Annotated in this window: 109 protein-coding genes, 1 tRNA gene and 2 pseudogenes (1 of these 112 only partly in view); 53 read left to right on the top strand and 59 right to left on the bottom strand. The window is 63.4% G+C overall.

The window, feature by feature from the left end; all coding sequences use genetic code 11:
• From ACIPZ8_RS21760 to ACIPZ8_RS21715, 10 genes are all read right to left on the bottom strand, one after another.
• Positions 1 to 191 carry the start of an HD domain-containing protein gene (locus tag ACIPZ8_RS21760; protein ID WP_400727361.1) on the bottom strand. It extends 415 nt beyond the left edge of the window, so the window shows 191 of its 606 coding nt (coding positions 1-191); its start codon is at positions 189 to 191; the stop codon falls past the left edge of the window.
• 135 nt (positions 192 to 326) lie between these two features.
• Positions 327 to 875, bottom strand: coding sequence for an NAD(P)H-dependent oxidoreductase (locus tag ACIPZ8_RS21755; RefSeq protein ID WP_400727358.1), 549 nt, complete (start codon positions 873 to 875; stop codon positions 327 to 329).
• Between the two features lie 81 nt (positions 876 to 956).
• Positions 957 to 2,432 carry an aldehyde dehydrogenase family protein gene (locus ACIPZ8_RS21750; RefSeq protein ID WP_400727355.1) on the bottom strand — a complete coding sequence of 492 codons (1,476 nt, stop codon included), beginning with the start codon at positions 2,430 to 2,432 and terminating at the stop codon, positions 957 to 959.
• Positions 2,433 to 2,481: 49 nt separating this feature from the next.
• Entirely contained in the window at positions 2,482 to 3,318 is an 837-nt protein-coding gene (locus tag ACIPZ8_RS21745) for an ABC transporter permease (protein ID WP_400727352.1), read from the bottom strand.
• Positions 3,318 to 4,157 (bottom strand): ABC transporter permease, encoded by an 840-nt coding sequence (locus tag ACIPZ8_RS21740; protein ID WP_400727349.1) that lies wholly within the window; start codon positions 4,155 to 4,157, stop codon positions 3,318 to 3,320. The genes ACIPZ8_RS21745 and ACIPZ8_RS21740 overlap by 1 nt, the downstream gene beginning before the upstream one ends.
• Positions 4,158 to 4,195: 38 nt before the next feature.
• Positions 4,196 to 5,278 (bottom strand): glycine betaine/L-proline ABC transporter ATP-binding protein, encoded by a 1,083-nt coding sequence (locus tag ACIPZ8_RS21735; RefSeq protein ID WP_400727346.1) that lies wholly within the window; start codon positions 5,276 to 5,278, stop codon positions 4,196 to 4,198.
• A gap of 74 nt (positions 5,279 to 5,352) precedes the next feature.
• A complete protein-coding gene (locus ACIPZ8_RS21730; protein ID WP_400727343.1) occupies positions 5,353 to 6,201 on the bottom strand; it encodes a glycine betaine ABC transporter substrate-binding protein in 849 nt (282 codons plus the stop codon).
• Positions 6,202 to 6,254: 53 nt separating this feature from the next.
• Entirely contained in the window at positions 6,255 to 7,130 is an 876-nt protein-coding gene (locus ACIPZ8_RS21725; protein ID WP_400727340.1) for a dihydrodipicolinate synthase family protein, read from the bottom strand.
• A gap of 17 nt (positions 7,131 to 7,147) precedes the next feature.
• Positions 7,148 to 8,485 carry an NAD(P)/FAD-dependent oxidoreductase gene (locus ACIPZ8_RS21720; protein WP_400727337.1) on the bottom strand — a complete coding sequence of 446 codons (1,338 nt, stop codon included), beginning with the start codon at positions 8,483 to 8,485 and terminating at the stop codon, positions 7,148 to 7,150.
• A 300-nt stretch (positions 8,486 to 8,785) separates the two neighbouring features.
• Positions 8,786 to 9,517 (bottom strand): helix-turn-helix domain-containing protein, encoded by a 732-nt coding sequence (locus ACIPZ8_RS21715; RefSeq protein ID WP_400727335.1) that lies wholly within the window; start codon positions 9,515 to 9,517, stop codon positions 8,786 to 8,788.
• Between the two features lie 234 nt (positions 9,518 to 9,751).
• On the opposite strand from ACIPZ8_RS21715, the gene ACIPZ8_RS21710 reads away from it, so the two are divergent.
• Positions 9,752 to 10,360, top strand: coding sequence for a helix-turn-helix domain-containing protein (locus tag ACIPZ8_RS21710; RefSeq protein WP_400727332.1), 609 nt, complete (start codon positions 9,752 to 9,754; stop codon positions 10,358 to 10,360).
• Positions 10,361 to 10,529: 169 nt separating this feature from the next.
• Here ACIPZ8_RS21710 and chrA read toward each other — a convergent pair whose 3' ends face one another.
• The 13 genes from chrA to ACIPZ8_RS21645 all read right to left on the bottom strand — a co-directional run bounded on the left by chrA (position 10,530) and on the right by ACIPZ8_RS21645 (position 22,151).
• On the bottom strand, positions 10,530 to 11,900 hold the full coding sequence (gene chrA / locus ACIPZ8_RS21705; RefSeq protein WP_400727329.1) for a chromate efflux transporter: 1,371 nt from the start codon (positions 11,898 to 11,900) through the stop codon (positions 10,530 to 10,532).
• A gap of 48 nt (positions 11,901 to 11,948) precedes the next feature.
• Positions 11,949 to 12,503 (bottom strand): cytochrome b, encoded by a 555-nt coding sequence (locus ACIPZ8_RS21700; protein ID WP_400727328.1) that lies wholly within the window; start codon positions 12,501 to 12,503, stop codon positions 11,949 to 11,951.
• A gap of 139 nt (positions 12,504 to 12,642) precedes the next feature.
• Positions 12,643 to 14,007 (bottom strand): ATP-binding protein, encoded by a 1,365-nt coding sequence (locus tag ACIPZ8_RS21695; RefSeq protein WP_400727325.1) that lies wholly within the window; start codon positions 14,005 to 14,007, stop codon positions 12,643 to 12,645.
• On the bottom strand, positions 14,004 to 14,666 hold the full coding sequence (locus ACIPZ8_RS21690) for a response regulator (RefSeq protein WP_400727322.1): 663 nt from the start codon (positions 14,664 to 14,666) through the stop codon (positions 14,004 to 14,006). Before ACIPZ8_RS21690 ends, ACIPZ8_RS21695 begins: the two co-directional genes overlap by 4 nt.
• A 2-nt stretch (positions 14,667 to 14,668) precedes the next feature.
• Entirely contained in the window at positions 14,669 to 15,310 is a 642-nt protein-coding gene (locus tag ACIPZ8_RS21685; protein ID WP_400727319.1) for a tetratricopeptide repeat protein, read from the bottom strand.
• On the bottom strand, positions 15,307 to 16,113 hold the full coding sequence (locus ACIPZ8_RS21680) for an SDR family oxidoreductase (protein ID WP_400727316.1): 807 nt from the start codon (positions 16,111 to 16,113) through the stop codon (positions 15,307 to 15,309). The genes ACIPZ8_RS21685 and ACIPZ8_RS21680 overlap by 4 nt, the downstream gene beginning before the upstream one ends.
• Positions 16,100 to 16,780, bottom strand: coding sequence for a TenA family transcriptional regulator (locus tag ACIPZ8_RS21675; protein ID WP_400727313.1), 681 nt, complete (start codon positions 16,778 to 16,780; stop codon positions 16,100 to 16,102). The genes ACIPZ8_RS21680 and ACIPZ8_RS21675 overlap by 14 nt, the downstream gene beginning before the upstream one ends.
• 8 nt (positions 16,781 to 16,788) lie before the next feature.
• Positions 16,789 to 18,252, bottom strand: a complete 1,464-nt coding sequence (locus ACIPZ8_RS21670) for an AMP-binding protein (RefSeq protein ID WP_400727310.1) — start codon at positions 18,250 to 18,252, stop codon at positions 16,789 to 16,791.
• A complete protein-coding gene (locus ACIPZ8_RS21665) occupies positions 18,242 to 18,919 on the bottom strand; it encodes a thermostable hemolysin (protein WP_400727307.1) in 678 nt (225 codons plus the stop codon). Before ACIPZ8_RS21665 ends, ACIPZ8_RS21670 begins: the two co-directional genes overlap by 11 nt.
• 204 nt (positions 18,920 to 19,123) lie before the next feature.
• Complete coding sequence (locus tag ACIPZ8_RS21660; protein ID WP_400727304.1) at positions 19,124 to 19,552, bottom strand: DUF6691 family protein; 429 nt, start codon at positions 19,550 to 19,552, stop codon at positions 19,124 to 19,126.
• A gap of 1 nt (position 19,553) precedes the next feature.
• Positions 19,554 to 19,979: a YeeE/YedE family protein gene (locus tag ACIPZ8_RS21655; RefSeq protein ID WP_400727301.1), complete on the bottom strand. Its 426-nt coding sequence runs from the start codon at positions 19,977 to 19,979 to the stop codon at positions 19,554 to 19,556.
• Positions 19,980 to 20,024: 45 nt separating this feature from the next.
• Complete coding sequence (locus tag ACIPZ8_RS21650; RefSeq protein WP_400727298.1) at positions 20,025 to 21,212, bottom strand: cation:proton antiporter; 1,188 nt, start codon at positions 21,210 to 21,212, stop codon at positions 20,025 to 20,027.
• A gap of 39 nt (positions 21,213 to 21,251) precedes the next feature.
• Complete coding sequence (locus tag ACIPZ8_RS21645) at positions 21,252 to 22,151, bottom strand: universal stress protein (protein WP_400727294.1); 900 nt, start codon at positions 22,149 to 22,151, stop codon at positions 21,252 to 21,254.
• Positions 22,152 to 22,313: 162 nt separating this feature from the next.
• Between ACIPZ8_RS21645 and ACIPZ8_RS21640 the strand changes: the two genes are divergently transcribed.
• Both ACIPZ8_RS21640 and ACIPZ8_RS21635 read left to right on the top strand, forming a co-directional pair.
• Positions 22,314 to 23,210, top strand: coding sequence for a universal stress protein (locus ACIPZ8_RS21640; protein WP_400727291.1), 897 nt, complete (start codon positions 22,314 to 22,316; stop codon positions 23,208 to 23,210).
• A complete protein-coding gene (locus ACIPZ8_RS21635) occupies positions 23,207 to 24,166 on the top strand; it encodes a ribose-phosphate diphosphokinase (RefSeq protein WP_400727288.1) in 960 nt (319 codons plus the stop codon). The genes ACIPZ8_RS21640 and ACIPZ8_RS21635 overlap by 4 nt, the downstream gene beginning before the upstream one ends.
• Positions 24,167 to 24,180: 14 nt before the next feature.
• Here the strand turns inward: ACIPZ8_RS21635 and ACIPZ8_RS21630 are convergent, their stop codons facing one another.
• On the bottom strand, positions 24,181 to 26,463 hold the full coding sequence (locus ACIPZ8_RS21630; RefSeq protein WP_400727285.1) for a heavy metal translocating P-type ATPase: 2,283 nt from the start codon (positions 26,461 to 26,463) through the stop codon (positions 24,181 to 24,183).
• Positions 26,464 to 26,468: 5 nt separating this feature from the next.
• On the bottom strand, positions 26,469 to 26,726 hold the full coding sequence (locus tag ACIPZ8_RS21625) for an outer membrane lipoprotein OprI (RefSeq protein ID WP_400727282.1): 258 nt from the start codon (positions 26,724 to 26,726) through the stop codon (positions 26,469 to 26,471).
• Between the two features lie 190 nt (positions 26,727 to 26,916).
• Here ACIPZ8_RS21625 and ACIPZ8_RS21620 point away from each other — a divergent pair, with 190 nt between their 5' ends.
• Both ACIPZ8_RS21620 and ftsH read left to right on the top strand, forming a co-directional pair.
• The gene (locus ACIPZ8_RS21620) at positions 26,917 to 27,564 is read left to right on the top strand and encodes a BON domain-containing protein (protein WP_400727280.1); all 648 of its coding nucleotides are present in this window, start codon (positions 26,917 to 26,919) and stop codon (positions 27,562 to 27,564) included.
• Positions 27,565 to 27,591: 27 nt separating this feature from the next.
• The gene (ftsH, locus tag ACIPZ8_RS21615) at positions 27,592 to 29,433 is read left to right on the top strand and encodes an ATP-dependent zinc metalloprotease FtsH (RefSeq protein WP_400727277.1); all 1,842 of its coding nucleotides are present in this window, start codon (positions 27,592 to 27,594) and stop codon (positions 29,431 to 29,433) included.
• A gap of 93 nt (positions 29,434 to 29,526) precedes the next feature.
• On the opposite strand, the pseudogene ACIPZ8_RS21610 reads toward ftsH, so the two are convergent.
• The 4 genes and pseudogenes from ACIPZ8_RS21610 to ACIPZ8_RS21595 form a co-directional block, all read right to left on the bottom strand.
• Positions 29,527 to 29,811: pseudogene (locus ACIPZ8_RS21610) on the bottom strand (helix-turn-helix domain-containing protein); the annotation flags it as partial.
• Between the two features lie 36 nt (positions 29,812 to 29,847).
• A complete protein-coding gene (locus ACIPZ8_RS21605) occupies positions 29,848 to 30,459 on the bottom strand; it encodes a hypothetical protein (RefSeq protein ID WP_400727622.1) in 612 nt (203 codons plus the stop codon).
• A gap of 56 nt (positions 30,460 to 30,515) precedes the next feature.
• Entirely contained in the window at positions 30,516 to 31,883 is a 1,368-nt protein-coding gene (locus tag ACIPZ8_RS21600; RefSeq protein WP_400727274.1) for an MBL fold metallo-hydrolase RNA specificity domain-containing protein, read from the bottom strand.
• Positions 31,874 to 32,800 (bottom strand): universal stress protein, encoded by a 927-nt coding sequence (locus ACIPZ8_RS21595; protein WP_400727271.1) that lies wholly within the window; start codon positions 32,798 to 32,800, stop codon positions 31,874 to 31,876. Before ACIPZ8_RS21595 ends, ACIPZ8_RS21600 begins: the two co-directional genes overlap by 10 nt.
• Positions 32,801 to 32,980: 180 nt before the next feature.
• Here ACIPZ8_RS21595 and ACIPZ8_RS21590 point away from each other — a divergent pair, with 180 nt between their 5' ends.
• Positions 32,981 to 33,529, top strand: a complete 549-nt coding sequence (locus ACIPZ8_RS21590) for a GNAT family N-acetyltransferase (RefSeq protein WP_400727268.1) — start codon at positions 32,981 to 32,983, stop codon at positions 33,527 to 33,529.
• Positions 33,530 to 33,556: 27 nt separating this feature from the next.
• Here the strand turns inward: ACIPZ8_RS21590 and ACIPZ8_RS21585 are convergent, their stop codons facing one another.
• The gene (locus tag ACIPZ8_RS21585) at positions 33,557 to 34,483 is read right to left on the bottom strand and encodes a universal stress protein (protein WP_400727265.1); all 927 of its coding nucleotides are present in this window, start codon (positions 34,481 to 34,483) and stop codon (positions 33,557 to 33,559) included.
• 198 nt (positions 34,484 to 34,681) lie between these two features.
• On the opposite strand from ACIPZ8_RS21585, the gene ACIPZ8_RS21580 reads away from it, so the two are divergent.
• The 3 genes from ACIPZ8_RS21580 (at position 34,682) to ACIPZ8_RS21570 (ending at position 36,878) form a co-directional block, all read left to right on the top strand.
• Positions 34,682 to 35,755: an NAD(P)-dependent alcohol dehydrogenase gene (locus ACIPZ8_RS21580; protein ID WP_400727262.1), complete on the top strand. Its 1,074-nt coding sequence runs from the start codon at positions 34,682 to 34,684 to the stop codon at positions 35,753 to 35,755.
• A gap of 80 nt (positions 35,756 to 35,835) precedes the next feature.
• A complete protein-coding gene (locus ACIPZ8_RS21575; protein ID WP_400727259.1) occupies positions 35,836 to 36,054 on the top strand; it encodes a hypothetical protein in 219 nt (72 codons plus the stop codon).
• 2 nt (positions 36,055 to 36,056) lie between these two features.
• Complete coding sequence (locus ACIPZ8_RS21570; RefSeq protein WP_400727256.1) at positions 36,057 to 36,878, top strand: helix-turn-helix domain-containing protein; 822 nt, start codon at positions 36,057 to 36,059, stop codon at positions 36,876 to 36,878.
• Positions 36,879 to 36,972: 94 nt separating this feature from the next.
• On the opposite strand, the gene ACIPZ8_RS21565 is transcribed toward ACIPZ8_RS21570, so the two are convergent.
• The 5 genes and pseudogenes from ACIPZ8_RS21565 to ACIPZ8_RS21545 all read right to left on the bottom strand — a co-directional run bounded on the left by ACIPZ8_RS21565 (position 36,973) and on the right by ACIPZ8_RS21545 (position 39,886).
• Positions 36,973 to 37,365, bottom strand: coding sequence for an NUDIX hydrolase (locus ACIPZ8_RS21565; protein ID WP_400727253.1), 393 nt, complete (start codon positions 37,363 to 37,365; stop codon positions 36,973 to 36,975).
• A 171-nt stretch (positions 37,366 to 37,536) separates the two neighbouring features.
• A pseudogene (locus ACIPZ8_RS21560) lies at positions 37,537 to 37,638 on the bottom strand (arsenical resistance protein ArsH); the annotation flags it as partial.
• Positions 37,639 to 37,734: 96 nt separating this feature from the next.
• Positions 37,735 to 38,205, bottom strand: coding sequence for an arsenate reductase ArsC (locus ACIPZ8_RS21555; RefSeq protein ID WP_400727250.1), 471 nt, complete (start codon positions 38,203 to 38,205; stop codon positions 37,735 to 37,737).
• 28 nt (positions 38,206 to 38,233) lie between these two features.
• The gene (locus tag ACIPZ8_RS21550; RefSeq protein ID WP_400727247.1) at positions 38,234 to 39,517 is read right to left on the bottom strand and encodes an arsenic transporter; all 1,284 of its coding nucleotides are present in this window, start codon (positions 39,515 to 39,517) and stop codon (positions 38,234 to 38,236) included.
• 21 nt (positions 39,518 to 39,538) lie between these two features.
• Positions 39,539 to 39,886 (bottom strand): metalloregulator ArsR/SmtB family transcription factor, encoded by a 348-nt coding sequence (locus ACIPZ8_RS21545; protein ID WP_400727244.1) that lies wholly within the window; start codon positions 39,884 to 39,886, stop codon positions 39,539 to 39,541.
• A gap of 139 nt (positions 39,887 to 40,025) precedes the next feature.
• Between ACIPZ8_RS21545 and ACIPZ8_RS21540 the strand changes: the two genes are divergently transcribed.
• Positions 40,026 to 40,190 (top strand): hypothetical protein, encoded by a 165-nt coding sequence (locus tag ACIPZ8_RS21540; protein WP_400727241.1) that lies wholly within the window; start codon positions 40,026 to 40,028, stop codon positions 40,188 to 40,190.
• 81 nt (positions 40,191 to 40,271) lie between these two features.
• Here ACIPZ8_RS21540 and ACIPZ8_RS21535 read toward each other — a convergent pair.
• The 5 genes from ACIPZ8_RS21535 to ACIPZ8_RS21515 all read right to left on the bottom strand — a co-directional run bounded on the left by ACIPZ8_RS21535 (position 40,272) and on the right by ACIPZ8_RS21515 (position 43,927).
• Positions 40,272 to 40,347, bottom strand: a tRNA-Gly gene (locus ACIPZ8_RS21535).
• A gap of 64 nt (positions 40,348 to 40,411) precedes the next feature.
• Positions 40,412 to 40,972 (bottom strand): CDP-diacylglycerol--glycerol-3-phosphate 3-phosphatidyltransferase, encoded by a 561-nt coding sequence (gene pgsA, locus ACIPZ8_RS21530; protein ID WP_027920568.1) that lies wholly within the window; start codon positions 40,970 to 40,972, stop codon positions 40,412 to 40,414.
• 33 nt (positions 40,973 to 41,005) lie between these two features.
• Positions 41,006 to 42,829 carry an excinuclease ABC subunit UvrC gene (uvrC, locus tag ACIPZ8_RS21525; RefSeq protein ID WP_400727238.1) on the bottom strand — a complete coding sequence of 608 codons (1,824 nt, stop codon included), beginning with the start codon at positions 42,827 to 42,829 and terminating at the stop codon, positions 41,006 to 41,008.
• 6 nt (positions 42,830 to 42,835) lie between these two features.
• Entirely contained in the window at positions 42,836 to 43,474 is a 639-nt protein-coding gene (uvrY, locus tag ACIPZ8_RS21520; RefSeq protein ID WP_054884910.1) for a UvrY/SirA/GacA family response regulator transcription factor, read from the bottom strand.
• A gap of 63 nt (positions 43,475 to 43,537) precedes the next feature.
• On the bottom strand, positions 43,538 to 43,927 hold the full coding sequence (locus tag ACIPZ8_RS21515) for a helix-turn-helix domain-containing protein (RefSeq protein WP_400727234.1): 390 nt from the start codon (positions 43,925 to 43,927) through the stop codon (positions 43,538 to 43,540).
• A gap of 526 nt (positions 43,928 to 44,453) precedes the next feature.
• On the opposite strand from ACIPZ8_RS21515, the gene ACIPZ8_RS21510 reads away from it, so the two are divergent.
• The 11 genes from ACIPZ8_RS21510 (at position 44,454) to ACIPZ8_RS21460 (ending at position 58,737) form a co-directional block, all read left to right on the top strand.
• Positions 44,454 to 45,761, top strand: a complete 1,308-nt coding sequence (locus ACIPZ8_RS21510) for a nucleotide sugar dehydrogenase (protein WP_400727232.1) — start codon at positions 44,454 to 44,456, stop codon at positions 45,759 to 45,761.
• Between the two features lie 91 nt (positions 45,762 to 45,852).
• Positions 45,853 to 47,382, top strand: coding sequence for a glycosyltransferase (locus ACIPZ8_RS21505; protein ID WP_400727229.1), 1,530 nt, complete (start codon positions 45,853 to 45,855; stop codon positions 47,380 to 47,382).
• Between the two features lie 16 nt (positions 47,383 to 47,398).
• Positions 47,399 to 48,562: a PilZ domain-containing protein gene (locus ACIPZ8_RS21500; protein WP_400727227.1), complete on the top strand. Its 1,164-nt coding sequence runs from the start codon at positions 47,399 to 47,401 to the stop codon at positions 48,560 to 48,562.
• A gap of 20 nt (positions 48,563 to 48,582) precedes the next feature.
• Positions 48,583 to 50,034 (top strand): tetratricopeptide repeat protein, encoded by a 1,452-nt coding sequence (locus tag ACIPZ8_RS21495; RefSeq protein WP_400727225.1) that lies wholly within the window; start codon positions 48,583 to 48,585, stop codon positions 50,032 to 50,034.
• Positions 50,031 to 51,485: an alginate export family protein gene (locus ACIPZ8_RS21490; protein ID WP_400727222.1), complete on the top strand. Its 1,455-nt coding sequence runs from the start codon at positions 50,031 to 50,033 to the stop codon at positions 51,483 to 51,485. Before ACIPZ8_RS21495 ends, ACIPZ8_RS21490 begins: the two co-directional genes overlap by 4 nt.
• Positions 51,486 to 51,499: 14 nt before the next feature.
• The gene (locus tag ACIPZ8_RS21485) at positions 51,500 to 52,927 is read left to right on the top strand and encodes an MBOAT family O-acyltransferase (protein WP_400727219.1); all 1,428 of its coding nucleotides are present in this window, start codon (positions 51,500 to 51,502) and stop codon (positions 52,925 to 52,927) included.
• 9 nt (positions 52,928 to 52,936) lie between these two features.
• On the top strand, positions 52,937 to 54,031 hold the full coding sequence (locus ACIPZ8_RS21480; RefSeq protein ID WP_400727216.1) for an alginate O-acetyltransferase: 1,095 nt from the start codon (positions 52,937 to 52,939) through the stop codon (positions 54,029 to 54,031).
• Between the two features lie 18 nt (positions 54,032 to 54,049).
• Complete coding sequence (locus tag ACIPZ8_RS21475; protein WP_400727213.1) at positions 54,050 to 54,679, top strand: alginate O-acetyltransferase AlgF; 630 nt, start codon at positions 54,050 to 54,052, stop codon at positions 54,677 to 54,679.
• Positions 54,680 to 54,706: 27 nt separating this feature from the next.
• Positions 54,707 to 56,110, top strand: coding sequence for an alginate biosynthesis protein AlgX (locus ACIPZ8_RS21470; protein ID WP_400727210.1), 1,404 nt, complete (start codon positions 54,707 to 54,709; stop codon positions 56,108 to 56,110).
• Entirely contained in the window at positions 56,101 to 57,279 is a 1,179-nt protein-coding gene (locus ACIPZ8_RS21465) for a polysaccharide lyase (protein WP_400727207.1), read from the top strand. Before ACIPZ8_RS21470 ends, ACIPZ8_RS21465 begins: the two co-directional genes overlap by 10 nt.
• A gap of 3 nt (positions 57,280 to 57,282) precedes the next feature.
• Positions 57,283 to 58,737 (top strand): right-handed parallel beta-helix repeat-containing protein, encoded by a 1,455-nt coding sequence (locus ACIPZ8_RS21460; protein ID WP_400727204.1) that lies wholly within the window; start codon positions 57,283 to 57,285, stop codon positions 58,735 to 58,737.
• 68 nt (positions 58,738 to 58,805) lie between these two features.
• Here the strand turns inward: ACIPZ8_RS21460 and ACIPZ8_RS21455 are convergent, their stop codons facing one another.
• Both ACIPZ8_RS21455 and ACIPZ8_RS21450 read right to left on the bottom strand, forming a co-directional pair.
• Complete coding sequence (locus ACIPZ8_RS21455) at positions 58,806 to 59,237, bottom strand: GNAT family N-acetyltransferase (RefSeq protein WP_400727201.1); 432 nt, start codon at positions 59,235 to 59,237, stop codon at positions 58,806 to 58,808.
• Entirely contained in the window at positions 59,227 to 59,613 is a 387-nt protein-coding gene (locus tag ACIPZ8_RS21450) for a DUF488 domain-containing protein (protein WP_400727198.1), read from the bottom strand. Before ACIPZ8_RS21450 ends, ACIPZ8_RS21455 begins: the two co-directional genes overlap by 11 nt.
• A 122-nt stretch (positions 59,614 to 59,735) precedes the next feature.
• On the opposite strand from ACIPZ8_RS21450, the gene ACIPZ8_RS21445 reads away from it, so the two are divergent.
• Complete coding sequence (locus ACIPZ8_RS21445; RefSeq protein ID WP_400727196.1) at positions 59,736 to 61,352, top strand: inorganic phosphate transporter; 1,617 nt, start codon at positions 59,736 to 59,738, stop codon at positions 61,350 to 61,352.
• A gap of 42 nt (positions 61,353 to 61,394) precedes the next feature.
• Here ACIPZ8_RS21445 and ACIPZ8_RS21440 read toward each other — a convergent pair whose 3' ends face one another.
• The 3 genes from ACIPZ8_RS21440 to ACIPZ8_RS21430 form a co-directional block, all read right to left on the bottom strand.
• On the bottom strand, positions 61,395 to 62,090 hold the full coding sequence (locus tag ACIPZ8_RS21440; RefSeq protein WP_400727193.1) for a glutathione S-transferase N-terminal domain-containing protein: 696 nt from the start codon (positions 62,088 to 62,090) through the stop codon (positions 61,395 to 61,397).
• 73 nt (positions 62,091 to 62,163) lie between these two features.
• Positions 62,164 to 62,664 (bottom strand): PaaI family thioesterase, encoded by a 501-nt coding sequence (locus ACIPZ8_RS21435; RefSeq protein ID WP_400727191.1) that lies wholly within the window; start codon positions 62,662 to 62,664, stop codon positions 62,164 to 62,166.
• Positions 62,665 to 62,721: 57 nt separating this feature from the next.
• On the bottom strand, positions 62,722 to 64,104 hold the full coding sequence (locus ACIPZ8_RS21430) for an amino acid permease (protein ID WP_400727188.1): 1,383 nt from the start codon (positions 64,102 to 64,104) through the stop codon (positions 62,722 to 62,724).
• A gap of 267 nt (positions 64,105 to 64,371) precedes the next feature.
• On the opposite strand from ACIPZ8_RS21430, the gene gcvA reads away from it, so the two are divergent.
• Together gcvA and ACIPZ8_RS21420 are read left to right on the top strand one after the other, a co-directional pair.
• The gene (gene gcvA / locus ACIPZ8_RS21425) at positions 64,372 to 65,271 is read left to right on the top strand and encodes a transcriptional regulator GcvA (RefSeq protein ID WP_400727185.1); all 900 of its coding nucleotides are present in this window, start codon (positions 64,372 to 64,374) and stop codon (positions 65,269 to 65,271) included.
• A 102-nt stretch (positions 65,272 to 65,373) separates the two neighbouring features.
• Positions 65,374 to 66,624, top strand: coding sequence for an aspartate aminotransferase family protein (locus tag ACIPZ8_RS21420; protein ID WP_400727182.1), 1,251 nt, complete (start codon positions 65,374 to 65,376; stop codon positions 66,622 to 66,624).
• A 3-nt stretch (positions 66,625 to 66,627) separates the two neighbouring features.
• Here the strand turns inward: ACIPZ8_RS21420 and ACIPZ8_RS21415 are convergent, their stop codons facing one another.
• Positions 66,628 to 66,930, bottom strand: a complete 303-nt coding sequence (locus ACIPZ8_RS21415; protein ID WP_085676159.1) for a hypothetical protein — start codon at positions 66,928 to 66,930, stop codon at positions 66,628 to 66,630.
• A 131-nt stretch (positions 66,931 to 67,061) separates the two neighbouring features.
• Between ACIPZ8_RS21415 and ACIPZ8_RS21410 the strand changes: the two genes are divergently transcribed.
• Both ACIPZ8_RS21410 and fusA read left to right on the top strand, forming a co-directional pair.
• A complete protein-coding gene (locus ACIPZ8_RS21410; RefSeq protein WP_400727180.1) occupies positions 67,062 to 67,487 on the top strand; it encodes a hypothetical protein in 426 nt (141 codons plus the stop codon).
• A 73-nt stretch (positions 67,488 to 67,560) separates the two neighbouring features.
• Positions 67,561 to 69,672, top strand: a complete 2,112-nt coding sequence (fusA, locus tag ACIPZ8_RS21405; protein WP_400727177.1) for an elongation factor G — start codon at positions 67,561 to 67,563, stop codon at positions 69,670 to 69,672.
• Positions 69,673 to 69,776: 104 nt separating this feature from the next.
• Here the strand turns inward: fusA and ACIPZ8_RS21400 are convergent, their stop codons facing one another.
• On the bottom strand, positions 69,777 to 71,219 hold the full coding sequence (locus ACIPZ8_RS21400; protein WP_400727174.1) for a SulP family inorganic anion transporter: 1,443 nt from the start codon (positions 71,217 to 71,219) through the stop codon (positions 69,777 to 69,779).
• A 152-nt stretch (positions 71,220 to 71,371) separates the two neighbouring features.
• On the opposite strand from ACIPZ8_RS21400, the gene ACIPZ8_RS21395 reads away from it, so the two are divergent.
• From ACIPZ8_RS21395 to nuoN, 15 genes are all read left to right on the top strand, one after another.
• On the top strand, positions 71,372 to 72,136 hold the full coding sequence (locus tag ACIPZ8_RS21395) for a secretin N-terminal domain-containing protein (RefSeq protein WP_400727171.1): 765 nt from the start codon (positions 71,372 to 71,374) through the stop codon (positions 72,134 to 72,136).
• Positions 72,137 to 72,626: 490 nt separating this feature from the next.
• Entirely contained in the window at positions 72,627 to 73,952 is a 1,326-nt protein-coding gene (gene aceA / locus ACIPZ8_RS21390; protein WP_400727169.1) for an isocitrate lyase, read from the top strand.
• A gap of 842 nt (positions 73,953 to 74,794) precedes the next feature.
• The gene (locus tag ACIPZ8_RS21385) at positions 74,795 to 75,208 is read left to right on the top strand and encodes an NADH-quinone oxidoreductase subunit A (RefSeq protein ID WP_011534614.1); all 414 of its coding nucleotides are present in this window, start codon (positions 74,795 to 74,797) and stop codon (positions 75,206 to 75,208) included.
• Positions 75,209 to 75,218: 10 nt separating this feature from the next.
• On the top strand, positions 75,219 to 75,896 hold the full coding sequence (locus ACIPZ8_RS21380) for an NADH-quinone oxidoreductase subunit B family protein (RefSeq protein ID WP_027920598.1): 678 nt from the start codon (positions 75,219 to 75,221) through the stop codon (positions 75,894 to 75,896).
• Between the two features lie 79 nt (positions 75,897 to 75,975).
• The gene (gene nuoC, locus ACIPZ8_RS21375; protein ID WP_400727165.1) at positions 75,976 to 77,757 is read left to right on the top strand and encodes an NADH-quinone oxidoreductase subunit C/D; all 1,782 of its coding nucleotides are present in this window, start codon (positions 75,976 to 75,978) and stop codon (positions 77,755 to 77,757) included.
• Positions 77,758 to 77,759: 2 nt separating this feature from the next.
• A complete protein-coding gene (gene nuoE / locus ACIPZ8_RS21370) occupies positions 77,760 to 78,257 on the top strand; it encodes an NADH-quinone oxidoreductase subunit NuoE (RefSeq protein ID WP_003251433.1) in 498 nt (165 codons plus the stop codon).
• A complete protein-coding gene (gene nuoF, locus ACIPZ8_RS21365) occupies positions 78,254 to 79,618 on the top strand; it encodes an NADH-quinone oxidoreductase subunit NuoF (protein ID WP_400727162.1) in 1,365 nt (454 codons plus the stop codon). The genes nuoE and nuoF overlap by 4 nt, the downstream gene beginning before the upstream one ends.
• A 132-nt stretch (positions 79,619 to 79,750) precedes the next feature.
• The gene (nuoG, locus tag ACIPZ8_RS21360) at positions 79,751 to 82,465 is read left to right on the top strand and encodes an NADH-quinone oxidoreductase subunit NuoG (RefSeq protein ID WP_400727160.1); all 2,715 of its coding nucleotides are present in this window, start codon (positions 79,751 to 79,753) and stop codon (positions 82,463 to 82,465) included.
• Positions 82,462 to 83,469, top strand: coding sequence for an NADH-quinone oxidoreductase subunit NuoH (nuoH, locus tag ACIPZ8_RS21355; RefSeq protein WP_027920602.1), 1,008 nt, complete (start codon positions 82,462 to 82,464; stop codon positions 83,467 to 83,469). Before nuoG ends, nuoH begins: the two co-directional genes overlap by 4 nt.
• A gap of 11 nt (positions 83,470 to 83,480) precedes the next feature.
• Positions 83,481 to 84,029: an NADH-quinone oxidoreductase subunit NuoI gene (gene nuoI / locus ACIPZ8_RS21350; RefSeq protein ID WP_003251442.1), complete on the top strand. Its 549-nt coding sequence runs from the start codon at positions 83,481 to 83,483 to the stop codon at positions 84,027 to 84,029.
• A 10-nt stretch (positions 84,030 to 84,039) separates the two neighbouring features.
• A complete protein-coding gene (nuoJ, locus tag ACIPZ8_RS21345; protein WP_400727157.1) occupies positions 84,040 to 84,540 on the top strand; it encodes an NADH-quinone oxidoreductase subunit J in 501 nt (166 codons plus the stop codon).
• Positions 84,541 to 84,543: 3 nt separating this feature from the next.
• Positions 84,544 to 84,852 carry an NADH-quinone oxidoreductase subunit NuoK gene (gene nuoK, locus ACIPZ8_RS21340; RefSeq protein ID WP_008096201.1) on the top strand — a complete coding sequence of 103 codons (309 nt, stop codon included), beginning with the start codon at positions 84,544 to 84,546 and terminating at the stop codon, positions 84,850 to 84,852.
• Entirely contained in the window at positions 84,849 to 86,702 is a 1,854-nt protein-coding gene (gene nuoL / locus ACIPZ8_RS21335) for an NADH-quinone oxidoreductase subunit L (RefSeq protein WP_400727154.1), read from the top strand. The genes nuoK and nuoL overlap by 4 nt, the downstream gene beginning before the upstream one ends.
• A 49-nt stretch (positions 86,703 to 86,751) precedes the next feature.
• Positions 86,752 to 88,284: an NADH-quinone oxidoreductase subunit M gene (nuoM, locus tag ACIPZ8_RS21330; RefSeq protein WP_400727152.1), complete on the top strand. Its 1,533-nt coding sequence runs from the start codon at positions 86,752 to 86,754 to the stop codon at positions 88,282 to 88,284.
• Positions 88,285 to 88,291: 7 nt separating this feature from the next.
• Positions 88,292 to 89,761: an NADH-quinone oxidoreductase subunit NuoN gene (gene nuoN / locus ACIPZ8_RS21325; RefSeq protein WP_400727149.1), complete on the top strand. Its 1,470-nt coding sequence runs from the start codon at positions 88,292 to 88,294 to the stop codon at positions 89,759 to 89,761.
• A gap of 27 nt (positions 89,762 to 89,788) precedes the next feature.
• Here the strand turns inward: nuoN and ACIPZ8_RS21320 are convergent, their stop codons facing one another.
• Entirely contained in the window at positions 89,789 to 90,109 is a 321-nt protein-coding gene (locus tag ACIPZ8_RS21320) for an ogr/Delta-like zinc finger family protein (RefSeq protein WP_400727148.1), read from the bottom strand.
• A gap of 201 nt (positions 90,110 to 90,310) precedes the next feature.
• On the opposite strand from ACIPZ8_RS21320, the gene ACIPZ8_RS21315 reads away from it, so the two are divergent.
• Positions 90,311 to 90,703, top strand: a complete 393-nt coding sequence (locus ACIPZ8_RS21315; protein WP_400727146.1) for a helix-turn-helix domain-containing protein — start codon at positions 90,311 to 90,313, stop codon at positions 90,701 to 90,703.
• Here ACIPZ8_RS21315 and ACIPZ8_RS21310 read toward each other — a convergent pair.
• Together ACIPZ8_RS21310 and ACIPZ8_RS21305 are read right to left on the bottom strand one after the other, a co-directional pair.
• Positions 90,700 to 91,044 carry a hypothetical protein gene (locus ACIPZ8_RS21310; protein ID WP_400727143.1) on the bottom strand — a complete coding sequence of 115 codons (345 nt, stop codon included), beginning with the start codon at positions 91,042 to 91,044 and terminating at the stop codon, positions 90,700 to 90,702. The genes ACIPZ8_RS21315 and ACIPZ8_RS21310 overlap by 4 nt on opposite strands.
• Positions 91,045 to 91,117: 73 nt before the next feature.
• Positions 91,118 to 91,366: a helix-turn-helix domain-containing protein gene (locus ACIPZ8_RS21305; RefSeq protein ID WP_294340863.1), complete on the bottom strand. Its 249-nt coding sequence runs from the start codon at positions 91,364 to 91,366 to the stop codon at positions 91,118 to 91,120.
• Positions 91,367 to 91,597: 231 nt separating this feature from the next.
• On the opposite strand from ACIPZ8_RS21305, the gene ACIPZ8_RS21300 reads away from it, so the two are divergent.
• Positions 91,598 to 93,661: a TonB-dependent receptor family protein gene (locus ACIPZ8_RS21300; protein ID WP_400727140.1), complete on the top strand. Its 2,064-nt coding sequence runs from the start codon at positions 91,598 to 91,600 to the stop codon at positions 93,659 to 93,661.
• Between the two features lie 9 nt (positions 93,662 to 93,670).
• Here the strand turns inward: ACIPZ8_RS21300 and ACIPZ8_RS21295 are convergent, their stop codons facing one another.
• On the bottom strand, positions 93,671 to 94,735 hold the full coding sequence (locus ACIPZ8_RS21295; RefSeq protein ID WP_400727137.1) for an AI-2E family transporter: 1,065 nt from the start codon (positions 94,733 to 94,735) through the stop codon (positions 93,671 to 93,673).
• A 129-nt stretch (positions 94,736 to 94,864) separates the two neighbouring features.
• On the opposite strand from ACIPZ8_RS21295, the gene yegQ reads away from it, so the two are divergent.
• The 6 genes from yegQ (at position 94,865) to ACIPZ8_RS21265 (ending at position 100,812) form a co-directional block, all read left to right on the top strand.
• Positions 94,865 to 96,199, top strand: coding sequence for a tRNA 5-hydroxyuridine modification protein YegQ (gene yegQ / locus ACIPZ8_RS21290; RefSeq protein ID WP_400727135.1), 1,335 nt, complete (start codon positions 94,865 to 94,867; stop codon positions 96,197 to 96,199).
• Between the two features lie 78 nt (positions 96,200 to 96,277).
• Entirely contained in the window at positions 96,278 to 97,969 is a 1,692-nt protein-coding gene (locus tag ACIPZ8_RS21285) for a copper resistance system multicopper oxidase (RefSeq protein WP_400727133.1), read from the top strand.
• Positions 97,962 to 98,858: a copper resistance protein B gene (locus tag ACIPZ8_RS21280; protein WP_400727131.1), complete on the top strand. Its 897-nt coding sequence runs from the start codon at positions 97,962 to 97,964 to the stop codon at positions 98,856 to 98,858. The genes ACIPZ8_RS21285 and ACIPZ8_RS21280 overlap by 8 nt, the downstream gene beginning before the upstream one ends.
• A 14-nt stretch (positions 98,859 to 98,872) precedes the next feature.
• Positions 98,873 to 99,301, top strand: coding sequence for a DUF411 domain-containing protein (locus ACIPZ8_RS21275; protein ID WP_400727129.1), 429 nt, complete (start codon positions 98,873 to 98,875; stop codon positions 99,299 to 99,301).
• Entirely contained in the window at positions 99,301 to 99,738 is a 438-nt protein-coding gene (locus tag ACIPZ8_RS21270) for a YqaA family protein (protein WP_400727127.1), read from the top strand. The genes ACIPZ8_RS21275 and ACIPZ8_RS21270 overlap by 1 nt, the downstream gene beginning before the upstream one ends.
• A gap of 75 nt (positions 99,739 to 99,813) precedes the next feature.
• Entirely contained in the window at positions 99,814 to 100,812 is a 999-nt protein-coding gene (locus tag ACIPZ8_RS21265) for an alpha/beta fold hydrolase (protein ID WP_400727125.1), read from the top strand.
• On the opposite strand, the gene ACIPZ8_RS21260 is transcribed toward ACIPZ8_RS21265, so the two are convergent.
• The 6 genes from ACIPZ8_RS21260 to ACIPZ8_RS21235 all read right to left on the bottom strand — a co-directional run bounded on the left by ACIPZ8_RS21260 (position 100,809) and on the right by ACIPZ8_RS21235 (position 106,281).
• Positions 100,809 to 101,390 (bottom strand): DinB family protein, encoded by a 582-nt coding sequence (locus ACIPZ8_RS21260; RefSeq protein ID WP_400727123.1) that lies wholly within the window; start codon positions 101,388 to 101,390, stop codon positions 100,809 to 100,811. The two genes, ACIPZ8_RS21265 and ACIPZ8_RS21260, sit on opposite strands and share 4 nt — an antisense overlap.
• A gap of 12 nt (positions 101,391 to 101,402) precedes the next feature.
• Complete coding sequence (gene zapE / locus ACIPZ8_RS21255; protein ID WP_400727121.1) at positions 101,403 to 102,512, bottom strand: cell division protein ZapE; 1,110 nt, start codon at positions 102,510 to 102,512, stop codon at positions 101,403 to 101,405.
• A gap of 61 nt (positions 102,513 to 102,573) precedes the next feature.
• On the bottom strand, positions 102,574 to 103,722 hold the full coding sequence (locus tag ACIPZ8_RS21250; protein ID WP_400727119.1) for a PQQ-dependent sugar dehydrogenase: 1,149 nt from the start codon (positions 103,720 to 103,722) through the stop codon (positions 102,574 to 102,576).
• A gap of 21 nt (positions 103,723 to 103,743) precedes the next feature.
• Complete coding sequence (locus tag ACIPZ8_RS21245) at positions 103,744 to 104,061, bottom strand: hypothetical protein (protein WP_400727118.1); 318 nt, start codon at positions 104,059 to 104,061, stop codon at positions 103,744 to 103,746.
• Between the two features lie 146 nt (positions 104,062 to 104,207).
• Positions 104,208 to 105,176, bottom strand: coding sequence for an agmatinase (gene speB / locus ACIPZ8_RS21240; RefSeq protein WP_400727117.1), 969 nt, complete (start codon positions 105,174 to 105,176; stop codon positions 104,208 to 104,210).
• A gap of 25 nt (positions 105,177 to 105,201) precedes the next feature.
• On the bottom strand, positions 105,202 to 106,281 hold the full coding sequence (locus tag ACIPZ8_RS21235) for an extracellular solute-binding protein (RefSeq protein WP_400727116.1): 1,080 nt from the start codon (positions 106,279 to 106,281) through the stop codon (positions 105,202 to 105,204).
• A gap of 102 nt (positions 106,282 to 106,383) precedes the next feature.
• On the opposite strand from ACIPZ8_RS21235, the gene ACIPZ8_RS21230 reads away from it, so the two are divergent.
• Both ACIPZ8_RS21230 and ACIPZ8_RS21225 read left to right on the top strand, forming a co-directional pair.
• Positions 106,384 to 107,274 (top strand): LysR family transcriptional regulator, encoded by an 891-nt coding sequence (locus ACIPZ8_RS21230; RefSeq protein ID WP_400727114.1) that lies wholly within the window; start codon positions 106,384 to 106,386, stop codon positions 107,272 to 107,274.
• 177 nt (positions 107,275 to 107,451) lie between these two features.
• On the top strand, positions 107,452 to 107,940 hold the full coding sequence (locus ACIPZ8_RS21225) for an LEA type 2 family protein (protein WP_400727112.1): 489 nt from the start codon (positions 107,452 to 107,454) through the stop codon (positions 107,938 to 107,940).
• Between the two features lie 9 nt (positions 107,941 to 107,949).
• On the opposite strand, the gene ACIPZ8_RS21220 is transcribed toward ACIPZ8_RS21225, so the two are convergent.
• On the bottom strand, positions 107,950 to 108,213 hold the full coding sequence (locus ACIPZ8_RS21220) for a hypothetical protein (RefSeq protein ID WP_400727110.1): 264 nt from the start codon (positions 108,211 to 108,213) through the stop codon (positions 107,950 to 107,952).
• 129 nt (positions 108,214 to 108,342) lie between these two features.
• Between ACIPZ8_RS21220 and ACIPZ8_RS21215 the strand changes: the two genes are divergently transcribed.
• A complete protein-coding gene (locus ACIPZ8_RS21215) occupies positions 108,343 to 108,663 on the top strand; it encodes a YqjD family protein (RefSeq protein ID WP_103446682.1) in 321 nt (106 codons plus the stop codon).
• 3 nt (positions 108,664 to 108,666) lie between these two features.
• Here the strand turns inward: ACIPZ8_RS21215 and ACIPZ8_RS21210 are convergent, their stop codons facing one another.
• Complete coding sequence (locus tag ACIPZ8_RS21210; protein ID WP_400727108.1) at positions 108,667 to 109,284, bottom strand: tRNA-(ms[2]io[6]A)-hydroxylase; 618 nt, start codon at positions 109,282 to 109,284, stop codon at positions 108,667 to 108,669.
• A gap of 154 nt (positions 109,285 to 109,438) precedes the next feature.
• Here ACIPZ8_RS21210 and ACIPZ8_RS21205 point away from each other — a divergent pair, with 154 nt between their 5' ends.
• Positions 109,439 to 110,302, top strand: coding sequence for a universal stress protein (locus tag ACIPZ8_RS21205; protein WP_400727106.1), 864 nt, complete (start codon positions 109,439 to 109,441; stop codon positions 110,300 to 110,302).
• Positions 110,303 to 110,439: the final 137 nt, after the last annotated feature.

Below are 110,439 nucleotides of genomic sequence, written 5' to 3'. Positions count from 1 at the left end.
GCACGGGTGGCGGTTTGCAGCGAATGTTGCAGGCGGTCGATCTGGTAGCCGCTCAACGAGTTCTCCAGGCCGCGCAGGCAGGCCAGGATACGGTCCGGCAACAGCGTGGCGAAGTCCGCCTCCAGCTGGTGGAGCATTTCATATTCTTCTTTGATGCCGTCTTTCATCTGGCGGAACGAAACGCTTTGCATCACAGCCTCCATTGTTCTTATGGCCGCAGGCGCCCGCGCCCTTTCCAATCGCGGGCGAGCCCGGCAGGCTAATCAAGTGGTTCAAACAATCATGGTGTTACCCAGCATTGGCGGGCTGCAGGCCGCGCCCGGCTGTCAGGCCATGTCAACGCTGTACTGGTATTCGAACGCAGTGATGTAATGCCGGTACTTTTCGGCGTTGTCGCGCAGGTCGTCGTCACCAATGTCGCCAATACCGCTGAGGAAATACCCAGGGCGGTAGTGCATGTCGATACGAAATGCCAACACCTCGAACGGGCTGGTGAGCTCTTCGAGCGTGCGCCCGTAGCGCCCTTGCGCCTGGTAATCCGACGCCTTCGACCAGGTCGAGACGGCAATGCTCAGCGTCTTGCCGGCCACCGCCTTGCCGCTGCCGTAAGCCCAGCCGTCGGCGAACACATCGTCTATCCACTGCTTGAGCAGCGCCGGGCAGTTGTACCACTGCATCGGGAACTGCAAGACGATGCGCTCATGGGCCTCGATCAGTTGCTGCTCGGCGGCGATGTCGATTCTGCCGTCGGGATAGCGCCCGTAAAGGTCGATCACCGTAACCCCCGGCTGCCCCAGCAGGGCCTTGTACCAGGCGGCATTGATGCGAGAGTTGGAAAGATCCGGGTGGGCTACTACAACCAATGTATTTGTCAAAACCTACCTCCTTCGAAACGGCTGACTGCCTTGGATGGCGCCAGGCTCGATGACCGCCACGCGGCCATCGAGCCCAGCCACTTACTTGACGTACCAGCCCCATGCATCGTTGCTGGTGTAGGCAGTGATCTGCTTGGTTTCCAGGTAATTTTCCAGACCCCACTTGCCAAGTTCCCGACCGATGCCGGACTGCTTGTAGCCACCCCATGGCGCTTCGGTGAAGGTTGGCTGCGAGCAGTTGATCCAGACGATGCCCGCGCGCAAGGCATGGGCCACGCGCTCCGAACGCTTGGCATCCGTGGTCATCACCGCGGCGGCCAGGCCATAGCGGCTGTCATTGGCCAACGCCACGGCATCCTGCTCAGTGGCGAAACGGCGCACGCACACCACCGGGCCGAAGATCTCTTCCTTCCAGGCGTGGCTGTCCAGCGGCACCTCGGTGAGGATGGTGGGCTGGAAGTAGTAGCCCTTGCCCAGCGCGGCAGGGCGAGCACCGCCGGTAACCACTTGGGCACCGTCTTCCTGGGCGCGCACCACTGCGGCGCTGACCTGGTCGTATTGCTGTTTGGAGACCAACGGGCCGAGCAGCACGCCCTCCTCCAAGCCGTCACCGATAGTGATCTTGCGGGCCTCTTCGGTCAGACGCGCGAGCAGCTTTTCGTACACGCCCTCCTGCACCAGCACCCGGGAAGTGGCCGAGCAGACCTGGCCCTGGTTCCAGAAGATGCCGAACATGATCCACTCGACCGCGTTCTCGATATCGGCATCGTCGAACACCAGCAGCGGCGATTTGCCGCCCAGCTCCAGGCTCACCCGTTTGATATCCTTGGCCGCCTCGGCCATGATGTGCGAGCCGACCTTGCCGGAGCCGGTGAAGGCCAGTTTGTCTACCTGCGGGTGCGTGACCAGCGCCTGCCCCGCCTCGCCACCCAGGCCTGTCACGATGTTCAACACACCGGCAGGCAGCTCTGCCTGTTGCGCAACTGCCGCCAGTTCAAGGGCGGTGAGCGAGGTGTTCTCGGCCGGCTTGAGCACGATGGTGCAGCCGGCAGCCAACGCCGGTGCGACCTTCCAGGCCGCCATCAGCAGCGGGTAGTTCCATGGGATGATCCCACCCACCACGCCCACTGCCTCTTTCACCACCTTGGTGCGGAAACGGTCGTCGGAAATCGCCAGGTCTGCGCTGCTGTCGCTGTCCAGATTCTCGGCAAGGCCTGCGTAGTAATCGAAGCAACCCGCCGCATCGCCAATGTCCCAACGGGCTTCGGGCAACGGCTTGCCGTTGTCGAGCACTTCGAGCCTGGCCAGTTCTTCAGAACGTCCACGGATCAACTCGGCGATACGCCGCAGGTACACCGCACGCTGCGCGCCGGTGGTCTGCGGCCAGCCATCCTGGTCGAAGGCCCGACGCGCCGCACGCACCGCCAGGTCGATGTCTTGCGCGCCCCCTTTGGGAATGGCGTGGATGACTTCCTCGGTGGCCGGGTTGATGACGTCCAGGGTGCCCTTGCTGATTGGGTCGGCCCATTGGCCATCGATGTAAAGTTGAGTGCGCATGCTTACTCCCAAGTTCGTGTGTATGAACGACTGCTACTGCGGGTGCCAATCAATGCTTGAGGAAACGTGCCGGGACGGTGCCGCGGCATACCCGGTCAATGATCAGCGCAAGAATCACGATGGCCAGGCTGGCCCGCACGCCAAGCCCGAACTCCATGCGGCTGAGCCCTCTTGTCACTTCCGAGCCCAGGCCCCCGGCCCCGACGAGGCCGGCAAGTACCACCATCGCCAGCGACAGCAGCACGCATTGGTTGACCCCGACCAACAGGGTCGGCAATGCCGACGGCAGTTCGATCTTCCAGAAGATCTCCCGTGGACGGGCGCCGATGGCCGCGCCGAGCTCCAGGCGGTTGCTGGGGATCTGGTTCATGGCCAGGATGGTCAGGCGGATCATCGGCGGGATGCCGAAGATGATCGTGGCCAGCAACGCCGGAACCGCCCCGAGCCCGAACAGCACTACGGCGGGCACCAGGTACACCCAGGGCGGCATGGTCTGCATAACGTCCAGGATCGGCCGGGCAGCGGCCTTCAGGCGTTCGCTGCGCGACAGCAATACGCCAAGGACGATGCCGATCGATAGCGAAAATGCCACCGCCACGGCGATCAGCGCGATGGTGTTCACCGCTGGCTGCCACATGCCAAGCGCCAGGCAGCAGGCCAGCCCGCCGAGCGTCATCAGCCCGACGCGCCAGCCGGCGACCAGTGCACACACCACCGACAGGGCGCCGATGACTACAGGCGCCGAGGCCAGGTTCAACAGCGTGACGATGGCACTGATGAACACATCGAAGAACTGCGCTATCGCCATGAAGGCAGAGTGAAAGTTACTGTTAAGGTAAGACAGGAACGGCGCCACGGCAGAGCCTGGCGATAAGGTGATATCCATCACACGGCTCCTTTTTCGGTGGTGCACATGGCCTGCGAAATGCGGTCAAGCACAATGGTCAGGATGACGATGGCAATCCCGGCGTTTACCGCCAGGTCGATCTTCAGGGTGCGCACCGCCTCATAGATGGTTTGCCCCAGGCCACCGGAGCCTGCGATACCGGCAATCACCACCATGCCGAAGCTGAGCATCAGGCTCTGGTTGATGCCAGCCAGAATCGACGGGATGGCAAACGGCAGCCGAATCTTCATCACCTGCGAGGCCGTTTTCATGCCCACCGCCGAACCCAGCTCGCAATACTGCACCGGGGTCATGAACACCCCGTGGGCCGTCAGGCGCAGCGCCGGTGGAATGGCCACCAGGCACGTGGCCCAGATCGCCGTGGCAGGGCCATAGCCCAGCAAGGCGATGCCCGGCAGCAGGAAGATGTAGGGGGGCATCGTCTGGATGAAGTCCAGCACCAGTTCGGCGCCGTGCTTCCACCTGGCCGACAGCCCCACCACCACGCCCGCCGGAATGGCGATCAGCAAGGCCAACAAGGTGGAACTGAACACCAAGGTCAGGGTTGCCATGGTTTCGCTCCACAAACCCATCGCCTGGCAAAGCCACAAACCGGCGACGGCGGTGACCGCGAACAACAGCCCCACGAGCCGCCAGCCGATCAGTCCCACCGCCAGCACAACCCCCCACCACGGCGCGAACATCAGCAGCGTGTTGATCGCCGCATAGGCGCCATCCATGGCCGTGCTCATGGCATTGAAGAACCCGGCGCCTTCGTCGATCAACCAGGCCAGCGATGTGTCGATGGTCGAATCAAATGTATCGATGATTGCAGTCATGAACTTCTCCTCTCATAACCCGATGCAGTTGCCGTGAGTTATGCCAGGTCTAGCCCGCGCACCGCCCTGAGCAGGGTTTCGCGACAGACCGTTCCGACGATTCGGCCATGTTCCTTGATGGCGACCACTTCTTCGCGCTTGCCTACAGCAATATCGATCAAGGTCTCAAGGTCGGCATCGATGTTGACGCTGACCAGCGCGTCCAGCGAACGACCGCCGAATTCGGCGAGCTCTCGGTTGTCGATGCGCTTGAGCATCGAGTACGCCTTGAGCAACTTGAGCCGCGAGATGCCCTCCATGAAGCTGGCCACGTAGTCGTCCGCCGGGTTGAGCACCACCTCCTCCGGCGTGCCGACCTGGATCATTCGCCCCTCTTTCATGATCGCGATGCGGTCACCGATGCGGATTGCTTCATCGATGTCGTGGGTAATGAAAATGGTGGTCTTGCGCAGGTCGGTGGAGAGCTTCTTGAACTCGATTTGCAGCTGCTTGCGAATCAACGGGTCGAGCGCACTGAACGGTTCGTCCATCAACAGCACGTCAGGGTCGGCGGCCAGCGCCCGGGCAATGCCCACCCGTTGCTGCATGCCGCCAGACAGCTCCTGCGGGTAGCGATTGGCCCAGTTCCCCAGCCCCACCTTGTCCAGCGCATCCTGCCCCTTGCGCAAGGCCTCCTGCTTGTTCATGCCCTGCACTTCCAGGGGCAACACCACGTTTTGCAGCACCGTGCGGTAAGGCAGCAGCGCCACGTTCTGGAACACCATGCCGATCTTGCGCGAACGCAGGTCGCGCAGCTCGGCGGGGGTCATCTTGCAGATATCCCGACCATGGATGAGTACTTCACCGCAGGTAGGATCGATCAGCCGGTTGAAGTGACGGATCAGCGTCGACTTGCCGCTGCCCGACAAACCGATGATGCAGAAGGTTTCACCTTCACTCACCGAGAACGTCGCATCCGCCACTGCCACCACCGAACCGTGCTTGTCGAGCAACGCATCCTTGCCTTCGGTGAACCGTTTTGCAGCATCGACAGCTGCAGGGCTTTGGTTGCCAAAAATCTTCCATACACCACGGCATTCCACAATCGGGGATACCGCCACATGAGTGGGTCGAGTAATCATGTTCTTAGGCCTATCCGGAAGTTGATTATTCTTGTTACCAGCCTGGTGCCGGGCAGGCACCAGGCCGGGTTCCATCACTTGCCAGACATCTGCGCCCACTTTCCGGCGAGGGGCTGATTGTCTTTCCACCAGCTATCCACGGCCTGTTCCATCGTGGCACCGCCCTTGACCGCACCGGTCATGCGGGTGATGTCCTCGATCGGCACATAGATGCTGGCTAACGCTTCGCGCAAGCCCGGGTTGTTCACCGAAAAGCCTTTCTTGGCAATCCAGTAGTAGGTCTGCGGCGGGGCAAAGACATGCTTGGGATCATCCAGGAACTTCACGTTGTAGCGTTCAGCCATCCAGGACGGTTTCCACAACGCCACGGCGATAGGTTGCTTGCGCTCCAGCGCCGACTGCAGCTGGGCAGCCATGGCAGCGGTACTGCCATCGACCACGTCATACTGCAGGCCGTAGGCCTTCACCGCCTCGCCCATCTCGCGCATCAGGCCAGACCCCGGTTCAATACCGATGACTTTGCCGCCGGTCTGCTCCTTGACCATATTCAACTCCTCGATGGTCGAGATGTTCATGTAGTCAGGCACTGCAATCCCCTGAAGCAAGCCATGGGACACGACCGACACCTTCTCCAGCCGCTGCTTGTTTTTTATCCAATAGTCGTAGGCGACGTAATTGATCATCGAAACCAGCAGGTCGACATCACCGCGGGCAAGTGCGCTGTACGCAATCCCCTGCTCGGAGAAGTTCACCACTTCAACTTTGTAATGTTCTTGCTCGAGAAAATGCTTGCTGATGAGGGAGATGGCCTGGACATCTTCATAGACCATCGCCCCGATCTTTACGACCTTTTCATCGGCATTCGCAAGGCTCGAGAAAACGATAAAAGCAAGGACTGCAAACAATCTGTAGAAAACACGCATGGCCATCTCCGGATTCTGCAAGTTACCGCTTTATTGTTTTTCAGCCTGCAGCCTCAGCCGTTTAGCAGCGGTTGCAAAGCAGCTTTGAGCACCATGGCTTCTTGTTCGGAAATCGCGCGCTGCGGTTTACGCAAGTTGCCGGTACCGAAACCACGCAGGTGGGCGGCGTAGAGCACGGACGGAATGTAGTTGGTGGTCTGAATCAGCAGCAGCGAAGGCAGCATCTTGTTCCAGAGCGCCAGGGCTTCTTCGTACTGTTTCTCCTGAACGAAGTTGAACAGTTGCACGGTTTCGCGCGGCATGTAGTTCGCAGCACCCCAGATGGCGCCCTTGGTGCCGGCCATGAAGGCATACAGGGCGATGGTGTCGCAGCCGTTCAGCACGCCGCCGCCGCTCTGGATGTACTGCTGGTGGATGGTAAAGTCACCACCGCTGTCTTTGATGTAGTTGAAGTTTTTCAACTCCTGCAGGCGGGACAGCAGCTGCGGCGATACCGAAATCTGGGTCGACTGCGGGATGTTGTAGCCAACGATGTCGATGCTCACTGCCGCATCGATTTCGCGGTAGAACTCGAACAGGCCGTCGTCGTCGGTCGGGCCTTCGAAGTACGGTGGCAGAATCATCAGCGCATCGGCGCCGGCTTCTTCTGCATGGCGAGAACGACGGATGACCTCATCGACATTAAGCGCGGACGTCTGGCAAATCACATTGACGCGGCCATTGATGCGCTTGATGCCGATCTCGTACAGCTTGTTGCATTCGGCTTCGGTAAGGTAGGGATGCTGGCCGCTACCGGCACCCAGTACCAGGCCGTGAACGCCCGCCTCGATGTACTGCTCGATCAGTTTTTCGTAGGCGTTGTAGTCGACTTCACCACGGTCGTTGAAGGTGGTTTGCATCGCAAGGTTGATACCAATCAGATTTGCCATTGCCACTTCTCCTGTTTTTAGATTTCTTGACCAGCTTCTTTGAATCGACGCCCGGTGACGAACTTCACACCCAGCGAAGTAATGATTTCCGGATACGCCCGCGACGGCGTCTTGCGGCGCTTGAGAATTTCAATGGTGGTGGAGTTCAGGCCCGATGCCAGTTCCGCCAGTGCCTTGCCAAAGCCGGTACCGCGGGACACGCCAGTGCCGTTGCAGATACCCGTGCCGTAGACGTTTTCACCCAACTCGCCCCAGATCATTCCGCCGTTCTGCGAAAGGGTCAGCAGGCCACCCCAGCTGGAAACGAAGCCCATCGAGGCCAGTTCCGGGTAACGCCGTTCGAACGACACCTGCTGGTGAACACTGGCCTGCGCGACATCCTCGACTGTGGTCTTGTACTTCTTCGCGTACGAGTAGACGTTGCGAAAAAACAGGCGGTTATCGTTGGTGCGCCTGACGGTGGTGCCGAAACTGTTGGCCGGGATCAGGCCAAACGGGCCCTCGCCGCACTTGGCCAGTTCCTTGTCGGTCAGCACGCGGGTCATGCTGGCGAAGGTATAAACCGGGATCGCGCTGTTCTTGTAGAAGCCGAAGTTGTTCAGGTAGCCCGACGCGCAGATGATCACCTTCTTGGCGTGAATCACCCCATTCTGGGTTTCGAACACATGGTGAGGCTTGCCGAACTGGGCCGAACGCACGATGGTGTTTTCATGCACCTTGACGTTCTTTGGCAACATCCGCGCGGCGTTCTTCAGGTATTTCGCAGGCTGGATCAGCACCGTCCCAGGGTGGTGCAGTGCTTTGATGTAGTGCCGGCTACCGGTCAGCTCACGCATGCCATCAGCTTCTACCCAGCTGTACTTCTGCCCCATCATGTCGAGGGCCTTGGAAAACTGCACCAGGTCCTGAACACCGGCCTCGGTGGCGGCGCTGTGGTATTTGCCCTGGGGGTCCCAGTCGCAGTCCACCCCTGCCTCCATGGCGCTTTTCAGGTAGGCGGTGCCTTCGAGGTTGACGTGCAGCTCTTCCTGGTTGCCCTTGAGGTCTTCGACGAAGTCACGCTTGCGTGGGTTATGCGCCAGGTCGATGGCAAAACCCATGCAGCGGCCCGAAGCGTTGTTGCCGATGCGCCCGGCGTCGACCAGCAAGACCTGCGCCTGGGGGTTGAGCTCGGCGTAGCGGCGCGCGGCATGCAGGCCCATCCAGCCGGCGCCGATCACCAGGCATTCGCAGGTGACGTTTCCGTAAAGCGGGTTCAGTGGCAAGTCGGGGCCGGAGGCCAGGTACCACCCGGAATCGGTGGGTTCGACTTGCGGCGGCGTAACATCGATACGCTTGTTAGATAAGGAAGCCAACTTTGAATCTCCTGAAATAAGAAAACCGTCGTTTGGACATCTCGTGAACAAGCGTTGGCGCTTGTTCCATCAGCAGGCAATTTATAGAGACCCATCCCGTCAGGGCCCTTGTTGTTTGTACTTACCTACCAGCGCTTTATTTCAGGGCAGAACGTCAAGCGCCGTTATTATTTTTGATTTCAGCTTTGATTAATCAGCCGGGTTAAATCCTGGGTGCACGCACCCGCCATTCCAAATAGGAACGTAACCAGACTTTGTTTTTTGCGACCTCCGAATTGTGTTATCGAACCATGACGACCTTCAATACGTGGGCGGTGCGATCACCCAGACGACAATAACTTCGGTATCGCCGGTATTCACCCACCTGTACGACTCGCGCACAATTCTGACACTGTCACCCGCCTTGAGGCTGAACGTATCGTCACCGATCCAGATATCGAATTGTCCCTGGATCACATAGATTTCTTCCTCGGTATCTCGCGCCGCTGCTGCAGGCCGCGTAGCGCCAACCGCGAAGGTGCTGAGAAACATTTCAAACATGCCACCGATATCGGGCGACAATAGCTCTTCGGTAATACCGTCAAGAAAGGCACCCAGACGGCGGCGGCTGTTCGCTCGAACCACTCGCCCTACTTCCGGCTGCGGCTTGCAGTCCGCGGTGAAGAACCACCCCAGTGGCACACCCAGCGCAGCTGCCAGCCGTTTCAAATCGGTGATCGAAATTTCGGTATTGCCGCGCTCCAACTGGCTAAGAAAGCTCGGCGAGCGACCGGTAGCAAAGGCCAGCTCAGCCAGCGTTTTCCCTCGTGCCTTGCGCAACTTGCGAATCTCCCTGCCCCAAGCAAGAGAATCCTCGGGAGACTCGAAGCCACCTTCAATCTCAACTACGCCTGCAATGTCACCGGTCATTTGAACCTCGCTCGATCTGCAAGCCAGTCCCAGAAAAAAATGGCTTAAAAATTTTCTAAGGTGATTATGCACCTTCAAATAATTTTTGCACGTATTTTTTTTGAGTTTTTCTGCAGGTCTCATCACGCACTAGAAATGCCTATAACCAATTGTTTTTTAATTGTTTTTTAAAATGAGAAGGCTTCGCTGCCGAGCGGGAAAGGGCCATCCAGGCGGTTAGAACGAAAAAAAATAGCGCCAGATCATGCTCAAAGAAGAAATTTCAAGGAGCATTTTTCATAGGGAAGATTTCGGCCAAGGATTATTGTGGCCAATTTTATGGGTTGCGGTTATCGTCAGCTCGCTAGGAGACACAGCATGCCAATCGATAAAACCGACTTAACCCAATGCGACTTTGAAGCTGGCGTCGACAGCGACCGGATTGCCCTGGGTGAGGAAATTCGCAAACTGCGCAAGGCCCGGGCCAAGACGCTCGCTGAAATTGCGGCCGCCACGGGGCGCTCCATCAGCTTCATCAGCCAGCTTGAGCGAGGCCGTGCAGAGATCCCTATTTCTGACCTGAAGCGGATTGCCTTTTCCCTTGGGGTACCTATGGACTGGTTCTTTCCGTCCAAGGAACAGCCATCTGCGGAAGTAGGTCGGGTAGTCCGGGCCGGGTCACGGCGGCGCCTGGGCCCAGCCACCGGGGGACTCACGGAGGAGTCGCTATCCCCCGATGTTGGCGGCGAGTTCGAGATGTTCCTGGCCACGATCAAACCCGGCACGACCTTCGAGGCGCCAACTACACGCGGCACCGTAGAGGAAGGTTTCGTAGTCAGTGGGCAGCTGAGCATCTGGATGGGCGAGCATCAATTTGATGTAAAAACCGGGGATAGCTTCAGGGTCAACGACGAGCCCTATCGCTGGGAAAACCCGGGTGAGAGCGAGACGGTGCTGGTCTGGGTCATTGCGCCCCCGACGTTCTGACTTGCACTGAGATACCTCTGCTGCGGTGGGTCACCTGGCTCTACCGGTCCAATCCTGGACTCAGAATGTCCGATACTTCCGGCTCGGTGGTTCCTTTGCAGCTCTTTGTAAGGCTTGATGGATAAGGGCTCGCCGGTCAGTGAGAAAGCCTGCTCTCGCGCCTCTGGTTTCATATACGCAACATATGAACTGCCAGGCCGACCAGTGCGCAAGCGAGCAGCACTTGAATCACACCTCGCTTGAAGCGAAACAAGGCAATTGCAGCTGTGACCGCGATCACTGCAGAAGGCCAGTCGAACGCCCCATTGAAACCCATTGGCCAAAGCACGTGGTAGCCGAAGAACATGGCGAGGTTCAGGATCACCCCCACCACAGCGGCGGTGATGCCTGTCAGCGGGGCGGTAAACTTCATCTCGTTGTGTGTCGACTCGACGACCGGGCCGCCCGCAAGGATGAAGATGAACGAAGGCAGGAAGGTGAACCAAGTGATGAGGCTCGCCGCAACTGCGCCAGCTAGAAACGGGTGTTCAGCACCGAACATCGGGTGGACGTAGCCACCCACGAAGCCGACGAAGGCAACCACCATGATCAGTGGGCCTGGTGTGGTTTCCCCTAACGCGAGGCCATCGATCATCTGCGTGGGTGACAGCCAGCCGAAGTGCCCGACAGCCCCCTGGTAGACATAGGGCAGCACCGCGTATGCACCGCCAAAGGTCATCAGCGCGGCTTTTGTGAAGAACCAGCCCATTTGCGTCAGGGTGCCCTCCCAACCAAACGACAGCGTCAACAGCCCCATGGGCAGCCCCCAGAGCCCCGCACCGATCATCAGCAGGCGTACCAGATGCCACCCACTGAAACGGGCATGCTCGGGCCTCGGGGTGTCGTCATCGATCAGGGCCGGGCCATAGCTGCTCTTCGCGGCGCCAGGGCCGCCGCCGATCACGAACGTTGCAGGGGCGATGCGCCCGCCTGCATAGCCAATGATGGCGGCCACCAGCACGATAAGGGGGAACGGTACGTTGAGGGCAAAAATGGCCACGAACGAGGCCCCGGCCATTGCCCACAGCCAGCCATTCTTCAGCGCTCGCGATCCAATCCGGTGGGCTGCGTGGGCAACAATGGCCGTGACTGCCGGCTTGATGCCATAGAAGATCCCCGCCACTACCGGCACCTCGCCAAAGGCGATGTAGACCCACGACAGGCCGATCAGGATGAACAGCGACGGCAGCACGAACAATGCGCCGGCAATCACCCCGCCCCACGAGCGGTGCATGAGCCAGCCGATGTAGGTGGCGAGCTGTTGGGCCTCAGGGCCGGGCAACAACATGCAGTAGTTCAGCGCGTGCAGAAACCGCTTCTCACTGATCCAGCGGCGGCGCTCGACCAGTTCCTGGTGCATGATCGAGATCTGCCCGGCGGGCCCGCCAAAACTGATGAAACCCAGCTTGAGCCAAAACAGAAAAGCTTCACGCAAGCCAATCGGCTGCCTGGCCGCTTGCGATGGCGGCTGCCTGCTCACAGCGGAGGTGGAATCAACCATCTTGTCTTGCCTCACTCGCAGAAACTGTCAGCAGGATAGCTTCCTCTGTCACTGCGGCGCACTTTTACCTGGCAGCATGCGCTTGAGGGTGTTGTCCTTGATCAGATAATGGTGTGCCAGCCCTGCACAAGCGTGAAGCCCGATCAGCGCGTAGCCTGCATTACCCACCAGCTCATGCCACTCCTTCAGCGTCCTCGCCAGCGCAGGGTCCACAGACAGCGGCGACGGGAGGCTGATGCCCCAATACGGCAGGGGTTTACCGGCAGCAGCCAACATCAACCAGGCCAATAGCGGCGTCGCGATCATCAAACCATAAAGCGCCAGGTGAGTGATGTTGGCCATCGCCGCCTGCCAGGCGGGAGGTTTGGGTACGACAGGCGGCCGGGGAGCGAGCCGCCCCAGCAGGCGTACCCAGACTAACGCAAATACAACGATCCCCAGCAATGCATGGCCACCCAGCAAAGGGCCTTTGAGCACGTGCCCCTTGGGTAACGCCCCGCGCAATTCGACACAGGCATAAATGCCGACGAACAGAACGACCATGCTCCAATGCATGATGATCGACAGGCGACCATAGCGGTCAACTCTTGATTCGCGCTGCATATTCATGACCTCAGATAACGGAAAGAGTTATCCGTCGCCATCAGGCCTCCTTCAATGAAGAGGCCTCTGCCGGCAACCGGACAGCGCCAGGTTGCCGACTCAAGCTTAAGGCAGTCTGAAGTGCCCCGTGCCGGTTGCCTCAGAGCAAAGGCAGCGACAAGGTGGCAGCCAGTCCACCACTGACCCGGTTCTCGAGGTGCACCCGCCCGCCAAGGCGGTCAATGATGGTAGCCACAATAGACAACCCCAGGCCGGCACCATTGGGGCTGTTACGGCTGTAGAAGCGCTCGAATACACGCGATAGCTCAGGCTCCTCGATACCCGGCCCCTCATCCTCGACGATCAGTTCGAAACGATTCTCCAGGCGCCTGAGCAGCACCGTGATGCGCCCGCCTGCGGGCGAATGTTCCACCGCATTGGAAACCAGGTTCTGCAGCGCAATCGTCAACGCGCCAGCATCGATGGCCAGGTGATGATCACCGTCACCAATATCCAGCGAAGGCTCCAGACCACGGTCAAGTATCCACGGGGTCAGTTCGGCCAAGGTATCGGTGACGACCTCGGCCAGGTCCACCTCGGCATTGGCGCGCTGCCCCAGGCGGGGCTCGACGCGGGCCAGCGTCAGCAGCTGGTTGACCACCCGGGTCAGCCGATCGACCCCGCCGATGAGAAAACCCAGCGCCTTGTGACGCTCGGCCTCCTGACTGGCCTCCAGTGCGTTCTGCGCGTGCAGCCGCAGCACCGCGAGCGGCGTGCGCATCTCATGGGCGGCATCGGCAATGAAACGATGCTCACGCCGCAGCAGGTCCTCGATCTGGGCCAGCAGGCGATTGATGGCCGCCTGCATCGGCTCAAGCTCCGAGGGCAGCGGTACCAGTTGCAGCGGTTCCAGAGAATCGGCGTGCCGCCCGCGGATCACATTAGCCATGTTCTGCAACGGCCGCAGCCCCCAGCCGATGGCGGCCCAGACCAACAGCACCAGGGCCAGGCTGCCGAGCAGGAACGGGAACAAGGTGTGCCGAACGATGCGGTCGATCAGGTCGTAACGCACATCATCACGCTCACCGACCCAGATCACCCAGTTTTTTTCCGGTACCGGCAAAACGAAACCGCGCCATTGTTTGTCGCCGCTGGAAAAGTCATAGAAACCCGCTGCACTCGGCAACGCATCAAGGCGGGGCGCACTCGGTGTATGCACCAGCAACACACCCCCCTCCCCCCAGACTTGAAATGCCAGCTTGCTTTCGTAGGGGTGCCCGACCCGATGACGCCCCGCCTGCCCCAATGCTTCGTTGAAAGCCCGGTACATCGCGTCACGCGCGTCATCCTGCACGGGCATGCTCATGATGCCCTGCAGCAAACGCGCATTCTGCGCGAGGTGCGCGTCATACACCTCGTTAATTTCATGGCGGCTGTCGTGGTAGTTGTAGAGTGCCAGCAAACCCGTACCGACCAACAGCAACAGCATGACGCGCCAGAGCGTTCGTTGACGCAGCGAACTCATGCCTTGACCTCGACCAGGTAGCCGATACCGCGGACCGTGCGGATCAGGCCGTTGAAGAGCTTCTTGCGCAGGTGGTAGATGTTCACCTCCAGCGTATTGCTCTCGGGCTCCTCATCCCAGCCATACAACAGCTGGGTCAGGCGTTCCCGTGTGAAGACCTTGCCCGGTTGCGCCAACAACTCATGCAACAGCCGGTATTCCTTGGGGGTCAGAATGACTTCGAGGCCGTTGTAGTGCACTTGCTGCGTGGCAGGGTCAAGGCTGACACCGGCATGTTCGATCAGCACCGTTGCCCGCCCGGCGCTTCGCCGCAGCAAGGCACGCAAACGGGCCTTCAACTCGTTGAGGTCGAAAGGCTTCATCAGGTAATCATCGGCACCTGCATCCAGCCCGGTGATGCGGTCATCGAGGGCGTCCCGCGCGGTGAGGATCAACACCGGCAGGCTATTGCCCCCAGCCCTCACGCGCCGCAGCAGTTCGATGCCATCCATGCGCGGCAAGCCGAGATCCAGAATGGCCAGGTCGAACGTTTCATGTTGCAAGGCATGCAAGCCACTCACGCCATCGCGCAGCCAGTCGAGCGTGTAGCCCGCCTGGCGCAAGCCGTCGCAGATGCCCTCACCCAAGGCGATATCGTCCTCAACCAGCAGTAGCCGCATGTTCAGTCCTGTTTGTCCTTGATCGCCTTGAGTAAAGCATCAATATCGGCGCGACGGCCCTGGTCTGCCAGTTCGCGCCCCGGCCGAGCCGGCGCCTGCAGGGCCTTCTGCAAGGCGGCGGTGGCTTCAGCGTAGCGTTTCTGCCGATACAGATGATCGGCCCAGAAATAGTTGCTGTCGATCCCGTTGGGGTTGATCTGCAGGGCTTTGCGCAGCATCTTGTCAGCCATTTCAGTGTCACCAAAACCGATCGGCCAGCCTGGCACCTGGTCGTAGAGCGTGCCCAAACTGGTGTAGGCCGAACCTTGCAGGGCGTTGGGGTCCAGCTTCATGGCCTGCTCCAGGCTGGCCTTGGCGGCCTTGACCTTGCCCAGCGCGCCCAGGCCACCGATGGCACCCGCCCAACTGCTGTGGATGATGCCCTCCCAGATCAAGGGCTCAGGCGTGCCGGGGTATTGATGAACGAACGCCGTGGCGTCACCCGCCAGTTTTTCGAACGCATCGGCACGTTTGTCCTTGGGTACCTGGTACTGGATCTGCGCCCAGCGCTGTTGCAGGTCGCTCAGGTGCTGCGTGCCTGCCGTGTCCAGTGCCCAGGTGAAGGGGGCGAAGGCCAGCAGGCTGGCGAGGAACAGACGCTTCATTTGCTCGACTCCTTGGAATGGCTACCGATGTAGCGGCGAATAACGGGCAGCTGCTTGCGCAGCGCACGGTCGACCACCCCCGGCAACATGCCGTTGATGCGCACGAACAGCTTCTCGGGCCAACCCAGGTAGAGTTCGCTGCGCTCGGACTGCACCGCCGCGAGCACGGCCCGGGCGACATCGGCGGGGTCGTCCATGCCGACTTTCAGCGCTTGATTGAGCGCCGTCGCGGCGCTGCTGTTCATGGCTGTGCGGGTTGCCCGCGGCGCGGCATAGAGCACATTCACCGTAGTGTCGGCCAACTCGCGGCGAAGCGCCTCGGAGAAGCCGCGCAACGCGAACTTGCTGGCGCAGTAAGTGGCATAGCCGGGGTAGCCGATCGAGCCATAGGTGGACCCGACATTCACCACCAACGCCTTGGGTTGCTCGCGCAGCAGCGGCAGGCAGGCACGGGTCAGTTGCAGCGGGGCCTTCAGGTTGATGTCCAGCAACTCGTCCAGGGCGTGTTCATCCAGTTGGTCGAGCAAGGCGAAGCGGTTCACGCCGGCGGCGTTGATCAGCACATTGACCCCGCCCATCTCACGTGCCCGGCTGACGACCTGCTCGCGACCTTGCGCTGTACGCAGGTCGGCGGTCTGCCAGCGCAGGCGGTCCGGGTAACGGTTCATCAGACCTGCCAGCTTGCCCAGATGCCTGCTCACCGCCAGCACTCGGGCACCGGCGGCACACAGTTGCTCGGCCAACTGCAGCCCGATGCCGCCACTGGCACCGGTCAGTACCACCACCGACTCAGGCAAGCGCATGCTGCACCTCGGCTTGGCCCGCACGCGGCAAGCCCTGGAACATCTCGGTGTACAACCGGTACACCACCTTGGCGGCGTGTATCACTGCCTGGTGGTCATCGACCTCGTCCAGCCGGTCCATCAACTGTTTGTAGGTGACCATGTGGTCCTGGTCCAGTGCGCCGTGGGAGCTGAGGTAGCTGAACGCGCTGTCCGGCAGCCCCAGGCTGCTCTGGATCGAACCGGCGGCATGGGTGGCCAGGGCGATGCTGGTGCCTTCGAGGACGTTGACCATGCCAAACAGCCCCACCGGATTGCCGCGGGCAATGAGGTCGTACAGGTAGGCGACCATCAGCTCGATCGGCAATGCTGGCCGGCCGTCACGCACGGCCTCCCAGTCACCGCCGCAGGCCTTGATATCATTGAGGATCCACTGCTCATGGCCATACTCCTCCTCGATGTATTCGCAGACGGCGCCGCGCAACCATTCCAGGCGCGAGGGCAGACGCGCGCCACAGGCCATCATCAGCGGTACGGTGTGGCGCACATGGTGGTAGGCCTGGGTCAGAAACGCGATATAGCTGTCACGGCTGACCTGGCCGGCCAAGGCTTCGCGAATTACCGGCACCGCGAACAGGGCCTGGCGTTCGTGGCTGGTTTGCAACTGCAGGGTGTCGAAAAATGACATGGCGGACCTCACAACGGGATGTCGGACAACAGGGTGTGATAACGCTGCAGGATCGCCTCGCGTCGCGGGCGGCCATTGGCAGTCAGGGTCTGTTCGCCGGGCGTCAGCGGGCCAGGCAGACGCCGCCAGGCATGTACCCTGGCGTAGTCGGGCAAGGTTGCATTGCTGCGCTGCACGGCCAGCTCGATGGCCTCATCGCTAGTCGCTGGGTCCAGCGGCCAGAGCAAGGCCAGGTTGCCCGGCAGCCCTTCGCCATGCACGAATGCCTGGGCGATCACCCCGCTCTGGGTCAGCTCGGCTTCCACCCATTCCGGGTTGACGTTGCGCCCGAAGCTGGTGATGAACTGGTGTTTCTTGCGCCCATTCAAGTACAGGTAACCGTCGTCATCGAAGTAACCCAGATCACCTGTGGCCCACCAGGCGGACGAGGCGGGTGGCTCGCCCAGGTAGCCAAGCAGCACGGCCCCCATGACCAGTACCTCGCCATCCTCGGCGATGCGCACCTGAACGTGGGGCAGTGGCCGGCCGACGCTGCCACGGCGCATCGCCCCCGGACGGTTGAGCGCCACCACCGACGCACACTCCGACAACCCGTAGCCTTCGAAAACCGGCAACCCGATGGCCTCGGCCCGCGCCAGCAGGGCGGGCGATACCCGTGCCCCGCCGACCGCGACGAAGCGCAATGGGCCAACCTGCATCCAGCCACGCTCGATCGCCGTGACCAGGCCCATCAAAAGCTGCGGCACCAGGATCAGGCTCTGCGCGCCGCTCAAGGCAATAGCCCCGAGCAAGCGCTTGAAATCGACCTGGCTCGCGCCACCCATGCCCAGTTGCGCCTGTGGGTAGAGCATCACGCAGGCCCCTGCCATCAGTGCGGCGTAGACACCGAGATTTTCCAGCAGTACGCCCAGCGGTAGAACGGCCAGGTACCGCTTGGGCTCGGTAGGCCGGCTGGCCAGCTCCAGTTCATGGGCAACGCGCAGCATGGCATCGGCGCCCAGGCATACCCCTTTGGGCGTGCCCGTGCTGCCGGAGGTGTAGGTGACCTTGGCGGTGCCGTCAGGCAGTACCACCGGTGCTGCCAGGTCGCGGGTCCAGAATGCATCCTGCTGCACGAAGCCCAGCTGGCTGAACACGCCCTCCCAGGCATCCTGGCAAAGCACCAGGCTGGCGCCGCACTGTTCAACACAGTGGTGCACCTGCGCCACACTGAAGAACGTTGGCACGATCACGCAGGCTCGCCCCGAGACCAAGGCCGCCAAGTCCCAGAACAGCAGCTCGGGGCCGTTGTCCAGCGCCAGAACCAGCACGCCAGCGCGTTGCTCGCTCAAGGCCTTGGCGCGCAGCCAGACCTCGGCGAGCAATTGCTTGTAGGTGAAGCGCGCATTGGCGCCTTCCACGGCCAGGTCATCGCCCCGCTCACGGCCAAGGGCAAGCAGCAATTGCTTGAAGCGCTCCAGTTCATGCGGCATGACCGGCCTCCTCGTTCAGCGCCGGCAGCCCCAGGCGGCGGAACACACCTGCCGACTCCAGGCGATCGAAGCCGTGGCGGATATCGCCGACGTACACGTGCGGATGCTGATCGTAATAGTGCCCCCAACGCTGCGCCGTTTCGTCCAGGCGGGCGGGATCGGCCTGAGCCACCACGGTCGGCACCAGGCCCAGGCGCTGGAAGCTGTTGATCAGCGTCGACGCACCGGTGAAGGCCACCCAGCGCAGCCCTCGTGTGGCGAGCAGCCAGGTTACCGTCGTGATCATGATCCGGGCGCTGCCGGCGCTGAGCGAGGCCAGGTTGCCCACCTCGACCATGCAATCGCGCCCCAGCGTCACGCCTGCCAGCCGTGAAATCGCACTTTCCACGGGCTCATCCAGATAATGCTCGAGAAACAATGACCCGCTGCTGGCTGGGCGCATTCCGGCTGCCGCCATCAGCCGCCCATGACTGTCCCGCAGGGCCAGTAGCTCCGGCAGGTAATGGTGGACGTCGGCATGGTGCACGTCGGCAAAGCACTGATGAATGAAATGCTCCAGCTCGCCACGCCCCTGATCGCCCTGCAGGTGCAGGGACAAATGGGCATGGTGGTCAGCATGGGTGCCGATGGGTAATGGGAGCAGGCTGCTCCATAGGGTTTGAGTCATGAAGCTCCCCCCGACTGGGTTGGTCAGGGCAAGTATCCACGGTGAATCTGAAGGGAATCTGAAACGGGGTGCAAAGCGGCAGGCCGGCCCAATAGCATGCCCCCGCTAACCGCGACCGCCCACGAACAGGTCGTGCTCGTGGGCGGCTTGGCCCGCGCACCCAACCCAGGCCTGGATTGCACGTCAGCCTGGTCGTGGTCCGCTTTACCCCTGGCGGCTTTTGCGCAACGCTTCCAGGCCATTGAACAACGCCATGCCCGCCAGCATCGCAGCCACGAACAGCCAGCCTTGCCAAAAACCACCGGCCAGCAGCACCAGCGCCGGGCCCGGGCACACCCCGGCAAGCCCCCAGCCGACACCGAAGACCAGGCTGCCACCGATGAGCCGACGGTCAATGTCTCGCCGGGCAGGCAACTGCATCGCACCGCCGAGCAAGGCCACATCGTGCCGACGTGCCCAGGCCATGGGCAGCAGTGCAGCACCGATGGCGCCCACCATGACCAGTGCCAGCGACGCGCCCCACTGCCCGGCGAGGTCGAGAAACCCCAGGACCTTGGCCGGGTTCGCCATGCCGGACAGCAACAACCCCATGCCAAACAGCAACCCCGCGATAAATGCGCTGATCCGGGTCATTTCATGCTCCTGCATAAAGGTGTCGAACCACGAAGACGGTGGCAAAACCGGCCGCCATGAAACACAGCGTTGCCACCGCCGAGCGCGGCGACAACCGCGACAGGCCGCACACACCGTGGCCGCTGGTGCAGCCTGCGCCATAGCGTGTGCCGATGCCCACCAGCAACCCGGCCGCCATGAGCGCCCACGCCGAGACGGTGAAATGCACTGGCGGCATCGTCGAAAACAGCTGCCACAGCAGCGGCGCGACGAGGATCCCCAGCAGGAACGACGCTTTCTCGCCACGCCCTTCTCCGCCACGCTGCAACAACGACCCGATCAGGCCGCTGATACCGGCGATGCGCCCATTGGCCACGGCGAACAGCCCCGCGGCCAGGCCGATCATGACGCCGCCAGCCAGCGCCGACCAAGGGGTAAAATCGTTCATGCTCAACTCCTCAAGGAATACGACGCGTGTGACACGCGCTCAAGGTCAAGGCAAGCGCCCCAGCCTGGCGGACCAGGAACCTGCGCTCACACCGTGCAGGATCACGCTGAGCAGGACGCAGGCAATCGAGGTGGCGATAATGGTGCCACGCTCCTGCAGAGGCGAATCCAGGATCAGCGTGGCGAACACGATCGAGGCCAGCCCGCGCGGCCCGAACCAGCCGATGAACAGACGGCTTTCGGCAGCCAGGGTAGTCCCCGCCAGGCTGACCCACACAGGCAGCATGCGCACCAGCGACAGGCTCAACAACGCATAGAACCATACCGAAGGCGAAAGTATCTGCGAAGCCTTGGGCGCCACGTAGGCGCCAAAAACCACCCAGGTGAGCAGCGACAGCGCTTCGCTGCAAGATTCGCCGGTCTCGAGCAAGGGCCGGGTTTCCTGCCTGAACAGAAAACTGGTCAGCAGCCCTGCGCAGAAGGCAGCGATAAAGCCGCTCCCGCCCATTGCCTGGGCGCTGGCAAAACTCAGCAGTGCCAACGCCGGCATCACCAGTTGTTGCCAGGCATCGATCTGCAGGCAATGCCGTTGCGAAAAACGCAATAACACGCCCACCAACAGGGCCAGCACCGCCCCCGCGAGGGCACCGATACCCAACTCCTCCAGGAAGAAATAACCTGCCAGGGCAAAAGGCAGGGTCGAATGGAGCTCCACCGTCAACGCCAGCAACAGCAGCAGGATTGGCACGCAGATGCCATCATTCAGTCCACTTTCCACGTTCAGGCATTCCCGCACTTCGCAGGGCACTTCCGGGTTGCTGACCACAGCCTTGCCGAGGGCGGCATCCGTGGGCGCCAGGATGGTCGACAACAGCGCCATTTCCAGCCAGGGCATTTGCGGGAACAGCAGCCAGGCAGCCAGGCAACCTGCGATCAAGGTCAGCGGCAGCCCGATCAGCAACAGACGCAGCGGCAGGCCGCGGTGATGGCGCAACTGGCCCGGATCAAGCTTGGCAGCATCGGTGAACAACACGATGGCAAGGGTCAGTTCGGCCAGCAACCGCAGGTCGTGGCGGTCCAGCGCCAGGTTCAGCAAGCCGAGCCCGGACGGTCCGACCAGCAGGCCTGCCATCAGGAACAGCAACGGTCCGTTGACCGGCTTGGATTCAAGCGCGCCGGCCAGGCTGGCGTACAGCACCAGCAAGGCGGCCAGAACAGCCAGATTCTGATACATGGCCACGCCCCTTGAACAACAGCGTATGCACAACCGTTATCACTGCCCGGGCAGTGCAAGCGCAGGCCTGATGGCCAGGACACTGCACGGCGCATGGTTCACCAGTCGTTCGGTGGTATCGCCGATCAGCCTGGCCCAGCCCCTGGGCTGCACCACGCCGACCACCACCACATCGATCTGCAACCTGACGATATGCGACTTGATCACCCGCAATGGCGCGCCCTCACTGAAAAAGCGCTGCGCACGGGGGATGCCATGGGCATCGGCGAGGGCGTCGAACGGTAACTGCAGCGACTCGCGGACCTCGTCGGCCCAGGGGCCGGCCAGGTCAGGATTGGCCGACATGGCGACCGGCAGGTCGTAAGCCGAGAGCATGTGAAGTTGCCCCCGGCATTGAGCCGCCAGTTGCTGCCCCGCCGCGAGCAACTCATGGTTGAGGATGTCCTTCTGCGTCGACGGGCTGGCGACATCCACCGCCACCAGCACGTTGCCAGGCAAAGCCGGAGCGTCAGCCGGCACGAACATCAGCGGGGCCGCGCTTGCATGCAACAGCGCGTGGTCGAGCGAAGTCTGCGCCACCTGGTCGAACAGGGCGCAGCCCGGGGAGTCCTTGACCACCAGGTCAGGTGCGTAACGGGCAATGTAACCTGAGACCAGGTCACGCGGACTGGAGGTCTCCATGGCCTCGAAACCTGGGCGCATGCCAACGGCTGGCTGTTCATCGAGCAACGCCTTGAGCCCTGCGCTGAAGTGCACGAAGGTCGCAGAGGGCAAGGCAGGCTCCTGCAATTCATGGCGCAGCCGCAGCTCGGCAGGTTCGTGGATGCCCAGCACCTGCAAGCGAGCACCTGAGGCCGCAGCCAGTGCCATGGCCCGGGACAGCGCGGCACTGGCCTGGACCTCGGTCATGATCAGCAGGATCCGGCGATACGGGTTCATCGGCCACCTCCCGGCACAGTTGTAGGGTTGCCTGCGACTGTCATTATCGAAGCGTGCGCTGGCCGGTTCTTGATAAAAATCAAGGCCCCGAGGCGCCATCGCGCCACCCTTGGCCTGAACCGGTACGCCGCCATCGAGGCGGCCATCGCTGTGGAGGCCACCATGAACGCCCTGACGCGACTGCTATTGATCTGCCACCCGGACCTGCACCCCTCGCCCGCCCTGGCGCGCGCGCAAGCATTGGCCAAGGCGACGGGCGCCACGTTGCACCTGGTGGTGCTGAGCCAGCTACCTTCACGCCTGGCCACCCTGGACCAGGTGCTGCGCAGCAACGCACGCAAGCAGGACGCCGAACACCGCAAGGCATGGCTGCACGAGCAGGTGAAGACGCTTGGCGAGCAGGGCATCACCGCCTATGCCGAGACGCTTGATGACGAAGACCCGCTCAAAGACCTGATCCGCCTGGCGCAATTGCACCGGGTGGAAATGTTGATCAAGGACATTCGCCACGAAACCCTCGTCAGCCGTGCCCTGCTCACACCACTGGACTGGCAGTTGCTGCGTCGCTGCCCCATCCCTCTGCACCTGGTGGCCCAGGCTGATGCCGCGCTGCCAGCACGGATCCTGGCCGCCGTGGACCTGGTCGAGGATGATCCGGCCATCCGCAAGATCAACGAACGCATCCTGCAAGCCGCGCAACTACTGGCGCACTGTTGCAGGGCGCAATTGCACCTGCTGCAGGCCTGGGAGCCCAGCGCCAGCTTTGTCGCCTATGCCGCCGCCCCCGTCGCCTGGACCGATGAACGGATCGAAGAAATGACCGGCCGGGCGCGCGAGCGCCTGAGCACATTCGCCAGCCACTACGGCATCAAGCCGGATCACCTGCACGTACTGCGCGGCGCGGCTCGCTCCGTTGTCAGTGAATACGCCAACCAGCATGGCTTCGAGGTGGTCGTCATGGGCACGCTGTACCACGACGGGCTGGCCAAGGTGATCGGCAGTACCATCGAACAGAGCCTGTACAAAGTGCATTCCAGCATCCTGGCGATCCACGCATGAAACCTGTACCCCCCTTGGTGTTTGCCTTGCAGGGGAGCCAAGGCTATGGCAACGAAGTAGCGCATCGACTCGGCCAGGTCTTGTCGACCCACGAGGAGCGCGACTACGAGGATGGCGAACACAAGTGCTGGCCGACTGCCGAGGTCGACGGACGGGACACCATCGTGATCCATTCGCTGTACGGTGATACCCGCCACAGTGCCCACGACAAACTGTGCCGGCTGCTGTTTTTCTGCGGGGCGATCAAGGATGCCGGTGCCACCCAGGTCACCGTGGTGACACCCTACCTGTGTTATGGCCGCAAGGACCGCAAGGTGGAATTCCAGGACGCCACCCTCACGCGCCATGTTGCTCGCCTGATGGAAAGCTGCGGCATCGACCGGATCGTGGCGCTGGACGTGCACAACCCCAGTGCGTTCGACAACGCTTACCGGATACCGGCCTGGAACCTGTCGTGTGTACCGCTGTTTGCCCAACGGCTGGCGCCGCTGCTCGGCGAACAGGCGATCACGGTGGTGTCGCCAGACACGGGCGGCATCAAGCGCGCCGAGCAGTTTCGTCAGCGTCTGGCGCACCTGCTGGCCCGCCCGGTTGGCACTGCGCTGATGGAAAAGCACCGCCAGCAGGCGGGGCTCAGCGGGGAGTTGCTGGTGGGCGATGTGGCCGGCTGCGTTGCCGTGCTGTTCGATGACATGATCAGCACCGGGCAGACGCTGCTGCGCGCCGCACAGGCATGCCATCAGGCCGGAGCGCGCCGGCTGTTTGGCGCGGCTACCCACGGGCTTTTCACCACCGGGGGACAGCTGTTCGACAGCGGTCTGTTCGAACGTATCCTGGTCGCCGACAGTATTGCCCCGTTTCGCGTACCTGAGCACTGCCGGGACCTGCTGGAGATCGTCGACACCAGCGCCCTGGTCGCCGAACGCCTGGCCAGCGGCCGCAAGCCCGTTGCCTGAGCCGGGCGCATTGCTCAACGCCTGTCCAGATAGCGGTACAACGCCTCTTCCTGGTCGAAATGCAGTTTCGCCAGGGTGTCCAGGCGAATGAGCTGATGCTGGATGTCATCGGCGCTCGGGCAGGCTGAACCGTTGGCGAAATCCTGACTCATGCGCGTCAGCAGCTGGATCAGCCGGAACATTTCCCGATGGGTATGGCTCAGCGCCGAAAGGGGATCCTCGCCGCCCATGTAACGGCTCAACAGCGGGTACAAACGGCGTTCGTCATCACGCTCGTGCCGCTCCAGCAGGTCATGCAACAGCGCAATGAAGCGATTCAGGTCCGTTCGCGCCTGGTCGACGGGCCGCGTGGAAAAATCCCGCGCCATCTGGCTCAGCTCGGCCAACAGGCCGTCGAGTTGCCGGTGTTCGTCCTGCATGCTCTGCAGATTCGCGACCGGCAGGCCATCATGGCCGTCCCCCGTCAGGGGGCCCAGGGCTCGCAGGGCGTTGACGATGATCAGCAGGTCGATGCCTTCCTGCAGCACGGCACCCGTCATCGCTGGCAAATAGCCTGCGGCGGCGACCAGCATGGCCAGCAACGACAGGCTCATGCCCACCCATACCCCCTGACGGGCGATGCCCACGGCATGCCGGGCGATGTCCAGCGCCTCGATCAACCGGTCCAGCCGGTCCACCAGCAAGACCACCCCGGCGGCCTGCGCCGAGGCGGTCACGCCGGAGGCGCCCATGGCAACGCCGACATCGGCAGCCGCCAGAGCCGGCGCGTCATTGATGCCATCCCCGACCATCACGGTGGGGCCGGCGCGGCAGCCCTCTTGTACCAGGCGGACCTTGTCCTCGGGGGAGAGCTCGCAACGAAGCTCATCGATGCCCGCCGTCAACGCGATGCTTTCGGCCGTTTGCGGTCGGTCGCCGGTGAGCATGACCACCTTGTCGATGCCCCGCGCCCGCAGCCGACGCAGGGTCTGAGGCGTCTCGCAACGCACAGCATCGGCCAGGCGCAACACGGCTTTCAATTCACCGTCCACGGCCACGAAACTGCCGCTGCAGGCCAGATAGTCCAGTTGCTGCAAGTGCGCCTGGGCCCACGGGTCGGAAGCGTCACCGGGCTGCACGTAGGCCAGCGCACCCAGGCGCACCGCTTTGCCCTGGACATGGCCGGCAAGCCCTTGGCCTGGGCTTTCCTCTACCTGCTCCGGCGCGTCCAGCGTCAACGCCAGCGCGTGGGCAGCGTCGACGATGGCCATGGCGATCGGATGCGCGGACGCCTGGGCCAACGACGCGGCCAGTTGCAGCATCCGCAGTGGCCTGCCCTCCCCTTTGAGTTCGATGGATTGCAGCTGGGCATGGCCGCTGGTCAAAGTGCCGGTCTTGTCGAGAAACACCTGGCGGACCCCGGCAAGCGCTTCCAGCACCTCACCGTCACGCACGAGGATGTTGCGTCGCGCCGCTCGCGAGATGCCCGACAGGATAGCGATTGGCACCGCCAGTATCAGTGGGCACGGCGTAGCGACCACCAGCACCGCCAGCACGCGTTGTACGTCGCCGCTGATCCACCAGGCCAGGCCAGCGACCAGCAACGTCAGCGGAATGAACGCCAACGCATAGCGATCGGCCAGGCGCATGAACGGTGCGCGCGACTGCCGCGCCGTTTCGGCCAGCCGCACGATGCCGGCATAGGTGCTTTGTGCCGCAGCGTGCGTGGCCTGCAGCAACAATGGCGCGCCGGCATTGGTCACCCCGCTGGCTACCGGTTCACCCGCATGGCGGGTGACTGGCAACGACTCCCCGGTCAGCGCTGCTTCGTCCAGGGTCGCCTGGGCACTGAGCAGCCGCCCGTCCACCGGCACGATCTCACCCAGGCGCACCAGTACGGTCTGACCAGGCCTGACCTGCTCCACCGCCACCTCACACAGCCCGTCCTGCTCCTGGACCCACGCGCGCTGTGGCGCACGGTCGATCAGCGCGCGCAGTTCCCGCTCGGCATGGCGCAGGCTGAAGCTTTCCAGCGCACGGCCAGTAGCCAGCATCAGCGCGACCACAGCCGCCACCAGCATCTGCTCCAGGGCCAATGCCGCGCCTATCGACAGCAGCGCGATCAGATCGATGCCCGCCTCGCCCCTGACCAGGCGCCTGGCCATTTCCACCGCCAGCACCACGGCCATCACGGCACTGCCAGCCGCCCAGGTCAGCGCTGCCACACCCGGGCGCTGCGCCACATAGGCCAGGCCGCCACTGAGCAAGCTCAGCACGCAGACCAGCAACAGGACAGGGTCGAGCCATCGGCGTGACATGGTGGCTACTTGCGCCTGGCCTGCTGCAGCTTCAGTTGCTGCACCTGCTCCTCAGCCTGGGTCGCCCGGCGCAGGGCCTCGTTGGCGGTCTGCTCGACCAGGTCGATGCGGTAGCACACCTGGTCGGCGCGCAAGCGGGCGGTGGCAGCGTTGTTCTCTGCCGACTCCAGGCGCGCGTCGTATTCCGCAGTGCGCCATGGGCTGCAGCCTGAAGCGCTTACCAGTAGCAGGCTCGCCCACCCCAACAGCAGATAGCGTTGCATGTGGATACCCTCGTGGGTGCCAAGACACCCCGAGTATCGGTAGCGCCACCCGCAGCGGCCTGACATTTGTCAACCGCGCAGCGTCTGTTCGCCGAGTTTGACCTTTATCAATCGCCGCGCCCGGTGCAGGGGTAGAAACAAGGACGCAGGGCACGCCTGCCCCCCTCTCGATCTGCAAACGGAGCCCATCATGAACGACGTCGATCTGCGAGACCTTGTGCTCGAAGAGCTGGAATTCAAACCCGATATCAATGCCGCCAGCATCGGCGTGACGGTGCAGGACGGTGTGGTCACCCTGTCCGGGCACGTCAACAGCTACGCCCAGAAGGTCAGTGCCGAGCGCACGGTCAAAGCCATGAAAGGCGTGCGCGGCCTGGCCGAAGAGATCGAGGTGCGGCTGAACAGGCTTGAAGGGACGGCGGATGACACGATTGCCAGCCGCGCCTTGAAAATCATCGCCTGGAGCTCGGATGCCAACGTCGAGGGCATCAAGGTCACCGTCCAGAAAGGGCACGTGACCCTGGAGGGCCAGCTCGATTGGCAATACCAGAAGGAAGTGATCGAACAGGCGGTCTGGCGCCTGTCGGGTGTGGTCGGGGTGCAAAACCGCATCACCCTCAAGGCCCGCGCCGATGCCGTCGACATCAAGCGCCATATCGAAGATGCCCTCAAGCGCAGCGCTGAAATCCAGGCTGAAGGCATCCGCGTCACGGTCAATGGTGGCGTCGTCAAACTCGAAGGCAAGGTTCACTTGCTGCGCGAGCGCGAAGTCGTCGAGCGGGCGGCCTGGTCAGTGCCAGGCGTGAGCAAGGTCGAAGACTACCTGTTGATCGCCTAGCCCGCGCAAACAGAAGGAGGGATGGCCATGAACAACGATCAGCCGTGGAAGCTGTATTTCCTGGCAGTCGGGCTGGCCGTGCTGGCGGCCGTGCAGTTTGGCCTGTTCAGCCAGCCGGCCGTGCAGGCCATCCCTTACAGCCAGTTCCTGCAGTTGCTGGAGCAGCAGAAGGTCAGCGACCTGCATGTCGAACGCGAGCGCATCCTCGGCCGGTTGCAAGAGCCCATCGATGGACACACGGTGTTCTCCACGGTACGTGTCGACCCGGCACTGAGCGAGCAACTGGGGCGCTCGGGCGTGGCATTCAGTGGTGTCGTCGAGGACAGCACCCTGGCGACCGTGGTCGGCTGGTTCATGCCGCTGCTGATGATGCTGGTGCTGTGGTACTTCCTCTTTCACGGCCTGGGGCAGAAACAGGGCCTGGGCGGGTTGATGGGCGTGGGCAAGTCGCGAGCGCGGGTTTACGTCGAGAAAGACATCAAGGTCACCTTCGCCGATGTCGCGGGCATCGATGACGTCAAGGATGAACTGACGGAAATCGTCGCTTTTCTCAAGAACAAAGCCTGGTACGCACGCCTGGGTGCCCATGTGCCCAAAGGCACGTTGCTGGTCGGCCCGCCCGGCACCGGCAAGACCTTGGTCGCCAAGGCCATTGCCGGGGAAGCGGCAGTGCCGTTCTTCTCGATCTCAGGCTCGGAGTTCGTCGAGATGTTCGTCGGCGTGGGCGCTGCGCGGGTGCGTGACCTGTTCGAGCAGGCCCGCCAGGCGGCGCCTTGCATCATCTTCATCGATGAGCTGGATGCCCTGGGCAAGATGCGTGGCATCGGCAGCTTTGGCGGCAATGACGAGAAAGAACAGACCCTCAATCAACTGCTGGCCGAACTGGACGGCTTCGACCCGCGCGAAGGCGTGGTACTGCTGGCCGCAACCAACCGGCCCGAAGTGCTGGACCCGGCACTGCTGCGCGCCGGGCGCTTCGACCGGCAGATCCTCATCGATCGGCCCGACCGCAAGGGCCGCCTGGCGATCCTGAAAGTGCATCTGCACAAGATCATCTACAAGAACGACCTCGATTGCGAGCGGATTGCCGAACTCACCCCGGGCCTGACCGGTGCCGACCTGGCCAACCTGGTCAATGAAGCCGCCATCGTCGCCACCCGGCGGGCCAGCCAGTGGGTCGAGCTGAAGGACTTCACGGCAGCGATCGAACGGCTGATGGCCGGTGTCGAGCGCAAAGGCAGCGTGCTGCGCAGCGACGAGCGGCAGGTGGTGGCGTACCACGAAATGGGCCATGCCCTGGCCGCCAGCAGCCTGCCGGCGATGGACCCGGTACACAAGGTGTCGATCATTCCCCGCGCCGCCGGCTCGCTGGGCTACACCCTGCAACGGCCGACCGATGATCGCTACCTGATCAGCACGCAGATGCTGCGCGACCGGCTCGTCGTGCTGATGGCCGGGCGCGCCGCCGAAAACCTGGCGTTCGGCCAGATTTCCACGGGCGCCGCCGATGATCTGGGGCGCGCCACCGACATCGCCCGACAGCTGATCACCCGCTTCGGCATGAGCCCCGCGCTGGGCCAGGCGGTGCTGGAGCGCCAGCAGGCCAGTTACCTCGGTGACGCGCTCCTGCACCAGGAGCGCAAGGACTATTCGGAGCAGACCGCCCGCGAGATCGACCTCGGCATCCGTGAATTGCTGGAAGAGGCCTACGGCCGCGCCCGCACCTTGCTCGAGCAGCGGCGCACGGACCTGGACGCCGGTGCGCGTCTGTTGCTGGCCAAGGAAACCATCACCCCGGAAGAGTTCCCGGCGTTGCTTCCGCAGGTCCGTGACCCCGCCACCTATACCTTGATCGTCAGCCAGCAGTGACCCTGCAACCCCTTCCCGAGTAACGAAGCTGCTGGCCATCCGCTGCGGCGATGGCCTGCTGCCGTTGCTGGAGGCGTTGGAGCCTCGCCGCGCTCAAGTGGGCTCCTCCAGGTGGCTGAGGTTGAGCAAACCCTGGGTATCGACAAGCCTGACTTCGCGACCGGCGCATTGCAGGAAACCGTTGTGGATGAAACGGCTGAACAGCCGGCTGACGGTTTCCAGGGTGAGGTCCAGGTAATTGGCGATATCGCCCCGGGACATGGGCAGGTTGAACAGATCGGCGCGCAACCCTCGCGCCTGGTAGCGCGCCGACATGCCCAGCAGGAAGATCGACAGACGTTGTTCGGCACGCCCATGGCAGCAGCGCAAGTGCATGTCCGACCAAGGGTCGCAGACCTGTCCGTTTGGCGCGCATCATTTACTGTTTGCACTGCTGCCTTCCTCGGGTACCAGGTCGAACTGCGCAAGGCAGCGCTGCTCATCAGCGGAGGTCAGCGCCCGCAGGCCACTCGCTTCCTGCATCGGCGTCTGGAACAACGCCAGGCGGATCACCCCGTTGCGCGCCAGGAAGGTTTGCGCCAGGCAGGTGCACACGGGCTTGCCGACCAACGCTGCAAGCTGCTCATTTTCAGGCACCTGCACCTGTGCCTGCAGGTTGGCCGAGCAGTTTTCCACGATCTGCGCCACGGAGCGCCCGGCCAGCCATACGGTGGCACCGCCCAGTACCGCCAGGAGCAACAGCACGCCCATCAGCACGTTCGATTCCCGGGTGATCGAACGCAGCACTGCCAGCCTGGCCTGCCAGCCCGTCTCCTGGCCATTGAAAATGGCTTTGCCGACCGTGCGTTTCACGCCGCGCTGCACGGCCCAGCCCAGCGCCACACTCAATGCCAGCAAGCTCAGGAGCACGGCCGGATCACGCATGGGCATGCGCCAGCTCGGGCTCACGGCGCGGTAGACAGACGCCGCGACGAGTAACGCGACGATGGCCACGATCCAACCCAGGCTGCCCCTGGGCCGGTGCATCCAGGAACGTAGTTTCGCTCGTGCTTGCGTGTTCATGACTACCTCCCGCGCCGGATTCAGCGCACAGGGTCGATGGCAACGGTTTCCTGATATTCCGGCACGCACACCTGCCAGCCCAGTTCCAGGCTGATGCGCCGTCGCAAGGTATCGGCGGCGTGTGGCTCGCCATGGATGACGTAGGTCTGCCGCGGTGGCCGGGTGAAACCGCGCAACCACTCCATGATCTCGTCGGCGTCGGCGTGGGCGGAGAGGTTTTCCATGGCATGTACCTGCGCCCGGATGGGCACGTCTTCGCCCTGCAGGCGGACGCTGTGGGCGCCAGCGACGATATCGGCGCCGCGCGTGCCTCCCGCCTGAAAACCGGAGAACAGGATGCTGTTGCGCGGATTGGGGGCCAGCGCCTTCAGGTGGTGCAGCACCCGGCCACCGGTGGCCATGCCACTGGCGGCAATGATCACCGACGGCTCGCGCAGCTGGTCAAGGTGGCGGGACTCATCGACCGTGCGGATGATCCGTGTGCCCTTGCACATCGCGGCGCACTCCGCCGCCGGTAGCCGATGTTGGTTGCGAAACTGCTGATACAGGGCGGTGGCATCGGTGGCCATCGGGCTGTTCAGGTACACCGGGATATCCGGGATCAGCCGGTCACGCTTGAGCTTGTAGAGGTAATACATCAGCAGCTGGGCGCGCCCGACAGCGAATGAAGGCACCAGGACGATGCCATGGCGCAGGAGGGTCTGGTTGATGACCTGGGCCAGATACTGCTCGGTCGATTCTGCCGGGTGCTGGCGATCACCATAGGTGGACTCCACCAGCAGCACATCCGCCGTGCGGATCAGCTCCGGTGCCCGCATGATCGGGTCTTGCGGCCTGCCCAGGTCACCCGAGAAGACCAAGGTCTGGCCCTCGGCACTGATCTGTACCGTCGCCGCGCCCAGGATATGGCCAGCCGTGCGCAGCAGCAGGTCCATGCCTTCGGCAATCGGCGTTGCCTGATGCAGCTCCACCGGGCGCAACAGGGCCAGCGCCTGCTTCGCATCCTGCTCGGTATAGAGCGGCCGCGCCGGGGTGTGCTTGGAATAGCCGTGGCGATTGGCATGTTCGGCCTGCTCTTCCTGCAGCCGCGCGCTGTCGAGCAGGAGCACTTCAGCCAGGGCGCAGGTTGCCGGGGTGGCATAGATCGGTCCGCTATAGCCTTCCCTGGCCAATACTGGCAGGTAGCCGCTATGGTCGAGATGGGCGTGGGTCAGCACGACCGCATCCAGCGCCCGCAGTGCCGCAGGCAAGGGTTCCCAGTTGCGCAGGCGCAATTGCTTGTAGCCCTGGAACAGCCCACAGTCCACCAGTATCCGCGTGCTGTCGCGGGTCAACAGGAATTTGCTGCCGGTCACCGTCCCGGTGCCGCCGAGAAAGGTCAGTTGCATGGCCAAGGCTCCTGGGTTTCGAACACATGGGGATGAACCGCGAGCACGCTGCATGGCGGGTGCCCGACGATGCGTTCAGTGGTGTCGCCCAGCAGCTTGTCCAGCCCTTTGGGCTGCACCACGCCCATCACCACGGCGTCGACTTCCAGGGCCACGACCTGTTCGCGAATGACCTGCACCGGGCCGCCCTCCATGAAGTGTCGGCGGTCAAGCGCCACCCCTTCGGCCTCGGCCAAGGCGTTGAAGGGCTCCTGCAGCGCCGCGCGCATCTCGTCGATCCACGCCTGGGTGACGTTCATGTCCGCGGCGAACACCCCGGCCAGGTTGTAGGCCGACAGCAGATGCAACGCGGCATCGCACTGCAGTGCCAGCGCCTGGCCGACGCGAATCAGCCCTCGATTGAACCGTTCCTGAACCTCTGGCGTCTCGCTGAAACAGGTATCCACGGCAACCAGAACGCGCCGAGGCAATGAAACGGCCGCTTTCGGCACGAACAGGGTAAGCCCCTTGAAACCGCGCATCAGCGCACTGTCCAGCGGGGTACCGAACAGCCGCGCCAGGGCCGACGCGGATTCGCTGTCCTTGATCACCAGGTCTGGCTGCAGTTCGCTGATGTAGTCGATGGCCTCGCTGCGGATATCGTCGGCGGCCAGGCTGTCGACCGTCAGTGTCACACCGCTGCCTCGGTGGCGTTCGACCAGCGCCCGCAATTGCACGCTGTAGTGGTCGTACTGGCGTTTGATATCAGCCTCGTTCAGGCGCTCTTCGCGCAGCAGGTGCTCCTCGCTCGGTTCGAACAACCCCAGCACATGCACGCTGGCGCCGCTGACATGCGCCAGCGCCAGCCCCCTGCGCAGCGCGGCTGAATGGGGATCGACTTCGGTAAGCAGCACCAGCAATTGTCGAAACTGACCCATGATGAACCTCCAGGCTTGCGCGACTGGGATGTGATGAGGGGATTTTCCGAGCGCTGGCGCGCTGGCGTTTGATGCAGATCAGAAACAGGTGATCCGGCCCGAACTTGACGATTGTCAGAACCGCGGCGGCGCGCCACGTTACAACGGCTTCAGGCATCTATACGGGTAACGGGAGGCACCATGAACACGCAGCAGACTGAAGAGCCGGACGCCTGCGAGCACTGGGTCGAAAAGCTTCATGACGGTACGCCCGTGCTGATCCGCCCGCTGCGCGAGGAGGATCACGACCGCGACAGGCGTTTTCTCAGCTCGATCGCCTACGAGGCTCGGCGCTTCCGCTTCATCGCTGGGCTCAGTGGCGGCCTGCCCAGCCTGGACCCGCAAGGGATGCCGGTCGACTATCACCAGCGCATGGCCTACATCGCGCTGGCTCACGTCGACGGCTGCTTGCAGCAGATTGGCGTCAGCCGTTACGCCGGCATACCGGGCAGCCCGCGCTGCGAGTGTGCGGTAGCGGTGCATGAGGACTGGCAGCGCAAAGGCCTGGGTACGCACTTGCTGCGGCACCTGATCGACGCGGCGCGGCGCAGTGGCTATGAGTGCATGACTTCCAGGGACCTGGCGAACAATTACGCCATGCACCGGCTGACCAAGGCGCTGGGGTTCAGCTCACGCTACCTGGGCGGCGATGTCAGCGAGATTCTCCACGAACTGGACCTGCGGGCCTGAAAACAAGGCCCTTGCGGGCCTTGTACCTCACCCCTGGGAATGCTCGGGGGAAATCACCAGCACACTGCTGGACAAGCGATGCAACACCCGCTCGGCAGTACTGCCGATGAACCAGCCGACGCCATGGTGGTGATAACTGCCCATGACCAGCACGTCGATATCATTGTTGTCCATGAACACGGCCAGGACCTTGGCCGGGTCGCCGATGCGCATGTGGCGGTGCTCGACGGCAATGCCATTGCGCTCGGCAAGGGCCTGAAAGGCGTCGCTCTGGGCTTCGTGTAGCGTCCGGGCGAGGTTGGAATCGAACAGGAACGAATGCTCCCGGCTGCCGCCGGCGTCCAGGTACATGGAACTGAGGTCGTAGGCATACAGCAATTCGATCTGCGCGCTACACTGCAGCGCCAGTTTCAGCGCCTCGCTGATGATCTGGTCATTGAAGCCTTCGAACTGATCCTCGGGCCGGGACAGGTCCACGGCCGCCAGGATCCTGCGCGGTAACGCATGGCTGGCCTTGTGCACCAGATGCAACGGGATGCGGGTTTCGCGCAGCAGCTGGATATCCAGCGAGGTGAACATGGCACGCGCCCACCAGGGCTCATGCTCGAACGCCTTGATCAGAAGGGCGAACGGCTGTTCACGCAGGTGCACCAGGATCTCGTTCAAGGGGTGCTGCACCCACACCACTTCAGTGGTGACTGTGACACCGTTGCGCCGCATCGGCTGCGCCTGGTTTTCCAGCCACTCCCGGTGTTGCTGCACGTAGCCTTCGCGCATCACTGCCAGCGCCTGGTCATTGACCAGGCCCGCCGTGGCAAGCCCTTCCACATAATCGAACGCCACGATGTGCAGCGCCATGCCCTTGGCCTTGGCCAAGGCTGCGGCTCGGTCGTAGACGGGGGTTCGGCGCATCAGCGGCGATGCGATCAACAGCAGTCTTTGCGGGGTTTCCATGGCACACCTCTGCGGTTGCGATACGTACCCGAAGCATCGTTTACCCGTGCCTTGCAGACTTGACGTTTGTCAACTGACGCTCCACGGACCAACGGTATTTCCCGCAGCACGCAAACTTGACGAGGATCAACGTATCGCCGATTGCCGGGCGCACGATACCCCCGTATCAACAACAATCTCCGGCCCCGGAGGCGTGCCATGGCGCTCATGAAAGCAGCAGTGTTCGTCGACAGGAACCGTATCGTGCTGGACGAAAAACCCGTACCCGATATCGGCCCCCTGGACGCCTTGCTGCGCATCACCACCACCACGATCTGTGGCACCGACGTGCACATCCTGCGCGGCGAGTACCCGGTGGCCAAGGGGCTGACCGTCGGCCACGAGCCGGTGGGCGTGATCGAAAAGCTCGGCTCGCAGGTGCAGGGGTTCCATGAAGGCCAGCGGGTCATCGCCGGCGCCATCACCCCCAGCGGCCACAGCAACGCCTGCCTGTGTGGCTGCAGCTCGCAGGACGGCGCCGGCACCGCCCATGGTTTCAAGGCCATCGGCGGCTGGAAGTTCGGCAATATCATCGATGGATGCCAGGCCGAATACGTGCGTGTGCCGGACGCCATGGCCAACCTCTCGCCCATTCCCGATCAGCTGAGCGACGAGCAGGTACTGATGTGCCCGGACATCATGTCCACCGGTTTTTCCGGGGCCGAACGCGGTGGCGTGACCCTGGGCGACACCGTGGCCGTGTTCGCCCTGGGGCCGATCGGCCTGTGCGCGGTAGCCGGGGCCCGGTTGCTCGGCGCGACCACCATCATTGGCGTCGATACCGTGCCCGAGCGGATCAACGTCGCTCGCCGCATGGGCGCCGATCACATCGTCGATTTCAGGCAGGGCAACGTGGTCGAGCAGATCATGGCGCTCACCGGCGGGCGCGGCGTGGATGTGGCCATCGAAGCACTGGGCACGCAAGCCACCTTCGAGGCAGCGCTGCGGGTGCTGCGGCCGGGCGGCACGTTGTCCAGCCTGGGCGTGTACAGCGCCGACCTGCACATACCATTGGGCCCGTTCGCCGCGGGCCTGGGTGATTACCGCATCATCACGACCTTGTGCCCCGGTGGCAAGGAACGCATGCGTCGGTTGATGGCGGTAGTCGCCAGCGGCCGGGTCGACGTTTCACCGTTGGTCACGCACCGCATGCGCCTCGATGACATCGAAGCCGCCTACGAACTGTTTGCCCACCAGCGCGATGGCGTGATGAAAGTGGCGATTACGCCTTGACCCTCGCGCGCTGGAGGCAGGGACGCCTTTGTTTGCATTGTTCAGCAGTTTTCTTGCCCATGCATGCTCCGGAGGCACCCATGAACGTCTACGTCGAGAACAACACCGAACAGAACCGCTGCTGGGTCCGCATGGACGACTGGCGGGTAAGTTTCGGCACGGCCGCTGAAGCCCGACAGTTTGTCGAGCGGCTCAACGCCCGCCTCAACGCCCCCCATTCGCTGGACATGCTGGCGGATTGGTCGCCCCGACCAGGCGTGACGGTCCGGGCGGATCTGCGATGTGCGAAGGAGGCCTGAACATGTCTGGCCAACTGAAAGTCACGTTGCTCGAGCAGCCTGCTTTGTTACAGACGTCCCCACCGGTTCACCTGAAACCCCTGGACACGCTGTGCCGCGATTGTCGGGTCAGCGGCTTGTGCCTGCCCACCGGTCTGCCCCTGCATGACAACAGCTGCCTGGGCGCGCTGATCGGGCCACGCATGCGCATCCGCAAAGGCGCGGCGCTGTTCAACGCCAATGCGCCGTTGACCACGCTCTATGCCGTGCGCTGTGGCAGTTTCAAGACCAGCCTGAACAGCGCCGAAGGCCAGGGTGTGGTGATCAACTTCTGGATGCCGGGTGACGTGCTCGGCCTGGACGCCATCGCCACCGACCACCATGTCTGCGACGCGATCGCCCTGGAAGACAGCGAAGTCTGCCCGGTCCCGTATCGTCGCCTGCAAGCGCTGGCACGCGATTTTCCAGTATTGCAGCAAAGCCTGAACCGCTTGATGAGCCGGGAGATCGTGCGTGAGCACGAGCGCGTGCTGATGCTGTGCAACCTCACCGCCGAGCAGCGCCTGGCCAGTTTTCTGGTCGGGCTGTCCAGGCGCTTCGTCAACCGTGGCTACTCCGCCCATGGCTTCATGTTACGCATGTCGCGCGAGGACATGGCGTCCTACCTGGGCCTGCGCCTGGAGACCGTATGTCGATCCGTCGCCCGCTTGCGTGCGCAAGGCATCGTCAGCCTGCGCGGCAGGCTGGTGGAAATACTCGACATGCCAGCCTTGATGGCGCTCGAGCAGGCCGGCCCTGACAGTGAACGCAAGCAAGCCCTGAAAGCGCCATCTTCAAAACGCTGAACAGGGCGGACAGACTCGTAGCCCGTGAAAATCAGACGGTTTTTCACGAGCCTCCCACTCAGCGAGGCGAGGTATCGTCAGTAAGTTGTTGGTTCTAAGCGATTAGCGCTGGTAGCTGCGTTTCTATCAACCCAGCGGCGGTAGTCTTCAATAGGGAGGAGTCGAGCTTGTTTCGGGGGACCCATTTGCAAGCGGTTATCTCATTGCAAGCAACTGGCTTAACGTCGTCATGAAGCTGGGTAGTGAAGACATGGTGTACGGTGTTGCCAACTCTCACGGTGCACAAAGACAGCAGGCTGTGTCCTGCAATAGAGGTCTCTTCCCGAAGTTCACGGGCAGCGGCTTCGATAGCGGTCTCGCCCGCCTCGATGGCTCCGCCTGGAAAGTTCCACTTTCCGCTCCTCTTGCGAACCAAGAGAATCTTGCCACCCTTTAGGCAGATTATCGTAGCCCTCGCCTTCAACTTTCGATCTTTCTCGTACCCCATGCGTACGCTCTGCTCTTCATCACCTGGTTCGTAACCGTAGCGCTAAAGTGCAACTGCACCTCTTCCGTGAAGACTCATCATTTCGACGATTCGTTCAACGTCAGAGGCACAGCCGGTAGCTGCTATTCGCGAACGCTAGGTATCGACCCATCGTACAGTTTGGGTATCGCCTCAGATTGAGCGCTGGTTTACCCGGGCAGAGAGTTGCTCGGCGTTTTCCTTGCGCTGCGAATAGCGATCGACCAGGAACGCCTGGCGGTCGCGCAGCAGGATGCGCGGTTTGTGCTTGCTGAAACGGGTTGCCGCGGGCGGCACATCGAACAGCGCGAGCTCGAGATTAGGCACTTGCTCGGACATGTTCCCTCTTGCTCAAAGGGTACCGATGCGGTCCAGCTCTTGCTTGAGCTGCTCACGGTCGAGGTGATCGAAAGGCAGTGCGAAGAAGGCCTGGCAGCGCGATTCGATGCGCGCCAGCGTGGCGCGGAATGCAGCGTCGACCGACGCTTCATCACCCACGACATCGGACGGATCCTCCAGCCCCCAATGCGACTTCAGTGCCGGGCCGAAATACACCGGGCACGCTTCGCCGGCCGCCTTGTCGCAAACGGTGATGACGATGTCAGGAGGGCAACCCTCGAACGCGTCGTTGCCCTTGCTGCTCAGCCCACCCGTCGAGATACCGGCCTGCTGCAAGGTGGTCAGGCTACGAGGCAACACTTGGCCTTTCGGAAAACTGCCGGAGCTGACGGCTTCAAACCCGTCAGGCGCCAGGTGATTGAACATGGCCTCGGAAAGAATGCTGCGGCAGCTGTTGGCCGTGCACATGAACAGGACTCGCATGAAGAACTCCTCCGCTGGGTGGCGGATGTCAGAGGCTCAGGCGCAACGCCAGAGCCGAAAGGGTGATCAACAGAACCGGCAGCGTCAGCAGGATGCCGACCTTGAAGTAGTAACCCCAGGTGATACGCATGCCCTTGCGTTCCAGTACGTGCAGCCAGAGCAACGTGGCGAGGCTGCCGATGGGGGTGATTTTCGGGCCGAGGTCACAGCCGATGACGTTGGCGTAGATCATCGCCTCGCGCACCAGTCCCTGCGCCTCGCTGGCCTGGATCGACAAGGCGCCGACCAGCACGCTGGGCATGTTGTTCATGACCGAGGACAGCAATGCGGCAATCAACCCGGTGCCGATGGCGGCACTCCACAGCCCTTGCTGCGCAAGGCGGTCGAGCAGCTGGGTAAGCATATCGGTGAGGCCGGCGTTCTTCAGCCCGTAGACCACCAGATACATGCCCAGCGAGAAGATCACCACCTGCCAGGGCGCTTCGCGCAGCACCCGACGGGTCGAGATGCGATGCCCGCGAGCGGCGACGGCAAAGAGGATCGCCGCACAGGCTGCGGCTACCGCACTGATCGGGATTCCCAGGGGTTCCAGGGCGAACAGGCCGATCAGCAGCATCAGCAGCACCCCGCCACCGACGTTGAAGGTGGCGCGGTCATGAATCGCCTCGCTGGGCATCTTCAGGGCCGCGACCTTGTACTGCTTCGGTATGTCACGGCGAAAATACAGGAACAGCACCAGCAAGGTTGCGGCCACGCTGGCCAGATTCACCGGCACCATCACCGAGGCGTATTCGCTGAAGCCCAGCCCGAAGTAGTCTGCCGAGACGATGTTCACCAGGTTGGAGACCACCAGCGGCAGGCTCGCCGTATCGGCGATGAAGCCAGCGGCCATGACGAAGGCCAGCGTCGCAGCAGGCGAGAAACGCAACGCGAGCAGGATCGCCATGACGATGGGCGTGAGGATCAGCGCCGCACCATCGTTGGCGAACAGCGCCGACACGGCAGCACCGAGCAGTACGCAGAAGGCGAACAGGCGGCCTCCGCTGCCGTTCGCCCAGCGTGCCACGTGCAGCGCGGCCCACTCGAAGAAACCGGCCTCGTCCAGCAGCAGGCTGATGATGATGACGGCGATGAAGGTGGCGGTGGCGTTCCAGACAATGGCCCACACGGTCGGGATGTCGTGCACAGAAACGGCACCCACCGCCAGGGCGATGAGGGCACCGAGTGCGGCGCTCCAGCCGACTCCAAGCCCTTTGGGCTGCCAGATGACCAGGATGAGGGTGAACACAAAGACGGCAATGGCGACCAGCATGAATATCTCGCTCGGTGATGATCAGCAGCAGGCAGCATCACGAACGGGGCGGCCGTTCATGTTCTGCAGGCGAAGGGTGTTCTCTGCCAACCATGACGCGTTGGCTTGCAGTGTCGCCTGCAAGATCTCGTGTACCCAGGCGGGAAGTGCCGGGTTGAGGCGGTAATACACCCATTGCCCCTGGCGGCGATCCAGTAGCATGCCGCTGCTGCGCAACTGCGCCAGGTGGCGGCTTATCTTGGGTTGGCTGTCGTTCAGCGCGCACATCAGTTCGCAGACACACAGCTCACCAAGGCTGGCGATCAGCAGGGTGGCGCGAGCACGGGTCTCGTCGGACAGGCTCTTGAAGACATCAGGCGGGGTAATCATGGCGACACCAATACATATGGAAAATCGAATATACGAATTTCCATATGTGGCGTGCAAGCACTTCTGGGTGGTCTGCTGACCGCCATGAAGTACGGTGTCTGCTTAGCAGCGGGGTTAGCTCGGTCGTACGCACCAGCGCATGACGAAACAGTTGATTTGGCACACCCATGAGCACATGTCGGGTGATGTCAAGGAAGGCGCGATCGCCGATGTGGGGGGTATACCGGAGAAGCGAATTGGGCGCTTTCCAGTTCTGGACGCGATCCTGGACTTGAAACGTCCGGATACTGCCGGTTATCAGTGATTTTCGCTGGAACGAAAAAAGGGCCCTAAGGCCCTTTTTCAACGATTTACAGACCCCCGTGGAAACCTGTAGATCTTTATTTGGAGCGGGAAACGAGACTCGAACTCGCGACCCCGACCTTGGCAAGGTCGTGCTCTACCAACTGAGCTATTCCCGCGTCGTGATGGGTGCCATTCTAGCGATATCTGAAACGGCGTCAACCCCTTGATTCAAAAAAAGTTTTATTTCTGCTCGGAGCCTTCGCGCAGGTGCGGCCAGGCGGCCAGCAGGTAGTGCACCATCGACCACAGGGTCAGTGCTGCCGCCACCAGCAGCAGGCCGTAGCCCAGCACCACCCAGAAGCTCACCACCGGCGGGTTGGCCAGCAGGATCACCAGCGCCAGCATCTGCGCCGCGGTCTTCCACTTGCCGAGGCTGGACACCGCCACATGCGCCCGTGCGCCCAGTTCGGCCATCCACTCGCGCAGCGCCGAAACGACGATTTCGCGGCCGATGATCACCGCCGCCGGCAGGGTCAGCCAGAAGTTGGCGTGAACCTGCACCAACAGTACCAGGGCCACGGCCACCATCAGCTTGTCGGCCACCGGGTCGAGGAAGGCGCCGAACGGTGTGCTCTGCTGCAGGCGACGCGCCAGGTAGCCGTCCAGCCAGTCAGTGGCGGCGGCGATGGCGAACACCGTGCTGGCGGCCATGTAGCTCCAGTGATAGGGCACATAGAACAGCAGGATGAAGATCGGGATGAGCAGGACGCGTAGAACGGTGAGCAGGTTTGGAATATTCATCGGTACGACTGGCTGCGGGTTGAGCCCGGCATTCTACTCGCTATGCAGGCTGGCATAAATCGACTCGGCAAGCTTTTTACTGATGCCGGGGGCTTTGGCGATCTCATCGATGCTGGCGCGGTTGAGCTCCTGCAGGCCGCCGAAGTGTTTCAGCAGGTCGCGACGGCGCTTGGGCCCTACCCCGGCGACGTCTTCCAGGCTCGAGGTACGGCGGGCCTTGCCGCGCCGGGCGCGGTGGCCGGTGATGGCAAAACGGTGGGCTTCGTCGCGGATCTGCTGGATCAGGTGCAGCGCCGGGTTGTCGCCCTTGAGGGTGAACTCGTGGGCCACGTCGTTGAGGTACAGGGTCTCGAAGCCGGCCTTGCGGGTCACGCCCTTGGCCACGCCGAGCAGGGTCAGGTCGGTGAAGGCCAGTTCCTGCATCACTTCGCGGGCCATGTTCAGCTGGCCCTTGCCGCCGTCCACCAGCAGCACGTCGGGCAACTTGCCCTCGCCGTCCTTGATCCGCCCGTAACGGCGGGTCAGGGCCTGGTGCATGGCGGCATAGTCGTCGCCACCGGTGACGCCTTCGATGTTGAAGCGGCAGTAATCCGACTTGATCGGGCCCTCCGGGCCGAATACCACGCAGCTGGCCACCGTGGCTTCGCCGCTGGAGTGGCTGATGTCATAGCATTCCAGGCGCTGCGGCACTTCATCCAGGCCGAGCACTTCGGCCAAAGCCTCGAAGCGTGCGGCCATGTGCTGGCGGTTGGCCAGGCGGGCATTGAGCGCCTGCTCGGCGTTGGTCACCGCCAGTTGCTGCCAGCGCGCACGGGTGCCGCGCACGCGATGGCTGATGGTCAGCTCGCGACCGCGCAGGCTCTGCACGGCTTCGGTGATGGCCTCAAAGTCCTCGTGGACCACGTTGACGATCAGCTCGCCAGGCAGCTCGCGCTCGGCATTGCCCAGATAGTACTGCGACAGGAACGCGGCCATGACTTCGGCCACCTCCTCCTCGATGCCCACCTGCGGGAAGAAGTTCTTGCTGCCCAGTACCCGGCCGCCCCGCACGCTGATCAGGTGTACGCAGGCACCGCCCGGGTTGACGAAGGCGGCGACCACATCGACATCGCCAGAGCCGCCTTCGATGTACTGCTGGTCCTGGACCCGGCGCAACAAGGCAATCTGGTCGCGCAGTTCGGCGGCCTTCTCGAAATTGAGGGCCATGGCCGCCTTTTCCATTTCCTCGTTGAGTTCGTTGCCCAACTGCTGGCTGCGCCCTTCGAGGAACATCACCGAGTGACGCACATCCTCGGCATATTCCTCGGCCGTGACCAGGTTGGTGCACGGGCCTTTGCAGCGCTTGATCTGGTATTGCAGGCACGGGCGGGTACGGTTGGCGAAATAGCTGTCTTCACACTGGCGCACGGAAAAGGCTTTCTGCAGCAGGCTGAGGCTTTCGCGAATGGCGCCCGCACTGGGGTATGGCCCGAAATAGCGCCCTTTGGCTTTCTTCGCCCCACGATGAATGCCCAGGCGCGGGAATTCGCCATCCGACAGGAACACGTACGGATAGGACTTATCGTCGCGCAACAGAATGTTGTACGGCGGGCGCCACTGCTTGATCAGGTTCTGCTCGAGCAGCAGCGCCTCGGTCTCGTTGGCGGTGATGGTGGTTTCGACCTGGGCGATGCGCCCCACCAGCGCGGCGGTTTTCGGCGCCAGGCCGGTTTTGCGGAAATAGCTGGCCAGGCGCTTCTTGAGGTTCTTGGCCTTGCCCACATAGAGCAGGCGCGCCTCGGCGTCGAACATCCGGTAAACGCCCGGGCGACCACTGCAGGTCGCGAGGAATGCGCTGGCATCAAAGACTTGTGACATGAAGGTTTACAGGCTTGCGTCAACCATACCGTGGCGAACGGCCAGCAAGGTCAGTTCGACGTCGCTGGTGACCGAGAGTTTTTCGAAGATCCGATAACGGTAAGTATTGACGGTCTTGGGCGACAGGCACAACTTGTCGGAGATGATCTGCACTTTCTGGCAGCCGACAATCATCAGGGCGATCTGGATTTCCCGCTCCGACAGCGCATCGAACGGCGACGCTTGCGGCTGGAACGACTTGAGCGCCAACTGCTGGGCAATCTGCGGGCTGATGTAGCGCTGGCCGGCAAATGCCAGGCGAATGGCCTGGACCATTTCGTCCAGCCCTGCGCCCTTGGTCAGGTAACCGGCGGCACCGGCCTGCATCAGGCGGGTGGGGAACGGGTCTTCTTCACACACGGTAACCGCTACCACCTTGATGTCAGGGTGGCTGCGCAGCAGCTTGCGGGTGGCTTCCAGGCCACCGATCCCAGGCATCTTCACGTCCATCAGCACGACGTCAGGCTTCAGTTCCCGGGCGAGTTTCAGTGCCGACTCGCCCGAATCCGCCTCACCCACCACCTGCAGGCCGTCGATATCGGCCAGCATGCGGGTAATACCGGTTCGAACCAGATCGTGATCGTCGACCACTAGGACCCTAATCAAGCAGACACCTCGTCAACAGGGCGATTGGATCCCGCCACCTTAACAAAATTTTTCATAGCGGACCTAGCGTAAAACTTCCGTCAGAAACGTCTGACGCTCAGGACGCGGTTTCCGTGCTGGCTCACTGCTGCTGCCCTCACCCACCAGGCGTCCCAACAGATGCCACAACGCCGCCTTGTCGGCCGCCGGCAATCGCCGAAAGGCGCCCAGCAGACCGCTTTCGTCCGGCGACAGGCTTTCCAGCGGTGCCGGCGTGCGCTCACCGCTGAGCACATACAACGCATCCACCCCCCGGATCGCCAGTGCCGCCAGGTAGTCCGCCCGCGGCGTGCGCTCACCGCTCTCGTACTTACCCTGGGCATTGGGCTCGACGCCGCCGATATCACCGAATACCCGCTGGGTCATGCCCAGCCGTTCACGCTCTTCCCGCAGACGTGGACCGAGTCCTTTCATATGACGTTTCTCCTGATTCCTTTGCCGTCATGGGTTCCGCTCACAATCCTGTCAGCAGATGCAGACTGTGGAGTCACTATGCCCATCAGCGGCCAGCGTCGCAAGCCAGTATTGCGCCACCAGCCTGCCCTGCGGGGCCTTGATTTACAGGGGTTTTATACGCCCCGGCCGTGCACTCCAGGCCGCAAAGCACGAGGCAGAAACCGCCAGGGCGCCACGCCTTTGGCGTCACTTTATTGCCACGAAGCGGATTATCATTTTTTTGACGCCCAACTAACAACAACTTTAACTTATTGATTTACAACGGTTTTTTAACTTTCACAGAGAAGGTGTAAGTTATTTTCAAATAAGCGAATATCAAGGCTTGCAATAAAAATAAAAACGCCTTTAGGCTGTAAAAAGACAACTAAGAAACAGCCTGCAACGCCACTTCCGAGCGCGGCTTACTTCTGCGCGTCTGCCATTTCGACAACTTCATGAACGATGTATCTCGGCCGGCTTTGCCGTGCCCCAGGGAGAGGGACCTATGAACATCAGTATCTTTGGACTTGGCTATGTTGGCGCCGTCTGCGCGGGATGCCTGTCGGCCCGCGGCCACAATGTGCTGGGGGTGGACATTTCCCCGGCGAAAATCGAACTGATCAACCAGGGCAAGTCGCCCATCGTCGAGCCGGGCCTGGAACAGCTGCTGCAGGACGGCGTCAGCAAGGGCCGCCTGCGCGGCACCACCGACGTGCAGGCGGCGATCCTCGCCACGGACCTGTCGCTGCTGTGCGTCGGCACCCCGAGCAAGAAGAACGGCGACCTGGACCTGGTGTACATGGAAGCGGTCTGCCGGGAAATCGGCAGCGCCCTGCGCGACAAGGGCAGCCGCCACACCGTGGTGGTACGCAGTACCGTGCTGCCAGGCACGGTGAAGAACGTGGTGGTGCCGATCCTCGAGCAGTATTCGGGCAAACAGGCCGGCGTCGACTTCGGCGTGGCGGTCAACCCGGAATTCCTGCGCGAGAGCACGGCGATCCAGGACTACGACTTCCCGGCCATGACCGTGATTGGCGAACTCGACAGCCAGTCGGGCGACCTCCTCGCGTCGCTGTACAGCGAGCTCGACGCACCGGTTATCCGCAAGCCGATCGAAGTCGCCGAGATGATCAAGTACACCTGCAACGTGTGGCACGCGGCCAAGGTTACCTTCGCCAACGAGATCGGCAACATCGCCAAGGCTGCTGGCGTCGATGGCCGCGAGGTGATGGATGTGGTCTGCCAGGATCACAAGCTCAACCTGTCGCGCTACTACCTTCGCCCGGGCTTCGCCTTCGGCGGCTCGTGCCTGCCCAAGGACGTGCGCGCCCTCACCTATCGTGCCGCCAGCCTGGATGTGAAGGCGCCGCTGCTCGACTCGCTGATGGCCAGCAACGCCTCGCAGGTGCAGAACGCCTTCGACCTCATCGAGCGCCAGGACAAACGCAAGATCGCCCTGCTCGGACTGGCCTTCAAGGCCGGCACCGACGACCTGCGCGAAAGCCCCCTGGTGGAACTGGCCGAGCGCCTGATCGGCAAGGGCTACCAGTTGCACATCTTCGACGAGAACGTCGAGTACGCCCGGGTGCACGGGGCCAACAAGGAATACATCGAAGCGAAGATCCCGCATGTTTCGTCGCTGCTGCACAGCGACCTGCAACAGGTGATCGATGACGCCGAGGTGATCGTCCTGGGCAACAACGACCCGCGCTTTGCCAGCGCCCTGCAAGCCGGCCACGGCAAACAGGTGATCGACCTGGTCGGCTTCATGCCCGGCCTGAGCGACAGCCGCACCCAAGGCATCTGCTGGTAACCGACCCGGCACCTACCGCGCGCCACCCACCACAGGCTTACGCCTGGGCGGGGTGGCGCGCGGGCACCGCAAAAACAGGAGTCAAGGCGACATGGATCGACAGCAACCGCCCTTCGTGGCACCCGGCTACCTGCGCGCAGGCGCCAGCTTCTTCGGCTGGGCGTGCCTCGCCGGGCTGATCGCGCTGGCGTCGGAGATGGTCGCACCGCAGTACCTGGACCCGAACCATCACCTGTTCATTTTCATTATCGGCACGCTGGGCATGTGGCGCTATGGCAACGCCATCGTCCACTACCTGCGCGGCATGTACTTCCTGCATTGGAAGTTCCCGCGCCTGCGCCGGCAGGTCGACCGCCTGGGCGATGCCGCACTGCCCTCGCACATGTTCATGGTGGTGACCAGCTTCCGCATCCCCACCACGACCACGTTCAAGGTCTACCAGTCAGTGTTCCAGGAAGTGCAACGGCTGAACGTGCCGTGCACGGTGATCGCCTCGATCGTCGAGAAAGGTGACGAGACCTTCATCAAGGAGATCATGCGCAACGAGGTCAAGGACCGCGACGACATCAAGCTGGTGATCGTTCGCGCCCGTGGCACCGGCAAGCGTGACGGTCTGGCCCATGCCTTCCGTGCGCTGTCGCGGCAGATGCCGCTGAATGACGCGGTGGTCGGCGTGGTCGACGGCGACACCATGATGCTGCCCGGTTGTGTCGAGCGTGCGGTCAAGCTGTTCGCCGTGCTGCCAGACGTAGGTGGCCTGACCACCAATGAATTCTGCGAAGTCGAAGGCAGCCGCTGGATGCGCCAGTGGCACTCGATGCGCTTCGTCCAGCGCCACATCAACATGTGCTCGATGGCGCTGTCACACCGGGTGCTGACCCTGACCGGGCGGCTGTCGTTCTTCCGCGCCGAAGTGATGACCGACCCCGAGTTCATCCGCGACGTCGAAGCCGACTTCCTCGAACACTGGCGCCTGGGCCGCTTCCAGTTCCTCACCGGTGACGACAAGTCGAGCTGGCTGAGCCTGATGCGCGCCGGCTGGAACACCTTCTACGTGCCCGACAGCCACACCCTGACCGTCGAGCACCCGCCCAGCGACAGCTTCTGGATCGCCACCCGCCAGCTGATGTTCCGCTGGTACGGCAACTCGCTGCGGCAGAACTTCCGCGCCACCGCCCTGCTCGGCCGCGCGCGCCTGGGGCTGTTCACCTTGTACGTGCTGTTCGACCAGCGTGTGTCGATGTGGACCTGCCTGATGGGGTTGACCGCCTCGGTGGTGGCCGGCCTGGTGTTCGGCATCCAGTACCTGCTGGTGTACCTGTTCTGGGTACTGATCTCGCGCAGCCTGGTGACGGTGCTGTTCGTCTTTGCCGGCCACCCGGTCAGCCCGATGTACCCCTTCGTTCTCTATTACAACCAGATCGTCGGTTCGCTGATGAAGGTCTACGCGATGTTCCACATGGACCAGCAAAGCTGGACGCGGCAGAAGACCACCCTGGCCACTGGCAGCGTCGACTTTGACGCCAGCCTCAACCGCTGGTCCTCGAAGGCGATGCTGTGCTCGTCGATCGCCATCTTCTTCGGGGTCATCACCGTTCTTTTAGAACTCTCGCAACGTTAAGGAAAGGCGCCTGCACATGAGTACCACGAACATTCCCGCGGCCCCGGGCAAGACAGCGGCCAACATCGTCCACGAAGCGGTCGACGAGCGCCAGTACGTGCGCACCCGGATGAACGCGCGGGTGCGCCTGGCCAGTGCCGGGCAGGCCCCGTTCGAAGTGGCCCTGCAGGACATCTCGCTGGGTGGCCTGGGCCTGACCCACGACGCGCCGCTGAAAGTCGGCACACTGTACGACGCCTCGATCCGCCTGCGCCTGAACCAGGTGGACCTGAACATCGACAGCAAGATCCGCATCGTTTCCCAGCGCGGCAGCGAAGTGGGCGCGCAGTTCGTCGAGCTCGATGCGCAGAAGCGCGACATCCTGCGCTACCTGATCAGCGCCTACATGTCCGGCGAGATTGCCGACATCAATGGCCTGTTCAATGTCATGCAGCGCGAGAACTACATCAAGGAGCGCAAGCACAAGTACGCCAGCGCACGCACCCCGAGCGCCCGCCTCAAGGCCCTGACCGGCACCTTGCTGTACACCGCCGCCGGCGTCGCCGCGCTGGCCTTCGTCGGCTACAAGGGCTACCTGCTGTTCTTCCGCATCCCGGCACTGCAGGCCCAGGTGGCGACCAACGCCCAGGTCATCAGCATGCCCGACAACGGCTATGTGAAGTACCTGCTGCCCGCCGGCGCCACCGAAGTGCAGGCCGGCCAGCCGCTGGCCAGCGTCTCCACGCAGCTGGCCACCAGCTTCACCAGCCCGGCCGACATGAAGGCGGTTGCCGACCTGTCACCGGGCGACCTGCAGACCCTGCTCGGCCGCGCCACCATCGAGACGGTGATCAACAGCCCGTGCGACTGCACGGTCTACTACCCGAACCAGCGCCTGGACGGCTACGGCTACAAGGAAGCCCCGCTGATGCACCTGCTGCCCAAGGACCAGGGCCTGTTCGTGCGCGCCAACGTGCCGTTCGACAAGCTCGCCGATGTCGACCGGGTGAAGTCGGTGGACATGCAGGTGTTCGGCCTCGACCAGCACTACAGCGGCAAGGTGGTCGACGCCCGGGTCGACGAGGTCAACCGCAACCTGGCGCTGACCATCCAGCCTGACAGCCCGCTGCCGGCCGCTGCCTACCAGAAAGCGGTGGCGGTGGACCTGTTCATGGGCCTGCCGTTCGGCGCAGCGCGCTAAGCGCCGAGGACGATGACGCCATGACCGCCAATATGCCTCCCCGCCTGCTGCTGGCCGGCCTGGCCCTGGCCTGCGCAACCACAGCCAGCGCCGGGCAGAGCCTGGAGCAGATCCGCTACGCGCTGTACAAGGACCCGTCGGCCGAAGTCACCGCCGACCTGCGCGAACTGGCTGCCCGTGGCGACCTGGCCAGTACATTGCTGCTTGGCGATGTGCTGGCCGGGCGCGAAGACGCCAGCCGCGCAGAAGTGCTGGCGCTGTACCAGAAGGCCTTTGCCGACGGCCATGGCATGGTCCCGGCACTGGCTTCGCTGGCCCGCCTGATCGACCGCACCCCAAGCCTGCGCGAGGCGCAGCGCCCGTGGATGGCACAGGCACTGACGCGCTACCCGGCCAACCTCGACCCGCGCAACACCAGCACCACGCTCGAAGTGTTCCTGACTTACCCTGAGCTGGTCGATACCGCCCAGGCGGCCCAGCTGCTGGCACTGTACGAGCAGGCCTGCCTGCTCAACTGCCGCCCCGAGCTGTACCACGCCGTGCTCGCCGAGCGCCAGGGCGACCGCGCCAGCGCCGAGCGCTGGTATCGCCAGGCGGTGCGCGTGGACGCGCGCGCCGTAGACCGCTACTACGCCTTCCTCGGCGAGCAGCAGGACCGCCTGTTCCCGCCGTTCGCCGACCAGCTCGAACCTGAGCGCGAGCAGTTGCCGGTGGAGATCATCCACCGCGTCGCCGCGCTGCTCGACAGCATCAGCAGCGTGCAGCGCGCCGAACAGGAAGCCGACCGCTACGAGAACCAGGCCCTCGCGCCCGGCGCCGAGAAGCTGCCGCCAAGCCCGGAACAACTGGCCCGGGAAAAAGCCCAGAGCGATGCGCTGAACCTGGCCACCGCCCGGGTCCAGCGCTGGCGCGATGTGGCCGTGGCCCGTGGTTTCGTGCCGGCCATGGTGTCCAAGGCCAACTACATGATCTCCAACCCGACCGAGCACAACGCCGAGGAAACCCAGGCGCTGATCGACCAGGTGCGCGAGCGCGAGCCGACCCGGGCCAAGGCCCTGCAGGCGCAGTTCTACATGGTCAACAACTGGCTGACCCTGGACCCGGACAAGGCCCGCGCACTGATCGACGAGTTGCGCGCCAGCGGCTACCCGGGTGCCGGCCTGCTGCTGGGCGAGTACTACAGCAAGGGCGTCGAGGACCAGCCCGACCAGGAGAAGGCCCTGGCGCTGTTCCAGGCCGAAGCCGACAAGGGCAACACCGCCGCCTGGTACCGCATGGCCACCCTGCACGCCTACGGCCGTGCCCTGTGCCACGACCCGGTCAAGGCCTACACCTACGCCCGCGTGGCCCTCGACCTGGGTGAACGCAGCGCGCGCAGCCTGATCAAGCGCCTGGAAAAGACCCTGCCAAAGGATGACATCGAGCGTGCCCTGGCCGCTCGCAACGGGCTGTTCAAGGAGGCCACCCTGTGAAAGCGCATCACCCCCTGTTCGGCGCCCTGCTGGCCCTGGCGCCGTTGCCAGCGGCCTTCGCCGCAGAAGAAATCACCGGCCCCGAAGCCGACAGCAACGAACCGGTGCGCGTCGCCGCGCTGGATGGCAGCGAGCCGGTGATCACCTCGGAAGTGTTCAACAAGCTCACCGTGCAGACCGGCTACGGCCCCGAAGACTCCCAGGTCGGCAGCGACCGCGAGATGTTCTACAGCCTGCGTTACGAGCCATCGTTCGCCTGGTACTCGCCGGAAAAGCGCTGGGCCAAATGGATGGTCTACGGCCGCCTGTGGTTGAACTACGACTCCAGCCAGTCGAGCAACCTGACCAACGAAGCGTCCAACGCCAACGAACGCGAGCAGCCCGAAGGCTGGTACGCCGAATTGCGCGAGCTGTACGTCAAGCGCAACCTGATCGGCGACGACCCGCGCTTCTCCGCCTCGTTCGGCCGCCAGCGCTTCTATGACGACTACGGGATCTGGTGGGACGACAGCCTCGAATCGCTGCGCTTCAACTATCAGGACACCTTCAGCGAGGCGTTCTTCGCCGTCGGCCAGAAGTTCCACAACTACAACACCGACGTCAACCGCCTGGCCGACAGCGAAGAGCGCACCACCTACCTGATGGGCCAGTACGCCTACCGCTGGAGCCAGAACAACCAGGTCGGTGTGCGCCTGATGCACGAGAACGACCACAGCGGCCACGACGCCGACGACCGCTACGACTTCAAGGGCATGCGCTACGGGCTGTTCTTCAAGGGCGACAACCTCGCCTACCCGGTGCTCAGCGACTACCACCTGGAACTGGCAGCGCTGGATGGCAAGATGGACAACACCGACGGCAACGGCGTCACCACCACTGGCCACAGCAGCAAGGGCTGGGCGGTGCTCGGCGAAGTCGGCAAGCGCTTCGACGACCTGGCGTGGACCCCGCGCGTGGCGCTGCGCGGCGGCCTGACCGACAAGCCCAGCGACGAGAACGACGGCTTCCGCCTGAACGCCATCCAGTCCGACCGCATCACCCGCACCGGCTCCTACAGCACCCGCCTGACCAGTTCGTTCGTTGCCCTCGACCTGCGCAACCTGAGCTACTACGGCTTCGCCGTGGAGACCCGCCCCACCCCGCGCAGCGCGCTGGACCTGCGAGTGACCCAACTCGACCTGCGCGATGCCGACGGCACCCTGCCGATCCGCATGAACGGCGATCAACGCGCCGAGCGCAACCGCGCCATCAGCCAAGGCAGCAACGGCAACGGGCGCAATGTCGGGCAGATGATCGACCTCAACTACTACTGGAAGATGTTTCCGGTGGCTATCGATGGCAAGCACCTGGACGTCAACGCGCTGGTCAGCGCCAGTTACCTCAATGCCGGCAGTGCATTGGAAACCGGCGATGACTACCAGCTGAGCGTCGGCGTGGTGATCAGTTACTAAGGAAGGGCCGTGCCATGATCTTCGCCTCCAACGTGTTCCTGTTCCTCTACTTGCCGCTGTTCCTGGCCGTGTATTTCCTGGCGAAGGCGCAGTGGCGCTCCACGGTGATCGTGGCTGCCAGCTACATCTTCTATGCCTGGTGGCGGCCAGACTTCCTGCTGCTGTTCGTCGGCATCACCTACTGGAACTACTGGTTCGGCCTACGCATCAAGGCACGCCTGGACGCGGGCGACAAAACCATGGCCCTGCGCCTCTTGTGGATCGGCATCGCCGGCAACCTGTCGACCCTGGGCTACTTCAAGTACGCCAACTTCGGTGCCGAGGTGCTGGCCCTGCTGCTGGCGCCGCTGGGCATCAACACCTGGACGCTGGAGAACATCTTCCTGCCGCTGGGCATTTCGTTCTACGTGTTCCATGCCCTGAGCTACATCGTCGACATCTACCGCAAGGACGCCACGCCAACGCGCAACTTCATCGACTTCGCCGCCTTCGTCGCGCTGTTCCCGCACCTGGTGGCCGGGCCGATCCTGCGCTACAGCCAGCTGGCACCCCAGCTGCGCGAACGCACCCATTCGCTGGAGCTGTTCTCGCTTGGCGTGTGCCGCTTCATGCTCGGCTTCATCATGAAGGTGCTGATCGCCGACCGCCTGGCGCCGATCAACGTGCTGTTCGTCAGCGAAGGCACACTGCAGTTCAGCGATGCCTGGTTCGGCCTGGTGATCTCGACCCTGCAGCTGTACTTCGACTTTGCCGGCTACAGCCACATGGCCCTGGGCCTGGCGCTGATGATGGGCTTCCGCTTCCCGGAAAACTTCAACCAGCCCTATGTCTCGCAGAGCATCACCGAGTTCTGGGCACGCTGGCACATGACCCTGGCGCACTTCCTGCGCGACTACGTGTACATGCCACTGGTGCGCAAGCGCGTGGCCGGTGCCTTGCCGGCGCTGATCTGGACCATGCTGCTGTCGGGCCTGTGGCACGGGGCGAGCTTCGCCTTCATCTGCTGGGGCCTGTTCTTCGGCGTGGGCATGGTGATCGAGCGCAAGTTCAACCTGGCGACCAAGGTCAGCACGCCCTACCACCTGGGCCGCAACCTGCGCACCGGGCTGCTGATCCTGCTGAGCATGCCGCTGTTCTTCACCATGGACCTGCGCCACAGCATCGACATCTACCAGGCGCTGTTCGGCCTCAACGGCTTCGGTTCGCTGGAGCTGTACGTGCTTGGCGCCTCGAAGATGGCCATGGCCTTCGCCCTGGTGGCGCTGGCCTGGCTGGTACTGGCCGGGATCAACAACGTGCGTTTCTACGCCGGCAACAAGGACGGCTACTTCATGCGCCATGTCGGCGCGCTGCACAGCGTGCTGCTGTGGGGCGGCTTCCTGCTGGCGCTGAGCAGCCTGGCGGCCAACTCGTTTTCGCCCTTCCTGTATTTCCAGTTCTAGGAGACGGCCATGTACCCGGTGATGAATTCGGCCAGCAAGGCCAATGGCATTCTGTTCGTGGTGGTGCTGGCGGCGATGTTCGTCTATTCGCTGCCACCGGTATTCAGCTTCGCCCGCACCTCCACCGACACCTGGAACCTGTTCGTCGACGGCAAGCTGCTGCGCAAGTTCGAGCAGGCCTACGACAAGCGCTTCTTCCTGCGTGACCCGTCGGTGGAGCTGTGGGCCGATGCCCAGTTCCACCTGTTCGGCGAAGGTACCAAGGGCGTGGTGCTGGGCAAGGACGGTTGGCTCTACACCAACCAGGAATACCGTGTGCCCAACGACCTTGAGGCCAACGTGGCGAGCCAGCTGGAGCAGATCGCCAAGGTCCGCGCGCAGTTGGCCGAGCATGGCAAGCAGCTGGTGATCCTGCCGCTGCCGATGAAACTGGATGTGTACGCGGCACATGCCCAGCACGCGTTCGACCCACGGGTGACCAGCCTCTACGACCACTTCGTCGGTGAGCTGAAAAACCGCCAGCTGGACGTGGTGCCGCTGCGCGGGGCCTTCCTTGCCAACCTCGACGGCCCGCAGCTGTTCCTCAAGTCCGACACCCACTGGAGCCCGGAAGGCGCAAGGCTGTCGGCCTATGAACTGGCACGCCAGCGCCCGCAACTGCTGGGTGACCAGGTGTACGTGTCGCACAAGGCCGGTGAGAAAAGCGTCAAGGGTGACCTGATGAACTACATCCAGTTCGACCATGCGCGCCTGGCACCGCAGTTCGGCCCCAACCCGATCGCCCTGTACGAAACCCTCAAGGCCACGCAAGGCGCCGACGACCTGTTCGCCGAAGAAAACCAGAGCCTGCTGCTGGTCGGCACCAGCTACAGCAAGATCGACGACTGGAACTTCGTCGGCTTTCTCAAGGAGGCACTCAACCGCGACCTGCTGAGCATCGCCGTAGAGGCCCGCGGCCCGTTCGAGGCGATGAACCAGTTCCTGGCCAGCGACCAGCTGGCCAACACACAGATCGACACCGTGGTCTGGGAATTCCCCCTGCGCACCCTGCTCGCCCACCGCCCCGGCTCGCTCAGCCGCAGCGCTGCGCCCCAGCATTTCTGACGATTCAAGGAGAGCCTGATGCAACTTACCCAGCTGTTCACCGCCATCGCCCTGGCCGCTGCCAGCCATGCCGCCCTGGCCGCCGAAGGCAACGCCGACCTGTACGACGCCGTGGCCCCGGCCGACTCGGCGTTCGTCCGCGTGCTGAACCTGTCGGACAGCAACATCGACGTGACCCTCAGCGGCAAGGTCAACCCGCAGCGGGTCGCCGCTGGTCAGCTCAGCGGCTACCGCTTCACCCCTGCTGGCCCGCACAAGATCGCCGTCGGCGGCAAGTCGATCGAGCCGCAGCTCAAGGCCAATGCTGCCAGCACCGTGGTGTACGACGGCAAGCAGCTGAAGCTGATCAGCGACAAGTACGTCAACGAACCGAAAAAAGCACAGATCGCCTTCTACAACCTGACCGCCAACCAGGCCGCACTGAAGACCTCCGATGGCAAGCACGAAGTGGTCGAAGCGCTTGGTAATGGCCAGACCGGCACGCGCATGGTCAACGAGATCAAGATCGACTTTGCTGCCTACCAGCAGGACACCAAGGTCGCCAGCTTCGACGAGCAGTTCCTCAAGAAGGGCCGCTCCTACAGCTACGTGCTGCTGCCCGGCAACCGCAGCATGACCCTGGCCAACAGCATCGACCCGACCGAGTGATGAATGCCCTGCAAGGATGAATGGCACATGAAGACCCTTGTACCTTTTGGCCTGAGCGCTGCCCTGGCCTTGCTCAGCCTGCCCGGCCAGGCCGCGCAGCCGGCCCAAGCGAGCAAGCCTGGCTGCGAGAACCTGCAGTGCATGGTCTGCCCGGCCTTGAGTGACCCGCAACGCTATGCCGAAGGGCGCATGAAACTGATGCGCGAGATCGTGCCTGGCAAGGACCGCTGGCTGTTCCGCTCGGCCGTCGACCTGACCAATGACTTCGGCATCCCCGCGCCGATGCGCCCGGAGTTCGCCCGCCTGATGCAGGCGTTCGAACGCCAGGGTATCCATGTGGCCATGGCGATCCAGCCGACCCGCGGGCTGATGCACCGCGACAAGCTGTTCGCCGACCAGCTGCATGGCTTCGACTATGCCCGTGCCAGCAACAGCCTCAGTGCCTACCTCGGCCAGTTGCGCCAGGGCGGCGCGGTGGTGGCGCCGATGATGCAACTGGTGCAGCAACCGCCGAAGGGCGAGTACTTTTTCCGCCGCGACCACCACTGGACGCCCTCCGGCGCCGAGGCCACGGCGAAACTGATGGCCGAGGAAATCCGCCGCCAGCCGTTCTATGCCGGGCTGACCAAGAAGGCGTACCACACCGAGCCGGGCGTGATGGTGCCCAAGGACGGCACCATGAACCTGGCGATGAGCAGCATCTGCGGCAACAACTACGGTTTCCAGTACGTACGCGGCTACCAGACCATCCCGGTGGCCGCAGGCGCCGACGCGCTGTTCGACGAGGCACCGGACCCGCAGGTGATCCTGGTCGGCGACAGTAACGCTGCGGCCCGTGAGGACGAGAGCAAGCAATTCAACTTCGATGGCTACCTCAAGCAGTACCTGAACGTCGACATCCTCAACTACGCCCTGCCCGGGGTGGGTGAAGATGGCTCGCTGCTGGAGTACCTGTTGTCCAGCGACTACAAGCCCAAGGCACCGCCCAAGCTGATCGTCTGGGAGTTGCCGGCCAACTATCGGCTCGATTCGCCGCTGATGTATCGCCAGCTGGTGCCGGCGGTCCAGGGTGGTTGCCCGGCAAACCAGGAAGTACTTGGCTCGAAACTGCAGCGCCCGGCGTTGCAGGTGGGTGAGCGTATCGAGCTGCTGAGCAATGCCGGCAGTGGCCGCCAGGCGCTGTCCAAAGGGTTCCTCGACATTCGCCTGAGCGACAAGAACGTCAAGGACTTCTACATCATCGTCTATTACGACAACGGCGCGCGGGACAAGGTGTGGTTCCGCCGTGAGGCGGCGGTGACCGGTGGCCAGTACTACCTGGAACTGAGCAAGGCACCGGAGTTTGCCGGGGCCAACCTGCTGTCGGTGTTCATGGAGCCGACCAAGGCGGGGACTGTGGCAACCGATGTGGAGACTCGGCTATGCCTGTGATACCGCTGTTCAGGGCTGATGCGGTCAGTGTGGGAGCTGGCTTGCCGGCGATGGGCCGCAAAGCGGCCCCCATCCTGCTAACCCTATTTTTTATAAGCCCACTGACACAGGCGGCACAGTCGATCTGGCCCGCCCACAGCACCCCACAATCGGCCATGATCGCCGACTACCGCACCCTGTCCTGCACCAGGGAACCACCCGCGCCCTACACCGGCAGCCTGCGCCTGGAAAGCAAGTACGACCAGCGCGACGCCAGCAAGTCGACCCTGCGCAGCAGCCCGGACGCCAACAGCGAGCAGATCGCCAAGCAGGTCAAGCAGTTCGTCGGTGGCCTGATCTACGCCAGCAAACGCTTCCAGGGCGCCCGCAAACCCCAGGACGCCAACATGGCCCTGGCCTGCCAGGACCAGTGGCTGCAACACTGGGCCGAAGCCGGTGCCCTGCTCAACCCGGATGCCAGCGGCACCGGCATGGCCGCGCGCAAGTGGGCGCTGGCGGCCATGGCCGGCGCCGTGCTGCTGACCCAGTCGGCTGCCGACGGCAAGCTGCAACTGAACGAAACGCAGCGCAGCTGGTTCACCCGCCTGGGCGAGCTGGTGATCCGTGAGTACGACCCGCGCCGCAGCACCCGCGGTGTGTACTTCAACAACCACGACTACTGGGCGGCCTGGGCCGTGGCCGCCACCGGCATGCTGGTCGGCCGCGACGACTTCATCCAGTGGGCCGACGGCAACCTGCGCCGTGCCCTGGCCCAGGCCGTGCGCGCCAACAACGGCAACTACGCCTATCTGCCGCTGGAAGTGGCGCGCAGCAAGCTGGCGGCCAACTACAGCCAGTACGCCCTGGTCCCGCTGGTGCTGCTGGCCGAGTCGGCGCGCGCCAATAGCCTGCCGTGGAGCCGCGACGACCAGCAGACCCTCGACCAGTTGGCCAACTTCGCTGCCCGCACAGTGCTCGCCCCGGGCGAGCTGCCCGAACTCAAGGGCCAGTCCCAGGCGGATGTGGCACCGTACAAACTGGCCTGGCTGATCCCGTTCCTGCAACGCAACCCCGACCATGCGCTGGCGCGCCAGCTGTACGACAGCGAAGGCGGCGAGGTGGACAACTACAGCCAGCTCGGCGGCCCGATCAAAGCGTTCTACCCCCCATTGCCCGGATCAAGGAGCTGACCCATGGCTGCCCTCGCCCGCTTTTCCCTTACCTGCCTGGCCGCCCTGTGCCTGGCAGGCACTGCCCAGGCCGCCAGCCAATCGCTGCCGGTCACGCAGACCGTGGACACCCTGCCCCGTGAGCAACACCAGCTCAGGCTCGAGCAATTGCGCCAGCAGGTGCGCCAGGCCGTGACTTTCCAGCAGACCGAACGGCAACGCCCGGCCGGGCGCGCCAGCGTCAGCCTGCAGCCAATGTTCTCGTCCCAGGCCGGCAGCTGGCCGTTCGAGCCGTTCGTCAACAACGGCCTGTTCCGCGCCATCGCCGGCTACCAGGCGCACCACCCGCAGGTGGTGATGCTGCGCGGTGGCAGCATCACCTTGGCGCAGTTGCACGACGCACTGAACGACCCGCGCGTCCTCAAGCGCTACAAGGATGGCTACCTGCTCAGCTACCCGCTGTTGATCGGCAGCGATGCCGGGCTGGTCCTGGAAGGCACCAGCCTGTACCTGTCGAGTTTCTCCGGCACGGCACTCATCAACCAGGGCTGGCTCGGGCTGAACCAGTCCAGCCTGGAGAGCATGGCCGGCGAAAAGCCGGGGAGCACCGACCGGGCCTGGCGGCCGTTCGTGGTGGCCTGGGCCGGCAGCCATACCCAGGTGATCGGCTCGACGCTCAGGCGCCTGGGCTACAACGCCAACCTTTCCCGTGGCCTGACCACGGCATTGAGCACCCAGCAGGCCGCCAGCACGCGCCCGGCCACGGTGATCATCCGCGACAGCCAGTTCAGCGAGATGTCCAGTGCGGTGGAGCTGCAGCACAGCCAGGCGACCCTTACCGGCAGCCAGTTCGAACAGTCGCAGCAATACGCCATCGATGTGCAGAACAGCCAGGTCAGGCTGCAGGGCAACCAGCTGCGCGGCATCGACAACAACAGCGGCGTGCGCCTGCGTGGCCAGACCCGTGCCCTGGTCGAAGGCAACCTGATCCTCGGTGCGACCAAGGCCGCCATCGAAGTCAGCGAGCAACAGGGCGCGGTGCTGCTGGTCGGCAACCGCATCGGCGACAGCCGTGGCAATGGCATCCAGCTGCGCAACCTGGCACCCACTGCGGCGGCACCGCTGGTAATCGATGGCAACCTGCTGGCCAGCAGCCAGGGCAGCGCGGTGGATGCCAGCGAGGTAGGCGCCGTGGCGCTGCTCGACAACCGCATCGGCAACACCGCGGAATATGCCATCAGCCTGCGCAATGCCACGCCGCTGGCCGGGCCGCTGGTGCTCAGCGGCAACCGCCTGGGCCGGGTCGGCAAGGCGCTGGTGCGGGTGGAGGGTGTGCGGGATGTGCTGCTGGGGGGCAACAGTTTCGATGGCAAGCCGTTGTTGCAGAACCTGTTGATCGGGGACTTGTTGCCCGTGCAGGGGCAGTTGCTCGAAGCCACGGTTCGCCAGGGTGAGACTGTGCGGGTCAGGCAGCAATGATCCAGCATCTGCTGTAACTGCACCGGCCTCTGTGGGAGCGGGTTTACCCGCGAAGAGGCCGGCACAGGTCAACCGATAACTCGCTGCATCCTCACAAAGCAATCATCCTCACCCATCTCGACAAACCCATGGCGCAGGTACAACTGCCGCGCCGGGTTGCTCTTGAACACCATCAACCTCAAGCGTGGCAACCGCCGCTGCGCCGCCCAGTCAGCCAGTGTTTCCAGCACCTGGCTGCCCACCCCTCGCCCACGCTGCTCCGGCACCAGGTGCAACTCACGAATGAACAATGCCTGCCGGTCCTGGCTGAGGCTGCAGAAACCCAGCACGACCTCGCCGTCCATCACCAGCCACTGCTCGCGCCAGCCCCAGGCCTCGTCGAAGGCCTCCTCGATCCACAACAAGTCGAACTCGCGGTAATAGGGCAGCATCGCCCGTCGCGTGAGGTCCCGGGCAAACGTGCGCCAGGCATCGCTCGCGGCAATCAGCTCAATGGGCATAGCACACCGGCGAACTGCCCGGGCCGCGCCGCTCCAGTTCGTCCTCCAGCCACGCCGCCAGCACCTGGGCGTTGTTGTGCTCGGTGTCCTTGCCGGCATACAGCAAGGTCAGGTTGCCTTTGGCTGCAAGGTCCAGCAGCGGATACCAGTATTCCGGGTGCGCCGCCAGTTCCTGCCGATAGCGCTGGGTGAACCCGGCGAAATCCACCTCACCCTGGTGGAACGCCTTGCGCAAATCGGTGGAGGGCGCCACCTCGCGCAGCCATTGCCCCTGCAGTTCGTCCTTGCGTTGGTTGCGCGGCCACAGGCGGTCGACCAGCACGCGCTGGCCATCGTCATCTTCAACCTCGTCGTAGACACGTTTGCAGCGAATCATGGGGTTCTCATGCCTTTACCGTCTGTCCTGAGACTAGGTGATTACTTGATCAAGGTCATAACCATTCGAGGAATTGTTTCTATGCTCAGAGCCACCTTCGCCAATGCCGACCGGAGCCCCCAATGGCAACCCCGTCCCTGGCCAGCCAGCCGTCACTGGCCCGTCGCGATGCCCGCCCGCAGCTTGCGCACAAACCCGGGCGCGCCAGCCTCGTGCTGTTTTTTGGCCTGCTGCTGGCCGGCATCGCCTACACCGCCTGGAGCCTCAAGCAGGACGTGACCGCCAGCGGCACGGTGATCACCACCGTAACGCCGTTTCTGCTGCTGGGGCTGGCACTGCTGATTGCCTTGGGCTTCGAATTCGTCAATGGCTTTCATGACACCGCCAACGCAGTGGCCACGGTGATCTACACCCACTCGCTACCCGCGCCGGTGGCGGTGGTATGGTCTGGCTTGTGCAACTTCCTGGGCGTGCTGCTTTCCAGTGGCGCGGTGGCGTTCGGCATCATCGCCCTGCTGCCGGTGGAGCTGATTCTACAGGTCGGCTCCTCGGCTGGCTTCGCCATGGTCTTCGCCTTGCTGCTGGCGGCCATCATCTGGAACCTCGGCACCTGGTGGCTGGGGTTGCCGGCCTCCTCTTCGCATACGCTGATCGGCTCGATCATCGGCGTCGGTGTGGCCAACGCGCTGATGCACGGGCGTGACGGCACCAGCGGGGTCGACTGGGCCCAGGCCAGCAAGGTCGGCTATGCCCTGCTGTTCTCGCCGCTGATCGGCTTTGCCTGCGCAGCGTTGCTGCTGCTGGCGTTACGCGCACTGGTCAAGCGCAAGGCGCTGTACCAGGCACCGGAAGGCCGCACACCGCCGCCGTGGTGGATCCGCGGGATTCTGATCCTGACCTGCACCGGTGTGTCGTTCGCCCACGGTTCCAATGACGGGCAGAAGGGCATGGGCCTGATCATGCTGATTCTGGTCGGCACCCTGCCGATGGCCTACGCCTTGAACAAGACCATGCCCAGCGAGCAGGCGCTGCAGTTTTCCGCCGTTGCCGAAGCGACCCGCCAGGTGCTGGTGCACACTGACCCCGGGCCAGCCCCCGCCGACCCGCGCCAGGCGCTGAGCGCATTCATCGCCGAACCCAAGGCCAGCCCGCAGCTGGTGCCGGCACTCGCCGCGCTCACCGGCATGATCGGTGACCAGGTCAAAGGCTATGGTTCGCTGAAGCGCGTGCCGGCCGAAGCCATGGCCAACGTGCGCAACGACATGTACCTGACCAGCGAAGCCATCCGCCTGATCGAGAAGAAACAGCTGGTGGCGTTCGACGCCGACACCCGCAGCCATGTGCAGTTGTTCAAGACCCAGCTGGACGATGCCACCCGCTACATTCCGCTGTGGGTGAAGGTCGCCGTGGCCATCGCATTGGGCCTGGGCACCCTGGTCGGCTGGAGGCGTATCGTGGTGACGGTGGGCGAGAAGATCGGCAAGACCCACCTGAGCTATGCCCAGGGTGCGTCGGCGGAAGTGGTCGCCATGTGCACTATTGGTGCGGCGGACATGTTCGGCCTGCCGGTGTCGACCACCCACGTGCTGAGCTCGGGGGTGGCCGGGACCATGGTCGCCAACGGCTCGGGGATCCAGAAGCGCACGTTGATCAACCTGCTGATGGCCTGGGTGCTGACCCTGCCGGCGGCGATGCTGTTGGCCGGTGGCCTGTACTGGCTGCTGAACCAGATTTTCTAGACTGAGCCACAGGCCGTTCCTACAAAGGCCGGCGTGAGCGGATCAGGCAGGGATTTTCAGGCCGCGTTGTACGGCTGGCCGCTCAAGGAATTTCGCCAGCACCCGCTGCACTTCCTTGAATTCATCGAAGCCCACCAGCTCCCGCGCGTTATAGCGCTCCACCAGGTTGCGCACCCAGGGGAAGATGGCGATGTCGGCGATGCTGTACTCATCGACCATCCACTCACGCCCTTTCAGGTGCCGGTCCAGCACACCCAGCAGGCGCTTCGACTCGTTGACGTAGCGGTCGCGCGGGCGCTTGTCTTCGTATTCCTTGCCGGCAAAGAAATGGAAGAAACCGACCTGGCCGAACATCGGCCCGATGCCGCCCATCTGGAACATCAGCCACTGCAGGGTCTGGTAACGCTGGGCCGGGTCCTGGCTCAGCAGCTGCCCGCTCTTTTCCGCCAGGTACTGCAGGATCGCCCCCGATTCGAACAACGGCAGCGGCTGGCCGCCCGGGCCGTTGGGGTCGAGGATCGCCGGGATCTTGTTGTTGGCGCTGAGCGAGATGAACTCGGGGCTCAGCTGGTCATCGTTGTCGAAGCTGACCTTGTGCGGCTCGTAGGCCAGGCCGATTTCCTCCAGCATGATCGACACCTTGACGCCGTTGGGCGTGGGCAGCGAGTACAGCTGCAGGCGCTCGGGATGCTTCGCGGGCCATTTACGGGTGATGGGGAAAGCGCTCAGATCGGTCATGTTCAACCTTGGGCTTGAGAGGGAACCGTCACTGTAGAGACATCCCAACTGGCTGACCATCACCCGCCGTTGATCAGCTGGCCTGGCCGTGCGCCTTGAGCTTGAGCTTTTCGGTATCCACCCGCACGAACACCGAGTCGGCACTGACCGTCAGCACATCGCCAGCCCAGACCTCGCAGATGACTCGGGTCTTGCGCCCGACCTCACCTTCCACGCGCGCCTTGAGCAGCAGCTCCACGCCCATAGGGGTGGGTTTGAGGTAGTTCAGGCCGAGGCTGCCGGTGACGCAATCGATACGCGGCAGGCTGCCCGCTTCGCGGCCTTCGGCGCGGTAGTGGTAGGCCATGGCGGTCCAGTTCGAATGGCAGTCGACCAGCATGGCCAGCAGGCCGCCATAGACCAGGCCGGGCCAGCCGATGTAGGTGCTGTCGGGTGAGTGCCGGCACAACAGGTGGATGCCGTCGGCATCCCAGTGGCTTTGCAGGTGCAAACCGGAGGGGTGGGAGCAGCCACAACCGAAGCAGGTGCCTTCGGGGGCGGCGAGGGCCTGGAGGGAAAGGGAGTAATCGTTCATACGCTGCCTGTGCTTGTAGGAATGGGGGCGCGAAACGCCCCCATTAAAGCAGAAAGCTCACGCCGGCTGGGCAACCACCTTGCCGCCCTTCTGGGTCAGCGAGACCAGCAGGATGAACGCGGTCACGCCAGCGGTCATCAGCGTCTCGTAGCGGTAGGCATCGCTGAACAGCATGTAGCCCAGGACCATGACGATGGTGCCGATCACCAGCCAGGTCAGCCACGGGAACAACCACATCTTCAGCTCCAGCGGGCGCCCTTCACGCTCGGCACGGGCGCGCATGCGCAGCTGCGACACGGCGATTACCAGGTACACCAGCAAGGCGATGGCGCCGGTTGTGGACAGCAGGAAACCGAACACCTTGCCTGGCAGCACATAGTTGACGAAGCAACCGACGAAGCCGGCCAGGGTCGACAGGATCACCGCCACGGTCGGCACGCCGGCACCGGAAATACGCTTGGTCATGCTCAGCGCCTGGCCACGGGCGCCCAGCGAATAGAGCATCCGCGAAGCCGTGTAGAGGCCGGAGTTCATGCAGCTGGTCACCGCCACCAGCACCACCAGGTCGACCAGCAGCTTGGCGCCCGGCACATTGAGCACTTCCAGCACGCGCTGGAACGAGCCCACCGCCTTCAGGCTTGGGTCGTTCCAGGCCACCAGCGATACCACCAGGAAGATCGACGCCAGGTAGAAGATCGCGATGCGGTACACCACCAGGTTGGTGGCACGGCGAATCTTGTCTTTCGGGTTGGCCGTCTCGTCAGCGGCGATGGTGACGATCTCGGCGCCGAAGAACGAGAAGATGGTGATCAGCACGCCACCGAGCACGGTGCCGAAACCGTTGGGCATGAACCCGCCGTTGTCCCACAGGCGGCTGATGCCGGACACCTCGGCCAGCGGCCAGAAGCCGAACACGGCCAGGCTGCAGACCCCGATGAAAGCGATGATGGCGACCACCTTGACCAGCGCGAACCAGTACTCGAACGCACCGAAGTTCTTCACGCTGACCAGGTTGCTGCCCGACAGCACGACCATGATCAGGAAGGCGAACAGCCAGGACGGTACGGCGGGGAAGTAGGCATGCAGGATGTCCGCGCCGGCGATGGCCTCGACCGGGATGATCAGCACCCAGAACCACCAGTACAGCCAGCCGATGGTAAAGCCTGCCCAGGGGCCGATGGCCTCCGAGGCGTAGGTGGAGAACGAGCCGCTGTTGGGGTTGGCGATGGCCATTTCGCCCAGCATGCGCATCACCAGCAGCACCAGCAGGCCGGTCATGGCGTAGGAAATGAGAATCGCCGGGCCCGCCGTCGCGATGGCGTTGGAAGAACCGATGAACAGGCCGGCACCGATGATGCCGGCAATGGAAATCATGGACACCTGACGCGAGGTCAGGCCGTGCTGCAAGGAACGCTGTTTGTTGTTGTGTAGCGAAGCCATGAAGAACCCTCGAATGGGTCGGCCGGCGTGCGGCGGCAATGCCGTCGACGGCTGAAAAGTTGGAGCAGATTTCGGGTAGGTCGTGTTGCTGTTTTTTGTTGTTTTAAGTCGCCGGTCGCGCAATTACCTCCTCTTCGCCATACCGGTTGTAATCGTTGATCGAGGTCAGTATTAATCTATAGGGCAAGGTCAACAAACGACCTTTTCGAAGCACATGATTCCATTGCGGAATGAACTTCTTCCTTTTTTGCTCGGTATGCGCCTGCCATGTCCAAACGCCTGATGCCCTCGACCACCGCCCTGCAGTGCTTCGAAGCCGCCGCCCGGCACTTGAGTTTCACCCGTGCAGCACAGGAGCTGCACCTGACCCAGAGCGCCGTCAGCAAGCAGGTCGCGCAGCTCGAGGACATGCTGTCGCATTCGCTGTTCCAGCGTATTCGCCGGCGCCTGCACCTGACCCCGGCCGGCGCGCTGTACCTCACTGAAGTGAACAAGATCCTCACCCAGATCGACATCTCCAGCCGCTACATCCTCAGCTACGGTGACGAGACCGAGGTGCTGCGCATCGCCACCCAGCCAACCTTCGGCGCTCGCTGGCTGGTGCCCAGGCTCAAGGGTTTTGGCGACCGCCACCCGCGCATCCACCTGGACATCCGCAACGAGCTGGAGCCGTTCGACCTGGTGCAGGCCAAGGCCGATATCGCCTTCTTCTTCGGCCAGGGCACCTGGCCCGGGGCCACCTGCATCGAGCTGTTCAGCGAGGAAGTGGTGCCAGTGTGCGCACCCGAGCTGCTGGCCCGGCACCGCTTCGACAGCGCCGAGGCGCTCACCGAACACCGCCTGCTGCAGTGCGCATCACGGCCGGAGGCCTGGCACGAGTGGTTCCTGGGGTTAGGCTTGCATAGCCAGAACAGCTACCACGGGCCGCGCTTCGACACGTTCTACCTGTGCATCCGCGCGGCCATCGCTGGCTGTGGCATTGCACTGATTCCGCGCTACCTGGTGGCTGAAGAACTGAGCGAAGGCAAGCTGGTGGTGGCCTGGGACCACCCGGTGGCGAGCAATGGCCGGCATTTCATCGCCCACGCCGAACACGCCGCGGAAGTCCCCAAGGTCAAAGCCTTCGTGCAGTGGATCCGCGAGCGGGTGGCTGAGGATGATCGGTAAAGTTTGCGAATCCAGGGAATGACCGCAATCGAATAATTCGTTTGCGGAATAATACCGTGGCGCGCTTGGATATTAAGAAACTCGAACAAGGTCCGCGTGCCCATGAATCTGGAAAGTATCAGTCAATCCATCGCCATCGTTCATCCGATCACACTTTCCCATGGCCGTAATGCCGAAGTCTGGGATACCGACGGCAAACGTTATATCGACTTTGTCGGCGGTATCGGCGTGCTCAACCTGGGCCACTGCAACCCGGCCGTGGTCGAGGCGATCCAGGCCCAGGCCAGCCGCCTGACCCACTATGCCTTCAACGCCGCGCCCCATGGCCCGTATCTGGAGCTGATGGAGCGCCTGCGCCAGTTCGTCCCGGTCAGCTACCCGCTGGCCGGCATGCTCACCAACAGTGGTGCGGAAGCGGCGGAAAACGCCCTGAAAGTCGCCCGCGGCGCCACCGGCAAACGCGCCATCATCGCCTTCGACGGTGGCTTTCACGGCCGCACCCTGGCCACTCTGAACCTCAATGGCAAGGTCGCGCCGTACAAGCAAAAGGTCGGCGAACTGCCGGGGCCGGTGTACCACCTGCCCTACCCCAGCGCCGATACCGGCGTGACCTGCGAGCAGGCACTCAAGGCCATGGACCGCCTGTTCAGCGTCGAGTTGGCGGTGGAGGACGTGGCCGCGTTCATCTTCGAGCCGGTGCAAGGCGAAGGCGGCTTCCTCGCCCTTGATCCTGCGTTTGCCCAGGCGCTGCGGCGCTTCTGTGACGAGCACGGGATCCTGATCATCATCGACGAGATCCAGTCCGGTTTCGGCCGCACCGGCCAGCGCTTCGCCTTCCCACGTCTGGGCATCGAGCCAGACCTGCTACTGCTGGCAAAGAGCATCGCCGGCGGCATGCCGCTGGGCGCCGTGGTCGGGCGTCAGGACTTGATGGCGGCACTGCCCAAGGGCGGCCTGGGGGGCACCTATTCGGGCAACCCGATCGCCTGTGCGGCGGCGCTGGCGAGCCTGGCACAGATGACCGACGAGAACGTCGCCACCTGGGGTGAGCGCCAGGAGCAAGCGATCGTTGGCCGTCACGCCCGCTGGAAGGCCTCGAACCTGAGCCCGTACATCGGCCGCCTGACTGGTACCGGCGCCATGCGCGGTATCGAGTTCGTCAATGCCGACGGCAGCCCGGCGCCAGCCCAGCTGGCCAAGGTGATGGAAGCGGCGCGCGCCAAGGGTCTGCTGCTGATGCCCAGCGGCAAGGCGCGGCACATCATTCGGCTGCTGGCACCACTGACCATCGAGGCCGAGGTGCTCGAGGAAGGGCTGGATATCCTCGAGCAGTGCCTGGCTGAACTGGGCTGAGGCTTACAGGCCCAGTTCTTCAGGGGTGAGCATGTCGGACTCGAAGGCGATCCAGCCACCTTCGAGTTCGGCGTGGCCGTTGACGATCGGGCCGTAGTAGGTCAGGCCGTTCTCCAGGGTCACGCAGATGTGCGTGGCGGATTTCTCGGGGGCCGCGAGCGTACCGACGAAATGCACCTTCTTCAGGGTTTCGGTCACCGCTTCCAGACCGACGCGCATGCCCGGGTTTTCCGAGGCTTCGGTGTCACCGCCGCGGTCTTCGGCGCTGATGGTCACGGTGGCGGTGTATGGGTACTTGGTGCTCAAGCGGGGTTACCTCAAAAGGGTGTCTGGGTATATGGGCGCGTAGAGTACGCCGAAGAGGCCGGGCCTGCAAAAGCTGCCCCGATCTGTTAGGGTGCCCGCCGATGCACGCCACACCACACGAGGACACCTGAGTGAGCGCCGAAGAACCCCTGATCGCCGACCTGTTCGAGGTCGACAAACGCCTGACCCTCAAGCCCGTCGTGGACTTCAACAGCTACCTGCGCAACGCCTTTGGCGAAGGCCCGTGCAACTGCCACCGCTGCGCCGAAGGCAGCGACCAAAGCACCTACAGCCACGCACACAACTTCACCTTCGAAGGCCGTCCGTGGCACCGCCGCTTTGCCAGCACCGCCGGCAGCGACGTCGCCCAGGTGCTGAAGAAGGCCTGGCTGTCGTACACCAAGGCCGACCTCACGCTGATCGGCGCGCTGGACCTGACCACCCTCAAGACCTTCACCGAAGCCGCCCTTCACGAGCGCCTGCTGGCCCTGCTGCCGGCCAGCGGCCTGGCCCGCGAAATCGACGGCCAATGGATGCTGCAAGCCCAGGCTGACTGACGGCCCGGCGGTCAGGCAGGATTCTCCCGCTCTGCTACCGTGGGGGAATCCGCCCATCCGCAGGTAGTCCGCCATGGCCCGTACAACGCCCATCGAGCTGTATCGCAATATCGGCATCGTCGCCCACGTGGACGCCGGCAAGACCACGACCACCGAGCGCATCCTGTTCTACACCGGGGTCAACCACAAGATGGGCGAGGTGCACGATGGCGCCGCGACCATGGACTGGATGGCCCAGGAGCAGGAGCGCGGCATCACCATCACCTCGGCGGCAACCACGGCCTTCTGGCAGGGCTCGACCAAGCAGTTCGCCGACAAGTACCGCTTCAACATCATCGACACCCCCGGCCACGTCGACTTCACCATCGAGGTGGAGCGCTCGCTGCGCGTGCTCGATGGCGCGGTGGTGGTGTTCAGCGGCGCCGACGGCGTCGAACCACAATCGGAGACGGTCTGGCGCCAGGCCAACAAGTACCATGTGCCGCGCCTGGCCTACATCAACAAGATGGACCGCCAGGGCGCCGACTTCCTGCGCGTGGTCAAGCAGATCGACCAGCGCCTGGGCCACCACCCGGTACCGATCCAGCTGGCCATCGGCAGCGAGGAGAACTTCATCGGCCAGATCGACCTGGTGAAGATGAAGGCGATCTACTGGAACGACAACGACCAGGGCACCAGCTACCGCGAAGAAGACATTCCCGCCGAACTGCAGGCGCTGGCCGACGAATGGCGAGCGCACATGATCGAGGCCGCCGCCGAAGCCAACGATGAGCTGACCATGAAGTTTCTCGAGGGCGAGGAACTGAGCGTCGATGAAATCAAGGCCGCCTTGCGCCAGCGCACCATCGCCAATGAAATCGTCCCGACCATCCTCGGCTCGTCGTTCAAGAACAAGGGCGTACCGCTGATGCTTGACGCGGTGATCGACTACCTGCCCGCCCCGTCGGAAATCCCGGCGATCAAGGGCACCGACCCGGACGATGAAGAAAAGCACCTGGAACGTCACGCCGATGACAAGGAACCCTTCTCCGCCCTGGCCTTCAAGATCGCCACCGACCCCTTCGTCGGCACCCTGACTTTCGCCCGGGTGTATTCCGGCGTGCTCAGTTCAGGCAATGCCGTGCTCAATTCGGTGAAAGGCAAGAAGGAGCGCATCGGCCGCATGGTGCAGATGCACGCCAACCAGCGCGCCGAGATCAAGGACGTGTGTGCCGGCGACATCGCCGCGCTGATCGGCATGAAGGACGTCACCACTGGCGACACCCTGTGCGACATGGACAAGCCGATCATCCTCGAACGCATGGACTTCCCCGACCCGGTGATCTCGGTGGCGGTTGAACCGAAAACCAAGGGCGACCAGGAGAAGATGGGCATCGCCTTGGGCAAGCTGGCCCAGGAAGACCCGTCGTTCCGCGTGCGCACCGATGAAGAAACCGGCCAGACCATCATCTCCGGCATGGGTGAACTGCACCTGGACATCATCGTCGACCGCATGAAACGCGAGTTCAACGTCGACGCCAACATCGGCAAGCCGCAGGTGGCCTACCGCGAGAAGATCCGCAATACCTGCGAGATCGAGGGCCGCTTCGTTCGTCAATCCGGCGGGCGTGGTCAGTATGGCCACTGCTGGATCCGTTTCGCCCCCGGCGATGAGGGCAAGGAAGGCCTGGAGTTCATCAACGAGATCGTCGGCGGCGTGGTGCCACGCGAGTACATCCCGGCGATCCAGAAAGGCATCGAGGAGCAGATGAAAAACGGCGTGCTGGCCGGTTACCCGCTGATCAACCTGAAGGCGGCGGTGTTCGACGGCTCCTACCACGACGTCGACTCCAACGAGATGGCCTACAAGATCGCGGCCTCCATGGCCACCAAGCAGCTGTCGCAGAAAGGCGGTGCAGTGTTGCTGGAGCCGGTGATGAAGGTCGAGGTGGTGACGCCCGAGGAGTATCAGGGCGACATCCTCGGCGACTTGAGCCGGCGCCGAGGCATGATCCAGGATGGCGACGAGACACCGGCGGGCAAGGTGATCCGCGCCGAAGTACCACTGGGCGAGATGTTCGGCTATGCCACCTCGATGCGCTCGATGACCCAGGGGCGGGCGAGCTTTTCGATGGAGTTCACCCGCTATGCCGAGGCACCGGCGAGCATTGCCGATGGCATCGTGAAAAAGAACCGCGGGGAGTAAGCGGTTTTCCTGTGCCGGCCCTATCGCGAGCTCCTCAAGGATCGCATATCCCCCGTAGGAGCGAGCAAAGCTCGCGATGAGGGCAGCACAGGCAACAATTATCTTCAGTGCTGCTCGCCAGCCCGCTTCAGCAGCTTCTTGCACCGCTCCGACAGATGTACCACGCGCAGATGCTTGCCCGCCTTGGCATAACGCTCACGCAGGGTCTTCAACGCCGCAATCGCCGAGTAGTCGACAAAGCTCAAATGCTGGCAATCGAGGGTGACCTTGGCCGGATCGCCCGCGGAGTCGAACTGGTTGAGAAACAGCGTGGTCGAGGCGAAGAACAGCGTGCCATGCACCTGGTAATGCTTGCCCCCTTCCCCATCCTCGTGGCTGTCGGCATACAGCTCGCGGGCATGCTGCCAGGCAAAGTTCACCGCCGCGATGACGATGCCGAACAGCACCGCCATGGCCAGGTCGGTGAACACCGTCACCACGGTCACCGCGATGATCGCCAGCACATCGCTTACCGGCACCTTGTGCAGCACCCGCAGCGAGGCCCAGGCAAAGGTCTGCTGGGCCACCACGAACATCACCCCGACCAGCGCCGCCAGCGGAATGCGCTCGATCAGCGGCGACAGGAACAGCACGAACAGCAGGATCATCACCCCGGCCACCACCCCGGACAACCGGCCACGACCATTGGAACTGAGGTTGATCACGGTCTGGCCGATCATCGCGCAGCCACCCATGCCACCGCACAGGCCGGAGATCATGTTGGCCGCGCCCAGGGCCACGCATTCGCGGTCCGGGTAGCCACGACTCTCGGTGATTTCATCGGTAAGGTTGAGGGTCAGCAGGGTTTCCAGCAGGCCGACCATGGCCATCAGCACCGCGTAAGGGGCGATGACCCTGAGGGTTTCCAGGTTCCACGGCACCTCCGGCAGGGCCAGCTGCGGCAAGCCCCCGGCAATGTGCGCCATGTCGCCGAGGGTGCGCGTCGGCAGGTCGAGCAGGTACACCAGCATGCCAACCCCGAGGATCGCCACCAGTGCTGGCGGCACTGCGCGGGTCAACCTGGGCAGCACATAGACCACCAGCATGGTCAGCGCCACCAGGCCGATCATCAGGTACAGCGGCGCGCCGCTGAGCCAGTGCTCACCATCCTTGAAGTGCTCGAGCTGGGCCATGGCGATGACGATCGCCAGGCCGTTGACGAAGCCGAGCATCACCGGGTACGGCACCAACCGCACCAGCTTGCCCAGGCGCAGCAGGCCGAACAGGATCATCACCACCCCGCCCAGCAGCACCGTGGCCAGCAGATACTGCACACCGTGTTGCACCACCAGGGCGACGATCACCACCGCCATGGAGCCTGCGGCACCGGAGATCATCCCCGGGCGGCCGCCGAACAACGCCGTCAGGGTGCAGATGATGAAGGCGCCATACAGCCCCATCAATGGGTTGAGATGGGCCACCAGGGCAAAGGCAATGCACTCGGGCACCAGGGCAAACGAGGTGGTCAGGCCGGCGAGCAGGTCGGCGCGTAGTCGGGCGGGCTTCATGGGCATCCTGTGGTGCGGTCCGGTCGGACGGTACGGGAAAACAAGGGGCGCGATGTTACGGAATTTGTCTGACAGCGACCACCGCTCAGTCTTGCCGGAAGCAACCCCGTGCTGTGATCCAGGCCCGGCAAAACCACGACAAATTTGCCATCATGTTGATTCCACCTGCGGAGATCATGGACATGCCGCTACGCCCCCTCTTCACTGCCCTGCTGCTGACCGCCAGCCTTACCGCCCAGGCCGCCACCGAGGTGGTGCCCCTGCAGCATCGCAGCAGCACCGAACTGCTGCCTGCCGCCCAGGCCTTCATCGGCCGCGACGGCACGGTCAGCGCCTTCGAGAACAAACTGATCGTCAATGCCAGCCCCGAACGCATCGACGACCTGCGCGCCCTGCTGCAACAGCTGGACACCGCCCCCAAACGCCTGCTGATCAGTGTCGACAACAACGACAGCAACTACCAGGACAACCGCGGTACTGGCCAGGTCATCCGCTACGGCACCAGCAACCGCGAAGGCGGTTTGCAGCAAATCCAGGCCAGTGAAGGCCAACCCGCACTGATCCAGATTGGTCAGAGCATTCCAATCACCAGCACCAGCACCGACGGCTACGGGCGCATTCAAAGCAACACCGAATACCGCAATGTGACCCAGGGTTTCTACGTCACGCCGAGCCTGAGCGGTGATACGGTTCGCCTGCAAATAAGCACCAATAATGACCGAATGAGCCAGGAACGTACCGATGTAGTGAAAGTGCAAAGTAGCGACACGACAATCAGTGGAAGGCTCGGCGAGTGGATCACCCTGGCCGGCTACAACCAGCAGAGCCAAGCCGAGCGCAACCCGTCAAGCCGCACTTACAGCACGCAACGGGGTGAAAACATGACTTTGCGTGTCAAAGTCGACCTTCTTGACTGACCCCAGGCAATTCAAGGCCTCGACCAAAGGCCTTGAAACTGACCGCCAAGTCGCATTAGACCAAAGATGTAGTAAGTCGAAAAAAGCACTACAAAACCGTTGACAGGGTCTTTTTCCCAAGGGCATGATGGCCTCGCTCCCGCTAATCAGGGGCCCTGGCAAGGGCCTTCGAGGCGCACTCCTCCCACCCCTGGAGGCACCTCGTGTCTATACGGCCCACAAGGCGGTTCGACGGGATTGCGACTGCAACGAAGAAGTTGTCCCGAGGGACGGAAGCGCATCACCGCAGTTCTGGCAATCGCGTAGCACCGCAGCAAGGCAACCACGAGCCGACCTGCCGGAGCACACCTGCGCCTGACCTGCACCTCCTTCCCCTTCGAGCCTTCGCGTTCGCCGCCGCACTCCCCCGGACAGGACAGCCGCCAGGTCCCTGATCGGCCCCGAGCATCAGCACAATTAACCCAAGATCGATGCGACGAGGTTTATTTCCATGGCACTGACACGCGAACAGCAAATTGCAGCCCTCGAGAAAGACTGGGCCGAGAACCCGCGCTGGAAAGGCGTGACCCGTACCTACACCGCCGCTGATGTCGTTCGCCTGCGTGGCTCCGTGCAACCTGAGCACACCTTTGCTCGCCAGGGTGCAGAAAAACTGTGGAAGCTGGTCACCGAAGGTGCCCACCCGTCCTTCCGCCCAGAAAAAGATTTCGTCAACTGCATGGGCGCCCTGACCGGTGGCCAGGCAGTGCAGCAGGTCAAGGCCGGCATCCAGGCCATCTACCTGTCCGGCTGGCAAGTGGCTGCCGACAACAACTCGGCCGAGTCCATGTACCCTGACCAGTCGCTGTACCCGGTCGACTCGGTACCGACCGTGGTCAAGCGCATCAACAACGCGTTCCGCCGCGCCGACCAGATCCAGTGGAAGGCCGGCAAGAACCCGGGTGACGACGGCTACATCGACTACTTCGCGCCGATCGTGGCTGACGCCGAAGCCGGTTTCGGCGGCGTGCTGAACGCCTACGAACTGATGAAGAACATGATCGAAGCGGGCGCCGCCGGCGTGCACTTCGAAGACCAGCTGGCCTCGGTGAAAAAATGCGGCCACATGGGTGGCAAGGTACTGGTACCAACCCAGGAAGCCGTGCAGAAGCTGGTGGCCGCGCGCCTGGCTGCCGACGTATCGGGTGTGCCGACCATCATCCTGGCCCGTACCGACGCCAACGCCGCCGACCTGCTGACCAGCGACTGCGACCCGTACGACCAGCCGTTCGTGATTGGCGAGCGTACCCGTGAAGGCTTCTACAAGGTGCGTGCCGGCCTCGACCAGGCCATTGCCCGCGGCCTGGCCTACGCCCCTTACGCCGACCTGATCTGGTGCGAGACCGCCAAGCCGGACCTGGAAGAAGCCCGTCGCTTCGCCGAGGCCATCAAGAAGGAGTACCCGGACCAGATCCTGTCGTACAACTGCTCGCCTTCCTTCAACTGGAAGAAGAACCTGGACGACGCGACCATCGCCAAGTTCCAGCGCGAGCTGTCGGCCATGGGCTACAAGCACCAGTTCATCACCCTGGCCGGCATCCACAACATGTGGCACGGCATGTTCAACCTGGCGCACGACTACGCCCGCAACGACATGACCGCCTACGTGAAGCTGCAGGAGCAGGAGTTCGCCGACGCCAGCAAGGGCTACACCTTCGTGGCGCACCAGCAGGAAGTCGGCACTGGCTACTTCGACGACATGACCACCGTGATTCAGGGTGGTGCTTCGTCGGTGACCGCGCTGACCGGTTCGACCGAGGAAGAGCAGTTCCACTGATTTTCTAGGTGGTGAAAGAGGCCCGGGGCTTGTGAGAGCTCCGGGCTTTTTCTTTGGGGCATGGGGTGGATTGCGTCAAGGCCACCAGGGCCCGCCACAACAGTTTCAGCGCTTATGAGATCGAGCGCCGCCCGCGCGGCGCATCGCAGGCAAGCCTGCTCCTACATTTGTTTCGGGCCAATCAATCCTGAGGCATTGTTGCGCGGCCCCTTGTTTGTACGACGCGATATCGAGCCATGCGCCAAGGGGGACGCGCGCCAATGGCATAGAAATAATTGGCCCGAAACAAATGTAGGAGCAGGCTTGCCTGCGATGCGCCGCGCGGGCGGCGCTCGATCTCATAGGCGCTGCACCTTTCATGGCGGACACCTGGAGGCCATGACACCAGATCACGTCTATGCTTCACCCCAACCACCAAAGCATTGACCCAAAGCGGTACTCCCACCTTCAAAACCTGCTAGAACAAGATCCTTTCGCATTTGCAAGCAGGGGAAATCGCCAGATGAACTTTACAAGGTGCAGAAGAGCCAGATTACATGCCATCAGGTCAAATGATATTAATTATCATTACGAAAGTTGTAATTCGTTACCACTCTCAAGAAACATAATTAACAAAAGCGCATGCAATGCCCGAATCTCAAGGCTTTCAGCCAGTTAGGAGTGGATTTTGTTCTAAATCCTACGAATAAATTTGCAACGGAAATTTTACTTGCACGGGGTTTACCCATAAAATCAGCCCGATTGATTCAGCTGCGACATTTGGTCACTGCACCTGCGACACCACGTCGCCGCTCTACTTATTTCAGACTGCAGAGCTGGGTCTCTGTATAAGGATTTCTAGCATGTCCGATTCGGCTGGACTCATCGCCCACAACTGGGGCTTTGCCATCTTCCTTCTGGGTGTCGTCGGCCTGTGTGCCTTCATGCTCGGTCTCTCCAGCCTGCTCGGTAGCAAGGCTTGGGGCCGCGCCAAGAACGAACCCTTCGAATCCGGCATGCTGCCCGTCGGCAGCGCTCGCCTGCGCCTGTCCGCCAAATTCTATCTGGTCGCGATGCTGTTCGTGATCTTCGATATCGAAGCCCTCTTCCTGTATGCATGGTCTGTGTCCGTCCGCGAAAGTGGCTGGACCGGATTCGTCGAAGCACTCGTTTTCATAGCAATTCTGTTGGCTGGTCTTGTCTACCTATGGCGCGTCGGAGCTCTTGACTGGGCCCCCGAAGGTCGCCGCAAGCGGCAAGCGAAGCTGAAACAATGAGGCTTTGGCAATGCAATACAATCTCACCAGAATCGATCCGGATGCGCCCAACGAGCAATACCCGGTAGGTGATCGGGAAACCGTCACCGACCAGCTGCTCGAGGACCAGGTCCACAAGAACATCTTCATGGGCAAGCTTGAAGATGTGATGCGTGGCGCGGTCAACTGGGGTCGCAAGAACTCCCTCTGGCCGTACAACTTCGGCCTGTCCTGCTGCTACGTGGAAATGACCACGGCCTTCACGGCACCCCACGACATCGCCCGCTTCGGCGCCGAAGTCATCCGGGCCTCGCCGCGTCAGGCCGACTTCATGGTCATCGCCGGTACCTGCTTCGTCAAAATGGCGCCGATCATCCAGCGCCTGTACGAGCAGATGCTCGAGCCGAAGTGGGTCATCTCCATGGGTTCGTGCGCCAACTCCGGTGGCATGTACGACATCTACTCGGTCGTTCAGGGGGTCGACAAGTTCCTCCCCGTGGACGTCTACGTGCCTGGCTGCCCGCCACGCCCTGAGGCTTTCCTGCAAGGCTTGATGCTGCTGCAGGAGTCGATCGGCCAAGAACGACGCCCGCTTTCCTGGGTGGTTGGTGATCAAGGCATCTACCGTGCCGAGATGCCAGCCCAGAAAGACCTGCGTCGTGAACAGCGCATTGCGGTAACCAACCTGCGCAGCCCCGACGAAGTCTGATCCAGCGACCTGCCGCCCGCTCCCGATGGAGCCGGCGGCCTGGCTTCATTCTTAACGCTGACCCAAAGCGACCGAGACCATGACAGCGGACAACGCTATTTTCATTCCGCCCTACAAGGCTGACGACCAGGATGTGGTCGTCGAACTGCACAACCGTTTTGGCGCCGACGCATTCGTCGCCCAGGAAACCCGCACCGGCATGCCCGTGCTGTGGGTCAAGCGCGCCCAGCTCAAGGAAGTGCTCAGCTTCCTGCGCGGCGTGGCCAAACCGTACAGCATGCTGTACGACCTGCACGGCGTCGATGAGCGCCTGCGCACCCAGCGCCGCGGCCTGCCGGCTGCCGACTTCAGCGTCTTCTACCACTTGCTGTCGGTCGAACGTAACAGCGACGTGATGATCAAGGTGTCGCTCAGCGAAGGCGACCTTAACCTGCCGACCGTGACCGGCATCTGGCCGAACGCCAACTGGTACGAGCGCGAAGTCTGGGACATGTTCGGCATCGACTTTGCCGGCCACCCGCACCTCAGCCGCATCATGATGCCGCCGACCTGGGAAGGTCACCCGCTGCGCAAGGACTACCCGGCCCGTGCCACCGAGTTCGATCCCTACAGCCTGACCCTGGCCAAGCAGCAGCTTGAAGAAGAGTCGGCACGCTTCAACCCGGAAGCCTGGGGTATGAAGCGTCAGGGTGCCAACGAGGACTACATGTTCCTCAACCTCGGCCCGAACCACCCTTCGGCCCACGGTGCCTTCCGGATCGTCCTGCAGCTGGACGGTGAAGAGATCGTCGACTGCGTACCGGACATCGGCTACCACCACCGTGGTGCCGAAAAAATGGCCGAGCGTCAGTCCTGGCACAGCTTCATCCCCTACACCGACCGTATCGACTACCTCGGCGGGGTGATGAACAACCTGCCGTACGTGCTCGCGGTGGAGAAGCTGGCCGGCATCCAGGTGCCGCAGAAGGTCGACGTGATCCGCATCATGCTGGCCGAGTTCTTCCGTATCACCAGCCACCTGCTGTTCCTGGGTACCTATATCCAGGACGTCGGCGCCATGACCCCGGTGTTCTTCACCTTCACCGACCGCCAGCGCGCCTACACCGTGATCGAGGCGATCACCGGTTTCCGCCTGCACCCGGCCTGGTACCGCATCGGTGGCGTCGCCCACGACCTGCCGCGCGGCTGGGACAAGCTGGTCAAGGACTTCGTCGAATGGCTGCCCAAGCGCCTCGACGAGTACACCAAGGCTGCCCTGCAGAACAGCATCCTCAAGGGCCGTACCATCGGCGTTGCCGCGTACAACACCAAGGAAGCCCTGGAGTGGGGTACCACCGGTGCCGGCCTGCGTGCCACCGGTTGCAACTTCGACCTGCGTAAAGCCCGCCCATACTCCGGCTACGAAAACTTCGAGTTCGAAGTACCGCTGGCCCACAACGGCGATGCCTACGATCGCTGCATGGTCCGTGTCGAGGAGATGCGCCAGAGTATCCGCATCATCGACCAGTGCCTGCGCAACATGCCGGAAGGCCCGTACAAGGCGGATCACCCGCTGACCACGCCGCCGCCGAAAGAGCGCACCCTGCAGCACATCGAGACCCTGATCACGCACTTCCTGCAAGTCTCGTGGGGCCCGGTCATGCCGGCCAACGAGTCGTTCCAGATGATCGAGGCGACCAAGGGCATCAACAGTTACTACCTGACGAGCGATGGCGGCACCATGAGCTACCGCACCCGGATCCGTACCCCGAGCTACCCGCACCTGCAGCAGATCCCTTCGGTGATCAAAGGCAGCATGGTCGCCGACCTCATTGCGTACCTGGGCAGTATCGACTTCGTTATGGCTGACGTGGACCGCTAAGCATGAACAGCACGCTTATCCAGACAGACCGTTTCGCCCTGAGCGAAACCGAGCGCTCGGCCATCGAGCACGAAATGCATCACTACGAGGACCCGCGCGCGGCGTCCATCGAAGCCCTGAAGATCGTCCAGAAGGAACGTGGCTGGGTGCCGGACGGCGCCATCCACGCCATCGGCGAAGTGCTGGGCATCCCGGCCAGCGACGTCGAGGGTGTGGCCACCTTCTACAGCCAGATCTTCCGCCAGCCGGTTGGCCGTCACATCATCCGCGTGTGCGACAGCATGGTCTGCTACATCGGTGGCCACGAGTCCGTGGTCAGCCAGATCCAGAGCGAGCTGGGCATCGGCCTCGGCCAGACCACCGCGGACGGGCGTTTCACCCTGCTGCCGGTGTGCTGCCTGGGCAACTGCGACAAGGCCCCGGCGCTGATGATCGACGACGACACCTTCGGTGACGTGCAGCCGGCCGGCGTTTCCAAACTGCTGGAGGGTTACGTATGACCATTACTTCCTTCGGCCCGGCCAACCGCATCGCGCGTTCGGCCGAAACCCACCCGCTGACCTGGCGCCTGCGTGACGACGGCGAGCCGGTCTGGCTGGCCGAGTACGAGTCGAAGAACGGCTACGCCGCTGCCCGCAAGGCACTGGCGCAGATGTCCGCCGACGACATCGTGCAGAGCGTCAAGGACTCCGGCCTCAAGGGCCGTGGCGGCGCGGGCTTCCCCACTGGCGTGAAGTGGGGCCTGATGCCCAAAGATGAATCCATGAACATCCGCTACCTGCTGTGCAACGCGGACGAAATGGAACCGAACACCTGGAAGGACCGCATGCTGATGGAGCAACAGCCCCATCTGCTGGTCGAGGGCATGCTGATCAGCGCCCGCGCCCTGAAGGCCTACCGTGGCTACATCTTCCTGCGTGGCGAATACACCACCGCGGCGAAGAACCTCAACCGCGCCATCGACGAAGCCAAGGCCGCCGGCCTCCTGGGCAAGAACATCCTCGGCAGCGGTTTCGATTTCGAGCTGTTCGTGCACACCGGTGCCGGGCGCTACATCTGCGGTGAAGAAACCGCACTGATCAACTCGCTGGAAGGCCGCCGCGCCAACCCGCGCTCCAAGCCGCCCTTCCCTGCCGCCGTTGGCGTCTGGGGCAAGCCGACTTGCGTGAACAACGTCGAAACCCTGTGCAACGTCCCGGCCATCGTCGCCAACGGCAACGACTGGTACAAGTCGCTGGCCCGTGAAGGCAGCGAAGACCACGGCACCAAGCTGATGGGCTTCTCCGGCAAGGTGAAGAACCCAGGCCTGTGGGAGCTGCCGTTCGGCGTCACCGCCCGCGAACTGTTCGAAGACTACGCCGGCGGCATGCGCGACGGCTTCAAGCTCAAGTGCTGGCAGCCAGGCGGCGCCGGTACCGGCTTCCTGCTGCCCGAGCACCTCGACGCACAAATGTACGCCGGCGGCATCGCCAAGGTCGGCACCCGTATGGGTACCGGCCTGGCCATGGCGGTCGACGACAGCGTCAACATGGTCTCGCTGCTGCGCAACATGGAAGAGTTCTTTGCCCGCGAGTCGTGCGGCTGGTGCACCCCATGCCGTGACGGCCTGCCGTGGAGCGTGAAGATGCTGCGCGCGCTGGAGAACGGCCAGGGCCGCGCCGAAGATATCGAGACGCTGCTGGGGCTGGTCAACTTCCTCGGCCCAGGCCGTACCTTCTGTGCTCACGCACCGGGTGCCGTCGAGCCATTGGGCAGTGCCATCAAGTACTTCCGGTCCGAGTTCGAAGCCGGAGTCGCTCCCGCTGGCGCGGGCGATACCCTGCGCCCGAACCTGGCCAAGCCGATCGTGGTCGGCGCATAACAAGATGATTAGGCGGGTGGTCCGTGCCACTCGCCAGCTTGCCGGCAGGCCCGAGAGATCGTGGCGTGTCGCAAGCTCACCGATTTCCATTAGCCACGCCCGCTCACGCGGGCCAACGAAGAACTTTGAACAATGGCCACTATCCACGTAGACGGCAAAGCGCTCGAAGTCAACGGTGCGGACAACCTGTTACAGGCGTGTCTGTCACTCGGCCTCGACATCCCTTATTTCTGCTGGCACCCGGCGCTTGGTAGCGTCGGCGCCTGCCGGCAGTGTGCGGTCAAGCAGTACACCGACGAGAACGACACCCGTGGTCGTATCGTCATGTCCTGCATGACCCCTGCCTCCGACGGCACCTGGATTTCCATCGACGATGACGAGTCCAAGGCGTTCCGTGCCAGCGTCGTCGAATGGCTGATGACCAACCACCCGCACGACTGCCCGGTGTGCGAGGAAGGCGGTCACTGCCACCTGCAGGACATGACGGTAATGACCGGCCACAACGAGCGCCGCTACCGTTTCACCAAGCGTACCCACCAGAACCAGGACCTCGGCCCGTTCATCGCCCATGAGATGAACCGCTGCATCGCCTGCTACCGCTGCGTGCGCTACTACAAGGACTATGCCGGTGGTACCGACCTGGGCGTGTACGGCGCCCACGACAACGTGTACTTCGGCCGCGTCGAAGACGGCGTGCTGGAAAGCGAGTTCTCCGGCAACCTGACCGAGGTCTGCCCGACCGGCGTGTTCACCGACAAGACCCACTCCGAGCGCTACAACCGCAAGTGGGACATGCAGTTCGCCCCAAGCATCTGCCACGGTTGCTCCAGCGGCTGCAACATCAGCCCAGGCGAGCGCTACGGTGAACTGCGTCGGGTCGAAAACCGCTTCAACGGCTCGGTCAACCAGTACTTCCTGTGCGACCGCGGCCGCTTCGGCTATGGCTACGTCAACCGCAAGGACCGCCCGCGCCAGCCACACCTGGCCGACGGCACCAAGCTGGGCCTGGACGCTGCCCTGGACAAGGCCGCCGACCTGCTGCGCGGCCGCACCATCGTCGGCATCGGCTCGCCACGCGCCAGCCTCGAAAGCAACTACGGCCTGCGTGAGCTGGTCGGCGCCGACTACTTCTACTCCGGTATGGAAGCTGGTGAACTGGCCCGCGTGCGCCTGGCCCTGAACGTGCTGAACAACAGCCCGCTGCCGGTGCCGACCCTGCGCGACATCGAAGACCACGACGCCGTGTTCGTGCTCGGCGAAGACCTGACCCAGACCGCTGCCCGCGTTGCCCTGGCCGTGCGCCAGTCCACCAAAGGCAAAGCCGAGGCCATGGCCGAAGCCATGAAGGTTCAGCCGTGGCTCGACGCTGCCGTGAAGAACATCGGCCAGCACGCGCTGTACCCGCTGTTCATCGCCTCGCTGGCTGAAACCAAGCTGGACGACGTGGCCGAAGAATGCGTGCACGCAGCCCCAGCGGACCTTGCCCGCATCGGTTTCGCCGTGGCCCACGCCATCGACCCGAGCGCACCGGCAGTTGCCGGCCTGGACGACGAAGCCAAGGCCTTGGCCCAGCGCATCGCCGATGCCCTGGTCGCCGCCAAGCGCCCATTGGTGATCGCCGGTACCTCGCTGGCCGACCCGGCACTGATCGAAGCCGCCGCCAACATTGCCAAGGCCCTGAAGCTGCGCGAGAAGAACGGTTCGCTGAGCCTGGTGGTGCCTGAGGCCAACAGCCTCGGCCTGGCCATGATGGGTGGCGAGTCGGTCGATGCCGCACTGGACGCTGTCATCAGCGGCAAGGCCGACGCCATCGTCGTGCTGGAAAACGACCTGTACGCCCGCGTACCGGCCGCCAAGGTCGACGCAGCCCTGGCTGCGGCCAAGGTGGTGATCGTCGCCGACCACTCCAAGACCGCCACGGTCGACCGCGCCCACCTGGTGCTGCCGGCTGCCTCGTTCGCCGAAGGCGACGGTACCCTGGTCAGCCAGGAAGGCCGTGCCCAGCGCTTCTTCCAGGTGTTCGACCCGCAGTACCTGGACAGCAGCATCCTGGTTCACGAAGGCTGGCGCTGGATGCACGCCCTGCGTGCCACCCTGCTCAACAAGCCGGTCGACTGGACCCAGCTGGACCACGTCACCAGCGCCTGCGCCGAAGCCGCCCCGCAACTGGCCGGCATCGTCAACGCCGCACCAAGCGCCGCGTTCCGCATCAAGGGCATGAAGCTGGCCCGTGAGCCGCTGCGCTACTCCGGCCGTACCGCCATGCGCGCCAACATCAGCGTGCACGAGCCACGTACCCCGCAGGACAAGGACACCGCGTTCGCCTTCTCCATGGAAGGCTACTCGGGTTCGGCCGAACCGCGCCAGCAGGTGCCGTTCGCCTGGTCGCCGGGCTGGAACTCGCCGCAAGCCTGGAACAAGTTCCAGGACGAGGTCGGTGGCCACCTGCGTGCCGGTGACCCGGGCGTGCGCCTGATCGAGTCGCAAGGCGATCGCCTGAACTGGTTCAACACCATCCCGGGCGCCTTCAACCCGGCCCGTGGTACCTGGACGGCGGTACCGTTCTTCCACCTGTTCGGCAGCGAAGAGAGCTCCTCGCGCGCCGCCCCGGTACAGGAACGCATCCCGGCCGCCTACGTGGCCCTGGCCAAGTCCGAAGCCGACCGCCTGGGTGTCAACGACGGCGCACTGCTGAGCCTGAACGTGGCTGGTGTGGCCCTGCGCCTGCCGCTGCGCATCAATGAAGAACTGGGCGCTGGCCTGGTTGCCCTGCCCAAAGGCCTGGCCGGCATCCCGCCTGCCATCTTCGGTGCATCCGTCGAAGGTCTGCAGGAGGCAGCACAATGAGCTGGTTCACCCCCGAAGTGATCGATGTGATCCTCACCGTGGTCCGGGCCGTCGTGGTCCTGCTCGCGGTGGTGGTCTGCGGCGCGCTGCTCAGCTTCGTCGAGCGGCGCCTGCTGGGCTGGTGGCAGGACCGTTACGGTCCGAACCGCGTCGGCCCGTTCGGCATGTTCCAGATCGCTGCCGACATGCTGAAGATGTTCTTCAAGGAAGACTGGAACCCGCCCTTCGTCGATCGCATGATCTTCACCCTGGCGCCAGTGGTGGCCATGAGTGCCCTGCTGATCGCCTTCTGCGTGATCCCGATCACCCCACTGTGGGGCGTCGCCGACCTGAACATCGGCCTGCTGTTCTTCTTCGCCATGGCCGGCCTGTCGGTCTACGCGGTGCTGTTCGCCGGCTGGTCGTCGAACAACAAGTACGCCCTGCTGGGCAGCTTGCGTGCCTCGGCACAGACCGTATCGTACGAAGTGTTCCTGGGCCTGGCGCTGATGGGCGTGGTGGTGCAGGTGGGTTCGTTCAACATGCGCGACATCGTTGAGTACCAGGCACAGAACCTGTGGTTCATCATTCCGCAGTTCTTCGGCTTCTGCACCTTCTTCATCGCTGGCGTCGCCGTGACTCACCGTCACCCGTTCGACCAGCCGGAAGCGGAACAGGAACTGGCCGACGGCTACCACATCGAGTATGCCGGCATGAAATGGGGCATGTTCTTCGTCGGTGAGTACATCGGCATCATCCTCATCTCGGCGCTGCTGGTGACCCTGTTCTTCGGCGGCTGGCACGGCCCGTTCGGCATCCTGCCGCAACTGTCGTTCCTGTGGTTCGCCCTGAAGACCGCGTTCTTCATCATGCTGTTCATCCTGCTGCGCGCCTCGATCCCGCGCCCACGCTATGACCAGGTGATGGACTTCAGCTGGAAGTTCTGCCTGCCGCTGACCCTGATCAATTTGCTGGTGACCGCTGCGATCGTGCTCTACAACACGCCAGCCGTCGCGGCCCAGTGAGGATTTGACCCATGTTCAAGTATATCGGCGACATCGTTAAGGGCACCGGCACCCAGCTGCGCAGCCTGGCAATGGTGTTCTCCCACGGGTTCCGCAAGCGCGACACCCTGCAGTACCCCGAAGAACCCGTGTACCTGCCGCCGCGCTACCGCGGCCGCATCGTCCTCACCCGTGACCCCGATGGCGAGGAGCGCTGCGTAGCGTGCAACCTCTGCGCGGTGGCCTGCCCGGTCGGCTGCATCTCGCTGCAGAAGGCCGAGACCGAGGACGGCCGCTGGTACCCGGAGTTCTTCCGCATCAACTTCTCGCGCTGCATCTTCTGTGGCCTGTGTGAAGAAGCGTGCCCGACCACCGCGATCCAGCTGACTCCGGATTTCGAAATGGCCGAGTTCAAGCGTCAGGACCTGGTGTACGAGAAAGAAGATCTGCTGATCTCCGGCCCCGGCAAGAACCCTGACTACAACTTCTACCGTGTTGCGGGTATGGCGATCGCTGGCAAGCCGAAAGGCTCTGCACAGAACGAAGCCGAGCCGATCAACGTGAAGAGCTTGCTCCCATAAGGACAGAAAGATGGAATTCGCTTTCTACTTCGCATCCGGGATCGCCGTGGTCTCCACCCTTCGGGTGGTGACGGGCACCAACCCCGTGCACGCCTTGCTGTACCTGATCATCTCGCTGATTTCCGTCGCGATGATCTTCTTCGCCCTGGGTGCGCCGTTTGCCGGCGCCCTGGAAGTGATCGCCTACGCCGGCGCCATCATGGTGCTGTTCGTGTTCGTGGTGATGATGCTCAACCTCGGGCCGGCTTCGGTCGCCCAGGAGCGGGGCTGGCTCAAGCCCGGCATCTGGGCGGGGCCTGTGATCCTGGCCGCCCTGCTGTTGCTGGAGCTGCTGTATGTGCTGTTCGTCGCGCCGAGCGGCGCGGCCATCAGCGGTACCACCGTCAGCCCGAAAGCAGTGGGTATCAGCCTGTTCGGCCCGTACCTGCTGGTGGTCGAACTGGCCTCGATGCTGCTGCTCGCTGCAGCCGTCACCGCCTTCCACCTGGGCCGCAACGAGGCGAAGGAGTAAATCATGGGTGCTATCCCTCTCGAGCATGGTCTGGCAGTCGCCGGCATCCTGTTCTGCTTAGGTCTGGTTGGCCTGATGGTCCGCCGCAACATCCTCTTCGTGCTCATGAGCCTGGAAGTCATGATGAACGCCTCTGCCCTGGCGTTCATCGTCGCCGGTGCCCGTTGGGTCCAGCCCGACGGCCAGGTGATGTTCATTCTGGTGATCAGCCTGGCAGCCGCCGAGGCCAGTATTGGCCTGGCAATCCTGTTGCAGCTGTATCGCCGCTTCCACACTCTCGACATCGATGCTGCCAGTGAGATGCGCGGATGAACCTTCTCTTCCTGACTTTCGTCTTCCCCCTCGTCGGCTTCCTGCTGCTGTCGTTCTCGCGCGGGCGGTTCTCGGAGAACCTGTCCGCCCTGATCGGCGTCGGCTCGGTGGGCCTGTCGGCCGCCACCGCCGCCTATGTCATCTGGCAGTTCAACGTCGCCCCGCCTGAGGGCGGCGCGTACAGCCAGCTGCTGTGGCAGTGGATGTCGGTGGACGGCTTCGCGCCGAACTTCACCCTGTACCTGGACGGCCTGTCGGTCACCATGCTCGGCGTGGTCACCGGTGTCGGCTTCCTGATCCACCTGTTCGCCTCCTGGTACATGCGCGGCGAGGCCGGTTACTCGCGCTTCTTCTCGTACACCAACCTGTTCATCGCCAGCATGCTGTTCCTGATCCTCGGCGATAACCTGCTGTTCATCTACTTCGGCTGGGAAGGCGTGGGCCTGTGCTCGTACCTTTTGATCGGTTTCTACTACAGCAACCGCAACAACGGTAACGCGGCGCTCAAGGCGTTCATCGTCACCCGCATCGGCGACGTGTTCATGGCCATCGGCCTGTTCATCCTGTTCGCCCAGCTGGGTACCCTGAACGTGCAGGAACTGCTGGTGCTGGCACCGCAGAAGTTCAAGGCTGGCGACACCTGGATGGTGCTGGCGACCCTGATGCTGCTGGGTGGCGCGGTCGGTAAATCGGCCCAGCTGCCGCTGCAGACCTGGCTGGCCGACGCGATGGCAGGCCCGACCCCGGTTTCGGCACTGATCCACGCGGCAACCATGGTGACCGCGGGCGTGTACCTGATCGCCAGGACCAACGGCCTGTTCCTGCTGGCGCCGGACATCCTCCACCTGGTGGGCGTGGTCGGCGGCGTGACCCTGGTACTGGCCGGCTTCGCCGCGCTGGTGCAGACCGACATCAAGCGTATCCTCGCCTACTCGACCATGAGCCAGATCGGCTACATGTTCCTGGCCCTGGGCGTCGGTGCCTGGGACGCGGCGATCTTCCACCTGATGACCCACGCCTTCTTCAAGGCCCTGCTGTTCCTTGCCTCCGGTGCGGTGATCGTTGCCTGCCACCACGAGCAGAACATCTTCAAGATGGGCGGCCTGTGGAAGAAGCTGCCGCTGGCCTACGCCAGCTTCGTGGTGGGTGGTGCTGCCCTGGCAGCCCTGCCGATCGTGACCGTGGGCTTCTACTCCAAGGACGAGATCCTCTGGGAAGCCTTCGCCAGCGGCAACACCGGCCTGCTGTATGCCGGCCTAGTCGGCGCGTTCATGACCTCGCTGTACACCTTCCGCCTGATCTTCATCGCCTTCCACGGCGAAGCCAAGACCGAAGCCCACGCTGGCCACGGCATCAGCCACTGGCTGCCGCTGGGCGTGCTGATCGTGCTGTCGACCTTCGTCGGCGCCTGGATCACCCCACCACTGGCCGGTGTGCTGCCGGAAAGCGCCGGCCATGCCGGTGGCGAAGCCAAGCACGCGCTGGAGATCACCTCCGGTGCCATCGCCATCGCTGGCATCCTGCTGTCGGCCCTGCTGTTCCTCGGCAAGCGCCGCTTCGTCAGCGCGGTTGCCAACAGCGGCATCGGTCGCGTCCTGTCGGCCTGGTGGTTCGCCGCCTGGGGCTTCGACTGGATCTACGACAAGCTGTTCGTCAAACCTTACCTGCTGATCAGCCACGTCCTGCGCAAGGATCCGGTTGACCGCAGCATTGGCCTGATCCCTCGCCTGGCTCGCGGCGGCAACGTCGCCATGAGCAAGACCGAGACCGGCCAGCTGCGCTGGTACACCGCTTCGATCGCCGTTGGCGCAGTGCTGGTACTCGGCGCTGTGGTAGTGGCAGCGGTATGACCATGAACTTTGCGAACCTTGCGACTCTGCGAAAGGAAACCAACCCGTCATGATTTTGCCTTGGCTGATCCTGATCCCCTTCATCGGCGGCCTCCTGTGCTGGCTGGGTGAGCGCTTCGGCGCCACCCTGCCGCGCTGGATCGCGCTGCTGACCATGTCCCTGCTGCTCGGCATTGGCCTGTGGCTGTGGGCCCACGGCGACTACACCCTGGCCCCGGCCCCGGGCGCCGAACCGCACTGGGCGGTGGAATACAAAGTCCAGTGGATCCAGCGCTTCGGCATCAGCATCCACCTGGCCCTCGACGGCCTGTCGCTGCTGATGATCCTGCTTACCGGCCTGCTCGGTGTGCTGTCGGTGCTGTGCTCCTGGAAAGAGATCCAGCGCCACGTCGGCTTCTTCCACCTCAACCTGATGTGGATCCTCGGCGGCGTGGTCGGTGTGTTCCTGGCCCTGGACCTGTTCCTGTTCTTCTTCTTCTGGGAAATGATGCTGGTGCCGATGTACTTCCTCATCGCGCTCTGGGGTCACAGCTCGGCAGACGGCAAGAAGACCCGGATCTACGCGGCGACCAAGTTCTTCATCTTCACCCAGGCCAGCGGCCTGATCATGCTGGTGGCGATCCTGGGCCTGGTGCTGGTCAACTACAGCAACACTGGCGTGATCACCTTCAACTACAGCGACCTGCTCAAGGCGCAGCTGCCGGCCGGTACCGAGTACCTGCTGATGCTGGGCTTCTTCATCGCCTTCGCGGTGAAGCTGCCGGTGGTGCCGTTCCACTCCTGGCTGCCTGACGCTCACGCCCAGGCACCGACCGCAGGTTCCGTGGACCTGGCCGGTATCTTGCTGAAGACTGCGGCCTACGGCCTGCTGCGCTTCGCCCTGCCGCTGTTCCCGAACGCCTCGGCCGAGTTTGCGCCGATCGCCATGACCCTGGGCCTGATCGGTATCTTCTACGGTGCCTTCCTGGCCTTCGCGCAGACCGACATCAAGCGCCTGATCGCCTTCTCCAGCGTCTCGCACATGGGCTTCGTGCTGATCGGTATCTACTCCGGCAGCCAGCAGGCCCTGCAAGGCGCGGTGATCCAGATGCTGGCCCACGGCCTGTCGGCTGCCGCGCTGTTCATCCTGTCCGGCCAGTTGTACGAGCGCCTGCACACCCGTGACATGCGCCAGATGGGCGGCCTGTGGCACCGTATCGCCTACCTTCCAGCCATCAGCCTGTTCTTCGCCGCAGCGTCGCTGGGCCTGCCAGGCACCGGCAACTTCGTCGGCGAGTTCCTGATCCTGATCGGCAGCTTCGTGCATGTACCGTGGGTCACCGTGATCGCCACCACCGGCCTGGTATTCGGCTCGGTGTACTCGCTGATCATGATCCACCGCGCCTACTTCGGCCCGGCCAAGGCCGACACCGTGCTGGCCGGCATGGACGGTCGCGAGCTGATCATGGTGCTGGGCCTGGCGGTACTGCTGATCCTGCTGGGCGTGTATCCGCAGCCGTTCCTCGACACCTCTGCCGCCACCATGACCGGCGTGCAGCAGTGGCTCGGTTCCGCTTTCACTCAACTCGCTTCGGCCCGGTAAGAGCGCTATGGAATTCACCACTCAACACTTCATCGCATTGGCGCCGATGCTGATCACCACCATCACCACCGTGGTGGTGATGCTGGCGATCGCCTGGAAGCGCAACCACTCGCAGACCTTCCTGCTGTCCACCGTGGGCCTGAACCTGGCCCTGCTGTCGATCCTGCCGGCACTGAAGGTCGCGCCGCTGGCGGTGACCTCGCTGGTTACCATCGACAAGTTCGCCTGCCTGTACATGGCGATCATCCTGGTCGCCACGCTGGCCTGCGTCACTCTCGCCCACGCCTACCTCGGCGAAGGCTCCAAGGGCTTCCCGGGCAACCGTGAAGAACTGTACCTGCTGCTGCTGATGTCTGCCCTCGGTGGCCTGGTGCTGGTCAGCGCCAACCACCTGGCCGGCCTGTTCATCGGCCTGGAGCTGCTGTCGGTACCGGTCTACGGCCTGGTGGCGTATGCGTTCTTCAACAAGCGCTCGCTGGAAGCCGGCATCAAGTACATGGTGCTGTCGGCCGCCGGCTCTGCCTTCCTGCTGTTCGGCATGGCCCTGCTGTACGCCGACGCTGGCAGCCTGACCTTCGACCAGCTGGGCAAGGCCCTGGCCGCCACCAGCATGCCTAGCCTGCTGGCCCAGCTGGGCCTGGGCATGATGCTGGTCGGCCTGGCCTTCAAGCTGTCGCTGGTACCATTCCACCTGTGGACCCCGGACGTGTACGAAGGCGCCCCGGCGCCAGTCGCCGCGTTCCTGGCCACCGCCAGCAAGGTCGCGGTGTTCGCCGTGGTGGTGCGCCTGTTCATGCTCTCCCCTGCCGCCAGCAGCGGCGTGCTGAGCACCGTGCTGGGCGTGATCGCCGTGGCATCGATCCTGATCGGTAACCTGCTGGCGCTGACCCAGAGCAACCTCAAGCGCCTGCTCGGTTACTCGTCCATCGCCCACTTCGGCTACCTGGTCATCGCCCTGGTCGCCAGCAAGGGCCTGGCCCTGGAAGCCATGGGCGTGTACCTGGTCACCTACGTGATCACCAGCCTCGGTGCCTTCGGTGTCATCACCCTGATGTCCTCGCCTTACGGTGGCCGTGACGCCGACGCGCTGTACGAGTACCGCGGCCTGTTCTGGCGCCGTCCGTACCTGACCGCGGTGCTGACCGTGATGATGCTGTCGCTGGCGGGCATTCCGCTGACCGCCGGCTTCATCGGCAAGTTCTACATCATCGCCACCGGCGTCGAGTCGCAACTGTGGTGGCTGGTCGGTGCCCTGGTGATCGGTAGCGCCATCGGCGTCTACTACTACCTGCGCGTCATGGTCACCCTGTACCTGGTCGAGCCGAACCTGCGTCGCCACGACGCCCCGCTGAAGTGGGAACAGCGCACCGGTGGCGTAATGCTGCTGGCCATCGCCATTCTCGCTTTCGTCCTGGGTGTGTACCCGCAGCCGCTGCTGGACATGGTGCAGCACGCTGGCCTGCAACTGCTCGGCTGATCACAGCTGAAGTACAGACACCCCGCACTAGCGGGGTGTTTTTTTATCTGCGCCTGGTGGCTGCCTCGATGGACCTCCCTGGCATGGGCCAGCAGAAGTACCGTCATCGCGTGCCGGGACCGCAGACCTGCGCAGGTCCTTGCTGGCCGAAGGCAGGTGCACTTCCGGATTGGGCATGCCACTGGGCGATAGTTCATGGGTCATTTCGAACTCTGCCCTCACCGACCAGCCGCAGGCTTCGTTGATGCATTGCAAGTAAGCAATGCGCAGGAAGATATGCCGACCTTCACTGGTACGAATTCGCATGCGGCTGGTGCAGTGTGGGCAGACCAGTTTGTAAGTACTCACACAATGCACCTGCAAGTAATGCCTGAGCCAAAAGGCTGTAAGAAAGTCCTGCCGGATTCACAGGCATTGGCTACCTTCATATAAAGGTTTTTCATCAGTTTGCTTCTCATGCCAAGATATCTCCTCAAATCAAAGGGCATATATTCAAAACGAGTATTCTAAGCCCAAGGAATGTTGTTAAACCACTCATGGATATTCGTTATGAGTAGCCACTCGTTTGCATCGGTACTGGCACGACTTAAGCTGCTTACCTGCTCAGACACCGACGTTCAAATGGCCAGGGCCCTGGAAGTCAGCCCGCAGACGCTGAGCAGCTGGAAGGTGCGCGACAGCATTCCCTATTCAATATGCGTAGACCTGGCCCGACAGCATGGCTGTTCGCTGGATTGGCTACTGCTGGGTGAGCCCGATGACAGCCGACCTGCGGATACACCGGGCAGCTGGGAGAACGACATCCTCACGCGGCTGCGCGGGTTGAGCCAAGCAGACCGCCAGGCAGTGCTGCTGCTCATCGAGGACAAGCAACGTATCCGTCAGTTGGAGCGGCAACTGCAGGAACTGACCAGGCGCATGCCTGCCGCACACTCGGGCTAGCCACGCCGACGCCAGCGCTGGATGAGCTCGCGCAGGTCGACCGTATCCAGCCAGACGATGACCTTCAAGGTAATCGGGAGCACCACCACCGCCGCAACGAAGGCCGCCATCCCGCGGGACAACATGGGCGCCAGCGAGTGCAGCAGTGGCTCGAACAGGTAGCCGACCCCCAAGGCCAGCAACACCAGCAACCGCTGCTTGCGGGCGGACAGGCGCTTGCGCGGCAGGATGATGAGGCGGTCCCTGGCAGCGCTCACCAGCAGGGCCCCCAGCAGCGCTCCGAACAGGGCCCAGCCCTCGGTATCCAGCAATGCGTGCAAAGCAGCGATGGCGGCCTCCATCAGACAGGTCTCTGCTTGAACGAAGGCGCTGCCCGTAACTGTTGGCTCAGATATTCTGCACGCATGTCATCCCTCACTGTTCGGCCAGCATGCCGTAGCGGATGGCTTTGATCACCGCCGCCACCCGCGTGGGTACATCGAACTTGCGCAACAGATTGGCCACGTGAAAGTTCACCGTCGATTCTTTGCACTGCAGGATCTGGCCGATCTCCCATGAACTCTTGCCATAGGCGCACCACAGCAACACTTGCTGTTCACGGGGTGTCAGGTAGATCGGCGCATCGGCATGGCCTTCAGGTGTCCGTCGCAGGTTGGTATCCATCGCTGAGCTCTCCCAAGTAGTCGCCAGTGGCGGCAGCGAACAGCGTTGCCGCCTATGGGGCCACCTTACGGCTGCCAGCCCTGCCCGCTCCAGCGATGCAACTTGTAAAGAACCGTCTTACAGAACCGTCCAACACGAACTACACAGGAAAAATTCATATCGCCGTGCTTCGACCGGCTTTTCGCGCGTCACAACGCCGTTGTCCGTCCGCCTATCGCCTGGAGTTGTACGATGCGTCCCGTTTTACCCCTCTCGTCTTACCTTGGTCTGCTGGCCATCATCACTGTCAGCCAGCAAACCACGGCAGCGCCTGCCGTCGAACTGGGCCAGGTACTGATCAACGACGAAGAGCAAAGCGAACTGGACGACGCCCGCGAACGCCTGCGCGCCGTGCCGGGTGCCACCAACCTGGTGGACATGCAACGGGTCGGGCAAGGTCGTGTTGCCAGCAACCAGGATGTGCTGGCCTACCAGCCTGGCGTGTTCGCGCAGTCGGCGGGTAACGACGGCATCAAGCTGTCGATCCGTGGTTCGGGCATCAACCGTGCCCCGGGTGCCCACGGCTCCGGGGTATACACGATGTTCGACGGGCTGCCTCTTACCGGCCCGGGTGGTACGCCTTACGAGTTGTTCGAACCGCTGTGGCTGAGCCGCGCCGAAGTGTTGCGCGGGGCCAATGGTTTCGATCAGGGCTCGCTCGCCTTGGGCGGGGCCATCAACTATGTGACCCACACCGGCTATGACGCCGCGCCGCTGCAGGTGCGCTATGAAGCCGGCAGCCGCGGCTACCAGCACCGGCACGTCAGTTCCGGCCAGGTGCTGGGCGACCTCGACTACTACGTGGCCCTGACCGACTCGGCGTACGACGGCTACCAGGCGCACAGCAGCGGCAGCTCGAAAGGCATTGCCGCCAATGTCGGCTACCGCTTCAACCCGAACCTGGAAACGCGCTTCTACCTGCGCTATCGGGAAACCGAAAACGAGCTGGCCGGGCGTTTGACCAAGGAGCAAATCAAGCACGACCCACGCGCGGCCAACCCAAGCTACCTGTCACGCAACGACAGCCGTCCGCAACCGGGCAGCACCTGGGTGGGCAACAAGACCACCTTCTTCCTCGACGACGATTCGCGGCTGGAGGCGGGGCTGGTCTATCACGACTACCCGATGGACCTGCGCGAAGGCCCGATGCGCCTAAAGGTCGCCTACACCGATGTCAGTGGCACGCTGAACTACTTCCGGCGTGACACCCTGCTCGGCCATGAGAGCAAGACCACCCTTGGCTGGCGCACCACCAAGCACCTGCCCAACAGTGGCGCCTCGCAGTTTTCGCGGGTCAACGATGTGGTCGGTGAACGCACGCGCGACTTCAGCTACCAGGGTTCGGACACGGTGCTGCATGTCGGCAATGATCTGGAGCTGATCCCAGACCTGTGGCTGACCACGGGCCTGGCGATGATCTACACCCGTCGGGAAAGCGATGTCACTTACCCGGCCAGTGGTGGCAAGGTCAGCCAGCATGATTGGGACTATGCACCACGTGTGGGCCTGCGCTACGACATTCGCCCGGACCTGCAGGTCTACGGCAATCTCAGCCGCTCGGTGGAGCCTCCGCACCCGTGGTCGCTGGTCTGGAGTGCGCCGGTAAACAACCAGCCCATGAAGATGCAGAATCAGACCGCCACCACCCTGGAACTGGGCGCCCGCGGCGACTCGGCGCTGGGCCAATGGGACCTGGCCTGGTACTACTCGCAGGTACGTCATGAACTGCTCAACGTGGAAGTCGTGCAAGGCCTGCCGTTCAAGGAGTTCAACGCCAGCCCCACCGTGCACCAAGGCGTCGAGGCCGGCCTGGACAGCATCCTCTGGGCACAACCCGGCACTGGCAAGCTGAGCCTGCGCCAGGCCTACACCTTCAGCGACTTCCACTACCGCGACGACGACACGTTCGGCGACAACCGCCTGCCTGGCATCCCCATGCACTACTATCAGGCCGAACTGCGCTACGACTGGCCAAGCGGGTTCTACGCCGGGGTCAACACGCAGATGGCGTCGAAGGTACAGGTCGACTACGCCAACAGCTACCACGCCGATGCCTACGCCCTGCTCGGCGCACGCCTGGGCTGGGATTCGCCGAAGCAGGACTGGCAGACCTGGCTGGACCTGCGCAACCTGACCAACAAGCGCTATGCAGCGACCGTGACCCCAGGGTACAACGATGCCGGCCAGGACGTTGCCCGCTCGACGCCGGGCGAAGGCTTTGGCGTCTACGCCGGGGTTTCGTACAGCTTCCGCTGAGCAGGCGCCTCAGGACGGTAACTGCACCTGCGGCTTGGTCGCGGCGAAGATCGCCCAGCTGGAGACAAACAACGCCGCGATCAATGGGCCGATGACAAAACCATTGAGCCCGAATACCGCCAGGCCGCCCAGGGTGGACACCAGGATCAGGTAATCGGGCATCCGCGTGTCCTTGCCCACCAGGATCGGCCGCAGCAGGTTGTCGACCAGGCCGATCACCAGTATCCCGAATGCCGTCAGGATCACCCCCGGCAAAATCGCCCCGGTGAGCAGGAAATACGCGGCCACCGGCGCCCAGACGATCCCCGCCCCCACCGCCGGCAACAGCGACAGAAACGCCATCAGCACCGCCCACACCAGCGCACTGGGAATATCCAGCACCCAGAAGATGAAACCACCCAGCGCGCCCTGGGTGATGGCCACCAGCACGTTGCCCTTGACCGTGGCCCTCACCACCCGGTTGAACTTCAACTGCAGGCGGCGCTTCTGATGCTCAGGCAGCGGCACGGCAAGGCGTACCCGGCGCGCCACGTCGGCCCCCTCGCGCAGGAAGAAGAACAGCAAATACATCATGATGCCGAAGCTCACCAGGAACTCGAAGGTGCCCTGGCCAAAGTTGAACGCCTGGCTGGCCAGCACCTGGCTGCCCTGGGTGGCCCACTTGGTGATCTTGTCGCGCAGCCCGTCCAGGTTGCCCATGCCCATGCGGTCCAGACCGTGCTGGGCAAAGGCCGGGAGCATGTCCTTGCCATGTTCGACGTAGCCGGCGATGTCCAGCTGCCCACTCTCGATTCGCTGGTACAGCGTGGCGCCTTCCTGCACCAGCAAGGCACTGGTGATGATCACCGGCAGCACGGCCACCAGCAGGCACACCAGCACGGTGCAGGCCGCCGCCAGGTTGCGCCGGCGGCCGAAGCGAATCAGCAAGTGCCGCTGCAACGGCGCAAACAGGATGCCGAGAATCACCGCCCAGAAGATCGCGCTGTAATACGGCAGCAGGATCCAAGCGAAGGCAAGGGTCACCAGGGCCAGGAGTACTGCCAGGGCTTTGTTCTGCAGGGTATCGTGGTTCATGGCAACTCCTCGGGTGTCATGGTCATTAGTGCATGCCACCTGCGCAAAAGTGCCGCCCTGCTGTTGATTCAAATCAATACCTCGACCCCAGCCAGCCTTTAGCATCCGCGCCTTTGCCCCGGTGCGCCCATGACCCTACCCGCCAAGCCCGAACTGCTTGCCCCCGCCGGCAGCCTCAAGTCCATGCGCTATGCCTTCGCCTACGGTGCCGACGCGGTCTACGCCGGCCAGCCGCGCTACAGCCTGCGGGTGCGCAACAACGAATTCGACCACGCCAACCTGGCGCTGGGCATCAGCGAGGCGCATGCCCTGGGCAGGCGCTTCTATGTGGTGGTCAACATCGCGCCGCACAACGCCAAGCTGAAGACCTTCCTCAAGGACCTGGCCCCGGTGATCGCGATGGCGCCCGATGCGCTGATCATGTCCGACCCTGGGCTGATCATGCTGGTGCGCCAGCATTTTCCGCAGATGCCGGTGCACCTGTCGGTGCAGGCCAATACGGTGAACTGGGCCAGCGTGCAGTTCTGGCAGCAACTGGGCCTGAGCCGGGTGATCCTGTCGCGCGAGCTGTCGCTGGAGGAAATCGAGGAGATCCGCCAGCACGTGCCGGACATGGAGCTGGAAGTATTCGTCCACGGCGCGCTGTGCATGGCCTACTCCGGCCGTTGCCTGCTGTCCGGCTATCTCAACAGGCGCGATGCCAACCAGGGCACCTGCACCAATGCCTGCCGCTGGAAGTACGAGGCCACGCCAGCCACGGAAGACGCCAGCGGTGACATCGTCCGCGAGGTCGAGCCGACCCTGGGCCTGGGCGCGCCCACCGAGCAGGTGTTCCTGCTGCAGGAAAGCAATCGCCCTGGCAGCGAGATGCCGGCCTTCGAGGACGAGCATGGCACCTACATCATGAACGCCAAGGACCTGCGCGCCATCCAGCACGTCGAGCGCCTGGCAGCCATGGGCGTGCACTCACTGAAGATCGAGGGCCGCACCAAGTCGCATTTCTACTGCGCCCGGGCGGTGCAGTCGTACCGCAAGGCCATCGACGACGCTGCGGCCGGGAGGCCGTTCGACCTGTCGCTGATGGACAACCTCGAATCGCTGGCGCAGCGCGGCTACACCGAAGGCTTCCTGCGCCGCCATGTACACGACGAGTACCAGAACTATCTGCGCGGCAACTCATTGTCCGAGCGCCAGCAGTTCGTCGGCGAACTGACCGGGGCACGTGTCGACGGCCTGGCCGAGGTCAAGGTGAAGAACCGCTTCGCCCTGGGTGACCACCTGGAACTGATGACCCCACGTGGCAACTACCACTTCGACCTGCACCGCCTGTTCGACCGCCAACAGCACGCCATCGAAGTGGCGCCCGGCGACGGCCATGTGGTGTACCTGCCGATTCCCGAGCAGGTTGGGCTGGAGTACGGCCTGTTGATGCGCGACCTGGGCAACGCTGAACAGCCTGCCTGACAAGGCTGTAATCTGCGCCTCAGCCGCCTGACAGGCGCAACCGGCGAGGATCGAGGCTCACCCGCTTGAGGCCACGCCATGTTGCGCAACCCTACCCGCCGCACCTTCGTCAAAGGCCTGGGCGCCGCCACCACGCTGGCCGGCCTGGGCTTGTGGCGCCCATTGGCCCAGGCCAGCGATGGCCACGAGCTGGCCGGCCAGCACTTCGAGCTGTTCATTGGCCAGACGCCGGTCAATATCACCGGCCGGCCACGTACCGCGCTGACCCTCAATGGCAGCCTGCCCGGCCCGTTGCTGCGCTGGCGCGAAGGCGACACGGTGACCCTGCGCGTGCGCAACCACCTCGACCAGCACACCTCGATCCACTGGCACGGCATCCTGCTGCCGGCCAACATGGACGGCGTACCGGGCCTGAGCTTCGCTGGCATCGCGCCGGGTGGCGATTACCTGTACCGGTTCACCCTGCGCCAGAGCGGCACCTACTGGTACCACAGCCATTCCGGCCTGCAGGAACAGGCCGGGGTGTATGGCGCGATCGTCATCGAACCGCGCGAGCCCGAGCCGCATGTCTACCAGCGCGACCATGTGCTGCTGTTCAGCGACTGGTCCGACCAGGCACCCGAAGCGTTGCTGGCCACCCTGAAGAAGCAGTCCGACGCCTTCAACTACCACAAGCGCACGCTCGGCGACTTTGTCACCGACGTTGCCGACAAGGGTTGGGGCAATACCGTCGATGAGCGCCTGGCCTGGGCGCGCATGCGCATGAGCCCGACCGACCTCGCCGACATCAGTGCCGCCAGCTACACCTACCTGCTCAACGGCCAGCCGCCTGACGGCAACTTCACCTGCCTGTTCCAGCCCGGCGAAACCGTGCGCCTGCGCCTGATCAATGCGTCGGCCATGACCTATTTCGATTTCCGCATTCCAGGCCTTGCGCTGACCGTGATCGCCGCCGACGGCCTGCCAGTGACGCCAGTGACCGTGGACGAGCTGCGTATCGCGGTGGCCGAAACCTACGACGTGCTGGTGACCGTCGGCGACCTGCCCGCCTACACCCTGTTCGCCCAGAGCATGGACCGCAGCGGCTACGCCCGCGGCACCCTGGCCCGCGCCATGGGCCTGCAGGCCGTGGTACCGGCGCCTGACCCTCGCCCTGTGCTGAGCATGGCCGACATGGGCCACGGCAACATGGCCGCGATGGATCATGACAACATGGCCGGCATGGACCACGGCAGCATGAGCGGCATGCAAGGCCACCCCACCAGCGAAACCGGCAACCCGCTGGTCGACATGCAGACCATGGCCCCTCGCGCCAACCTGGCCGACCCCGGTATCGGCCTGCGCGACAACGGCCGCCGGGTATTGACCTATGCCGACCTGCGCAGCCCCTACCCCGACCCGGACGGCCGCGAACCTTCACGGGATATCGAGCTGCACCTGACCGGGCACATGGAGCGCTTCGCCTGGTCGTTCGACGGGGTCAAGTTCAGCGATGCCGCGCCGTTGCGCCTGACCTACGGCGAGCGGGTGCGCATCACCCTGGTCAACGACACCATGATGACCCACCCCATCCACCTGCACGGCATGTGGAGCGACCTGGAGGACGAACACGGGCGCTTCCTGGTGCGCAAGCACACGGTCGACATGCCGCCCGGCAGCCGCCGCAGCTACCGGGTCACAGCCGACGCCCTGGGCCGCTGGGCCTACCACTGCCACCTGCTCTACCACATGGAGACCGGCATGTTCCGCGAGGTACGGGTCGATGAATGAGATCAACAACCGGCGCCTGGTGACGGGCGTCGCCCTGGCCGCGCTGCTGGCCAGCGAACGGGCCATGGCCGCCAGCATGGAGCACATGGACCATGGCGCCATGCCGATGGAGCGCGATCAGATGAAACATGGCCAGATGAGCCATGGCCAGATGAATCAGGCCAGCGCACCGAGCCAGCCCCGCGTGCCGCTCCCCGTGCTGACCGACGCCGACCGCCAGGCCGCCTTCCCGCCCCTGCCGGGCCACCAGGTGCATGATCGCGCCGTCAATTGGGCGGTGATCGTCGACCAGCTCGAATACCAGAACTTCGAAAGCAGCAGCGCCCTCAAGTGGAACGCCACGGCCTGGGTCGGTGGCGACATCGATCGCCTGTGGCTGCGCACCGAGGGCGAACGGGAACAAGGCAAGACCCACAAGGCAGAGTTGCAGGCGCTGTGGGGCCACGCGATCAGTCCGTGGTGGGAGCTGGTCGGTGGCCTGCGCCAGGACTTCAAGCCGGCCAGCGGGCAGACCTGGGCCGCCTTCGGCATCCAGGGCACCCCGCTGTATGGCCTGGAACTGGAAGCCACCGCCTATGCCGGCGAGCGACAACAGAGCGCACTGCGCCTCGAGGCCGCTTACGCTATCCTGCTGAGCAACCGCTGGATCCTCGAGCCGAACCTGGAAGCCAATTTCTTCGGCCGCAACGATACCAGCCACGAACAGGGTGCGGGGCTGGCCGACAGCGAAGTCGGCCTGCGCCTGCGCTATGAAATCAGCCGAGGCTTCGCACCCTATGTCGGGGTAAGCTTCGAGCGCCTGCACGGCAACCGCGCCGACCAGGCCCGCGAAGACGGCGAAGACCTCGGCCAGACCCGTCTGGTGGCAGGCGTCCGCCTGCGCTTCTAAGGAGTTGTTCGACCATGCTGCGTAAACACCTGATCACCTTCGGCCTGCTGGCCGTTAGCGGCCTGGCCCAGGCCGCCGAGACCATCGATGTCTACCGCGACCCCAACTGTGGCTGCTGCAAGGCCTGGATCAGCCACCTGCGCGACAACGGCTTCACCGTCAACGACCACGTCGAGCCGAACATGAGCGCCGTCAAGCAGCGCCTGGGCGTGGCGCCGCGCCTTGCGTCGTGCCACACCGGGGTGATCGACGGCAAGTTCGTCGAAGGCCATGTGCCCGCCGAGCAGGTGCGCCTGCTGGCCAAGCGCGACGACCTCAAAGGCCTGGCCGTACCGGGCATGCCCATGGGTTCGCCCGGCATGGAAATGGGTGACCACAAGGATGCCTACCAGGTCATCGGCGTGACCCAGGATGGCCAGGACACCGTGGTCGCCAGCTACTGATGCTGAGCCTCTGGGCGCTGTTCCTCAGCGCCTTCGGTGCCGCCACCCTGCTGCCCCTGCAATCGGAGGCGGTACTGGTCGGCCTGCTGCTGCGCCAGCCCGAGGCCTGGTTGACCTTGCTGCTGGTGGCCACCCTGGGCAATGTGCTGGGTTCGGTGGTCAACTGGGTGCTCGGTCGGGCCATCGAGCACTTGCGCAACAGGCGCTGGTTCCCCTTCAGCGCCAGCCAGCTGGAACGCGCGCAACTGCGCTACCAGCGTTGGGGGCAATGGTCGCTGCTGCTGAGCTGGATGCCGGTGATAGGCGATCCGCTGACCCTGATTGCCGGCATCATGCGTGAACCGTTCTGGCGTTTTCTGCTGCTGGTAACCCTGGCCAAGGGGGGGCGCTATATCGTCGTGGCAATGATTACCCTGGGCTGGTTTCACGCCTGGTAACACCTTTAACGTTTAAGGTGCTCCACTGACTGCTACAGTCGCCAATTCCTACATGGTCCTACACGGAGTGCCCCCATGCTGCGCGCAACCGCCCTGGCCTTGGCCTGCCTCGTCGGCGCCCCTGCCCTCGCTGCCGAATCGCCCACCTACGGCAAACAGCTCGAAGGCTTCACCTACCCTCACCCACTCAAGCATTTCGACTTCCAGTCCCAGGGCCAGCACCTGCAGATGGGCTACATGGATGTGCCGGCCCAGGGCCAGGCCAATGGCCGCAGCGTGGTGCTGATGCACGGCAAGAACTTCTGCGCCGCCACCTGGGAGACCACCATCGACGCCCTGAGCCAGGCTGGCTACCGGGTGATCGCCGCGGATCAGATCGGCTTCTGCACCTCGAGCAAGCCGGCCCAGTACCAGTACAGCTTCCAGCAACTGGCGGTGAACACCCATGCCCTGCTCGAACACTTGGGCGTCAAGCAGGCCATCGTGCTCGGCCACTCCACCGGCGGCATGCTCGCCACCCGCTACGCGTTGATGTACTCGCAACAGGTCGAGCGCCTGGCAATGGTCAACCCGATCGGCCTGGAGGACTGGAAAGCCCTCGGCGTGCCTTACCGCACGGTGGACCAGTGGTACGCCCGCGAGCTCAAGCTCGATGCCGAAGGCGTGCGTGAGTATGAGCGCAAGACCTACTACGCGGGGCGCTGGAAGCCCGAGTACGAGCGCTGGGTGCAGATGCTGGTGGGGCTGAACCAGGGGCCGGGGCATGAGGCGGTGGCGTGGAACTCGGCGCTGATCTACGACATGATCTTCACCCAGCCGGTGTATCACGAGTTCAAGGACCTGAAGATGCCGACCCTGCTGCTGATCGGCGACCAGGACACCACGGCGATCGGTAGCGATATCGCACCGCCCGAGGTGAAGGCCAGACTGGGCAAATACAAGGAACTGGGGCCACAGGTGGCAAAGCTGATTCCACAAGGCGAGCTGGTGACCTTCGAGGGCATGGGGCATGCACCGCAGATCGAGGAGCCACGGCGCTTCAACCGGACGCTGGTGGAGTGGCTCGGCCGCTAACCCTTCCAGACCTGCGCTTCGCTCCAGCCGAGTTCGGCAAAGTCCAGCGCCCGCAGGTCGGCTTCCTCTTCACAGAAGAACTCATCCAGCTGCGGCGGCCGCACTGCGGTGTCACTGAGCATCGCATGTACCTGCCCACGGTGATGGATCTGGTGCTCGAACAAATGCGCCAGCAGCCGCAGACGCTGTTCGCGCTGGATCCGTTCGGGCCGTACGATGCTCACGTAGCGCCCCAGTTGGTCGTCCTGCAACAGGCTGCAATAGGCGATCAACCGGTGGTCGGCCTGGGCCTGCTCGGCATGCAGGTCGGTGCAGGTGGCGAACGGTTGCTCCGGCTCGAAGAAGCGCTCGCCATCCGGGTTCGGCGCTTCGCCGCGCTGTTCGCACTCGAGCATGTCCAGGTAGAACCAGTCCACCGTCAGGAGATGGCTGAGGGTGGCCTTGATCGACGGGAAGTAACTGCAACGAGGGGCGACGAACTCGTCGTGGGTCAGTAGCAGGCAGGCCTTGTACAGGCGGTGGTTGGCCCAGCCATTGTTGTAGGCCTGGGTCAGCAGATGATGCGACAGCGGCTCCATGGTTCGGCTCCTTCAGGCGAAGCGTTGCAGTTGCATCTCCCGTAGCCGGCTCAAGGTCCTTTGGTACGGGAACGCCAGATACCCTTGAGTGTAGAGCGCATCGAGCGGTACCTGTGCCTCCAGGTACAGGGCCACCCGGCGGTCGTAGCATTCGTCGACCAGGGCAATGAAACGGCGCACGGCGTCATCCTTGGGTGACAGCATCGGCAGTTCGCGGTCGCCTGCCGCGACACGCGCGGCGCCATCCTCGGTGCCGCGGGCGATGCGGCCGGCCCGCTGCTCACCGCCCAGGGCCGGGATGCCCTCGACCAGGATCGCTGGAAAACGATCGCACAAGGCCATGAAGTCCACGGCGGCCAAAGGCCGTTCGCACAGCGCGGTAAAGTGGCACCAGACGGCCTGGGTGCTGCGCCGGATCACCTCGATCTGTCGCGAGCCGATCAGCAGGGGGGCGTTGCTGCCAGGGTCATCCGGGCTGAGTTGTTGGAAAACGGCTGCAAGCGCGCCGCCTTTGTTCCCCGCTTCGGCTACCCAGTAACGCTGGCGCTGTGCGCCCGGATGCAGTCGATGGTCCTGCTCGCCTGCCACCGAAAGCACCTGCATGTGCCGCTCGATGGCGCTGATGGCCGGCAGGAAACGTTCGCGATTGAAGCCATCGCGGTACAGCTGTTGCGGTGGCTGGTTGGAAGTCGCGACAACCACAACGCCGTGATCGAACAGCACCTGGAACAGGCGGCCGAGGATGATCGCATCGCCGATGTCGCTGACGAACAGTTCGTCGAAGCACAACACGCGGATTTGCCCGGCCAGTTCCCTCGCCAGCGCCTTCAAAGGGTCGGCAGTGCCGTTGAGCTGGAACAGGCGCTGGTGGACCCAGGCCATGAAATGGTGGAAGTGCTGGCGCCGGGACGGCACGTTCAGGCAGCGGTGGAACAGGTCCATGAGCCAGGTCTTGCCGCGGCCGACCGGGCCCCAGAGGTACAGGCCCTGCGGGCGATGGCCCTGTTCTATGGCCTGGAAGCAGGCCTGCAGGGCATCGACTGCCCTACCTTGAGCCGGGTCCTGGGCGTAACCCTGCTCGCTGAGGGCTTGGTGATAGAGGCTTTGCGGGTCAATGGGCATGGCAATGGGCTTGGCCTGTCAGAGCCCTATTGTCTGCATTGGCCTTATCGCCGGCAAGCCTTCAGCCCTCGCTCAAGCCCACTTTCAGCAGTGCCCCATCCTTGGCCTCGGTCAGCACATACAGGTAGCCATCCGGCCCCACCCGTACATCACGGATGCGCGCCTTCAAGTCACCCAGCAAGCGCTCTTCATGGACGACCTTGTCGCCATCGAGTTGCAGGCGGATCAGCTCCTGGGTCGCCAGCGCGCCAATGAACAGGTTGTGATCCCAGGCCTTGAAGGTCGGGCTGTCATAGAAGGCCATGCCGCTGATGCCGGGCGACTTCTCCCAGACATGGTGCGGGTCGACCATGCCGTCGACATGCTTGCCCTTGGCCTCGGGGATCGGCAGCAACGAATAGTTGATACCGTGCGTGGCGATTGGCCAGCCATGGTTCTTGCCCGGCTCCGGGATATTGATCTCGTCGCCACCGCGCGGGCCGTGCTCATGGGTCCAGAGTTTGCCGGTCCAGGGGTTGAGCGCCGCGCCCTGTTGGTTGCGGTGGCCGAACGACCAGATTTCCGGGCGCACATCCGGCTTGCCGACGAAGGGGTTGTCCTTGGGTATTTCGCCGTCGGGCAGAATCCGCACGACCTTGCCCTGCAGCTTGTCCAGGTCCTGCGCGGTCGCGCGCTGGTTGTTCTCGCCCAGGGCAATGAACAGAAAGCCGTCACGGTCGAATACCAGCCGCGAGCCGAAGTGATTGCCTTCGGAGAGCTTGGGTTGCTGGCGGAAGATCACATTGAAGTTTTCCAGCCGTGCGCGGTCCTCGGACAGCTGGCCACGGCCCACCGCCGTACCGGCCTTGCCATCACTGCCCTCCTCGGCGTACGACAGGTACACCGTGCGGTCCTTGGCAAACGCCGGTGACAGCACCACGTCGAGCAGGCCACCCTGGCCTTCGGCCCAGACCTTGGGCACGCCGCTGATGGGTGGGCCGACCTTGCCCTCGGCACTGATCACGCGCAGGTTGCCGGGGCGCTCGGTGACCAGCATGTTCTTGCCACCGGGCAGGAAAGCCAGCGCCCAAGGGTTGCGCAGGCCATCGGCCACGGTACTGACCGTGAGTTGCCCCGCTTCGCTGGCAAATTGCTGCTCAGGGGCGGCATGGGCCAGCAGCGGCAACAGTGCAGCGGCGGTCAGGGTCGTCAGCCAGTGGGGTCGGGTCATGCAGGATTCCTTTCTATGGGGTCAGGGCACACGCTGGCTGTCACGCGATGGCCGCGTCGGCTCCAGATTGGGCGCCTGCTGCTGGCGGCGCAGGTTGTCGCCGTTACCGATACCGCGGTTGTCCAGGCTTGGCGTGCGATAGATGGGCTGGGTGGACGGGCCGCGAACGGGCGGTGTGGCCGGCATGCTGCCCTGCCGGCTGTTGGGGTTGGCGCGCTGGGTCGGGCTGTTGTACGGGTTGTTGTTGCTGGCGGCGAGCTGCAGCGGCGGCACGGGGGCTGCCTGCACCGACAGGCACAGCAGCAGGCCGATGGCCAGGGTCGGCATTGTGAGATTCATGCTTCACCTCCTGTACGAAAAAGCGCGCCTTTAGCGTTTGGATAGCCTAAGGCGCGAAGGGTTCGCGGCAAAAGTGTGAATGCGATTCCTGATGTTTCAGTATGGGCCTGATGACACAGTGCATCTGGCCCGCCGATCACCGGGCACTACCGACCTTGTACTGCGTCGACCTTGTGCCGTGCCGCGTACAGGCACAGCATTTCCATGGCCAGGGTGGCCCCGGCCAGCGCGGTGATATCGGCGTGGTCATAGGCCGGTGCCACTTCCACCAGGTCCATGCCCACCAGGTTGATGCCACGCAGGCCACCGAGGATCTCCAGCGCCTGCACCGTGCTCAGGCCGCCACATACCGGGGTTCCGGTGCCGGGTGCATAGGCCGGGTCGAGGCAGTCGATGTCGAACGTCAGGTACACCGGCCGGTCGCCGACCCGCTGGCGGATCGCCGCGATGATCGCTTCGGTGCCCTGGCGGTGCACTTGCCGGGCATCGAGAATGGCAAAGCCCTGGCTGTCGTCATTGGTGGTGCGCAGGCCGACCTGCACCGAGCAGGACGGATCGACCAGGCCCTCGCGGGCGGCATGCCAGAACATGGTGCCATGGTCGATGCGACCCTCTTCGTCCGGCCAGGTGTCGCTGTGCGCATCGAAATGGATCAGCGCCAGCGGGCCATGGCGCCGGGCATGGGCCTTGAGCAGCGGGTAGCTGATGAAATGGTCACCGCCCAGGGTGAGCATGGCGCAACCGGCTTCAAGAATGTGCTCGGCGTGGGCCTGGATGCTGCCCGGTACCGACTGCGGGGTGCCGCTGTCAAAAGCGCAGTCACCGTAGTCGATCACTGCCAGGTGGTCGAACGGGTCGAACGCCCACGGCCAGTGGCGCGCCCAGGCCTGCTGCACCGAGGCGGCACGGATCGCACGCGGCCCGAAACGCGCACCGGGGCGGTTGCTGGTGGCGGTGTCGAACGGCACACCGCTGACCACCACATCCACCCCGCGCAAATCGCGGCTGTAGCGGCGACGGGAGAAACTGGTGATACCGGCGTAGGTACTTTCCGCTGCGGTACCGTACAGGCTGTCGCGGGTCATGGCCTGGTCGTTGTTCTGGGCTTGTTCCACGGTTGGGCTCCTTTATGGGTATCGGTCACTGGCGGCTACGGAAGGCCGTCCACAGCCGGTTGCGCTGGCGCAGGTCGGACAACGCCATGCTGCGGTCGGCATACAGGCGTTCACGCACGTCGGCAGGTGGGTAGATATCCGGGTCATTGCGCACGGCGTCATCCACCAGCGGTGTTGCCGCCTGGTTGGCGTTGGCGAAGAACAGCGTATTGGTCAGGGCAGCCACCGACTCTGGCTTGAGCATGAAGGCGATGAAGGCCCGGGCAGCCTCCGGGTGCGGGGCGTCCTTAGGGATGACCAGGTTGTCCTGCCACACCAGCGTGCCTTCACGGGGGATACGGTAGATCAGCTCGAACGGCTTGCCGGCGCGGCGCGCCTGGTCGGCAGCCATGGCCGCATCGCCGTTGTAGGTCAGTGCCAGGCACACGCTGCCGTTGGCCAGGTCGTTGATCTGCCGGCCATTGGCGACGTAGCTGATCGACGGTTGCAACTGGTTCAGCAGGTTCTGCGCCGCCGTGAGGTCGGCCTTGTCCTGGCTGTAGGGGTCCTTGCCAAGGTAGTTGAGGGCGACGCCGATCACTTCCTGAGGCGAGTCCGGCATGGCGATCCCGCACTCCTTGAGGCGGCTGGCGTACTCGGGTTTGAACAGCAGGTCGAGGCTGTCCAGCGGCACATCGCCCAGGCGCTGGCGCACCGCCTCGACATTCACCCCCAGGCCCAGGGTGCCCCAGGTGTAGGGCACTGCGTAACGGTTGCCTGGGTCGGCCTCGGCCAGCTTGGCCAGCAGGTCCTTGTCGAGGTTGGCGTAGCCGGGCATGCCTTGCGCATCGAGCGGTTGCAGGGCATTGGCCTTCAGCGCCCGGGCCAGCACGGTGGCAGACGGCACGACCACGTCGTAGCCGCTGCGGCCGGTGAGCAGCTTGGTTTCCAGGACTTCGGTGGTGTCGAAGGTGTCGTAGCGCACCTTGTAGCCGGTTTCCTTTTCAAAGCGCTGGAGGGTTTCCGGGGCGACATAGTCGGCCCAGCTGTAGAGATTGACGACCTTTTCTTCGGCCTGCAGCGGCAGGGCCAGGATCAGGGACAACAGGCACAGCGATCGACGCATGACGGGCACCTCGGCAAATGGGTGGATGCCGCCAGCATGCCAGCCGGGTAACATTGCAAAAATGGCAAGTTTGCAAAGCTGACATTCATCGGGAGCAATGTGATGCTCGGACAACTGCACGACCCCGACCTGCACCTGCTGCGGCTGTTCGTCACTGTAGTAGAGGCCGGCGGCTTCAGTGCCGCCCAAGGCGTATTGGGCTTGAGCCAACCCACCATCAGCCAGCGCATGGCGCAGCTGGAAACGCGCCTGGGCTACCGCCTGTGCAGCCGCGGCAAAGGTGGCTTTCGCCTGACCGACAAGGGCGAGCTGCTGTTGGAGGCAGCGCGTGATCTGTTGCTGAACATCGAGCTGTTTCGACAACAGGCCAACGGCGTGGCCGGGCGCCTCCTGGGGACGGTGCGGGTGGGCATGGCCGAAAACCAGGATGCGGCCGTGAGCCTGCGCCTGGCCACGGCCATTTCACGCTTTCGCGGGCGCGAGGAAGCGGTGCAACTGGAACTGATCAGCGCGCCACCGGCGGAGCTGGAGCGTCTACTGCTGGAACAACGGCTGGACTTTGCCATCAGCTATTTTTCCGGCAACCAGGCGGCATTCGACTATCAGCCGTTGTTCGAGGAGCGGCAACGTTTGTACTGCGGCAAGGGGCATGCGCTGTTCGATGCAGCCGAGGTGCCCCATGAGCAGTTGCTGGAGGCGGATCAGGTCCGTCATCCCTATCGCTTCCTCAAGGGCGGCGAGCCGTTCCAGAGCCGACGCAGCATGGCGGTGGCCGAGCAGATCGAGAGCGTGCTGACGTTCATACTTTCGGGGCGACATATTGGCTATCTGCCGTGTCATTGTGCAGCGGGCTGGGAGGCTCAGGGGATGTTGCGGGCGCTGGATCCGGGGTTGGATTTCGTGGTGCCCTTCACCCTGGCCCGACATCGGGCACAGGTGCCTGGGGAGGCGCAGGCGGCCTTTGTAGAGGATTTACTGACAGCGTTCTCCTGACATGGCCTCTTCGCGGGACAAGCCCGCTCCTACAGAGATAGCGCCCAACCTGAGGGCAGCGCGTTACCTGTAATCGACAGACTTGCGAAACAGTATCTTTCATAAGCCACGATACTTTCAGCGCCGCCGTGCATTTGCCACACTGCAGGCACTACCTCATCGGCAAGGTCCTTCGCCATGGCTGCCCGTTTACGCCGCTCCCTTCGTCTGCTGCTGGTGCTGATGCTCGCCGGCGGGCTCAACGCCTGCGCGCTGTTCCAGGCCCGCGACCCGCTGAATATCAGTGTGATCGGCATCGAGCCACTGCCGGGGCAGGCGCTGGAAATGCGCATGGCGGTGAAGATGAGGGTGCAGAACCCCAACGAGTCGGCGATCGACTACAACGGCGTTGCGCTGAACCTGGAGGTCAACGGTCAGCCGCTGGCGGCCGGCGTGAGCGACCAGCAAGGGCACATCGGCCGCTACGACGAAGCCGTGATCGTGGTGCCGGTCAGCATCACCGCATTCGCCTTCCTGCGCCAGGCCTATGGCCTGGGCAAGCTTGATTCGCTGCAAGGGATGCCTTACAAACTGCGTGGCAAGCTCGCTGGCGGACCGTTGGGCACCGTACGCTTCACCGACGAGGGCAAGCTGGACCTGCCCAAGGACGGTAGCCTGTATTGGTAGGGGGACGGATCAGCGATTGGCGCTGGCGGCAGCCATCATCTTGTTGACCTCGCTGCGGACCATGCTGGCGTACTCCGGCGGCGACATGCCATCCAGTTCGGCACGCACCCATTCAGCCCACTTGCCTTTGCGGCGTGGTTTTTCGGCGATCAGCCGCGCAGCCTCACCCTTGGCCTTGCCCAGGTTGTTCTGCCACATCTCGAACAGCCGGGCCTTTTCTGCCTCGATCTGCGCCCGTTCCTCGAAGCTCATGTTGGCCAGATTGAAACTCATGAAGGTACCTGCCTGTTGAAAATGGCCGCTATCTTACACCCTGGCGTCGCATCATCGGCAAAGCCGTCGCAACTTTCCCGGCGCGCTGGCATCCATTGTTCAAACCACCCCATCAACGAGGACGAGTTCATGGCCCGAAAAACCGCCGCACTGGCCGACAGTGATCAGATCAAGGACCAGGTGTTCAGTGAACTGCAGGCATTGATCGAAGAATCGGAAAAGCTGCTCAACGAAAGTGCCGCGCTGGTTGGCGAAGAAGCCGAGACCCTGCGTGCGCAGGTCAGCCTCAAGCTGCGCCAGGCTCGCGAGGCCGCCGGCCAGGTGCGGGCCAAGGCGCAACCGGTGGTAGAGGCCACCCAGGACTATATCGGTGGCCATCCATGGCAGACCGTGGCAGTGTCGGCGGGCTTCGGCCTGGTGATCGGCCTGCTGTTAGGGCGCCGCTACTAGGCGTCAGGCAGCCTGCGCCATCGGAATACCACTGTGGAAGCGTAGTTCCTGATCGGGAGACTGGATCAACTCCGCTTCCGCTGCACGCACCAGTTCGACACGGCGGGCGATGTCTGCCTCGTCACCGTAATGGTGGGCCAGCTTCAGGTAGCCCTGATAGTGGCGGGCTTCGCTTTTCAGCAGGCCGTGATAGAAAGTGCCGAGCTCCTCATCGAGGTGTGGCACCAAGGCCGCAAAGCGCTCGCAACTACGGGCCTCGATGAATGCCCCGACCACCAGCGTATCCACCAGTTTCACCGGTTCGTGGGCGCGCACCAGGCGGCGCAGGCCAGACGCATAGCGCCCCGCCGAAACTGGCCGTAGCGGCACACCACGGCGCTTCATCAACCGCAGCACCTGCTCGTGATGTACCAGCTCTTCACGGGCCAGGCGCGACATCATGTTGATCAAGTCCAGGTGGGTGTTGTACTTGGCGATCAGGCTCAGGGCGGTGCTGGCCGCCTTGAACTCGCAGTTCTTGTGATCGATCAGCAGGGTTTCCTGGTCGGCAAGTGCCGCCTCGATCCAGGCATCTGGGGTCGGGCAGCCGAGGAAGGCATCGATTTCGGGGATCAGCGACATAAGCGAACAACCACACTGGACAGGCAGGACCGGCGATTATACCGACGGCGACGTGCAGCACCAGTGACTATGCTTGATGTACATCAAGCGGCGACGCGGGAGGCGCCGACTATAGTCAGGCATTGGTCGCCACCTTTGAACGGAGTTAACGCCCATGCAAGCTGTCCGTAGCATCCTCGTCGTCCTCGACCCCGAACATGCCCATAGCCGTGCGCTGACCCGGGCCAAACTGATTGCCGGCGTGACCGGTGCTCGTCTGCATCTGCTGATGTGTGACAAGAAGCATGACCACAGCGCCCTACTCAGCCTGCTTGGCAGCCAGTTGCATGATGATGGCTATGACAATGTCACCCATGAACAGACCTGGCATGAGACCTTGCATGAATCGATCATTGCCGTGCAGCAGGCCGAAGGCTGTGAGCTGGTAATCAAGGAACATCGGCCGGATAACCCGCTGAAGAAGGCACTGCTGACCCCGATTGACTGGAAGCTGTTGCGCCACTGCCCTTGTGCGGTATTGATGGTCAAGAGTGAGCGGCCTTGGACAGGTGGCGTGATCCTCGCAGCGGTGGATGTGGGCAACCAGGACGAGGACCATCGTCTCCTGCACGCCAGCATCATCGACCACGGCTACGGTATTGCCAGGCTGACCAAGGGCGACCTGCATGTCGTCAGTGCTCACCCCTCCCCCATGCTGTCGGCGTCAGACCCGGTTTATCAGCTGAGTGAAACCATCGAAAAGCGCTATCGAGAGGCCTGCAGTGCGTTCCAGGCGGAGTTCGATATCAGTGAAGACCGCCTGCATGTCGCAGAAGGGCCGGCAGATGTGCTGATACCCCATTTCGAGAAGCAGCTCGATGCCGTTGTCACGGTGATCGGCACTGTTGCGCGCACCGGGATTTCCGGGGCCCTGATCGGCAATACCTCGGAAGTGGTGCTCGATTCGCTGGAAGGCGATGTGCTGGTGCTCAAGAGCGAGGAAGCGACGGCGCACCTGGCCGAAGTTGCCCGAGGCTGAAGGTTTCCTTCGTGCGCAAAGACAAAACCCCTACCTGCATGTGCAGATAGGGGTTTTGCGAAATGAATCTTGACGATGACCTACTCTCACATGGGGAAACCCCACACTACCATCGGCGATGCATCGTTTCACTACTG

The organism is Pseudomonas sp. NPDC089422, from assembly GCF_044749405.1.
Lineage (GTDB): Bacteria > Pseudomonadota > Gammaproteobacteria > Pseudomonadales > Pseudomonadaceae > Aquipseudomonas.
The sequence above is the reverse complement of the archived record's forward strand: the minus strand, read 5'-3'. Positions and strand labels throughout refer to the sequence as shown.

What these genes read in the sequence shown, in the direction of transcription:
- gcvA (WP_400727185.1), top strand. Translation starts at nt 64,372, where the DNA reads ATGTCCAAACGCCTGATGCCCTCGACCACCGCCCTGCAGTGCTTCGAA.
- yegQ (WP_400727135.1), top strand. Translation starts at nt 94,865, where the DNA reads ATGACCCTACCCGCCAAGCCCGAACTGCTTGCCCCCGCCGGCAGCCTC.
- nuoC (WP_400727165.1), top strand. Translation starts at nt 75,976, where the DNA reads ATGACAGCGGACAACGCTATTTTCATTCCGCCCTACAAGGCTGACGAC.
- ACIPZ8_RS21735 (WP_400727346.1), bottom strand. Translation starts at nt 5,278, where the DNA reads ATGATTACTCGACCCACTCATGTGGCGGTATCCCCGATTGTGGAATGC.
- ACIPZ8_RS21305 (WP_294340863.1), bottom strand. Translation starts at nt 91,366, where the DNA reads ATGGATACCAACCTGCGACGGACACCTGAAGGCCATGCCGATGCGCCG.
- ACIPZ8_RS21670 (WP_400727310.1), bottom strand. Translation starts at nt 18,252, where the DNA reads ATGCCGCATGAACTGGAGCGCTTCAAGCAATTGCTGCTTGCCCTTGGC.
- nuoG (WP_400727160.1), top strand. Translation starts at nt 79,751, where the DNA reads ATGGCCACTATCCACGTAGACGGCAAAGCGCTCGAAGTCAACGGTGCG.
- ACIPZ8_RS21665 (WP_400727307.1), bottom strand. Translation starts at nt 18,919, where the DNA reads ATGACTCAAACCCTATGGAGCAGCCTGCTCCCATTACCCATCGGCACC.
- ACIPZ8_RS21695 (WP_400727325.1), bottom strand. Translation starts at nt 14,007, where the DNA reads ATGAGTTCGCTGCGTCAACGAACGCTCTGGCGCGTCATGCTGTTGCTG.
- ACIPZ8_RS21420 (WP_400727182.1), top strand. Translation starts at nt 65,374, where the DNA reads ATGAATCTGGAAAGTATCAGTCAATCCATCGCCATCGTTCATCCGATC.
- ACIPZ8_RS21680 (WP_400727316.1), bottom strand. Translation starts at nt 16,113, where the DNA reads ATGCGCTTGCCTGAGTCGGTGGTGGTACTGACCGGTGCCAGTGGCGGC.
- ACIPZ8_RS21650 (WP_400727298.1), bottom strand. Translation starts at nt 21,212, where the DNA reads ATGTATCAGAATCTGGCTGTTCTGGCCGCCTTGCTGGTGCTGTACGCC.
- ACIPZ8_RS21590 (WP_400727268.1), top strand. Translation starts at nt 32,981, where the DNA reads ATGAACACGCAGCAGACTGAAGAGCCGGACGCCTGCGAGCACTGGGTC.
- ACIPZ8_RS21230 (WP_400727114.1), top strand. Translation starts at nt 106,384, where the DNA reads ATGCTCGGACAACTGCACGACCCCGACCTGCACCTGCTGCGGCTGTTC.
- ACIPZ8_RS21585 (WP_400727265.1), bottom strand. Translation starts at nt 34,483, where the DNA reads ATGGAAACCCCGCAAAGACTGCTGTTGATCGCATCGCCGCTGATGCGC.
- ACIPZ8_RS21245 (WP_400727118.1), bottom strand. Translation starts at nt 104,061, where the DNA reads ATGAATCTCACAATGCCGACCCTGGCCATCGGCCTGCTGCTGTGCCTG.
- ACIPZ8_RS21675 (WP_400727313.1), bottom strand. Translation starts at nt 16,780, where the DNA reads ATGTCATTTTTCGACACCCTGCAGTTGCAAACCAGCCACGAACGCCAG.
- ACIPZ8_RS21605 (WP_400727622.1), bottom strand. Translation starts at nt 30,459, where the DNA reads ATGCACCGGCCCAGGGGCAGCCTGGGTTGGATCGTGGCCATCGTCGCG.
- ACIPZ8_RS21250 (WP_400727119.1), bottom strand. Translation starts at nt 103,722, where the DNA reads ATGACCCGACCCCACTGGCTGACGACCCTGACCGCCGCTGCACTGTTG.
- ACIPZ8_RS21555 (WP_400727250.1), bottom strand. Translation starts at nt 38,205, where the DNA reads ATGCGAGTCCTGTTCATGTGCACGGCCAACAGCTGCCGCAGCATTCTT.
- ACIPZ8_RS21260 (WP_400727123.1), bottom strand. Translation starts at nt 101,390, where the DNA reads ATGGAGCCGCTGTCGCATCATCTGCTGACCCAGGCCTACAACAATGGC.
- ACIPZ8_RS21630 (WP_400727285.1), bottom strand. Translation starts at nt 26,463, where the DNA reads ATGTCACGCCGATGGCTCGACCCTGTCCTGTTGCTGGTCTGCGTGCTG.
- ACIPZ8_RS21435 (WP_400727191.1), bottom strand. Translation starts at nt 62,664, where the DNA reads ATGAACGATTACTCCCTTTCCCTCCAGGCCCTCGCCGCCCCCGAAGGC.
- nuoM (WP_400727152.1), top strand. Translation starts at nt 86,752, where the DNA reads ATGATTTTGCCTTGGCTGATCCTGATCCCCTTCATCGGCGGCCTCCTG.
- ACIPZ8_RS21455 (WP_400727201.1), bottom strand. Translation starts at nt 59,237, where the DNA reads ATGCCCATTGAGCTGATTGCCGCGAGCGATGCCTGGCGCACGTTTGCC.
- ACIPZ8_RS21380 (WP_027920598.1), top strand. Translation starts at nt 75,219, where the DNA reads ATGCAATACAATCTCACCAGAATCGATCCGGATGCGCCCAACGAGCAA.
- ACIPZ8_RS21480 (WP_400727216.1), top strand. Translation starts at nt 52,937, where the DNA reads ATGTACCCGGTGATGAATTCGGCCAGCAAGGCCAATGGCATTCTGTTC.
- ACIPZ8_RS21685 (WP_400727319.1), bottom strand. Translation starts at nt 15,310, where the DNA reads ATGAAGCGTCTGTTCCTCGCCAGCCTGCTGGCCTTCGCCCCCTTCACC.
- ACIPZ8_RS21300 (WP_400727140.1), top strand. Translation starts at nt 91,598, where the DNA reads ATGCGTCCCGTTTTACCCCTCTCGTCTTACCTTGGTCTGCTGGCCATC.
- ACIPZ8_RS21710 (WP_400727332.1), top strand. Translation starts at nt 9,752, where the DNA reads ATGCCAATCGATAAAACCGACTTAACCCAATGCGACTTTGAAGCTGGC.
- ACIPZ8_RS21715 (WP_400727335.1), bottom strand. Translation starts at nt 9,517, where the DNA reads ATGAGACCTGCAGAAAAACTCAAAAAAAATACGTGCAAAAATTATTTG.
- ACIPZ8_RS21270 (WP_400727127.1), top strand. Translation starts at nt 99,301, where the DNA reads ATGCTGAGCCTCTGGGCGCTGTTCCTCAGCGCCTTCGGTGCCGCCACC.
- ACIPZ8_RS21540 (WP_400727241.1), top strand. Translation starts at nt 40,026, where the DNA reads ATGACGAAACAGTTGATTTGGCACACCCATGAGCACATGTCGGGTGAT.
- ACIPZ8_RS21515 (WP_400727234.1), bottom strand. Translation starts at nt 43,927, where the DNA reads ATGAAAGGACTCGGTCCACGTCTGCGGGAAGAGCGTGAACGGCTGGGC.
- ACIPZ8_RS21400 (WP_400727174.1), bottom strand. Translation starts at nt 71,219, where the DNA reads ATGAAGCCCGCCCGACTACGCGCCGACCTGCTCGCCGGCCTGACCACC.
- pgsA (WP_027920568.1), bottom strand. Translation starts at nt 40,972, where the DNA reads ATGAATATTCCAAACCTGCTCACCGTTCTACGCGTCCTGCTCATCCCG.
- ACIPZ8_RS21545 (WP_400727244.1), bottom strand. Translation starts at nt 39,886, where the DNA reads ATGATTACCCCGCCTGATGTCTTCAAGAGCCTGTCCGACGAGACCCGT.
- ACIPZ8_RS21730 (WP_400727343.1), bottom strand. Translation starts at nt 6,201, where the DNA reads ATGCGTGTTTTCTACAGATTGTTTGCAGTCCTTGCTTTTATCGTTTTC.
- ACIPZ8_RS21445 (WP_400727196.1), top strand. Translation starts at nt 59,736, where the DNA reads ATGGCAACCCCGTCCCTGGCCAGCCAGCCGTCACTGGCCCGTCGCGAT.
- ACIPZ8_RS21620 (WP_400727280.1), top strand. Translation starts at nt 26,917, where the DNA reads ATGAACGACGTCGATCTGCGAGACCTTGTGCTCGAAGAGCTGGAATTC.
- ACIPZ8_RS21745 (WP_400727352.1), bottom strand. Translation starts at nt 3,318, where the DNA reads ATGGATATCACCTTATCGCCAGGCTCTGCCGTGGCGCCGTTCCTGTCT.
- ACIPZ8_RS21740 (WP_400727349.1), bottom strand. Translation starts at nt 4,157, where the DNA reads ATGACTGCAATCATCGATACATTTGATTCGACCATCGACACATCGCTG.
- ACIPZ8_RS21750 (WP_400727355.1), bottom strand. Translation starts at nt 2,432, where the DNA reads ATGCGCACTCAACTTTACATCGATGGCCAATGGGCCGACCCAATCAGC.
- ACIPZ8_RS21395 (WP_400727171.1), top strand. Translation starts at nt 71,372, where the DNA reads ATGTTGATTCCACCTGCGGAGATCATGGACATGCCGCTACGCCCCCTC.
- nuoL (WP_400727154.1), top strand. Translation starts at nt 84,849, where the DNA reads ATGAACCTTCTCTTCCTGACTTTCGTCTTCCCCCTCGTCGGCTTCCTG.
- ACIPZ8_RS21495 (WP_400727225.1), top strand. Translation starts at nt 48,583, where the DNA reads ATGACCGCCAATATGCCTCCCCGCCTGCTGCTGGCCGGCCTGGCCCTG.
- nuoJ (WP_400727157.1), top strand. Translation starts at nt 84,040, where the DNA reads ATGGAATTCGCTTTCTACTTCGCATCCGGGATCGCCGTGGTCTCCACC.
- ACIPZ8_RS21640 (WP_400727291.1), top strand. Translation starts at nt 22,314, where the DNA reads ATGAACGCCCTGACGCGACTGCTATTGATCTGCCACCCGGACCTGCAC.
- uvrC (WP_400727238.1), bottom strand. Translation starts at nt 42,829, where the DNA reads ATGTCACAAGTCTTTGATGCCAGCGCATTCCTCGCGACCTGCAGTGGT.
- ftsH (WP_400727277.1), top strand. Translation starts at nt 27,592, where the DNA reads ATGAACAACGATCAGCCGTGGAAGCTGTATTTCCTGGCAGTCGGGCTG.
- ACIPZ8_RS21450 (WP_400727198.1), bottom strand. Translation starts at nt 59,613, where the DNA reads ATGATTCGCTGCAAACGTGTCTACGACGAGGTTGAAGATGACGATGGC.
- ACIPZ8_RS21310 (WP_400727143.1), bottom strand. Translation starts at nt 91,044, where the DNA reads ATGGAGGCCGCCATCGCTGCTTTGCACGCATTGCTGGATACCGAGGGC.
- ACIPZ8_RS21235 (WP_400727116.1), bottom strand. Translation starts at nt 106,281, where the DNA reads ATGCGTCGATCGCTGTGCCTGTTGTCCCTGATCCTGGCCCTGCCGCTG.
- ACIPZ8_RS21465 (WP_400727207.1), top strand. Translation starts at nt 56,101, where the DNA reads ATGCCTGTGATACCGCTGTTCAGGGCTGATGCGGTCAGTGTGGGAGCT.
- ACIPZ8_RS21600 (WP_400727274.1), bottom strand. Translation starts at nt 31,883, where the DNA reads ATGCAACTGACCTTTCTCGGCGGCACCGGGACGGTGACCGGCAGCAAA.
- ACIPZ8_RS21655 (WP_400727301.1), bottom strand. Translation starts at nt 19,979, where the DNA reads ATGAACGATTTTACCCCTTGGTCGGCGCTGGCTGGCGGCGTCATGATC.
- ACIPZ8_RS21565 (WP_400727253.1), bottom strand. Translation starts at nt 37,365, where the DNA reads ATGGGGTACGAGAAAGATCGAAAGTTGAAGGCGAGGGCTACGATAATC.
- ACIPZ8_RS21660 (WP_400727304.1), bottom strand. Translation starts at nt 19,552, where the DNA reads ATGACCCGGATCAGCGCATTTATCGCGGGGTTGCTGTTTGGCATGGGG.
- ACIPZ8_RS21430 (WP_400727188.1), bottom strand. Translation starts at nt 64,104, where the DNA reads ATGGCTTCGCTACACAACAACAAACAGCGTTCCTTGCAGCACGGCCTG.
- ACIPZ8_RS21220 (WP_400727110.1), bottom strand. Translation starts at nt 108,213, where the DNA reads ATGAGTTTCAATCTGGCCAACATGAGCTTCGAGGAACGGGCGCAGATC.
- nuoN (WP_400727149.1), top strand. Translation starts at nt 88,292, where the DNA reads ATGGAATTCACCACTCAACACTTCATCGCATTGGCGCCGATGCTGATC.
- ACIPZ8_RS21485 (WP_400727219.1), top strand. Translation starts at nt 51,500, where the DNA reads ATGATCTTCGCCTCCAACGTGTTCCTGTTCCTCTACTTGCCGCTGTTC.
- ACIPZ8_RS21580 (WP_400727262.1), top strand. Translation starts at nt 34,682, where the DNA reads ATGGCGCTCATGAAAGCAGCAGTGTTCGTCGACAGGAACCGTATCGTG.
- nuoF (WP_400727162.1), top strand. Translation starts at nt 78,254, where the DNA reads ATGACCATTACTTCCTTCGGCCCGGCCAACCGCATCGCGCGTTCGGCC.
- ACIPZ8_RS21470 (WP_400727210.1), top strand. Translation starts at nt 54,707, where the DNA reads ATGAAGACCCTTGTACCTTTTGGCCTGAGCGCTGCCCTGGCCTTGCTC.
- ACIPZ8_RS21645 (WP_400727294.1), bottom strand. Translation starts at nt 22,151, where the DNA reads ATGAACCCGTATCGCCGGATCCTGCTGATCATGACCGAGGTCCAGGCC.
- ACIPZ8_RS21690 (WP_400727322.1), bottom strand. Translation starts at nt 14,666, where the DNA reads ATGCGGCTACTGCTGGTTGAGGACGATATCGCCTTGGGTGAGGGCATC.
- ACIPZ8_RS21510 (WP_400727232.1), top strand. Translation starts at nt 44,454, where the DNA reads ATGAACATCAGTATCTTTGGACTTGGCTATGTTGGCGCCGTCTGCGCG.
- zapE (WP_400727121.1), bottom strand. Translation starts at nt 102,512, where the DNA reads ATGCCCATTGACCCGCAAAGCCTCTATCACCAAGCCCTCAGCGAGCAG.
- ACIPZ8_RS21205 (WP_400727106.1), top strand. Translation starts at nt 109,439, where the DNA reads ATGCAAGCTGTCCGTAGCATCCTCGTCGTCCTCGACCCCGAACATGCC.
- ACIPZ8_RS21475 (WP_400727213.1), top strand. Translation starts at nt 54,050, where the DNA reads ATGCAACTTACCCAGCTGTTCACCGCCATCGCCCTGGCCGCTGCCAGC.
- nuoI (WP_003251442.1), top strand. Translation starts at nt 83,481, where the DNA reads ATGTTCAAGTATATCGGCGACATCGTTAAGGGCACCGGCACCCAGCTG.
- nuoK (WP_008096201.1), top strand. Translation starts at nt 84,544, where the DNA reads ATGGGTGCTATCCCTCTCGAGCATGGTCTGGCAGTCGCCGGCATCCTG.
- ACIPZ8_RS21500 (WP_400727227.1), top strand. Translation starts at nt 47,399, where the DNA reads ATGAGTACCACGAACATTCCCGCGGCCCCGGGCAAGACAGCGGCCAAC.
- ACIPZ8_RS21575 (WP_400727259.1), top strand. Translation starts at nt 35,836, where the DNA reads ATGAACGTCTACGTCGAGAACAACACCGAACAGAACCGCTGCTGGGTC.
- ACIPZ8_RS21285 (WP_400727133.1), top strand. Translation starts at nt 96,278, where the DNA reads ATGTTGCGCAACCCTACCCGCCGCACCTTCGTCAAAGGCCTGGGCGCC.
- ACIPZ8_RS21595 (WP_400727271.1), bottom strand. Translation starts at nt 32,800, where the DNA reads ATGGGTCAGTTTCGACAATTGCTGGTGCTGCTTACCGAAGTCGATCCC.
- ACIPZ8_RS21635 (WP_400727288.1), top strand. Translation starts at nt 23,207, where the DNA reads ATGAAACCTGTACCCCCCTTGGTGTTTGCCTTGCAGGGGAGCCAAGGC.
- ACIPZ8_RS21700 (WP_400727328.1), bottom strand. Translation starts at nt 12,503, where the DNA reads ATGCAGCGCGAATCAAGAGTTGACCGCTATGGTCGCCTGTCGATCATC.
- ACIPZ8_RS21625 (WP_400727282.1), bottom strand. Translation starts at nt 26,726, where the DNA reads ATGCAACGCTATCTGCTGTTGGGGTGGGCGAGCCTGCTACTGGTAAGC.
- aceA (WP_400727169.1), top strand. Translation starts at nt 72,627, where the DNA reads ATGGCACTGACACGCGAACAGCAAATTGCAGCCCTCGAGAAAGACTGG.
- fusA (WP_400727177.1), top strand. Translation starts at nt 67,561, where the DNA reads ATGGCCCGTACAACGCCCATCGAGCTGTATCGCAATATCGGCATCGTC.
- ACIPZ8_RS21225 (WP_400727112.1), top strand. Translation starts at nt 107,452, where the DNA reads ATGGCTGCCCGTTTACGCCGCTCCCTTCGTCTGCTGCTGGTGCTGATG.
- ACIPZ8_RS21215 (WP_103446682.1), top strand. Translation starts at nt 108,343, where the DNA reads ATGGCCCGAAAAACCGCCGCACTGGCCGACAGTGATCAGATCAAGGAC.
- ACIPZ8_RS21440 (WP_400727193.1), bottom strand. Translation starts at nt 62,090, where the DNA reads ATGACCGATCTGAGCGCTTTCCCCATCACCCGTAAATGGCCCGCGAAG.
- nuoE (WP_003251433.1), top strand. Translation starts at nt 77,760, where the DNA reads ATGAACAGCACGCTTATCCAGACAGACCGTTTCGCCCTGAGCGAAACC.
- ACIPZ8_RS21550 (WP_400727247.1), bottom strand. Translation starts at nt 39,517, where the DNA reads ATGCTGGTCGCCATTGCCGTCTTTGTGTTCACCCTCATCCTGGTCATC.
- ACIPZ8_RS21505 (WP_400727229.1), top strand. Translation starts at nt 45,853, where the DNA reads ATGGATCGACAGCAACCGCCCTTCGTGGCACCCGGCTACCTGCGCGCA.
- ACIPZ8_RS21460 (WP_400727204.1), top strand. Translation starts at nt 57,283, where the DNA reads ATGGCTGCCCTCGCCCGCTTTTCCCTTACCTGCCTGGCCGCCCTGTGC.
- ACIPZ8_RS21315 (WP_400727146.1), top strand. Translation starts at nt 90,311, where the DNA reads ATGAGTAGCCACTCGTTTGCATCGGTACTGGCACGACTTAAGCTGCTT.
- ACIPZ8_RS21210 (WP_400727108.1), bottom strand. Translation starts at nt 109,284, where the DNA reads ATGTCGCTGATCCCCGAAATCGATGCCTTCCTCGGCTGCCCGACCCCA.
- ACIPZ8_RS21385 (WP_011534614.1), top strand. Translation starts at nt 74,795, where the DNA reads ATGTCCGATTCGGCTGGACTCATCGCCCACAACTGGGGCTTTGCCATC.
- ACIPZ8_RS21295 (WP_400727137.1), bottom strand. Translation starts at nt 94,735, where the DNA reads ATGAACCACGATACCCTGCAGAACAAAGCCCTGGCAGTACTCCTGGCC.
- ACIPZ8_RS21725 (WP_400727340.1), bottom strand. Translation starts at nt 7,130, where the DNA reads ATGGCAAATCTGATTGGTATCAACCTTGCGATGCAAACCACCTTCAAC.
- chrA (WP_400727329.1), bottom strand. Translation starts at nt 11,900, where the DNA reads ATGGTTGATTCCACCTCCGCTGTGAGCAGGCAGCCGCCATCGCAAGCG.
- ACIPZ8_RS21280 (WP_400727131.1), top strand. Translation starts at nt 97,962, where the DNA reads ATGAATGAGATCAACAACCGGCGCCTGGTGACGGGCGTCGCCCTGGCC.
- nuoH (WP_027920602.1), top strand. Translation starts at nt 82,462, where the DNA reads ATGAGCTGGTTCACCCCCGAAGTGATCGATGTGATCCTCACCGTGGTC.
- ACIPZ8_RS21275 (WP_400727129.1), top strand. Translation starts at nt 98,873, where the DNA reads ATGCTGCGTAAACACCTGATCACCTTCGGCCTGCTGGCCGTTAGCGGC.
- ACIPZ8_RS21570 (WP_400727256.1), top strand. Translation starts at nt 36,057, where the DNA reads ATGTCTGGCCAACTGAAAGTCACGTTGCTCGAGCAGCCTGCTTTGTTA.
- ACIPZ8_RS21265 (WP_400727125.1), top strand. Translation starts at nt 99,814, where the DNA reads ATGCTGCGCGCAACCGCCCTGGCCTTGGCCTGCCTCGTCGGCGCCCCT.